At 37.2% G+C, this 115,343-nt stretch carries 112 protein-coding genes and 7 pseudogenes (1 of these 119 cut by a window edge); 41 read left to right on the top strand and 78 right to left on the bottom strand.

Features of this window, described 5'->3' with window-relative positions; genetic code table 11:
- Nucleotides 1-335: 335 nt before the first annotated feature.
- The 8 genes from OTG27_RS11335 to OTG27_RS11300 all read right to left on the bottom strand — a co-directional run bounded on the left by OTG27_RS11335 (nucleotide 336) and on the right by OTG27_RS11300 (nucleotide 8,874).
- Nucleotides 336-698, bottom strand: coding sequence for a P27 family phage terminase small subunit (locus OTG27_RS11335; protein ID WP_268936963.1), 363 nt, complete (start codon nucleotides 696-698; stop codon nucleotides 336-338).
- Nucleotides 699-835: 137 nt separating this feature from the next.
- A complete protein-coding gene (locus OTG27_RS11330) occupies nucleotides 836-1,039 on the bottom strand; it encodes a hypothetical protein (protein WP_268936962.1) in 204 nt (67 codons plus the stop codon).
- Nucleotides 1,040-1,124: 85 nt separating this feature from the next.
- A complete protein-coding gene (locus OTG27_RS11325) occupies nucleotides 1,125-2,651 on the bottom strand; it encodes a phage major capsid protein (RefSeq protein WP_268936961.1) in 1,527 nt (508 codons plus the stop codon).
- Nucleotides 2,652-3,141: 490 nt separating this feature from the next.
- Nucleotides 3,142-4,620, bottom strand: coding sequence for a DEAD/DEAH box helicase family protein (locus OTG27_RS11320; RefSeq protein WP_268936960.1), 1,479 nt, complete (start codon nucleotides 4,618-4,620; stop codon nucleotides 3,142-3,144).
- Nucleotides 4,621-4,895: 275 nt separating this feature from the next.
- The gene (locus OTG27_RS11315) at nucleotides 4,896-5,975 is read right to left on the bottom strand and encodes a hypothetical protein (RefSeq protein ID WP_268936959.1); all 1,080 of its coding nucleotides are present in this window, start codon (nucleotides 5,973-5,975) and stop codon (nucleotides 4,896-4,898) included.
- A 132-nt stretch (nucleotides 5,976-6,107) separates the two neighbouring features.
- On the bottom strand, nucleotides 6,108-6,569 hold the full coding sequence (locus tag OTG27_RS11310; RefSeq protein ID WP_268936958.1) for a hypothetical protein: 462 nt from the start codon (nucleotides 6,567-6,569) through the stop codon (nucleotides 6,108-6,110).
- Between the two features lie 31 nt (nucleotides 6,570-6,600).
- Nucleotides 6,601-7,440, bottom strand: a complete 840-nt coding sequence (locus tag OTG27_RS11305; RefSeq protein WP_268936957.1) for a hypothetical protein — start codon at nucleotides 7,438-7,440, stop codon at nucleotides 6,601-6,603.
- Between the two features lie 609 nt (nucleotides 7,441-8,049).
- Nucleotides 8,050-8,874, bottom strand: a complete 825-nt coding sequence (locus OTG27_RS11300; RefSeq protein WP_268936956.1) for a hypothetical protein — start codon at nucleotides 8,872-8,874, stop codon at nucleotides 8,050-8,052.
- A gap of 294 nt (nucleotides 8,875-9,168) precedes the next feature.
- Here OTG27_RS11300 and OTG27_RS11295 point away from each other — a divergent pair, with 294 nt between their 5' ends.
- Together OTG27_RS11295 and OTG27_RS11290 are read left to right on the top strand one after the other, a co-directional pair.
- Nucleotides 9,169-10,299 carry a site-specific integrase gene (locus OTG27_RS11295; RefSeq protein ID WP_268936955.1) on the top strand — a complete coding sequence of 377 codons (1,131 nt, stop codon included), beginning with the start codon at nucleotides 9,169-9,171 and terminating at the stop codon, nucleotides 10,297-10,299.
- 56 nt (nucleotides 10,300-10,355) lie between these two features.
- Nucleotides 10,356-10,883, top strand: a pseudogene (locus OTG27_RS11290) (DUF3898 domain-containing protein); the annotation flags it as partial.
- A 417-nt stretch (nucleotides 10,884-11,300) separates the two neighbouring features.
- Here OTG27_RS11290 and OTG27_RS11285 read toward each other — a convergent pair.
- Nucleotides 11,301-11,594 (bottom strand): hypothetical protein, encoded by a 294-nt coding sequence (locus OTG27_RS11285; protein WP_268936954.1) that lies wholly within the window; start codon nucleotides 11,592-11,594, stop codon nucleotides 11,301-11,303.
- A gap of 196 nt (nucleotides 11,595-11,790) precedes the next feature.
- On the opposite strand from OTG27_RS11285, the gene OTG27_RS11280 reads away from it, so the two are divergent.
- Nucleotides 11,791-12,006 (top strand): helix-turn-helix domain-containing protein, encoded by a 216-nt coding sequence (locus tag OTG27_RS11280; RefSeq protein WP_268936953.1) that lies wholly within the window; start codon nucleotides 11,791-11,793, stop codon nucleotides 12,004-12,006.
- Between the two features lie 147 nt (nucleotides 12,007-12,153).
- Here the strand turns inward: OTG27_RS11280 and OTG27_RS11275 are convergent, their stop codons facing one another.
- The 4 genes from OTG27_RS11275 to OTG27_RS11260 all read right to left on the bottom strand — a co-directional run bounded on the left by OTG27_RS11275 (nucleotide 12,154) and on the right by OTG27_RS11260 (nucleotide 14,039).
- A complete protein-coding gene (locus tag OTG27_RS11275; RefSeq protein ID WP_268936952.1) occupies nucleotides 12,154-12,498 on the bottom strand; it encodes a YolD-like family protein in 345 nt (114 codons plus the stop codon).
- A gap of 73 nt (nucleotides 12,499-12,571) precedes the next feature.
- Nucleotides 12,572-12,874: a hypothetical protein gene (locus tag OTG27_RS11270; protein ID WP_268936951.1), complete on the bottom strand. Its 303-nt coding sequence runs from the start codon at nucleotides 12,872-12,874 to the stop codon at nucleotides 12,572-12,574.
- 190 nt (nucleotides 12,875-13,064) lie between these two features.
- Nucleotides 13,065-13,385, bottom strand: a complete 321-nt coding sequence (locus tag OTG27_RS11265; protein WP_268936950.1) for a hypothetical protein — start codon at nucleotides 13,383-13,385, stop codon at nucleotides 13,065-13,067.
- Between the two features lie 213 nt (nucleotides 13,386-13,598).
- Nucleotides 13,599-14,039, bottom strand: a complete 441-nt coding sequence (locus tag OTG27_RS11260) for an endonuclease domain-containing protein (protein WP_268936949.1) — start codon at nucleotides 14,037-14,039, stop codon at nucleotides 13,599-13,601.
- Nucleotides 14,040-14,351: 312 nt separating this feature from the next.
- Between OTG27_RS11260 and OTG27_RS11255 the strand changes: the two genes are divergently transcribed.
- From OTG27_RS11255 to OTG27_RS11220, 8 genes are all read left to right on the top strand, one after another.
- Nucleotides 14,352-14,666, top strand: a complete 315-nt coding sequence (locus OTG27_RS11255) for a hypothetical protein (protein ID WP_268936948.1) — start codon at nucleotides 14,352-14,354, stop codon at nucleotides 14,664-14,666.
- A gap of 17 nt (nucleotides 14,667-14,683) precedes the next feature.
- The gene (locus OTG27_RS11250; protein WP_268936947.1) at nucleotides 14,684-15,820 is read left to right on the top strand and encodes an FtsK/SpoIIIE domain-containing protein; all 1,137 of its coding nucleotides are present in this window, start codon (nucleotides 14,684-14,686) and stop codon (nucleotides 15,818-15,820) included.
- Nucleotides 15,804-16,484 (top strand): replication-relaxation family protein, encoded by a 681-nt coding sequence (locus OTG27_RS11245; protein WP_268936946.1) that lies wholly within the window; start codon nucleotides 15,804-15,806, stop codon nucleotides 16,482-16,484. Before OTG27_RS11250 ends, OTG27_RS11245 begins: the two co-directional genes overlap by 17 nt.
- Nucleotides 16,485-16,657: 173 nt before the next feature.
- Complete coding sequence (locus OTG27_RS11240) at nucleotides 16,658-17,149, top strand: hypothetical protein (RefSeq protein ID WP_268936945.1); 492 nt, start codon at nucleotides 16,658-16,660, stop codon at nucleotides 17,147-17,149.
- 25 nt (nucleotides 17,150-17,174) lie between these two features.
- On the top strand, nucleotides 17,175-18,038 hold the full coding sequence (locus OTG27_RS11235; protein WP_268936944.1) for a GIY-YIG nuclease family protein: 864 nt from the start codon (nucleotides 17,175-17,177) through the stop codon (nucleotides 18,036-18,038).
- A gap of 24 nt (nucleotides 18,039-18,062) precedes the next feature.
- On the top strand, nucleotides 18,063-18,314 hold the full coding sequence (locus OTG27_RS11230; RefSeq protein ID WP_268936943.1) for a sunset domain-containing protein: 252 nt from the start codon (nucleotides 18,063-18,065) through the stop codon (nucleotides 18,312-18,314).
- Between the two features lie 33 nt (nucleotides 18,315-18,347).
- Nucleotides 18,348-18,581 carry a hypothetical protein gene (locus OTG27_RS11225; protein WP_268936942.1) on the top strand — a complete coding sequence of 78 codons (234 nt, stop codon included), beginning with the start codon at nucleotides 18,348-18,350 and terminating at the stop codon, nucleotides 18,579-18,581.
- A gap of 28 nt (nucleotides 18,582-18,609) precedes the next feature.
- Nucleotides 18,610-18,819, top strand: coding sequence for a hypothetical protein (locus OTG27_RS11220; RefSeq protein WP_268936941.1), 210 nt, complete (start codon nucleotides 18,610-18,612; stop codon nucleotides 18,817-18,819).
- 52 nt (nucleotides 18,820-18,871) lie between these two features.
- On the opposite strand, the gene OTG27_RS11215 is transcribed toward OTG27_RS11220, so the two are convergent.
- From OTG27_RS11215 to OTG27_RS11205, 3 genes are all read right to left on the bottom strand, one after another.
- Nucleotides 18,872-19,534 carry an N-acetylmuramoyl-L-alanine amidase gene (locus OTG27_RS11215; protein WP_268936940.1) on the bottom strand — a complete coding sequence of 221 codons (663 nt, stop codon included), beginning with the start codon at nucleotides 19,532-19,534 and terminating at the stop codon, nucleotides 18,872-18,874.
- A 25-nt stretch (nucleotides 19,535-19,559) separates the two neighbouring features.
- Nucleotides 19,560-19,787, bottom strand: a complete 228-nt coding sequence (locus tag OTG27_RS11210; protein ID WP_268936939.1) for a BhlA/UviB family holin-like peptide — start codon at nucleotides 19,785-19,787, stop codon at nucleotides 19,560-19,562.
- A gap of 151 nt (nucleotides 19,788-19,938) precedes the next feature.
- A complete protein-coding gene (locus tag OTG27_RS11205; RefSeq protein WP_268936938.1) occupies nucleotides 19,939-20,358 on the bottom strand; it encodes a hypothetical protein in 420 nt (139 codons plus the stop codon).
- A gap of 188 nt (nucleotides 20,359-20,546) precedes the next feature.
- Between OTG27_RS11205 and OTG27_RS11200 the strand changes: the two genes are divergently transcribed.
- Entirely contained in the window at nucleotides 20,547-21,269 is a 723-nt protein-coding gene (locus OTG27_RS11200; RefSeq protein ID WP_268936937.1) for a hypothetical protein, read from the top strand.
- 212 nt (nucleotides 21,270-21,481) lie between these two features.
- On the opposite strand, the gene OTG27_RS11195 is transcribed toward OTG27_RS11200, so the two are convergent.
- The 3 genes from OTG27_RS11195 to OTG27_RS11185 all read right to left on the bottom strand — a co-directional run bounded on the left by OTG27_RS11195 (nucleotide 21,482) and on the right by OTG27_RS11185 (nucleotide 24,157).
- A complete protein-coding gene (locus OTG27_RS11195) occupies nucleotides 21,482-22,378 on the bottom strand; it encodes a hypothetical protein (protein ID WP_268936936.1) in 897 nt (298 codons plus the stop codon).
- 252 nt (nucleotides 22,379-22,630) lie between these two features.
- A complete protein-coding gene (locus OTG27_RS11190; RefSeq protein WP_268936935.1) occupies nucleotides 22,631-22,870 on the bottom strand; it encodes a hypothetical protein in 240 nt (79 codons plus the stop codon).
- A 396-nt stretch (nucleotides 22,871-23,266) separates the two neighbouring features.
- A complete protein-coding gene (locus OTG27_RS11185) occupies nucleotides 23,267-24,157 on the bottom strand; it encodes a site-specific integrase (RefSeq protein ID WP_268936934.1) in 891 nt (296 codons plus the stop codon).
- A 357-nt stretch (nucleotides 24,158-24,514) separates the two neighbouring features.
- Here OTG27_RS11185 and OTG27_RS11180 point away from each other — a divergent pair, with 357 nt between their 5' ends.
- From OTG27_RS11180 to OTG27_RS11170, 3 genes are all read left to right on the top strand, one after another.
- A complete protein-coding gene (locus OTG27_RS11180; RefSeq protein WP_268936933.1) occupies nucleotides 24,515-24,685 on the top strand; it encodes a hypothetical protein in 171 nt (56 codons plus the stop codon).
- A 63-nt stretch (nucleotides 24,686-24,748) separates the two neighbouring features.
- Nucleotides 24,749-25,369 carry a lasso peptide biosynthesis protein gene (locus OTG27_RS11175; RefSeq protein WP_268936932.1) on the top strand — a complete coding sequence of 207 codons (621 nt, stop codon included), beginning with the start codon at nucleotides 24,749-24,751 and terminating at the stop codon, nucleotides 25,367-25,369.
- Between the two features lie 505 nt (nucleotides 25,370-25,874).
- Nucleotides 25,875-26,147 carry a hypothetical protein gene (locus OTG27_RS11170; protein ID WP_268936931.1) on the top strand — a complete coding sequence of 91 codons (273 nt, stop codon included), beginning with the start codon at nucleotides 25,875-25,877 and terminating at the stop codon, nucleotides 26,145-26,147.
- Here the strand turns inward: OTG27_RS11170 and OTG27_RS11165 are convergent.
- From OTG27_RS11165 to OTG27_RS11130, 8 genes and pseudogenes are all read right to left on the bottom strand, one after another.
- Entirely contained in the window at nucleotides 26,127-26,597 is a 471-nt protein-coding gene (locus OTG27_RS11165; RefSeq protein ID WP_268936930.1) for a head maturation protease, ClpP-related, read from the bottom strand. The genes OTG27_RS11170 and OTG27_RS11165 overlap by 21 nt on opposite strands.
- The gene (locus OTG27_RS11160) at nucleotides 26,587-26,772 is read right to left on the bottom strand and encodes a hypothetical protein (RefSeq protein ID WP_268936929.1); all 186 of its coding nucleotides are present in this window, start codon (nucleotides 26,770-26,772) and stop codon (nucleotides 26,587-26,589) included. Before OTG27_RS11160 ends, OTG27_RS11165 begins: the two co-directional genes overlap by 11 nt.
- Before the next feature lie 57 nt (nucleotides 26,773-26,829).
- A pseudogene (locus OTG27_RS11155) lies at nucleotides 26,830-27,576 on the bottom strand (phage portal protein); the annotation flags it as partial.
- Between the two features lie 332 nt (nucleotides 27,577-27,908).
- Complete coding sequence (locus OTG27_RS11150; RefSeq protein ID WP_268936928.1) at nucleotides 27,909-28,466, bottom strand: terminase TerL endonuclease subunit; 558 nt, start codon at nucleotides 28,464-28,466, stop codon at nucleotides 27,909-27,911.
- Nucleotides 28,453-28,653, bottom strand: coding sequence for a hypothetical protein (locus tag OTG27_RS11145; protein ID WP_268936927.1), 201 nt, complete (start codon nucleotides 28,651-28,653; stop codon nucleotides 28,453-28,455). The genes OTG27_RS11150 and OTG27_RS11145 overlap by 14 nt, the downstream gene beginning before the upstream one ends.
- Nucleotides 28,654-28,907: 254 nt before the next feature.
- Complete coding sequence (locus OTG27_RS11140; RefSeq protein WP_308789440.1) at nucleotides 28,908-29,621, bottom strand: terminase large subunit domain-containing protein; 714 nt, start codon at nucleotides 29,619-29,621, stop codon at nucleotides 28,908-28,910.
- Nucleotides 29,622-29,716: 95 nt separating this feature from the next.
- Nucleotides 29,717-30,109 carry a P27 family phage terminase small subunit gene (locus OTG27_RS11135; RefSeq protein WP_268936926.1) on the bottom strand — a complete coding sequence of 131 codons (393 nt, stop codon included), beginning with the start codon at nucleotides 30,107-30,109 and terminating at the stop codon, nucleotides 29,717-29,719.
- A gap of 107 nt (nucleotides 30,110-30,216) precedes the next feature.
- Nucleotides 30,217-30,654, bottom strand: coding sequence for an HNH endonuclease (locus OTG27_RS11130; RefSeq protein ID WP_268936925.1), 438 nt, complete (start codon nucleotides 30,652-30,654; stop codon nucleotides 30,217-30,219).
- A gap of 747 nt (nucleotides 30,655-31,401) precedes the next feature.
- Between OTG27_RS11130 and OTG27_RS11125 the strand changes: the two genes are divergently transcribed.
- Entirely contained in the window at nucleotides 31,402-32,658 is a 1,257-nt protein-coding gene (locus tag OTG27_RS11125; RefSeq protein ID WP_268936924.1) for a hypothetical protein, read from the top strand.
- A gap of 135 nt (nucleotides 32,659-32,793) precedes the next feature.
- Here the strand turns inward: OTG27_RS11125 and OTG27_RS11120 are convergent, their stop codons facing one another.
- The 3 genes from OTG27_RS11120 to OTG27_RS11110 form a co-directional block, all read right to left on the bottom strand.
- Nucleotides 32,794-33,066, bottom strand: a complete 273-nt coding sequence (locus OTG27_RS11120) for a hypothetical protein (protein WP_268936923.1) — start codon at nucleotides 33,064-33,066, stop codon at nucleotides 32,794-32,796.
- Between the two features lie 154 nt (nucleotides 33,067-33,220).
- Nucleotides 33,221-33,778 (bottom strand): DUF6037 family protein, encoded by a 558-nt coding sequence (locus tag OTG27_RS11115; protein ID WP_268936922.1) that lies wholly within the window; start codon nucleotides 33,776-33,778, stop codon nucleotides 33,221-33,223.
- 1,077 nt (nucleotides 33,779-34,855) lie between these two features.
- Nucleotides 34,856-35,704 carry a pyridoxamine kinase gene (locus tag OTG27_RS11110; protein WP_268936921.1) on the bottom strand — a complete coding sequence of 283 codons (849 nt, stop codon included), beginning with the start codon at nucleotides 35,702-35,704 and terminating at the stop codon, nucleotides 34,856-34,858.
- Between the two features lie 209 nt (nucleotides 35,705-35,913).
- Between OTG27_RS11110 and OTG27_RS11105 the strand changes: the two genes are divergently transcribed.
- Nucleotides 35,914-36,453, top strand: coding sequence for an ECF transporter S component (locus OTG27_RS11105; RefSeq protein ID WP_063576298.1), 540 nt, complete (start codon nucleotides 35,914-35,916; stop codon nucleotides 36,451-36,453).
- 534 nt (nucleotides 36,454-36,987) lie between these two features.
- Here the strand turns inward: OTG27_RS11105 and OTG27_RS26700 are convergent.
- Nucleotides 36,988-37,131 (bottom strand): annotated as a pseudogene (locus tag OTG27_RS26700) (YkvA family protein); the annotation flags it as partial.
- Nucleotides 37,132-37,361: 230 nt separating this feature from the next.
- On the opposite strand from OTG27_RS26700, the gene OTG27_RS11095 reads away from it, so the two are divergent.
- Nucleotides 37,362-37,631 carry a hypothetical protein gene (locus tag OTG27_RS11095; protein WP_063576299.1) on the top strand — a complete coding sequence of 90 codons (270 nt, stop codon included), beginning with the start codon at nucleotides 37,362-37,364 and terminating at the stop codon, nucleotides 37,629-37,631.
- 438 nt (nucleotides 37,632-38,069) lie between these two features.
- On the opposite strand, the gene OTG27_RS11090 is transcribed toward OTG27_RS11095, so the two are convergent.
- The 7 genes and pseudogenes from OTG27_RS11090 to OTG27_RS11060 form a co-directional block, all read right to left on the bottom strand.
- Nucleotides 38,070-38,948: a YitT family protein gene (locus OTG27_RS11090; RefSeq protein ID WP_034315255.1), complete on the bottom strand. Its 879-nt coding sequence runs from the start codon at nucleotides 38,946-38,948 to the stop codon at nucleotides 38,070-38,072.
- A 171-nt stretch (nucleotides 38,949-39,119) separates the two neighbouring features.
- The gene (locus OTG27_RS11085; protein ID WP_268936920.1) at nucleotides 39,120-39,254 is read right to left on the bottom strand and encodes a hypothetical protein; all 135 of its coding nucleotides are present in this window, start codon (nucleotides 39,252-39,254) and stop codon (nucleotides 39,120-39,122) included.
- 259 nt (nucleotides 39,255-39,513) lie between these two features.
- Nucleotides 39,514-39,719 (bottom strand): annotated as a pseudogene (locus tag OTG27_RS11080) (hypothetical protein); the annotation flags it as partial.
- Between the two features lie 62 nt (nucleotides 39,720-39,781).
- On the bottom strand, nucleotides 39,782-40,645 hold the full coding sequence (vanY, locus tag OTG27_RS11075; protein ID WP_268936919.1) for a VanY-A/VanY-F/VanY-M family D-Ala-D-Ala carboxypeptidase: 864 nt from the start codon (nucleotides 40,643-40,645) through the stop codon (nucleotides 39,782-39,784).
- A gap of 117 nt (nucleotides 40,646-40,762) precedes the next feature.
- Entirely contained in the window at nucleotides 40,763-41,860 is a 1,098-nt protein-coding gene (vanS, locus tag OTG27_RS11070; RefSeq protein WP_268936918.1) for a vancomycin resistance histidine kinase VanS, read from the bottom strand.
- A complete protein-coding gene (vanR, locus tag OTG27_RS11065; protein ID WP_268565780.1) occupies nucleotides 41,853-42,548 on the bottom strand; it encodes a vancomycin resistance response regulator transcription factor, VanR-F/VanR-M family in 696 nt (231 codons plus the stop codon). Before vanR ends, vanS begins: the two co-directional genes overlap by 8 nt.
- Nucleotides 42,549-42,976: 428 nt before the next feature.
- Entirely contained in the window at nucleotides 42,977-43,261 is a 285-nt protein-coding gene (locus OTG27_RS11060) for a recombinase family protein (protein ID WP_268936917.1), read from the bottom strand.
- Nucleotides 43,262-43,525: 264 nt separating this feature from the next.
- On the opposite strand from OTG27_RS11060, the gene OTG27_RS11055 reads away from it, so the two are divergent.
- On the top strand, nucleotides 43,526-44,278 hold the full coding sequence (locus OTG27_RS11055; protein ID WP_187049363.1) for an alpha/beta fold hydrolase: 753 nt from the start codon (nucleotides 43,526-43,528) through the stop codon (nucleotides 44,276-44,278).
- Between the two features lie 7 nt (nucleotides 44,279-44,285).
- Nucleotides 44,286-44,870: a TetR/AcrR family transcriptional regulator gene (locus tag OTG27_RS11050; RefSeq protein ID WP_268936916.1), complete on the top strand. Its 585-nt coding sequence runs from the start codon at nucleotides 44,286-44,288 to the stop codon at nucleotides 44,868-44,870.
- 282 nt (nucleotides 44,871-45,152) lie between these two features.
- Here OTG27_RS11050 and OTG27_RS11045 read toward each other — a convergent pair whose 3' ends face one another.
- The 3 genes from OTG27_RS11045 to OTG27_RS11035 all read right to left on the bottom strand — a co-directional run bounded on the left by OTG27_RS11045 (nucleotide 45,153) and on the right by OTG27_RS11035 (nucleotide 48,962).
- The gene (locus OTG27_RS11045) at nucleotides 45,153-46,757 is read right to left on the bottom strand and encodes a phosphodiester glycosidase family protein (RefSeq protein ID WP_268936915.1); all 1,605 of its coding nucleotides are present in this window, start codon (nucleotides 46,755-46,757) and stop codon (nucleotides 45,153-45,155) included.
- A 655-nt stretch (nucleotides 46,758-47,412) separates the two neighbouring features.
- Nucleotides 47,413-48,378, bottom strand: a complete 966-nt coding sequence (locus OTG27_RS11040) for a peptidoglycan-binding protein (protein ID WP_483878187.1) — start codon at nucleotides 48,376-48,378, stop codon at nucleotides 47,413-47,415.
- 374 nt (nucleotides 48,379-48,752) lie between these two features.
- Nucleotides 48,753-48,962, bottom strand: a complete 210-nt coding sequence (locus OTG27_RS11035) for a hypothetical protein (protein ID WP_063576313.1) — start codon at nucleotides 48,960-48,962, stop codon at nucleotides 48,753-48,755.
- Between the two features lie 535 nt (nucleotides 48,963-49,497).
- Here OTG27_RS11035 and OTG27_RS11030 point away from each other — a divergent pair.
- The 3 genes from OTG27_RS11030 to OTG27_RS11020 all read left to right on the top strand — a co-directional run bounded on the left by OTG27_RS11030 (nucleotide 49,498) and on the right by OTG27_RS11020 (nucleotide 53,447).
- Entirely contained in the window at nucleotides 49,498-50,319 is an 822-nt protein-coding gene (locus OTG27_RS11030; RefSeq protein WP_063576314.1) for an alpha/beta fold hydrolase, read from the top strand.
- A 22-nt stretch (nucleotides 50,320-50,341) separates the two neighbouring features.
- Nucleotides 50,342-51,553 carry a SpoIIE family protein phosphatase gene (locus tag OTG27_RS11025; RefSeq protein WP_268936913.1) on the top strand — a complete coding sequence of 404 codons (1,212 nt, stop codon included), beginning with the start codon at nucleotides 50,342-50,344 and terminating at the stop codon, nucleotides 51,551-51,553.
- Between the two features lie 979 nt (nucleotides 51,554-52,532).
- Nucleotides 52,533-53,447, top strand: coding sequence for an iron-hydroxamate ABC transporter substrate-binding protein (locus OTG27_RS11020; protein ID WP_268936912.1), 915 nt, complete (start codon nucleotides 52,533-52,535; stop codon nucleotides 53,445-53,447).
- Between the two features lie 226 nt (nucleotides 53,448-53,673).
- Here OTG27_RS11020 and OTG27_RS11015 read toward each other — a convergent pair whose 3' ends face one another.
- The 5 genes from OTG27_RS11015 to OTG27_RS10995 form a co-directional block, all read right to left on the bottom strand.
- Nucleotides 53,674-54,129 carry an immunity protein YezG family protein gene (locus OTG27_RS11015; protein ID WP_268936911.1) on the bottom strand — a complete coding sequence of 152 codons (456 nt, stop codon included), beginning with the start codon at nucleotides 54,127-54,129 and terminating at the stop codon, nucleotides 53,674-53,676.
- Between the two features lie 17 nt (nucleotides 54,130-54,146).
- The gene (locus OTG27_RS11010) at nucleotides 54,147-56,174 is read right to left on the bottom strand and encodes a T7SS effector LXG polymorphic toxin (protein ID WP_268936910.1); all 2,028 of its coding nucleotides are present in this window, start codon (nucleotides 56,172-56,174) and stop codon (nucleotides 54,147-54,149) included.
- The gene (locus OTG27_RS11005; protein ID WP_253514612.1) at nucleotides 56,171-56,461 is read right to left on the bottom strand and encodes a YwqI/YxiC family protein; all 291 of its coding nucleotides are present in this window, start codon (nucleotides 56,459-56,461) and stop codon (nucleotides 56,171-56,173) included. Before OTG27_RS11005 ends, OTG27_RS11010 begins: the two co-directional genes overlap by 4 nt.
- Complete coding sequence (locus tag OTG27_RS11000) at nucleotides 56,461-56,889, bottom strand: YwqH-like family protein (RefSeq protein WP_268936909.1); 429 nt, start codon at nucleotides 56,887-56,889, stop codon at nucleotides 56,461-56,463. Before OTG27_RS11000 ends, OTG27_RS11005 begins: the two co-directional genes overlap by 1 nt.
- A 229-nt stretch (nucleotides 56,890-57,118) precedes the next feature.
- Complete coding sequence (locus tag OTG27_RS10995; protein WP_268936908.1) at nucleotides 57,119-57,367, bottom strand: hypothetical protein; 249 nt, start codon at nucleotides 57,365-57,367, stop codon at nucleotides 57,119-57,121.
- A 341-nt stretch (nucleotides 57,368-57,708) separates the two neighbouring features.
- Here OTG27_RS10995 and OTG27_RS10990 point away from each other — a divergent pair, with 341 nt between their 5' ends.
- The gene (locus OTG27_RS10990) at nucleotides 57,709-58,113 is read left to right on the top strand and encodes a hypothetical protein (RefSeq protein WP_063576322.1); all 405 of its coding nucleotides are present in this window, start codon (nucleotides 57,709-57,711) and stop codon (nucleotides 58,111-58,113) included.
- Between the two features lie 149 nt (nucleotides 58,114-58,262).
- Here OTG27_RS10990 and OTG27_RS10985 read toward each other — a convergent pair whose 3' ends face one another.
- The 6 genes and pseudogenes from OTG27_RS10985 to OTG27_RS10960 form a co-directional block, all read right to left on the bottom strand.
- Nucleotides 58,263-58,556: a hypothetical protein gene (locus OTG27_RS10985; RefSeq protein WP_098184842.1), complete on the bottom strand. Its 294-nt coding sequence runs from the start codon at nucleotides 58,554-58,556 to the stop codon at nucleotides 58,263-58,265.
- A gap of 408 nt (nucleotides 58,557-58,964) precedes the next feature.
- A pseudogene (locus OTG27_RS10980) lies at nucleotides 58,965-59,897 on the bottom strand (serine hydrolase domain-containing protein).
- 140 nt (nucleotides 59,898-60,037) lie between these two features.
- Nucleotides 60,038-60,868: an ammonia-dependent NAD(+) synthetase gene (gene nadE, locus OTG27_RS10975; RefSeq protein ID WP_268936907.1), complete on the bottom strand. Its 831-nt coding sequence runs from the start codon at nucleotides 60,866-60,868 to the stop codon at nucleotides 60,038-60,040.
- 34 nt (nucleotides 60,869-60,902) lie between these two features.
- Nucleotides 60,903-62,372 carry a nicotinate phosphoribosyltransferase gene (locus OTG27_RS10970; RefSeq protein ID WP_034312208.1) on the bottom strand — a complete coding sequence of 490 codons (1,470 nt, stop codon included), beginning with the start codon at nucleotides 62,370-62,372 and terminating at the stop codon, nucleotides 60,903-60,905.
- 61 nt (nucleotides 62,373-62,433) lie between these two features.
- Nucleotides 62,434-62,985: a cysteine hydrolase family protein gene (locus tag OTG27_RS10965; RefSeq protein ID WP_268936906.1), complete on the bottom strand. Its 552-nt coding sequence runs from the start codon at nucleotides 62,983-62,985 to the stop codon at nucleotides 62,434-62,436.
- Between the two features lie 15 nt (nucleotides 62,986-63,000).
- Nucleotides 63,001-63,765: an NUDIX domain-containing protein gene (locus OTG27_RS10960; protein ID WP_268936905.1), complete on the bottom strand. Its 765-nt coding sequence runs from the start codon at nucleotides 63,763-63,765 to the stop codon at nucleotides 63,001-63,003.
- Nucleotides 63,766-64,570: 805 nt separating this feature from the next.
- Here OTG27_RS10960 and OTG27_RS10950 point away from each other — a divergent pair.
- Together OTG27_RS10950 and OTG27_RS26690 are read left to right on the top strand one after the other, a co-directional pair.
- Complete coding sequence (locus OTG27_RS10950; RefSeq protein ID WP_268936904.1) at nucleotides 64,571-65,026, top strand: FAD-binding oxidoreductase; 456 nt, start codon at nucleotides 64,571-64,573, stop codon at nucleotides 65,024-65,026.
- Nucleotides 65,027-65,156: 130 nt separating this feature from the next.
- Nucleotides 65,157-65,306 carry an NAD(P)H-dependent oxidoreductase gene (locus tag OTG27_RS26690; protein ID WP_374941258.1) on the top strand — a complete coding sequence of 50 codons (150 nt, stop codon included), beginning with the start codon at nucleotides 65,157-65,159 and terminating at the stop codon, nucleotides 65,304-65,306.
- 394 nt (nucleotides 65,307-65,700) lie between these two features.
- Here the strand turns inward: OTG27_RS26690 and OTG27_RS10945 are convergent, their stop codons facing one another.
- Entirely contained in the window at nucleotides 65,701-66,960 is a 1,260-nt protein-coding gene (locus tag OTG27_RS10945; protein WP_268936903.1) for a glycosyl hydrolase family 18 protein, read from the bottom strand.
- 423 nt (nucleotides 66,961-67,383) lie between these two features.
- Between OTG27_RS10945 and ycaC the strand changes: the two are divergent.
- Nucleotides 67,384-68,005, top strand: a pseudogene (gene ycaC / locus OTG27_RS10940) (isochorismate family cysteine hydrolase YcaC).
- A gap of 587 nt (nucleotides 68,006-68,592) precedes the next feature.
- On the opposite strand, the gene OTG27_RS10935 reads toward ycaC, so the two are convergent.
- A complete protein-coding gene (locus tag OTG27_RS10935) occupies nucleotides 68,593-68,943 on the bottom strand; it encodes a DoxX family protein (RefSeq protein ID WP_268936902.1) in 351 nt (116 codons plus the stop codon).
- Nucleotides 68,944-69,487: 544 nt separating this feature from the next.
- A complete protein-coding gene (poxB, locus tag OTG27_RS10930) occupies nucleotides 69,488-71,212 on the bottom strand; it encodes a ubiquinone-dependent pyruvate dehydrogenase (RefSeq protein WP_268936901.1) in 1,725 nt (574 codons plus the stop codon).
- Nucleotides 71,213-71,464: 252 nt separating this feature from the next.
- Between poxB and OTG27_RS10925 the strand changes: the two are divergent.
- A pseudogene (locus OTG27_RS10925) lies at nucleotides 71,465-71,608 on the top strand (oxalate/formate antiport family MFS transporter); the annotation flags it as partial.
- Nucleotides 71,609-71,769: 161 nt separating this feature from the next.
- On the opposite strand, the gene OTG27_RS10920 reads toward OTG27_RS10925, so the two are convergent.
- From OTG27_RS10920 to OTG27_RS10860, 13 genes are all read right to left on the bottom strand, one after another.
- Nucleotides 71,770-71,937, bottom strand: a complete 168-nt coding sequence (locus OTG27_RS10920) for an NADPH-dependent FMN reductase (protein WP_268937063.1) — start codon at nucleotides 71,935-71,937, stop codon at nucleotides 71,770-71,772.
- A gap of 196 nt (nucleotides 71,938-72,133) precedes the next feature.
- Nucleotides 72,134-72,715: a sporulation-specific diadenylate cyclase CdaS gene (gene cdaS / locus OTG27_RS10915; protein WP_268937062.1), complete on the bottom strand. Its 582-nt coding sequence runs from the start codon at nucleotides 72,713-72,715 to the stop codon at nucleotides 72,134-72,136.
- 285 nt (nucleotides 72,716-73,000) lie between these two features.
- A complete protein-coding gene (locus OTG27_RS10910; RefSeq protein ID WP_096338496.1) occupies nucleotides 73,001-74,530 on the bottom strand; it encodes an acyl-CoA carboxylase subunit beta in 1,530 nt (509 codons plus the stop codon).
- A 23-nt stretch (nucleotides 74,531-74,553) separates the two neighbouring features.
- Nucleotides 74,554-75,336, bottom strand: a complete 783-nt coding sequence (locus OTG27_RS10905) for an enoyl-CoA hydratase (RefSeq protein WP_268936900.1) — start codon at nucleotides 75,334-75,336, stop codon at nucleotides 74,554-74,556.
- 19 nt (nucleotides 75,337-75,355) lie between these two features.
- Nucleotides 75,356-76,258 carry a hydroxymethylglutaryl-CoA lyase gene (locus OTG27_RS10900; protein WP_307730058.1) on the bottom strand — a complete coding sequence of 301 codons (903 nt, stop codon included), beginning with the start codon at nucleotides 76,256-76,258 and terminating at the stop codon, nucleotides 75,356-75,358.
- A gap of 14 nt (nucleotides 76,259-76,272) precedes the next feature.
- On the bottom strand, nucleotides 76,273-76,485 hold the full coding sequence (locus tag OTG27_RS10895; RefSeq protein WP_034312225.1) for an acetyl-CoA carboxylase biotin carboxyl carrier protein subunit: 213 nt from the start codon (nucleotides 76,483-76,485) through the stop codon (nucleotides 76,273-76,275).
- A 31-nt stretch (nucleotides 76,486-76,516) separates the two neighbouring features.
- A complete protein-coding gene (locus OTG27_RS10890) occupies nucleotides 76,517-77,866 on the bottom strand; it encodes an acetyl-CoA carboxylase biotin carboxylase subunit (RefSeq protein WP_063576330.1) in 1,350 nt (449 codons plus the stop codon).
- Between the two features lie 12 nt (nucleotides 77,867-77,878).
- A complete protein-coding gene (locus OTG27_RS10885) occupies nucleotides 77,879-79,516 on the bottom strand; it encodes an AMP-binding protein (protein ID WP_268937061.1) in 1,638 nt (545 codons plus the stop codon).
- Nucleotides 79,517-79,640: 124 nt separating this feature from the next.
- Complete coding sequence (locus OTG27_RS10880) at nucleotides 79,641-80,783, bottom strand: acyl-CoA dehydrogenase (RefSeq protein WP_034312230.1); 1,143 nt, start codon at nucleotides 80,781-80,783, stop codon at nucleotides 79,641-79,643.
- Nucleotides 80,784-80,843: 60 nt separating this feature from the next.
- Nucleotides 80,844-81,509, bottom strand: coding sequence for a TetR/AcrR family transcriptional regulator (locus OTG27_RS10875; RefSeq protein WP_057277749.1), 666 nt, complete (start codon nucleotides 81,507-81,509; stop codon nucleotides 80,844-80,846).
- Nucleotides 81,510-81,660: 151 nt separating this feature from the next.
- Entirely contained in the window at nucleotides 81,661-82,416 is a 756-nt protein-coding gene (locus tag OTG27_RS10870) for a hypothetical protein (protein WP_098184832.1), read from the bottom strand.
- A 28-nt stretch (nucleotides 82,417-82,444) separates the two neighbouring features.
- Entirely contained in the window at nucleotides 82,445-83,491 is a 1,047-nt protein-coding gene (locus OTG27_RS10865) for a cytochrome d ubiquinol oxidase subunit II (protein ID WP_268936898.1), read from the bottom strand.
- 15 nt (nucleotides 83,492-83,506) lie between these two features.
- The gene (locus tag OTG27_RS10860) at nucleotides 83,507-84,868 is read right to left on the bottom strand and encodes a cytochrome ubiquinol oxidase subunit I (protein ID WP_034312238.1); all 1,362 of its coding nucleotides are present in this window, start codon (nucleotides 84,866-84,868) and stop codon (nucleotides 83,507-83,509) included.
- A 362-nt stretch (nucleotides 84,869-85,230) separates the two neighbouring features.
- Here OTG27_RS10860 and OTG27_RS10855 point away from each other — a divergent pair, with 362 nt between their 5' ends.
- Nucleotides 85,231-86,682, top strand: coding sequence for a flavin monoamine oxidase family protein (locus tag OTG27_RS10855; RefSeq protein ID WP_268937060.1), 1,452 nt, complete (start codon nucleotides 85,231-85,233; stop codon nucleotides 86,680-86,682).
- A gap of 92 nt (nucleotides 86,683-86,774) precedes the next feature.
- Here OTG27_RS10855 and OTG27_RS10850 read toward each other — a convergent pair whose 3' ends face one another.
- The 3 genes from OTG27_RS10850 to OTG27_RS10840 are packed head-to-tail and all read right to left on the bottom strand — an operon-like array spanning nucleotide 86,775 to nucleotide 90,407.
- Nucleotides 86,775-87,887 (bottom strand): Ger(x)C family spore germination protein, encoded by a 1,113-nt coding sequence (locus OTG27_RS10850; RefSeq protein ID WP_268936897.1) that lies wholly within the window; start codon nucleotides 87,885-87,887, stop codon nucleotides 86,775-86,777.
- Entirely contained in the window at nucleotides 87,884-88,978 is a 1,095-nt protein-coding gene (locus OTG27_RS10845) for a GerAB/ArcD/ProY family transporter (protein ID WP_268936896.1), read from the bottom strand. Before OTG27_RS10845 ends, OTG27_RS10850 begins: the two co-directional genes overlap by 4 nt.
- Complete coding sequence (locus tag OTG27_RS10840; RefSeq protein WP_268936895.1) at nucleotides 88,950-90,407, bottom strand: spore germination protein; 1,458 nt, start codon at nucleotides 90,405-90,407, stop codon at nucleotides 88,950-88,952. The genes OTG27_RS10845 and OTG27_RS10840 overlap by 29 nt, the downstream gene beginning before the upstream one ends.
- Nucleotides 90,408-90,615: 208 nt before the next feature.
- Between OTG27_RS10840 and OTG27_RS10835 the strand changes: the two genes are divergently transcribed.
- The 4 genes from OTG27_RS10835 (at nucleotide 90,616) to OTG27_RS10820 (ending at nucleotide 95,073) form a co-directional block, all read left to right on the top strand.
- Entirely contained in the window at nucleotides 90,616-92,142 is a 1,527-nt protein-coding gene (locus tag OTG27_RS10835) for a spore germination protein (RefSeq protein WP_268936894.1), read from the top strand.
- Between the two features lie 18 nt (nucleotides 92,143-92,160).
- The gene (locus tag OTG27_RS10830; protein WP_268936893.1) at nucleotides 92,161-93,252 is read left to right on the top strand and encodes a GerAB/ArcD/ProY family transporter; all 1,092 of its coding nucleotides are present in this window, start codon (nucleotides 92,161-92,163) and stop codon (nucleotides 93,250-93,252) included.
- Nucleotides 93,249-94,334, top strand: coding sequence for a Ger(x)C family spore germination protein (locus OTG27_RS10825; protein WP_268936892.1), 1,086 nt, complete (start codon nucleotides 93,249-93,251; stop codon nucleotides 94,332-94,334). The genes OTG27_RS10830 and OTG27_RS10825 overlap by 4 nt, the downstream gene beginning before the upstream one ends.
- A gap of 196 nt (nucleotides 94,335-94,530) precedes the next feature.
- The gene (locus OTG27_RS10820) at nucleotides 94,531-95,073 is read left to right on the top strand and encodes a RidA family protein (RefSeq protein ID WP_268936891.1); all 543 of its coding nucleotides are present in this window, start codon (nucleotides 94,531-94,533) and stop codon (nucleotides 95,071-95,073) included.
- Nucleotides 95,074-95,813: 740 nt separating this feature from the next.
- Here OTG27_RS10820 and cysI read toward each other — a convergent pair.
- Nucleotides 95,814-97,532: an assimilatory sulfite reductase (NADPH) hemoprotein subunit gene (gene cysI, locus OTG27_RS10815; protein ID WP_268936890.1), complete on the bottom strand. Its 1,719-nt coding sequence runs from the start codon at nucleotides 97,530-97,532 to the stop codon at nucleotides 95,814-95,816.
- Nucleotides 97,533-97,558: 26 nt separating this feature from the next.
- Entirely contained in the window at nucleotides 97,559-99,376 is a 1,818-nt protein-coding gene (locus OTG27_RS10810; RefSeq protein ID WP_268936889.1) for an assimilatory sulfite reductase (NADPH) flavoprotein subunit, read from the bottom strand.
- A 316-nt stretch (nucleotides 99,377-99,692) separates the two neighbouring features.
- On the opposite strand from OTG27_RS10810, the gene OTG27_RS10805 reads away from it, so the two are divergent.
- Complete coding sequence (locus tag OTG27_RS10805) at nucleotides 99,693-100,601, top strand: LysR family transcriptional regulator (protein WP_063576342.1); 909 nt, start codon at nucleotides 99,693-99,695, stop codon at nucleotides 100,599-100,601.
- Between the two features lie 211 nt (nucleotides 100,602-100,812).
- On the top strand, nucleotides 100,813-101,127 hold the full coding sequence (locus OTG27_RS10800; protein ID WP_063576343.1) for an iron-sulfur cluster biosynthesis family protein: 315 nt from the start codon (nucleotides 100,813-100,815) through the stop codon (nucleotides 101,125-101,127).
- Between the two features lie 232 nt (nucleotides 101,128-101,359).
- On the opposite strand, the gene sigH is transcribed toward OTG27_RS10800, so the two are convergent.
- The gene (gene sigH, locus OTG27_RS10795) at nucleotides 101,360-102,010 is read right to left on the bottom strand and encodes an RNA polymerase sporulation sigma factor SigH (protein ID WP_268936888.1); all 651 of its coding nucleotides are present in this window, start codon (nucleotides 102,008-102,010) and stop codon (nucleotides 101,360-101,362) included.
- A gap of 609 nt (nucleotides 102,011-102,619) precedes the next feature.
- Nucleotides 102,620-103,123: a DinB family protein gene (locus OTG27_RS10790; RefSeq protein ID WP_034312276.1), complete on the bottom strand. Its 504-nt coding sequence runs from the start codon at nucleotides 103,121-103,123 to the stop codon at nucleotides 102,620-102,622.
- A gap of 426 nt (nucleotides 103,124-103,549) precedes the next feature.
- Here OTG27_RS10790 and OTG27_RS10785 point away from each other — a divergent pair, with 426 nt between their 5' ends.
- The 5 genes from OTG27_RS10785 to OTG27_RS10765 all read left to right on the top strand — a co-directional run bounded on the left by OTG27_RS10785 (nucleotide 103,550) and on the right by OTG27_RS10765 (nucleotide 111,173).
- The gene (locus tag OTG27_RS10785; protein ID WP_191930194.1) at nucleotides 103,550-104,431 is read left to right on the top strand and encodes a MerR family transcriptional regulator; all 882 of its coding nucleotides are present in this window, start codon (nucleotides 103,550-103,552) and stop codon (nucleotides 104,429-104,431) included.
- A gap of 499 nt (nucleotides 104,432-104,930) precedes the next feature.
- Complete coding sequence (locus OTG27_RS10780) at nucleotides 104,931-106,271, top strand: APC family permease (protein ID WP_268936887.1); 1,341 nt, start codon at nucleotides 104,931-104,933, stop codon at nucleotides 106,269-106,271.
- 33 nt (nucleotides 106,272-106,304) lie between these two features.
- A complete protein-coding gene (locus OTG27_RS10775) occupies nucleotides 106,305-107,924 on the top strand; it encodes an amidohydrolase (RefSeq protein ID WP_268936886.1) in 1,620 nt (539 codons plus the stop codon).
- Between the two features lie 232 nt (nucleotides 107,925-108,156).
- Nucleotides 108,157-109,500: an APC family permease gene (locus tag OTG27_RS10770; protein ID WP_268936885.1), complete on the top strand. Its 1,344-nt coding sequence runs from the start codon at nucleotides 108,157-108,159 to the stop codon at nucleotides 109,498-109,500.
- A 41-nt stretch (nucleotides 109,501-109,541) separates the two neighbouring features.
- Entirely contained in the window at nucleotides 109,542-111,173 is a 1,632-nt protein-coding gene (locus tag OTG27_RS10765) for an amidohydrolase (protein WP_268936884.1), read from the top strand.
- 397 nt (nucleotides 111,174-111,570) lie between these two features.
- Here the strand turns inward: OTG27_RS10765 and cuyA are convergent, their stop codons facing one another.
- Nucleotides 111,571-112,563 (bottom strand): D-cysteate sulfo-lyase, encoded by a 993-nt coding sequence (cuyA, locus tag OTG27_RS10760; protein ID WP_268936883.1) that lies wholly within the window; start codon nucleotides 112,561-112,563, stop codon nucleotides 111,571-111,573.
- A 500-nt stretch (nucleotides 112,564-113,063) separates the two neighbouring features.
- On the opposite strand from cuyA, the gene OTG27_RS10755 reads away from it, so the two are divergent.
- On the top strand, nucleotides 113,064-113,777 hold the full coding sequence (locus OTG27_RS10755) for a GntR family transcriptional regulator (protein WP_268936882.1): 714 nt from the start codon (nucleotides 113,064-113,066) through the stop codon (nucleotides 113,775-113,777).
- Between the two features lie 153 nt (nucleotides 113,778-113,930).
- Here the strand turns inward: OTG27_RS10755 and OTG27_RS10750 are convergent, their stop codons facing one another.
- On the bottom strand, nucleotides 113,931-114,557 hold the full coding sequence (locus OTG27_RS10750) for a nucleotidyltransferase family protein (RefSeq protein ID WP_268936881.1): 627 nt from the start codon (nucleotides 114,555-114,557) through the stop codon (nucleotides 113,931-113,933).
- Nucleotides 114,550-115,343, bottom strand: the 3' portion of a protein-coding gene (locus OTG27_RS10745; protein ID WP_268936880.1) for an XdhC family protein. It continues 256 nt past the right edge of the window; 794 of the gene's 1,050 nt are visible here — the last part of the coding sequence; the start codon falls outside the window, past its right edge; it ends in the stop codon at nucleotides 114,550-114,552. The genes OTG27_RS10750 and OTG27_RS10745 overlap by 8 nt, the downstream gene beginning before the upstream one ends.

Here is a 115,343-nt window from a genome sequence, read left to right as displayed (position 1 = left end):
AGAAGAATTTAACATATCATCCACTTTTAAGCAAGCTGATAATTAGGATAAATCATTTAGAATTGAAACTAAATGAAAAAAGAAGAAGAAATGTTATATGCAATAAACGATTAGACGAAGGAATGAAATGACTTATTTACTTAACTAAAGGTGCTTTACTTTAAAAAGGGGGTTGCAGTAGCAATCTTCTCAGTCAAATATAGCTGTTGGCTATTTTAATTTCATTAATTCTTATGGCATATTTTAGACAAACCCTTATGTGATTCATAAAATACATATTAGGGTCTGTGCTATAGTACAATTGGGACCATTTAGAGTCCATATCCCTATCTCAATTAAAACTTTGTACGCAATAATTGAATTAATGGGTCATTATTCAAATTATCAGGTTTTGCTTGTTCTTCTTTGAATTTCTGTGCTGCATTTAATCCAAGCAACTTGAAACTCTCAATAATCTTCGCTTGAGCCTTCATTGCTGTACTAACTGATGGATGTTCCTTTTTACCATGAGGACCCATAACAGTATATCCGTCTTGAAATAGTTCTTTTTCACACGCCTCCACCGTCGCCAGGTTAAAAGCTAATCTTTCAATTATTGGTTGATCTGTTGTATTTAGTTTATCTATTTTTTCAAGTTCAGCTACAACAAAATTGAAATAGTTGATAGCAGTTTTGTTAAAATATTCTGGTGCTTTCATCTTATTCTCCCCCCTTTACAAATAATTACATAAAAATACTTTTTGCAAAAAATCCTGGTAGTGTGAGCGACACTTCACAAGTTATTTAAGCCATTTTTAACTTTTATTCAAATAGATAGGCGGCATTACCTTTCTGCTCATATATTATTACGAATAAAACCAAAACTAATTGGTGCTAACTTTTGTGACAATAACACCTTGTTTACTTCATTAAATAAATCTGTTTTACTTCTAACATGACTTCTCAAATAATATATCGCAACTTTTGCAACTAAGAATCGATAGTCGTCTCCACGAAACGCTGTTTTAAACTTTTTCATTGCCTGTAACTCTGATCTCAATGTCTTACACTCCTTTATTTAATTAGACTAAATAGAATAATAGGAAGAGAATTGTAGTATTCTCTTCCACTTTGCTCATCGTTTATTAGACTATTACTAATTTTGCTAAAGCATGGGGGTTGTATACTGCTCCATCAGCATAAACATCACACAGAAACATTTTGGTCCCCTTAAATGCTGTCTTTGTATCTTGAATCATTTGAATTCCTTGATCCTTTTTGATCATCAGCCCATACCCACGCTCAATGTTACCGAAAACGATTGGAGTAGTTTCAGGAAGCGAATCACTTACAAATACTTCGGCTCCGAAGAGTGTACGAGTTGGACGGCCATTCGCAACACCATTTTGCATATAGAAATGGCCTGCACCATCTCTCAGTTTAGAGATTGCACTAAAAGCTGACTTTTCAACAATATAGATTGCACCGTTCAAATAATCTGGATGAACTGCATTATAAAGGTCCATTAAATAATCATAAGTGATGTTATTAACAGAAGTAGGCACTGAAATTGCTTGTACATCAGTATCATGAATAATCCCTCGGAACTCTTCGGTTGTATTACCATTTAGGATACTTCTCTCAGCTACTTTTGCCACTCTGCGGGCCAATAAATCAGCAATATAGTCCACAATATTAATTGCTGAATCGTTGATTAATTGATTTGTTAACTGTATAGCAGCACCATATCTTTTTTGTTCGAGCTTCACTTCTTGTAATGCCATTGCTCCTTCGATAACATCTTGTCCCTCACCAACAAAGCCAGCCTCAAAATTAAAGTCATCTTCTCTAGCGATTTTCAAAGAACCATATACAGAAGGAAATTTCTTTGCACGAGCAAAAACAGGACTAGACTGATCCATTTTCCTAATAACTAAATCAGCGACAATTTGGGGAACTAAGCTAGATCCTTCAACTGTCCCTTGTAAAGCACGATTTTCACGAATAAACGATGTGAAATCTTCATAATCAGCATTTCGTTCTTCCTTTTTAAGTTCTTCATTTGTTCTTAAATATCGATGTTCTGTTTCCATATTGTTGTTTCTCTCCTCTTGTTTTTTATTTCCATTTTGTATGACATCAGAAGGAATTTTAACTTCCTCCACTAAATCAATTCCTCTTGCCGCGATAGTTGATTGTGAATAGGCTGGGTCTCGAACAACCGAGACCTCGAATAACTCAAGTTCTTCAATGGTTCTTTCATAAAGACCAGCTTCCAACAGTTTCCAGTTATCTTTGATAGTTCGAAAACCGAAAGACATATTTCTAAGGATTCCAGAATTGATTAATTCGTAATAATCCTTTCCCCATGTAGTAGGGGTAATCATCGCTTCCATGAACAAACCTTTATTATCTTCAGTAAGATTCAAAGATTGGTTACGAGTAGAAGACAAGATTAATTTGTTGTTATGTTCAGCAAGGAAATCAATGTCTCTCTGAGCATTTTGAATTGAACGAGCAAAGGCTCCTTTTGCAATTTTTTCAACGAATCTTTTTGTGACTCCAAGAACATTACTTAATGATTCGGTTCTATTCACATAACCAGAAACGGTCATTGTTCCATCTTCATTAGCATGTAAATCCGCATTTTGAACCCTAAGTTCCATCTTCATTTTTATTTCGTCCCTTCAATTTGAAATAATAAACTGCTTTCAAAAGCAGTTGAATGCAAAAAAATAAGCCATACCCAAAGGCATGACTCATTGACCAGGGTTACACCAGTCACCTTTTATAAGAAAAAATTGGAAAAATAGAACTTATTCTGTAAGTCCATTTATTTTAGTTACTGCCATACGGCAGCAGGATAGTAAGCTTTAAAAAAGGAGAACCAGTATCTGGACCGGTTCTCGTAAATAGGAGGAAACGTAAATGAATTTAAAAACCTAAACTGAAAAGGAACTGACTGTTCAATCCTTATCTATTATATATATATATAACTTGGGATTTTTATACGAACAATCAACATTTTCTGTAAAAATATATTAATTTTATCTTTTTTCTGACTTCAAAATAAAAAAGTAAGAAGGCCTTATCTCTATTCCGCCTTAGAATGTTCCAAATTTGTTATTGTTCTATTTAAATAAGAAAAGTAACAAATTTGGATCAATTGATTTTGTTGATTATCCAATACATTTTATTTCTATGTTCACCTTTACTTTCTTTCTTATTTGAAATGATAAAACGAATGTTGTTTTCTTCAAAGAATGAATTAATAGTTTTCATACCAATTTTTGTTGAGCCGTTCTTTCCTCTTAATCCATACTTCTGACAAATCATATTAACTAACTCTTCCTGCTGGTCTTTGAAGACTTTTTTATCGACATAATTTTCGACAATATCCAATTGAATGAAGTCTTCTCTCTTAAGTTGCTCTAAATCAACATATTGAATGTTAGGAAAATACTTCTCAAAGAATGCTTCAAATCCTAATTGATTCATAAACTCATACATATCGTATTGGTACCTTAAAAATGCTAACCCACAATTATGAATTCGTAATCTTGTATACTTTTGGTGGCTAACTGGGTCCATTACAGTATCAAGATAGAATGCTTTCATTTGTTTACCAATTACGTCAATTCCATATTCTTCAACAAATTTAACCTCTCCAAGTTCTTTGAATTTATCATAGTAATCAAGTTGCTTTTCGAGATTCCGGAGTCTGGCTGCAATCGATCTTTTAGAGATTCGTTTGTAATACACGTTTACTTCTCCCACTCGGGCCCTAGCAGGAGCTTGAACGAATGTATCAATATCACTGATTCCATTAATAACAATTGTTTCAACTGAATCATCTTTAATTTCAGTAGCTTCAGTCATAAGTCTCGTTGTATTTAATACATCACATTCGAATTTCTGTGTCGTAGCAATCTGCTTGAATTCCAATGAATTTTCACGATTGCCAGAATGCAAGGTTTTGCTGTTACCAATATTGAAATCTGACATGGTTTCCTTTGATTTATGAAACACAAGAACCTTATTTCCTTTTTCAACTTCATTTTGGACAACTGATAAAACTGTTTCATCTTGTTCATATCGGAACAAGTCTTTTATATTATTGTTATAGTAGTCTGCTTCTTTAAGGACTTCTAACTTATTTTCCCAAGGTAAGTAGTAAAGACCATCATAAGTGCCGGTCATAAGGATTTTAACTGCTTTATCATTTTGATTGAGGTAATTAAAAATTAATTCTGTTCTTGCATTAAAAGCACTATCACCGACAAGACAATGTGCTTCATCAAGAACAATATAATGATAGGTGCTAAGCATCTGATCGTTTCGATGCAGAAACTTTTCAAAAGCTTGATATGACATTAAATCAAACATTCCACCTTGGAATTGTCTCTCACGTTCTTGTCGGTAGTCTTCAAGATAGTTTTCTTGCTGTTTTAATGATTGGGTACGATGAGTTAAGAGTAAAACTCTTTGATTATTATTTACCGTATATGGTAAAAGAACTTTTCTTTCCCAAAAGTTCTTACCACTACCCATTTCACTACCAATTAGATAATTCTTTCCTGGTTCCAACTTTTTAATAACATCCGTCGTAATGACATTACTTACATAAATTTTATTTTCCATTTCTATTCCTCCGATAATGTATTTTTCACTCAATACATTTGTATCTGGAGAAAGAAAAATGTAAATCAATCGGGAAAACTTTCTTTATAAAATGAGAATTTTATTCTATTTGGAAATTAAAAAAAGCCACATTGATGTGGCCGGAACTATTGGTATTCAAGTAAAGCTACAATTTCTTAATTATTTTCTTTTGCCCATTATGAACATGTGTATGAGTTTCTCACTGTATCCTTTGGAACAAAAACCATTTAACACTTTTTTTGAAGAATTCTCTTTTACTTTGAATCTGTGTATACTGTTTGGCGACCACTCAACATTTCAGTTAACGTATAATACCATCCACCAGAGTTATTAACTTGGGGATGAGGGTGATGGTGCAAAGATATATGTTCCGCCTCCGATAAAACATAAAATCTATACATATCATTCTTCTTAAAGCCATGACCTATCTTTCTATCCGCTATATAAGCCAACAATCTCTCTTTGTATGAGAGATCGGTTTCCTCTATTACTTTTAATACTGAAGTGTTTTCGGGGGAAAGAACAAAGATGTCATCAATTTTATATAATTTATCCATCACACCCCCTCCTTTTTGCCGAAAAGCAATAAAGAGTGGATCCCGATAATTATATGGAGGTGTATTAGGACAAGCATGAATATGATGCTTGTTGATTTCTTCAAATGTTTTACCCGCAGGAACGGATAGAATTTCTTTTTCATAATAATTCATTCGCTTGTCTACTCCTGTTATAAAGTTATAATAGTCCTTTAATAATAAAGACTTTGTAGACTCCAATTTTAATCTTAAAATATTATACAAGGCTTGAATAATATCTGTCCAAGTTATAGAAAGGAACTTATTGGTCAAAAAAGATTGTTTATACCTTGTCAAGGTAATAGCAATTTTAGGAACATTTTTATCATTTGGAAAAAACTTAGGATCAACATATTTTTGAAGTTGCTCTTCAATATTACTTTCGTTTATAAACTTTATATTTTTTGCTTCAATAATTAGAATAAATACTTTTAAACTTTTATAATAGAACGTTAGGGTAATATCCCTTCTAATTTTTTCAATTCCATCACTAATCATTTCTGCATCAATCTTTACAAAATCACTTTCTTTAAATAATTTATATTGACTGCCCGTTAATACCTTAGTTATTTTCGAATGAATTTTATCAATTGTTAGAAATTCATCGAGTAACTCCGGAGACATATTTAATAAATATGCTAAGCCTTTTGTTTGCTTCGTTTCCCTGTCACCATCAATTAAATCAAAGAACGATGACTTATATTTGCTATTTTCAGATTGATATAATCGAAATGTTGTTTCTAACTGTTGATTAAACATAACTATCCCCTATACAACCACTAAAATGACTTTCAACTCATAATATATATTTACGTTCATTTTAATGCCTTTACTTTAATAAGAAAAACTTCTTTAAGTAAATAAATCCCCAAAATTATCCACATCACCAAGTCATATCTTTAATGGTCTTACTAAGTTAGATTCATTGTCATATTCCATTATCTCTACACCTTCAGGAATTAAATGCTTATAGGTTCTAATATAGTATTCTCCTAATGACTCACGCCTTTTTTCATTGTAATCTCTTAATATGAAAAAGATCTTTCTAAAATAACTCGGTGCTAAAAAGAAATAATACATTGCTTCATTCCAAACTGTTAATTTTGCACTTGGAACATTACCACCTGAAGTCCATTTGTGGGACTTGCATTCTACTATTATTTTCTCTGAATCTGTTGGTGCGCTTCCTAAATCAAAAACATGATTTTTCTTTATTGTTTTTGCCCCAACTGGAATACTAACCCCTTTAATGAGGATAATATCATCTATTTTAAAAAAGTTTAATGCCACTTCTTCAAAGTCTCTACCTACGTGAGCATTACTAATTGCATTTTCCCTCTGAAAGTTATTCATCCTTTACTCCTTATAATGACTTTAAACAAAATTAATGAATATTTGGATTTACATCTTCCCTTAAAAAATTGTCTATTTTCCTTTTAGTATCTACTAAATTTTTCGTCGACCTAATTGGATCATAAGACCTTATAATTAAATTTTTATATGGTTTATCCATACAATTTTTCTTATAAAACTCCCAAGCTGAATTTCTTGTAGACTCATCAATAGATCTTGATTTACCTTGCATAAACTCGTATAAATGATTATCAAGAAACAATTCTCCGTTATGCTTAATAGATAATATATAATTAGGTCGTTGTCCTTTTCTTGGGAATTTGAACTCCCATATTTCAAAAAAATGTGACTGTGGTTTTGAAATTAAATTCTTCTTATATGATTCAAATTTTAATTTTATTTCTTCAGAAATACCTTCTGGTAATTCAGGAAATTCACCCTGCATATGGCTAATTCCTTCTAAAGATACTGCATATATACCTTCAATCTCTTCAACCGTCATTTCCTTTATTTTATCTATAGTTTCAATATCTATTTGTAAAGGACTTATGTTACAGTACTCCATAGCCACTCTTAATTCTTCACTAAAACCTTGTGCTAAAATATACACCTTATCAATATTTATATTTTTCGAATCTAGTTCCGCATAATATTCCATTACCTGAGCTATATTTGGAAAATCAGCAAAGTTTCTTTTAATTTCCACCAAGTGGAGTGTACAATCCGATTTACTTTTATAGATAACATCGCATCTTAAATTAGTTCCTAACCATTCCTGCTTAGCATAAATCTCCCAATCTGGATTAAATTTCTCTGGATAATTCGCATACATATCTTCAAAAAATGATTCTTTTTCATCACTTATTGACAATATAATCAACTCCCATTCTCCGAACTAACTTAGGATAAATATACCATATTTTTTTATTTATATTTACTTTCTTTATGATAAGTTGAGATTCAAGTAATTGAAACAAAGTTTACCCATAAGAGAAAGTGATTGCCAAAGTCCAGAACCAGGAAAAACAGAACTCCACCAGGCAATAATACAGCCACAGCTATACGTTACAAGGCTCATGTTAGTCTTTTAGGGAATCACTTAAATTTAGTTAAGAAACGCATCACAATTAGATATTAAATATAAATACGAAATACGGTAGTAGGGTGCAATCTAGATAGCCACCAGAAGCTCGTATTTAGTCCGTATGGAATTTTTATTTTGATTTAATAAATATTATTAAATAAATTATAAAATGCTCATACGGTGGCCATGATGAGCAACAAAGTGAATTTTTTGTTCTTTTTAAATTTTCAAGTAATTTCAATTATAAATCTATTACTAGCTTGTTTTCATATTCCCATTCATTAAATGGTGGGTAGATTAAAGGTTGCTCCACTTCTTACATAAGCCATTTTTTTAACTTTGTGAATATTAGATAAATTATTATGTGAAATATCTTCATAAAGGTGTTTAAGGCTTCTAGATGTCATTATTGTCATCTTCTAACCAATTAAAAAGGGGAACATCTGAATCTTTCAGTCTTTCTTTAAAATTTTCATGAGGATCAATCGCTCCATGTTTCACTTTACTTCTAAATAAAGTATTCTCGAAACATGTTCTAAGGTAAGCTCCAAAGTTTTCTATATCCTTCTTTTGTCTTGCTTCTTCAACTACTCGTACACAGACTTCTTTACTAAGTCCCTTGATTCGATATTCATTAGTTAATCTATAAATTATTTCATCATTGTTAACTGTTTCCTTGTTAACAATATAATCTTTTCTATCTTTATATTGTTCTTTTTTATTTTTCTTTTTAATACTTGAGCCCTTTTGTAAAGGCTTGCCGGTCCCTTTAGTCAAGGCTAGGTTTTCCCTTTTGTCATAGCTGGGATTTACTTTTTGTCTTTCAGGCTTTTGATTTGGTGGTATGTTCAGGTCTTCCCTTTTTTCAGACTTAGGATTACTCTCCAATAGTAATTCCTCTACAATCTTATCTGTGATGTGAAAATATTTTTTTGAAGGAACACCCATTACTTTTGTTGCTATGTAACCGGCGACTTCTAATTCTTTAGCAGCTTTAAGTTGCTGTTTGTATGTCAAAGAAGTTTCTTTCTCTAAAGTTTCACTAGTTAAAAAGAAGAATTCTTTGTCCTCTCTTATAGTTAACATGCCTTTACTGCCGAAACTTTCATAACTTGAACACAACTGTCCAAATATAATGGCACCATTTACTGATACAGAATGAGCTAAATCTTTGTTGTACATTACAAATCCTTTACCACTTAAAATTGACATTAATTTCATTATAAGTCTATCTCCCTTGACACAGAAGAAGTAGATTTGCTACCATGTTTCTTGTAGAAGTTTAATTCTTCTGCGATGTTCTTAATAAGAGATGGTAGAGCCGCCAAACTCATTTGCCATCTCTTTATTTATTTTATTATAACGAACGTATATTCGTACATAAAGTTTTATATCTTTTAACCCTTTGTTTATGTTTTTGTTCAATCTCTGTCCGCTTAAAAATAATCATGTTAAAATATACCTAGGAAATCTTTTCAGGTTTAATGAGCAGCTTTTAAGGAGGTTGTTCTTACTGTGAAAGGAAGTATAACTAAAAATAAACAAACAGGAAAATGGGATTTTGTCTTCAATGGTGGAATAGACCCTTTGACAGGCAAACGAAAGCAGATTCGCCGCAGAGGTTTTTTATCTAGACAAAAAGCTTTAGATGCTATGACACTAGTTAAATCTGAAATTATTCAAGATGAATTTACTGATTTATCTTCATTAAGCTTAGAAAAGTTTATGATTGAATGGTTTCAGGAACGTAAAATCCAATTACAGGCGAGCACTTATGAAACTCAATATATTTATTTTAGAACTGTCATAAAGCCTCGCTTAGGTCATTTTAAATTACAAAAAATAACTCCAATGAATCTTCAAAGATTTGTAAATGATTTAGTGAAGGAGAACCATTATTCTGAATACACAATTCACCTTATATTCCGTGTCTTAAGTGCAGCATTAAAAAAGGCAACTATTATTAGACTGATCAAGACGAATCCTTCCATAGGCATTACATTACCTAAAATTAGAAAGAAGGAAATTGAAATATGGTCTCTTGAACAGATTAATTATTTTATAGCAGCCTCTAAACAGACTAAACGATTGACACGTTGCTTTGTAGGTTTCCTTATCGGTTTCCTATGTGGATGCCGTGAAGGCGAAATAATGGGACTTAGATGGAAAGATATAGACTTTGATACTAACACTATATATATACGTCAAACTTTAACTCAAAAGGCTGAAATTAAAACAGGAGCAAAGAATAATTCTAGTGTTCGGTCAGTTAGTATTCCTGCAAAATTAATACCCGAACTTATATGTCACCGACAAATGATTATTGAAGAAAAACTCTTACTAGGTGAGAAGTATGAAGATAATGATTTAATAATTTGCACACAACATGGAACGCCGATGATTCCACGAAATTTCAGGAAAGAGTTTTACAATTTAACCGATAAAAATGGATTACCTCGAATAAAATTTCACTCATCTAGGCATTCACATGTATCTCTTCTAATTCAGCAAAATGTAAACGTAAAGCTAATTAGTGAAAGATTAGGTCATGCTGATATTTCAACGACACTTGATATTTACAGTCACGTTTCGCAAAATATGCAGCAAAGTGTAGCAATTGAACTTGATAAAATACTTCAATTGTGACCAATTTTGTGACCATCGCAACCTAATACTAGTTGTATCAAAGGCTCATATACCCTTTTCCATACATGCCCGAAGAAGGAATGGTCGAAGAATCCGAGTTGAAAATCCACCAGGCCTCACATGCCCGCTACTTCGAGGACTTTTTGAAGTTCGTAGAATATGGCGAATCGATGCCGGAAATCATGAAAAACCAGGTCATACACATGGTTCATGAACATGTATCCGCTCAATTCGAAGATAACAGTGACGAACTGCAGAAATTTGAGCAAGACCTGGAAATCTGGGAAACGAGTGAAAAACGAGAAATCCAGGAACGCCTTGAAACCCATCAGGTCGTCGAAGCCACTGCCCAGATTGTCGAGCATACACCTGAAGCCGAACTGCGAATGAAACTAGGCAGTACATCCATCAAAGGACTATTAGCCGATTTTGGCGAAAGCATCCATTTAGGGAAAATTAATGGGAAGTATGTATTGATGATAGAATCCAATACAATAGAGTTCGATAAAGGCGTTTCGCCGATTGAGTTTCATAAGCCGGATGATTTGCAAATACTAATCGAAAAAATCATAAATAAAAGTTGATTCTTTTAAATGTATGTGACCATAAATTGTGACCAATAAATCATATAATTATTGCTTTATAACAAAGGTTTCAGTCAAATCTGTGACCAATTTTCAAACTAAAATTCAAACTCTCAACCCTCTATTATTTACTCTAAATTTGATCATACTACTAACTTACAGTTAGTAGTTTTTTTCTTGTAATAAAGTATTGACCTAGTTTCTTCTATATATGTTAATCCGCCAAGCTAAACCCCAAATCAGTTATCTTCTCTAAATAATTCACTTCGAATGTCTTCACAAGAACGCCATAGAAGTATCCGAATTTATCCCTCCCTTACCTTTCTCTCTGTAAATTATAAAAACCCCACTCTTTAGAATGGAGTCATAACTTTTCATTTTTTTGCCTACTTTTAAATGTTACGAGATCGCAAGGTTTTATAAAAACATTGAACTGTAATCCATGTAGTCATCTGCTTCATCGAAAACTGAGATATTTTCGCATTTGTGATTCCAATTGTTTATGTTAGGCTCAATAACTGTTCCATCGTTTAATGTAATTTTCATTTCAATAGTAGAGATTCCTTCAAGTTTATATAACGCTTCAATTAGTGCTTGTTTTTGGTTGTCCGAATTTTGGTTAAAGTTAAGTTCGATGCCCAAGTTTGTGAATACTCCGAAAGTTTCTCTTACCATTTCTTTACCTTCTACTGCTACTGTCTGATTTGTCATCCCTTAACCGCTCCCTTTGTTTTGTTATATCGAATCTTTTATCTGTTAACTCGAATTATAGCTTCGCTTTTTTAAAGTTAATATAACATTTACCAATTATGGTTGTCAACACCAGTCCGGAAGAAATTTCATCTTTTTTAAAAGCTATGGTACACTAAACTAAAGCAATAAATCACATATCTAAAGGAGTGATCAAATGTTTAGTTATGCGCCCTTGATGGCAACACTGCACAAACGAAAAATGAATAAAGTTGATTTACAAAAACAACTTAAAATTTCTTCTTCTACACTTGCCAAAATAGGAAAAGATGAAAATGTTTCGATGAAGGTACTTGATGATATTTGTGACCTTTTACAATGTGAAATCGAGGATATAATTACTCATGTAAAAGAAGAAAACCACCATTCGTAAATGACTGGTGGTTTTTGTATTCATTTTGTATATTTAGCTAAGATTAACTTCACTTCTTTTCTCAAGTATTCATCTACTGTAAATTAATTAAGAAATGTTCTACTTTTAATCCACAGTTTTCTTTTAGGTTTTGCTTTAGTCATTTTTTCACTCCCTTACCTCTACCGCTACAAGATCCTCAAACTTCACCCTAATAATATGTCCCCTCTCTTTTTCCAACTCCAAATGAATCACCTTTGTAAACTGATCTAGCTTATGTATCATCCCAACATACTCCCAATCAAAACCATCTTCCCAAACGATAAACTTTACTGTTGAAGCAAACTCCATAGCTGTGTGTATTTTGTTCTCAAACTCCTCCAACTGGTATTCATCTAATATTGGCTTTACTTGTCGATAATAATCCCTATTTACATCATTTAACAATTTAACGTATTCAGGCAGCATCAAAGCTGGTTGCCATTTAAGCTTTCCACGATCTTTTATAGACATAAGAACATCTCCATTCATTCTATAAATCCATTATAGAACATTTGTTCTTAAAAGAAGAGAAAAATTTCCCTTCTTAAAGATGCCGAAGATATTTTTCCTGTAACAATGTTTTTATCAGCTTCTCTAAGTTTAATTCTCCTTCTTCCGTAGCTATTCCAATTCCTTCTATGTATGTGAATTCTTCAGTTTGGATAACTTTTCGAGTAACTGATTTACCTTTTCCATTTACGTAGGTTTCATAATATGCAATTTCGTCAAAGTCACTATGCTTCGATTTAATTAACTCACCGTTTTTATTGACGTATTCAATCATTCCTTCCTTATTATTAGCTTGTTTTTCTTTAGGTTTAACTTTTCTTACTTTACGTTTTGTCATTAAAAACCCTCCACGGACAATCTTTAATATCACAAGAATCCCCAATTAAAAAAAGTTCTATTCACTTCGCGTCAAATTTTCTATGAAAATAGTAACAAGTAAAATTATAGAAAATAAGAAGTTTACAGGAAGTATTTATTTCATGTACAACAATGATCTTTTTTCTTCTTCGGCTTTTCATGAATTATTATTAGCTACACTTACAACGACCAAATTCATCAAACGATACGTTACACGAATCACAATATGGTACTCTCTCAATCAACTTATTTTCAAGATTAGAGTTTATTAACATTTTATTACGTCTTATTTGACTATCAATATGTTTTTCAGCTTTATTCCTAGACAAGAATACATCTTTACCGTATGTTACTCTTAATTTCGTAAAATAATCGGTTCGATACACCAGCCAATTAACATCATTGTGAAATTTATTTATGACACATTCAATCGCATGATTATCTATAACTGCAAAAACCTTTTGTCCTATATTAACCGTTACTCTTGGCATATTAATCCCCCATTACAGTTTTAGTACAATTTTACCATTATAATGTTTTGCTTATCAATTATCTCTACTCCCACAATATCCTCAAAACCAATCTTCATAACTTCCCTCTTCCTTAGCTATACCAGTTCCTTCTATATAGGTATATTCTACTGTATCAACTACTTTTAACCTTCTATATTAAGCATGTTTATCCTCCGATATGGTAATTAACTCTCAAGTTATAAAGTGCTTCTTTTGTATTTCAGATTCAATTCGGTTAATCACCTTACTCATATTTCCATTGATATCCTTACCACTAAATCGCAGCGTTATCCACCCTTTTGATCTCAGGTATTTATCCCTTTTTCTGTCGTGTGCTTTTTGTTTAGGTGATGAATGATATGTTTTACCGTCACATTCAATAGCTATGCGATAATCTGGAAGTGCTAAATCAAGCCTATATGGACTCATTGGATACTGTGCTGTAGCTTTGTGATCCCTCATCCATAAAGCCTTCAATACCCTCTTCTCAATTGGGCTTTCACACTTATTTAATTCCTCAAAATATGGAGGTATATTCTGTTGAACTTGTATCCCTTTGATTCTTCTAATGTCCAAGCCAAGAAAAACAAACCCTGATATTACTAGTCCAAAAAACACGATATATTCTACCATTGTAAATAAATTTCCCCTTTCTCGTAGGTACAAGCAACATCTACGAACTTTCTACATATCATTTACCAAAAAAGATACGATTCCTTTATTAAATCACCTACTGATTATTTGAAATAAATCAACTAATTATCGACTGATCAGTTACTTTGTTTTTACTTATTATCATTACCAATAAAAAACAAGTTTAATCCGTTGGTATAACTGAAACTAAGGAATTTGTTAAGAGTGAACGGAGTGAGGGATTAAGGGGGAGCGCGAGGGGGTTTAATTTAATTCGTAATTGACTGAAATTTAAAAGGAGGAATTATTCTTATGAGAAGAAAGCATACTATAGAGTTGCATTCATTTATGGATCGAAGTTTTAAAGATAAAAAGAAGGTAAAAAGGAAAACTAGTCCGAATATTAACCTATATTCAGTCAATCCACTTATTTTATTAGACCCCACAATTTGCCTTATGGGTGTTGGACTTGTATCGGTTGCCCTCTTAGAAAAGTTTTTTGAACATCAAGGAAATTATGACGTAGCTGAAGCACTTCACACAGGATTTAATATTGCTATACCTTGTGTTGCATTCGGATTTATATGGAAACTAATGATTACTGTTAGTGGTGCGTTCCTACGATGAAACTATGGAGAGCAAAGATGAAGCAGCGTGGTTCGTTAATGAGGGCATTTAAGCTTGGTGGAATTCATAAACAAACGACTACGCAATCAAAGACGTATACACGCTATCCTAAGATTCACGAAGTCCATATTGATGAGGAAAATAAAGCTGTTCGATTTACATTCACTTTACCTGACGGTGCTAATCCAGATTTAGTTTTGAAACAAGAATGGGTATTCAAACAGTGCTTTGGAAATAACATTGAAATAGATGGTAAAGTTAAGAAGTTCATATTGAGGTGTTATTCAAAAGATATGAAAACTAATATTGCCTATGATTTTGAAAAGATTCAACCTTATTTTAAGGATAAAATAATCCCTATTATGTGTGGTGTAGATAGGTCAGGAAAGATGAATGTAAATGACATGTTAGAAGAACATCTTATGTTGCTCACAGGGACTACTGGCAGTGGAAAATCATCTTTGATTAGGGGGATATTGACTTCATTGATTCTGCATAAGACACCAGATGAAGTACAATTCTTACTTGGTGATTTGAAGTATTCGGAGTTTGGTATATACAAACGATTACCGCATGTAATGGGTGTTTATATGGATGCTAAGTCACTCCTCCCTCCTCTTCAAATAATTGAAAAAGAAATGGTTCGAAGAGGTAAATTACTTGATGCGATGGACGTTAAAAGTATTTATGAATTAGAAGATAAGCCTCCTACAATTGTGGTGTGTATTGATGAGGTTATATTGCTCAAGGATAAACCAAAAATAATGAAGATAATTGAAAGTATATCTTGTATAGGGCGTTCTAATGGAGTTTATCTGATGTTGTCAATGCAACCTGGTGATGCTAAATCTTTGGGTGGACAATTGAAGAATAACCTTACCTTTAGAATATCAGGTAAACAGTCAGATGAAACGAATGCAAAAATAAGTGGATTGAAGCAATCAGTTGATTTAGATACTGCGGGTAGAATGATACTTTCAACTCAAGGTAAAGAAAAAGTGATTCAAGTACCTTACATGGATAAGAAAACAGCTAAAGGGTTACTTGATCCATTAAAAGTGAAACAAGAAAAACCAGAGCTTGAAGATGTCGCAGATCGAAAGGTAAATGAATTTTCATTAGATGAGGTGTTCGATAGTGAACCAAAGGGATAAAGCAATTATTAATGACTTGAGACAATTCAGAATGATGTCAAGAAACCAGATAGTTGAATTACATTTTAAGCATCTTAAGAATCCTATAAATTCATGTAATAGCGTTTTAAAGCGTTTAACAAGGGATAACTTTATCAAATGCAGTACTCATCACTCTCCATACGTTTACTTCACCGTTGACTGTAAAATTAAACCAGACTCAACTAAAATCCCCCACTTCCTTGAACTTGTAGATACCGTTATTGAAATGAAAGCACACAGAGAAACTAAAAACCTCATGATTGAGCCTAAATATGGTGACAAAGGAACAATAGAACCGGACATCTTTGCTATTTGGTTTAATCCCATATTTATTGAAGTTCAACGTAATGTTTATACAAAAGAAGTCATGCAAAAGAAAATTGACCTTTATGAAAATTATTATGACACAGGCGATTGGAAAGATGAACCTTGGCAAAAACCTGATAAAAAGGTTTTTCCATCTATCCTAATTATTACCCCTACTCGATATGCAGTAAAAAGTACAAAGCTTGAAATTTATCAATCCCCTTCCATTTCTGACTTTATTGAAAGTAGGTCAGGTGAATCAACACTACAAATTAAGCCTCTTCCTGTTAAAAATGTAATTCAAACTAATGGTGGATCATTGAAGCTAAAAAAATAAAATAATTCACAAAACAATCCATAACTGTTAAATTATTTAAAGATAGTAGGTTATTATAACTACATCTTGAGGAGATTAGTTTAAATGAAAAGTTAAGGAGTATGTTGGTTTTAGCCTTAGGAAAAGTTGTAAGCAAATTTGTACAAATATAATTTTATAAAGGGGAGATTTAATTGATAGAATTAGTAGCCATAACAGGAGCACTAAAAACATTGGTAAATGCCAACACGGCAAGTGTTGTCTTTCAGAAAGTCGGAGCAGCAAAAGCAAATAGAGATAAAGATAAAACCATTCAAGAATTAGAACAAATTATCAATGAATTAATTAATGAAAAAAGTGAATTAATTAGAATTTCGAATGCATTAGAAGATGAATTGATAACTAAGAAAATTTCAAGTGAAGATATTGATTATATTTCTAAAGAATTATTACCTATTTTAGAAGCTTTCTTAAATAGTGCCAATACAGACTCTACTTCAAAAGAAGGTCAGATGAATACATTGGAACTTATAAATTTACTGCAACCTTTATTGTCTAAAGAAACATTTAATATACTTCAAGCGTTAGGATTTAATTTTAAGGAAGCGATAGGAGAGCCTTTGACAATACTGGTTAAAAATTTGATTAGCGGTAATTCAGGGAATAAGAAAAACAGTAGAAAGTAATTAAAAAATCTCAAAGGGTGATTGTATGTTTACAGAAGGCGAAATAAATTGGATAAGAGATGTTTTGATTAAAAATGATTCTGAATCTAAGTTAACAGAAGATGAACTTAATTGGATCAAGCAAGTTTTAGTTGGTCAGTATGGAAAAGATTATGATGCTATTATCAAACTACCGCCACATTATGTTCGCCAAAAAATAGAAACGGTTAAACTAAAGGAAAATAAAGGAATCGTGAGAAAAGATTTAGATACTCTAAGGGAGAAAATGAAAAAATTTACTCCAAAAGAGTTGATTGAGCTTGGAAATAAACATATAAGAGACAGTAAGGGGATTGAAAATTTCTCTGGTATTTATATCATCCATAATAGTACAAAAGATATTTATTATGTTGGAAAATCAGTAGCAGTGTTCAATAGAGCTTACAACCACTTTGTTACAAATCCAGCAGAAAATGTGGCTAGGTATAGAGATACCGTTGAATTTAATCTTCCTGAAATATACACTGATTATCTTATAGGGGATAAATTCAGCATTAGTTTGATTCCTTTTGGAAGTACATCATTATTATTTTCATCGATAGACGAGTTAGAGCGTAATGGAATAAGTGCATATAATGCATCAGTTGAATTTGGCGGCTATAATCGAACACATGGAAATGTAATCAATAAGCGTTTATTCAGAAATGAAGAACATCAAAAAGTAGCGGAGTTTATGTTAGATAAGATAAAAGAAACAGAGTCGTTTAAGAGTCTAAAAAATAATGAAGGGCGAAAAAGGTATACTTTTAATTTATTGTCGGAGTATGGGTTGCCAAATAGCTGGGGTTTTATTAGTCCCTTTGCTAAGATGATACAAGAATATCAGAAGGCTAATAAAGCAAACAAATAATTATATAGAGTGGGTGTTTACTTAATGAATAAGTATGTTAAAGCATTCCTAATAATCTATGTTACTGCTACTATAATCATTATTTTCACCCAAACTAAATCGGCCTCATCCGGCGATTGTAGCGATCCTCAAATCAAAGGTAATGAAACAACATATAACGGAGAGAAAATTTATCATACTCCAGATGGAAAATTCTATGATGTAACAGATGCGGAAGAGTGGTTCTGTACGGAAGAAGATGCTGAAGCTGCAGGGTATCGAATGAGTGAAAGGTGATAAAACAATTCTTTTATGGGAGGAGGTTGGTGAATGATTAAAGTCTATGTAGATGTTTACTCCATTGATGGGAAAGCTGTAATTATGGTTGTAGATGGAAGAACGCCAATAAATTCTATGATTATAGATAAAGAAACTCTACACTATAATATTACGAAAAAAATAAAAGAATTAAAAAATTGGAACAGTGATAAACAAGTGGAGGTATATGGTGTAACGTATCAAGAAAATCCACATGTTAAATATGATTTTGAGTTTGAGGATTAATAAAAGGAATTTTAAAGGAGAGATAGTGATGAAACTTATTGAAGAAATCCTGACTTTTGAGTACGAGACAAAGGCAGAAAGAAGAGAGCATCGAGTAGAAATGGAGAGGCAAGGTTATAAAATTTTAGAGGAAAATATTACATTAGACCTCACTGGACATGAGCATATACTTTGTAAATATACGATTAAACGAGAAGGTTATAAAGGGAGTCCTTTAAGTGAAGGATCAATAAAATGACATTTAAAGGAAATAAAAACAGCCCCTCTCAATTTTAAGAAGGGCTATAATTCTATCCTTTTACAATATTCACTGAATATCCTTTTTTCTTCAATTCTGCAGCTAATTTATTTGCATTCTTCTCATCAGAGAAAGCACCTACTTGAACCTTATGTAAAACACTTTTCTTTTCAACTGGTTTAGCTTGTTCTTTCAACTTTTTACCTGATAACGTTTCAGCTATTGCTTTACAACATTTATCAAAGTTCTTTTTGTAAGAATCAGCATTAGTTTTAGTATCGACAAAGCATACTTCAATTAGGATAGCTGGTTTAGCTGTACCTTTTAGGAATCCCAGATCAGTCCGTTTTTTTGCTCCTCTATCTTTAATTCCAAGTGCATCTGCAATTGCTTTTGATACTTTCGCAGCCAATGCTTTATTACCGTCGCCATAATAAAGAACCTCTGTGCCTCCAGTTTCCTTTGTACCAGCATTGAAATGTACAGATACATCTAAATCTCGACTTTTACTATTGTGGTATTTTACTATGGTATTGATATTATCGCGTTGAGTTTTTGATGTATCATCATTAAATGTATGTACTTTACAATCTAATTCTTTTAGATATTTAGCAACTTTCGGTACTACCTTCCTAGCTTCATTAACTTCATCTAGATACCCACTTGCTCCAGGTACTACTTTAGCGTGTCCACTTGAAATAACGAATTCATTCAATTTTAAATTCCTCCTTAGTTAGTTATTAATTCTTATTATCTTGAACGATGATTTGTTTAATTTCATTTACATCTTGAGCCAGTGTTGAGAATGCTTGAGCTTGTGCTTCAATTACGTCTTGATTCTTTTCAATGACAGCTTGATAATTTGCTTCTCGTTCTTTATTAGTTTTCATTGTTGAGTACAACATCCATACAAATAAGGCTGCGAATCCACCTTCTTTTAATAGCATGTTGAATATTTCTGTTTCCAAAATCCCCTTCCCCCCCTTTCGTTGCATAATAAAAAGCCGCCCTTTATGAGGACGACTATTTAAGATTATTAATTTGTGTATTCAATCCTTGGCCATAAAATCTTCCAATGCACTTTGCCATTTCTTGATTGATAATTTAGTATTTCTATTTCTACATTCCCATTCTCATTCGTAGAATAGGAATGTAAGTCCGTGAAACCGATAACACCTCCTCCTCTTCAGTCGTCACCTCAAAGATTAATACTCGTTCAGGAATAAGGTGTTTAATACCTGGAATATTCGAATTGAGATAAATTTTATTATCCTTATCAGGTATTGACGAACCTGATGTATTGAATAAAGGTGGATTACTCTTTATTAAACTTAAAAGACGCTTATCAATTTCTTTATTAACTCTGTCGTTAACTATATTTTTTATTAAAAAATAAGCCGCTCCTCCCAATACAGCAATTAGTACTCCTAGCATAGACCATATTTGCGACGTCATGTGCCTAGAATATTCATCTACTAATTGCACCATATTCTGAAGATTTTCAAGTTTTAATTCTAATTCATTCAATCTATCTTTCATCATTTTCCCCTCCCTAACAAATTATACCTTTTTTTATTAAAGAGGGTCTCTAAATTTTATTTGTTTCATTATGTTTTCCACAACCGCACAGTTTGTTCCTACTAAAACATTACGTGAATGATTTTTTTGTGTATTCTCATTTTTAAAAATAATATAATATAAAATAAATAAAAAGTGAGGGTAAATAAATGAAAAACAGTTTTAAGTTACTTGTTACACCCGATGAACCATTTCCAATGCCACCACTCAGGGAAATAGGAACTCATTATATAACAGATAAAAGCATGCCGCACCTTGAAGCATTAATAACACTTAGAAGAAGAGCAATATATCATCAAAAGAGGTTGAATAATTGTCTAGATGATCCGTTAATCGAAACCTTAAAACATAACTTATTAAGGAATTTTGATGCTGAATCTATCTCTGCTTACTGGGATAGGATGTTCCCCCTAATGGAAATTATTGATGCAGAGTTAATTGCAATGATGCAGGCTTTACATTCACAATATGACGTCTTCGCTCAAGTAATTAATGCTGAAATAATAAACTTATCCCCAAATGATGTTTATTACAAAAAAATTAATAAACAGTTAACTGAATTCCCGGATTTAAAATTAGTTATTGAAAACATCAAAGGGCATGAACACTTTAGATATCTTGATGATCTAATTAATACGAATAAACATATTTTTACGCCCAGGATAGAATTTGATATAAATGGAATTTATTTGATGGATGATATATCAATTGAAAGCTTCGACCGCAATAATACATCTCATGCTGAAACAAAGATACGTTTTATGTCCCATGAATTAAAATCTTGGGTCGATTCATCCCTTAAAAGACTTTCTGTATCATTGAAGTCTTGTCAAATTACAGTATTGGAACAAAAAAAGAACAACTCTAATTAAGTCCTCTTCCAAAAGAGGACTTTTTAAATTGATAGTTGTTAAAATCTTATCATTTTGTTATTTCATTGTATCGTCTGTACTCAGTTATTCAGTTATGAATACCGCACGGTTTAATCCGAAAATCCAACATAAGAATATGTTCTTTTATAAATATTTTAATACGGACTGCAATAGTGATTACAAATTTTGTAAACCTAGAGTTGTAATCACTATTATTTATACAATGGACAGCTGTTATAGATGAAAAATATAGCATCAAGTGATGTCCTTAACGCCCATTTTGCCTTCTCTTTATCTAGATCCACATTATCACCGTGAGCAATCTTATTACGAAGTTTCACTAGTTTTGTCCATTGTGTATTTATAGGATTTGTACCTTTACCTTCACCTTGAAGACCTACGCCATTTAACTCTTTCAGTAATTCATGCGCTTTAGATTGGATATTCCCCAATCTTTCTAGAATTACATAGGAAGCACCATCGGAGAGTCCTTTGGAGATTAGTAATTTATTTAATGTGCTGTCAAGAAAACTTTCGAACATCATTTCTGAACATAAAACAGCAATATTATATTGTCCATGTACTATTTGTTCTTTGACTTGAGTTAATAGATGAACCCATGTTTCAATAGGTTTATTTCCACTTTTCCCATACACCATCCAATTAACACTTAGATTTTCTCCGAATTTTTTAACCATTTCACCTTCGTCATCTGTCTCAGATGATACTATACCGAAAGAATCTGATTCAATTTGTGAATGAAAATTAGGGGCGACAGAACAAAAACCATCTTGGCAAGTTAACATTACTTTAGTTATTAAAACTTGTTTAGGTAATGTTATTTTGTGTTCTTTTCCCACCACGATATTAGTGCTTCCAAAATACTGGGTATCATAAATAAATTCCCATGTACCAAAATGATCATCTTCCACCAGCTTATTAATCAAACCTTGAAAATACAAAAACTCATTTCCGCAAGATTCGCATTTTATATTCTGATTAAAAAGGTTTTTTTCGAGACTCATTTCTTTTATTCCCTTTACATCTAAACCATAATTCCAACCACTTTCACATTCATTACAATAAAATTTGTTAAGTAATTCTATCAATATATTGGCCACCTTTTTCATGAAAAGTTTGTAATCACCATTTATTGTGAACTAATTAAAATTTTACTACATACAATCACTTTAATCACCATTATTATTCTCTTTACAAACAAACCCTAAATCTATTCAAATTGTTTATCATCGAGTAACGTAAAACTTCTTTCAAAGCATAAAAAGTCTCTCTTTAATAAGAGAGGCTTAATTTTTGTTACTTATTCAATTTTCATTACCGCACAGTTTGTTCCAATAGTTTTAATACAGATCAATTTCTTCGATGTCAATGTCAATATATTTTTGATCAATGTTTAAGGCATTACTTAAAAATCCTTTTACATCCCCACCTGAGATGAAAATTTCCCCGCCAAAGTTATTCTTTTCAGCGAGAAGTTTAGAAACCCTTTTATTTTCGTTAACATCATCTAATTTTACATTTATTTTAGCAATACTATGATAATCATCTTGGTAGGAATGATCAACTAAGACTTCAATCATTTTTTAAACCCCTTTAGTTTATTTTCATTTTAACGGATACCCCATGTCTGTAAAAGCCCATTAAGGCTTAGTTCAACAATCATTATCCTGCTGTAAATAATGGAGCACCTGCATCTGTAACAGTTAATTTATAACGTGTTCCATTTGCACTATACATGTATGTACCTTCAAATCCACCCACTGCATTATTCAATATTGCTCTCGTCAGTCCAACTAAATCATTATTGAATGTCTGAATGTTACTACATGAAGCAGTAACTTCTATCCCATACTTTTGATACACACCTCGTACCCTGTTATTGTAAACACGACCTTTTTTTTGTAGAACTGGATAAGCTCATAGAACTTCTTGTGCTTCCAGTTGCATTTTCAAGTGTAATGTCAATAAGTATGTTATTATGAATCGCCACTCCATCTAGACCAGAAATAAGGAATCCAGTACGCCCCCCTCTTTCCGCTCTGTTTCCGCTTTTCTTCACGAATTATTTTTCGATGTGCTATCAATACTGGAATCAGGTTCTGCGGAATGCTGATAGAACGAATGCTGGATTTATTCTTTGCACCTGTTTTTATTTCAGCTTTTTGAGTCAACGTTTGACGGATATAGATAACGCCATTATCAAGATCAAGATCTTTAAATCTCAAGCCAAGAATCTCACCTTCCCTGCATCCGCAAAAAAAGCCAATAAGAAATCCAGGAAAACACCTTGTTAATCGTTTAGTCTGCTTTGATGCGGCTATAAAATGATTAATTTGTTCACTTGTCCAAACATTAATCTCTTTCCGCTTTATCTTAGGGAGTGTAATTCCAATAGTAGGATTATCCCTTACTAATTTTATTGTAGTTGCCTTCTTCATTGCTGAACTTAAAATACGAAATATTAGATGGATAGTGTACTCAGAATAATTACCTTCCTGAACCAATTCATTAATAAAGTTTTGTACTAACAAAGGACTTAATTTTTGGACTTTAAAGTGGCCAAGTCGAGGTTTTATAACCGTTCTAAAGTAAATACGATGAGTCTCATAAGTACTTGATTGTAATTGTATTTTGCGCTCAATAAACCACTCGTCCATAAAACGTTCTAAACTTAAGTTAGACAAGTCGGTAAACTCATCCTGTAGAACTTCTGATTTTAATAGTGTCATTGCATCTAATGCTTCTTGTTTAGTAAGAAAGCCTCTTCTTTTAATTTGTCTACGTTTTCCAGACATGGGGTCATTACCAGCGTCAAATACCAGATCCCACTTCTTTGTATTTTGATTTTTTTTTACGCTGCCTTTCATAGCTTAAGAGCCTCCTATGACTCTCAAACTCGTTATCTACTCTGTCTAATATTTTAACACGGTATTAAAATATGGTGATAATTATAATTGAGGAAAAATAAAGTTAGATTAGCAAAAACAAACTTTTATAGTGGGAAATTTATGGTTTTATTAAAGTTGTGTTCACAATACAGTTATAACCTAATACTTAATCAATTGTGATATTATTAAGAATTATATAAAAACTAAATAGGAGTTGTTTTTCATGTACAAAGTTTAGCTGCGTTAGGATTATCAATTTTACTAACTGCGTGTTCTTCAAGCGGTGGGAGTAGTGGAGACAGATACACAGATGCTGTAGATCCCGAGTATGAAGATATGGAGGAGTCATATACATTAGATGAAGCAAGAGACATTCTTTATGATGAAATTTATGAAGAGGGTTTTGAGGCTGGATATGAAGAGCGCACTACAGAAATATCTTATCAATTAGACGATGTATTGTCCGGTCTAACCACATTTGAAGACTTTGTATATGAAAATCAGTAACTCTTAATAAAGAGAAATTGGAGTATAATAAACTAAGATTAAATTTAAAGGGGAGTATTTTAAATGGGCATTTCAATAAAAGAACGCTTACGAAATAAATCATTTGACCATGTTGCAACTAAAACTAAAATCGCAATTGGAGAAATTGAAATTTCAAATCCAAACGCTGACAAAATTAAGAAAACTTATAATGCAATGTTGGATTTTATGGTAAAGAAACCAATGCAGGGAGGCTGTCATTTCTATTCTGTTGCAATGTTCATTCTTTTACGAGAACAAGGTGTCGATTGTGAATTATTAATAGGTGATGTAGATGACGATTCTTTTCATACAAGTTACTGTCATTCATGGGTAGAGATAGATGAGAAAGTGTATGATTTGGCGATAATGTTCCCTCGTTATATGGATGGACAACCTCCAGTGTTTGCAGGAATTGACTTAGATACGAATGAATTGCCCAACAGAAAGTATGGAATCAGTAAAGAGTTGCACACTAATGATAAAACTGGTCTGGCTGCATACAAATTAAGTGTCTCAGAATACTTAGACGGAGATCCAAAAGGGAAGAATATCTTATGGGAATACATAATTAAAATGGGGAAACACATATTGCGTGGTAAAGATGTAGTAGAGTTGAGGGAAAAGTATAAAGATGTCAAAAGGTCAATTAAGTATTTATACTGAGTTACTTCACTAATAACCAATCTAGATTAAGCCTCTAAAAATAGAGGCTTTTTATTTTGAGAAATATTTTGGTGTATTTCAACAAATATTGTTGGCTTCATTTAGTTCGACATTATTCCATCAACAAATCATCAAAAAAGTTGTTGATCAAAATAAATTTTCATACATTTTAATGAATATTTATAAAACGAGTTCCATTCATAATGAAAATTATCATTGCAACTGAACGATAATTACACTTGAAGTAAATAAAATTATACAAAGTGACGGAAACACCGTGATTACAGGGGATTGACCTATGAGGAATAAAGGAATATATTTACTTTAACAGCAAGTTTTGATTAACATAAGATCACTATTTACTTAGGAGGGTGGGTGATTTTGATGTATAAAAAGGGAAAATATTATACACAGGGTCAAATTACTAACAAATGAAATTATAGAATGATGGAGGAACTAAAATGGAAGAAAGCAAACGAATCGAAAAGGGGACAAGAATAAAGTTGTGGATATTATTGATTATCAAATTAAAAAGCCAGGTAATGATATTTGGAGTTTATACAAACTCGGAATATTAGAAATCCGACTAAAGAAGATGAGATTCAAAAAAGGATCACCTGAAGAGTTGATATCTAAATTCTCTAATGAAGTCGCAACCGAATTAGTAAGAGCTGGAGGTGTTGATGATCTTGAATTCGAAAGGTTAAAAGATGACGGTCAAATTGAAGAATGTAAAGAAATTATAGAAGAAACATTTCTAAAACATAGCCACATTTAGATTTTCCTGATAAATATTCAAAATGCCTTGTTCCATAACATCAAGATCATCAGCCATTTTTCTTAAATCTTTTGCGTTTCCTTGTGTTCCAACCCAAGGGGAATGAATCATAAGAAAAGCATTACTTGGTATAACTAACTTATCTCCAGCCATGGCGAAAACACTTGCAATGGAAGCCGCTAATCCATCTACATGAACAGTCTTATGTGCTTTATGTCGTTTAAGCATGTTGTAGATTGCTATTCCACCAAAAACACTACCTCCACCAGAATTTATGTAAATATTTAAATTAGGCTTATCTTTAACTTCGTCTAGGAAGTTCTTAATATTGTCTGGATACTGGTCTGTTGATTCCCATGCACCCCATTCAGAAGATACAATATCCCCATAAAAATACAGGTCTGCAGATTCTTCTGTTTGATTTTTAATTTCCATAAATTTATTCGTCAATCTTTCCCCCCCCCTTCGAAGCTTCTGTAGTTACAGTAGGTTTTTCAATATCATTGATTTTTACATTTGCAGAGTTAGTAAATAATTGATCTGCATTCCCACCTCTAGAAGCAAATCCAAGTTGATCCCTAGATTCATCAGGGGAGAATATACCTGCACCTGTAAGCTTAACCAATCCATCAACCTGTTTCTCATAATCAGCTCTTAGTATTGCATTCGGATTGAATTGAAACTAATATCCTGCATCAATCTCTCTTTCCAATAAAAGCTTGTTAGAAATCTCTTCCTCATAAGCCTTTAGAATAGGTAATAATGTATTGACATAGAAATCACGTTGCTGTGTTTCCACATTTGCATAATTTCCCTTGTCATAATCATTTAAGAAACTAGGTTTAATCCCAAAAGCCGCTGAAATTTGTAACGAGGTATACTTTGATATCGGTAAAAATTGTGAATCGACCATGTTCATGTTCAAAGTTTCTAGTTTAAAACCCAGAGGAACTACAGGTAATTTCCCACCTTTTTCTGCTCCAACAGCATAGGTATGTAACCCATTAGCAAAAGCATGAGCATCAGATTCACTAATATTCATGTTATCTGCATAAGTTAAATAGCCTTTTCCTATTAATCCTGTTTTGTAGTAATTGTTCAAATAGTTAGTAGCTCTTTTGCTGTTATCAATCTGTGTTCCTAACATCTGACGAATAGACAATCCCATAATTCCATCAAATGAAACTGATGTTTTAAAATGTAGAATTTCATCACTGTTGAATTTGTATTGCTTACCTGTTTGTTTATCAGAATAGTGATACCAGACAGCATTTACTGCATTTACTTGTCCAAATATACCCTTCTCACCAAACCTTACTTGCACATCTGTACTAGGTAATACCCATAAATGTTTCATACTTCCATTAGGATTACGTTCAATGTACACATATGCGTTTCCATGTTGGTTACGATTCATCTCTACTGCTGCCCAAAATGAACTAGGTTAAGTAGTTGGATTAGGTTTTCTTAAAACTTTGTATGCTGGATGGTCAGTTACACTTACTAAACCGCTATCTGTATCTTGATACATCTTTAATGGTTACTTGGCTAAACTTTCCGAAAGGATTCTAAGGCATATATTATAAGTGACATCTGACATGTCATCATTACTTATCATGTCATCACCTAGAAATAACCTAAGAAAATCTGCACTATCCAATCCAAATGTATCTCTTTGTTTTACTTCATTTTTAAACTTCATAAATTAAAAAAAGTCCTTTATTCCCAAATATAACACCCCCTTCTAAGTTAGATGTGTTATCACCAACCAAATTTCTTAAGAGCATCTTCGCCCCTAAATTGTGAGAAGTTAAATTTAACTTTCATTGCCTGATGCCATGCATCAATGATTGCATCCACTGGATCAATGCGTTTTTTTTGTAGGTTTTTATCAATTTTGATTTCACCATAAGAGTTAGAAACTGTTTCAGCATTTGCAACTGACCAAGAAAGCAATGCACTCTTCTTGTTGTACAGTACATTTTTAGCTTCAACTTCTAATTTAAAGTCACACGTTGCATCATTTAACTGCTTATGAGACTGCCCCACTTCAAATACGGGATATCCTAATTCACTTAAATCATGCAAAAAAGCTGATGCATTGTGTGGATCATAGCAAATCAATTTAACTCTTAGGTTATATTCCTTAATTACCTTCTTTAAATACTCAATGATGTACTTGTAGTCTGTTTTGATTCCACCTAGAGTACTTGTAGTAGTAATTAATCCATCCCTTACACATATATCGTAAGGTGCATTATCGGTTTTGATATGCTCTGCTATACGTTTCTCAGGCATAAATGAATTACGAATGTACAAAATATTTCTTAACACCATCAACTTTATGAGGGATAACAATTGACAATGAGGTCAAATCCCCGCCACTCGATAAATCCATTCCCACATAACCTTCTTGTCCTTTGTAATCTTCAATCGTTTTATCTGACTCACAATTCTTCCAATGTTCAAGATTCATATATTGATTGTCTGTAAATTGCACCCACATATTTAACCGCTTAGTTAAAAGAAGTCTCTGTAGTCCTCTCCACCATTTCTTCTTGCTTCATCTGCTGTATCTAACATTAGCTTAATTCCTTCTTGCGTTCGGCAAGTCAAAGGGTTTGCCTTAACCCAATTGGAACTATCCCACATATCGTCTTCTTCATCTAATTGAGCTATGTAAATAAACCTTGATTCATTAGTTGCAACACCTTCAAGAATGCTAATACAGTATTTATACATGCTATAACAAGGCGAATTTTAATCAAATCCTGCTGTTGTGATAATGCTGATAAGAGTTTCCTTTAAATTACCTGTTCCACCCTCTAAAATTTTGTACATCTCATTCGTCTGGTGAAGGTGATATTCATCTACGATTCCTAAAAAAGGTCGAAATCCGTCGATTTTTGTATCTCTACTTAATGCCATAATCTTAGAATCAGTATTCAAACAATCAATTTGTCCTATGTATTCCTTGATTTTAAACAGTTCTTCTAGTTCAGGGTCTGCCTTAATGAACTTGATCATCTCATCTACAACAATCATGGCTTGTTTTTTCTTAGTCGCAGAACAATAAATATATCCTGCAAAGTTTCCATAGTATGTACCTAGTACACCATTCATCAAACTTTTTCCATTTTGTCTTCCAACTTGAACATAGCTTGAACGAAACCTTCTGAATCCTGTATCCCTGTGTTCCCATCCGTTCAAGTTTGAGAATATAAAAGCCTGATACGGTGCTAATTCTAATGGGAACTTCTCTGAACCTTCTGCAATTACTAAGGTTTCAGCAAAGTCCAGTAGCTCATCTGCCCTCTCCTCATTGAAAACATAGGGAAAATCCTCACTATATACCTTTAACTTTGACCTATCTAAGTCATCCATGAACCTCTGACACGATAATTTTACGAGTCTTCCTGCTACTTCTTTACCGCTTAATACGTCTTCTGCATACTGTATTGCCCTTTGTTTCACTTCTTACCACCGCCAAACTTGTTAAACTTATTTTCCTTTTTAGCTTCTGGAGCTTTAGGAACAATAATTTTGCAACGTGAGGAAATGGTCATACCTTAATCTTGTGCTGATGTACGTGCTTGCTTGTACCAAAGTTCTATATTTTTAGAAAATTTAACGTAGTGTTCATTGGTGACATATTGACCATCTTCTAAAATTACAGGCTTCATTTTCTTTAATAATTTGTAACATTTTAACCATTCTTCTTGTGCAATCAAGTACCTCGCTACTGCATCCACATCTAAATTTGACATGATCTCTACTCGCAATAGTTCATCTGTTAACTCATAGAATTCCCTTTTTAACTTTGCTGAAAGGTGAGTAGGTGGCTTGATTTTGTCAGTGTTTTTCTTAATTTCCTGTGCTTTCCTTTGTTCGATTTCTTCCTTAGTAAAGTTCTTATTCCCCTTATGAAGAAGCAAATCAATAGGTTGCTTATGACCAGCCATACTCTACACACCTCCTGCTCTGTTAATTGGTCAAAAAATATCGCCGTGGGGAGTTTTTAGTGCGAAAGGGGGGCTCGGGGGTGTTTTTCCGTTTTCTAAAAAGTTTTTTACCCCTCCCCTACCCCTTGTTCAACTAATTCCATCAGATATTCCTGTAGGTTTTCCTTTTCCATCTTGCTCTTTTCATACTCAACGTGTGTTTGCAAATGACACTTCTGACAAAGTGAAATAAGATTCTTTGGATTGTAAATAAATTCCTTTTTAACATCTTCTTCAACTGGAATGATATGATGAACTGTATGCATTGACTTATTCCTTATGTTGCCATAGCACAGTCGACACATGTACAAGTCTCTTACCTTTACTCTATGTCTTACATCACGCCATGCCTTAGTGTTGTACACGTTAGCTGACTCCTTGTTCCTTGTCCTCTTGTCATAGTTCCGATGCCTTGTCTTACTCTTATCCCTGCACTCATCACACATAGCTCCATTACCTTGCGCTATTACCTCACCACATCTACTACATGCCTTGAGTAATTCCATACAAATCATGTCCTCACCTTAACTGTATTCACACAAATAAAAGGATGCACTGTAATTAATGCACCCTCAATGTTATACCCTAATGTTACTCATCTATTATAGATAGCTTTTTCCTTTAGCTCATCAACACTGTGACTGTCTATATACCCCTGACTATAGAAGTACCAATCCCCCCGCTTCAATACAGCATTGGCAAACTTACTAAACCTATCATTGTGTTGCTTATTGTTCGCTTCTCATTACATACTTCCTTAACGAATGGATCATCATACATATAGTTATCCTTTACTCACAAATGCTTATGTATCCTCATCATTCATGTACTGTTGCTTATCTGTCATCATTACTTATCATCTCCCTTTATAAATACAAACGCACTAACCCTCAGTATTTTAATCAATGATCAATGCGTTATGACTACTGGTTTATTTATTTTTATTTATTAATTATCTTTTTTACAGAAAATAGGAGGAAGTTGTTAATTAATGTCGAATTAATGTTTATGGCAGTATATATTACCTAGGTTAGAAGGTAAAATTAGCTAACTTCCAAAATAATCTCTCCATTCCTTCTAACCATCAGGTTATTTACACTGTATTTTATTTCATTGATTGCTATTACACTCCCCATTGATATTACATCATTTTCGTCGTAAAAGTTAAGAAATGGATATTCGCCTAAATAGTTTGCTCTGCAAAAAATTTTAAAAGTCATGTCGTTAATCCTTTCAGAATGGAGTAAATGTAGATGAAAAATCCAAGCCAAGAAATGGTAAAAAAAATTTTACTATTTCATCCCTATTTAAAAAAGTCTGCTGTCCAAAGTAAACTTAATGGTTATATTAAAAAGTTTCCAAACTTTAATGAAATATATGCATCTATTCGTATAGATAATAAAAAAGATGACACTGCAGAAGTTATTGCTAAAACTCTCCTTTTTGGTATTGAAAATGATTTATTAGATGAATATGATTTAGATGAATTATTATTTTTAATATTGGAGGATTCATTATTTAACTCTTATTTATTTCATTTAAATTTCAATACAGATAATTTAATTGACAAGAGATCAATTGAAGAATTACTTAGTTCTTGGAATATTCCAGCACAACATAAAATTCTAAATAATATTAACTCTGAAACCAACAAAGATTTTATAATTTGTGGTTATCGAATTGCAGAAGACGCTAAAGGTTTGGATTCATTAAGAATCTTATTATTAGACAGTGAAACGAGAAATACCTACTTTAAAAACGAAGATTCCAAAGAAATAGCATTTCCAACCATTTTAGAAATAGATTTCAGAAGAAAATTATTACATATTAGGTTAAGAGATGTTGATAATCTTGTTGGAGATTCAGAAAAAGTCAGTACTATGTCAGGAAGAATTAAGAGTACTTTAAACTTTTTGAGTTCATTTAAACCTGCAGTACAATATAGGGAAATCACCAACTTTAAATCTTCCCTATTTTTATTAGAAGAAAATCTACTAAGTGAAAAGAGAAATTTAGCATATAAACGGCTAGAGGAATTTGAAAAAGAAATTGAAGATTTCACTACAAAAGTTTGTAATAAATTCAACCCTTCTACCGATCACAAGATTCTCCCAAGAGAGTATATAAATACAGGTGTACTATCTATTATCGCAACAACTTTGGATAAGAATGAATTTGGTGATGTAGTTGGCATTAGATTCAGGAACTCTCAAAATGATGAAAAAAAATATGCCGAAATAACCATCAAGGATACAGGAAATAAATGTATTTCAACAAGTAATCTATACTGGTTGAACCTTTCCGTTCTTCAAAGCACTCAGTCAGTGGAATTCTTGAAAATAATTCCTCAATTAGAAAGTGGAGCAGCTATTGTAAACTTAGAGTTCTCTTATGATACGGCAAATATACGAATTTTACAAAGAACTACCTATGATGGAACTGAAGGAATTAGACCTACTCAAGAAAAATATGATGAGGTCATTGATTTCATAAAACCCTTTTTAAATTAATATTTCAACAAAGTGTTTGTATTTTCCTCAACTCAAAAAAGCACTCGACCAATTAGGTTAAGTGCTTTTTCAATTCATGACGTTATTAAACCAATAATATAAAAAAACACCCGAATTACTCGGATGCTTAGTTAATCAATTTTTTATATTCACTGACTCTTTAATAGCTTTTAAAACTCCGAGGATAGCTAAACATTTCTCATAGCCATCTTTAGTTAAATCTTTTGCATTTTCTTTTACTTTTTCAATCAGAAAAAGGCTATCTGAATATTCATCCATGTAAATTACGCATTTCGAACTCCAAATTTCTAGGCCTTCACCCTTAAGAATTTTACTAACTCCCCAACTATCAAATTCCGAACTATCTCTTAAGGATTCTCCTTCTTCAATCAAATTATCTAGCTTCATGTCTACCACTCCTCATCCAAATATTTACTTACTTTAACCATATTCGATAGGAGTGACAAAAGTCCTGCTTATGTATTCAATTAATTCGCTTTTCTCCATCAGATAAAATTGTTTGAAATTAAAACATTCTTTTAAACATCCTCCATTTCTGCGATTAATTAGGGAATTGCGGAACGTTAAATTTGTATTTTTCTTTATCAGACCATCTGCTGGATATATTTTTCTTCTTGCATATCTGATATGCTTCTTTGCCAATTAATGTTTTTGTTTTCTCTAAATTTGATGACTGGGCATTCGATTTAATCCCATCATGATTTATCCACCCGACAAAATACATTCCATCTGTTTTTTCTGGATATTCAAAGAATGGGGCTGTTTCATACGGCAATATCACGCTGCTACGAACTGTATTAGGGATTTTACCATTGAAAGTTTCAAAGAAGCCTTTTATACTAAACTTTTCTTTACTTGATTTAAGTCCTAACAATTCTTTTAATTTAAAATAATCCTTTGGTTCAAGTATAGGATTTATTACATATCCCACTTCAACATTTAGCTTAATGAAAAAGTTAGTTCCTTTTATCGCTAGTACTAGCCAATATGGATTTTCGTCAATGAAAAATAGACACTTAAACTCAGCTTTATTAAATTTAAAATCAAATTTAGTTCTTTTTATCTTCTGCTCTTTCATGCTTTGATGAAGATTTTTCAACCCGCTTAATTTTATGACAAAAACCTCCTCTATTGTATATATTATCTAATACGCAAGCGTTTCAAATAGGTTTCAAAATATGTCATAATTTCTTAATTCATCTTGTTTATAATTTCAGATTACAGCAATACCTCTTTTACTTACTACTAGTACGGCATTTCTAACAATTACTCCTAGCTCATCCTTTTTGATGAACTGACACATTGATTATGTATTCTATCGTGGTTTTCTATGTAATATTTGTTCTATTGTCTGTAAAAAAAATTAATTAACTTCTTTAATTTTCATTGATCCAAAATACAATCCATTGCTCTTGGTTGTCAGTTACGAATACCTTTTTAACCTCAATTGTTTGAGTTGTCATATTATTTATCCCCTTTTGCCTTTCGGCTATAGAAGGTTTATTTGAAATTGAATTAGTTCAAACTGAAGAAAACCACCAATAGCAATTACTGGTGGTCTTTTGTATAAACAGGAAATTTATTGTAAAAAATATTATTATCACTAGCTTTTCTTTCTTTATTAATTCCCCTTAACTGAGCTGAGGTATATTCCTTAGCTTTTTTCATTCCTCTTCAAGCCAAGGTTTATCGTTAAGTTACCCTTTTTTAATAGTTCATAATATAGGTGAGTGAATGCTTTAGCCATTAATTCCATATTAGGCTCATTAGCATAAGTAATTTTACAAGGCGGTCTATCTTCTTTATTTGTTTTTTTGCACTCCATGGAATTTTTGCGGTTTTTAATTCTAAGCAATCTAATTGACGCATTTTCTTTATAATTTCTGATCTATCCTTATCAGGAAATAGAGCTTCTAATTCCTCGATTGTAGATAATATTGTTTTTTCTTCAAGTGATTTTTCTTCATCTTTGTAAAGGTCTATGGAAGTTAAATATTTTCAAACTTTAACGAACATAAATACTGGCTGTTGTGAGGTAAATAGAAAGTTTCCTTATTATTTAAATGATTTTTTACAATACTCGGCAAAATATAAGTACTATTTGATTTATACAAAAAGCTCGGTTAGTCAAAAAGCCGAGCTTTTGTTACTCTATTTTTTACATTTTTTAAAGCATTCATAATAACATTCGTAAATATTTTTCGAAGTTAACTCCTTCTACTTTAGGAATTTGCTCCAAGGAGGAATCATTGATAGCCTCTGTCAGGAATGCCACTGCGAGCTGTACGGATTTTTCTAGGTTCTCTCCACGCATCATGCTTCCCATAATCACAGATGCAAATAAATCACCAGTACCTGAATAGCTTTCACCGTTATACTGCGTCGCACTATAAAAGGTTCTACTTCCGTCCAAATACATATTTCCGATATACTGCTTCTCTGTATCTGCTGACGGTGGATTCATTCCAGTGATGATAACCTGAGCTCCCGTTTCTTGCTGCAACATATTCCCTGCTTCTTCTATCGCTTTAATATAGTCCTCTTCGTTAGAATAGCTATGCAGCTTTTCATAAGACAATCCGGTTAATAAACAGCACTCTGTAACATTTGGTGTAATGACATCTGCACGCTTAACCAGTTCTCTCATAAGTACCAGTAATTCATCGGTAAAAAGTTTATAGACTTCTCCTATATCCCCCATTACTGGATCAACAAGTAAAATGGTTTCTTTTGTATAAAATTTATCTAAAAAATGGAAAATATTATTAATTTGCTCTTCACCAGTAACGAAGCCGGTATAGATTCCATCAAAGGTTACATTAAGCTTGCTCCATTCTTCTATGAAGTTTTTCATTTTGGATGTAAAATCTTCACAAAAAAAACTTGGATATCCGGTTTGCGCAGTCAATATGGCCGTTGGTAAAGGGCATGCCTGCACGCCCATGACCGAAAGAACCGGAATTGCAGCTGTTAATGAACATTTTCCAAAAGATGATAAATCCTGTAGTACAGCAACTTTTTTCATAATAACCTCCATATGGCCTATCCACTTTAAACTTTATTTATCTTATCATAAATCAGCTAAAAACAGTCATCTCCTCTCTCTTTTCAATATGTATAATATCTGTATTTTTTATCAACTGACCTCATAGTTTTTTAATAAATTGACACTTTTAAAGACACCAGTCTTTTGCTAAAATCATAGGAAAATTCTAGTTAGGAAGGTTTACAGATATGCAAAATACACAAAGTTATTCAAGGTCAAGTCAAAAAACTATGGATTTAATTATTACCGCAATGTTGATTGCACTTGTGTTCGTATCTACATTCTTTTTGAATATTAAACTGCCAATTGCCGCAAATGGAGGGTTAGTTCATCTAGGAACAGCTATGCTTTTTATTGCATCTATTTTATTTGGTCCTAAAAAAGCAGCTCTTGCTGGTGCGATAGGAATGGGGTTATTTGATATAGTTGGAGGGTGGACATTGTGGGCACCTATCACCATTGTGGCGCGTGGTTTGCAAGGATATATAGTTGGTAAAATCGCTTGGTCAAAGGGTCGCAACGGTACTAGCATTGCTTTCAATGTAATAGCAACAATCGTTTCAATTCCATTTATGATAGCTGTTTATTATATTGGTGAAGGGATTCTATACGGTAATTGGATTGCACCTTTAGCTTCGATACCTGGAGATCTCGTTCAAAATATATTAGGAATTATCGTTGCCGTTCCAGTTTGTGTGGCTTTGAAAAAGGTTCCTTATTTTAAGTAAATTCGCTATAAAGGTAAACGTCAAGTAGCCCCCAAATACTACATGGATGGTGTATTTGGGGGCTATGTTTTGTTTGCTTCCCTTTTTATCGGTACTCTGCATGCAGGGTAAACTAGGTATCCTATTGCTTTATTACTTTTGGTATCTTTTTACCCCATTTGTGGCAAGCGGAATTAGCTCCTAATTTATACAAGTCTTGAACTATAAAAGTAGCAACAGTCATCCCAACAACAGCCCCAAATACAAGTTTTAAAGCATTTTTGAACGCTAATCGTCTTGTTTAAGTATTTTCCTTCTCTAATAATTCTTTTGCGTTTTAATTTCTCTTTAATCATCCGAACAAATCCTAATAACTTCCTGTTTGGTATTGTTAACTTCGACAGTCGAAGAATATTTTATCCTACATATAATTTCCTACTAATGTTATAAATTAGTAGGAAGTGAGGTGTGTACTATGGCAGGTAATACAGGTAAAAATCATCGTGATGGAGCAGTAAAAAAAGAACCCAATTTAAATGGTCAGGAATTAAATCAATCGATCGGAAGTATGAAATACCCCAGCGCTCCAACAATTACTGTCTTTCCCCAAACAGGAGTAGTTGGCTTTTGAAGTCTGTAAAACAATAGTAAAGCTACATAAACAACTTTAACCCCTGCTTTTTTGCCGAATTTTTTAATCTTCTTCCAAAATGGGTCTTCAGAAAAACCATCTGAGAATTTAGTTGTATCTTATTATAATCCCCCCCTATTCATCATCAATTTTTTACCATATTAACAGGATATTACCCTAATTTTATCCAACCTTCTACAATTCATCAAATCTTTACATGATTAATACATTTATTGAACTTATCTATTTTATAATTAAATTACAATTTAATAATTCACATCATATGGAGGATACAATTATGGAAATAAATGAAAGGCAACCATTTGAGTCTTTTTTATCTCCTCGTCAACTTACTGAGCTAAAAATCTTATCTATTAAAACAAACATAGCTTTCCATGAATTATTAGCAATGCCATCAATAGTCTCACTTCTGGAGAAACTGAACGACACTACCGAACTAAATGATGAGCTTAATAATAAAGAAATGATATTAAGAAATAAAGTTTTCATTAATAAAAATAAAGAAGTATTAAAAAAGACACAAAAAGCACTCGACCAATTAGGTTAAGTGCCTTTTCTATGTATTACATTCTAAAAAAGAATAAGTCATCACTTGGTTAAAGTGGATGTCTAGTTTTTCTTATGTTTCCATCCCTCTCATTACATAATAAAAAGCCACCCTTTTAAGACGGTTTGGATTTTGTTAATAATAAAATTTCAGACTTAATGTTTCCAAAACACTTAAAATATTTCTTGATAAGCCCACAGTTGATGGTTATTGAGTAAACGACTATATAGAAGATCACCGACAATAAAGAATAAGATGGTCGGATAATAACCCCTCCACCTCCTCCAATTGCCCCATTTAACCCTGCTAATAAAAAAAGCTCAGTAAATACAAAATGCATTTTACTCTCCAATGTTTTTTACTGCAAATTATTCCGATCCTGTTAAAAAAGTATGCAAAAAAGCACTCAAGTTATGAGCGCTTCCTGTGTGGTTAATATTAATGAATATCTCTCTTCTTGAACCGTCCACCCCGTACTTCCGCGATATTTGCCATTGCTAAGAAAGATGAAGGGTCGATCTCTTCAACAATTGTAGTTAACTTGGATTCTTCAAGTCTGGTAATTACACAGAAAATAACCTTCTTGTCTTCTCCAGTAAAAGCACCCTCACCATGTAAGTATGTCACACCTCGTCCTAAGCGGCTATTGATTGCATCACCCATCTCTTTTGCTTCATCGCTAATTATCCACACTGACTTTGTTTCTTCCATTCCAGTAATAACAATGTCAATGGCTTTAGCAGCTATTACATAAGCTAAGATTGAATACATAGCCCTATCCCATGTGTAAACGAATCCAGCAGAACCAAGTATAAATAGATTGATGAACATAACAATTTCGCCAACAGAAAAAGGCACTTTTTTACTTATTACAATCGAAAGTATTTCTGTACCATCAAGAGCACCACCGTTACGAATTACTATTCCCACACCTATACCTAAAAAAATACCGCCAAAAATTGTAGCAAGAAGGATATCTTCAGTGAAGGGCGGGATAGGATGAAAATATGTCGCAAAAATGGAAAGCATTATAATCCCATATACAGTAGATATAGCAAAAGTTTTTCCAAACTGTTTATATCCCAGAAATACAAATGGTAGGTTCAAAAGGAATAGAAAGATTCCCAGTTTTATTCCGGTAATGTGAGAAAGCATAATGGAAATGCCTGTAATGCCTCCATCAATTACATGATTGGGAATTAAAAAGATTTCCAATCCAGTGGCCATTAGCAAAGCACCAATTGTAATAAGAATGATTCGTTGGATAATTATCAAACGAGGTAACTTTCTATGCTGCTTTTTTAGTGCTTCCGTCAGAAAAATCACACCTTTTATTATTCATTTATTACTATTATACTCTAATATTAAATCAGGAAAAATAACTTTGCATATAGAAGTTCCAACTTGATTACATCTTCCTAATTTAGCCAAAATAAAACCGCCGCTATTCTTGTTAGCGTTTGATTGTTGTTATTGGTTTTCACATCGTTACCCAAGCACCAGCTTTTCTAATTCTGATATTTCATTCCCTCTAAAAGTAGAACCATCTGCACAATCGTTAGGTACAGTAGCAAAGTTACCTGATAAATCCACTAACCAATCAGATGAATACTGACGAAGCATTGATAGGACTCACATATGCTGAAGCGTAACATCCTGAAATAGCTCCTGTACCTGATTTTGCAGTTTGGATACTATACAGAGCTGAACCTGTCTCTAAAATAACATTAATAATGGAAATCTGAATGTGTATCTAGTTGGAGATATGTATATTACTGCATTGACAGGGTTTAGAATGTTTCCGCCATTTATATTAATACGGAATAAGAGTGAGCCAAAATTCCCAGCTGCTAACATCCAATAATCGCCCCTAAGGTTTTCAAAAACCTAACGGTATAAATAGAAAAAGGTTCAACATATATGTAGTAATACCTTCAGAAGAAAATGGAAGTATTGATTTCTAGTGAAAGGTAGAAAAAGAAAAACATACACCCATAGCAAATGCTTAAATATTTTTGCGCCTTTAATAAAAATACAATTTGAAGCACAATAAATAATAGTACAAAAATAAGTATACAAAACCGTCAGTTAAGCAGATAGAATACGTCTCCTACTTTACATTTAAAACTAAGACTTTATCATTTTCGAACCTAATTCAATGTGGTCACAATCACCCCATCCATATTATTACCAGATATTTCATACTGTTCATTCGCTGGTACTTCAACTTCAATTGTTCCGTTTTGAGAAATGGGATAATATGAAATTGTATATTTTTTCCCTTCAACACTAATAGATATGCTCTTTTCTTCTTTTAAATAATCCAAATATTCTTCCAAAGCTAAATTCATTTCCTGCATAATCGCACTGTGAGGCAAGCCGACATAGCGAATATGCCATGGTTCATATTGAATTCCTGTAATATCCGTTTTATTCGCGGGATAGCGTAAGATAAAGCCGTTTTTCCAAGCATTTTCTTCTATCCACTCTCCTTCAGGTGCTTCTTTCATCTTCATTTGAGTAGACCCTACATCGAGTGCTAATCCTAAATTGTGTTCGCTATGCCCGGCTGGCAAAGCATAGTCAGCCCCCATCTCCTTGTACAGTCTGTTTTGCTCATCAAAGTCTCGATAACCACTGCTAATTAAGAAATTACTAACCCCATCCTCTTCAGCCGCAGCTATCATCTCCGAAAATTTTTCAGCTATTACTTCTGATAATTTTATTTCATTATTAGGTAACTGGTATCCGGTAGTTAATCCTTTGTGTGTAAATAAATTTATGATATCCGATTGTATGCCAGCTTGTTCAACAGCATATTCACTGTTAACCAAAAGCAGATTCCCTTGATGGATCTGCTCTTCTGTAATCTCAATCTTTTGAGAATTTTCAGGAGCTGTATTATCATTTTGTTCATATATTTGATCCTCTACTTTATCTTGGGATATCGGTAATATCTTAAAAATAAATACTAGAATTGATGCAAAAACCAATAAAAATCCCCACTTTTTCATTTTTAGTCTCCTCCTTGATGTAACTTGTTTATAGGATAGGAAAAACTTTTAAAATAAAAAGTGGGGTAAACATTAAATTTTTCTTAAATTTTCACTTGGATCTTATTATTAAACTTCTTAGGAATCCGCTATTGGTAATCGGACTTCAAATATAGTGCGTATTAAATCACTTGCGGCGGATATTGTCCCATTGTGTTGCTCTACAATATTCTTCGCAATGAATAAACCGAGACCTGTACTATTTTCTTGATGAGTTCGTGCTTTGTCACCAGTATATAGCATATCAAAAATATGAGGCAGTTCATCTGGAGGAATGGCATCCCCATAATTGATAACTTGAATAACCACTTCCTCTGAATCAATAAAACCGTTGATATCAACATACTGCCCCTCATACCCATAGCGATTTGCATTAACCAGAAGATTTTCAAACACACGTGCCAATAACTCTCCATCACCCATAATAGATAGAGGGGAAGTGATATTCATTCTTGCTATCAAATCATTTTTCTCAAAGACAGGATACAATTCTTCTTTCAATTGAACAAGTAGCTCACTTAAATCGATTTGTTTCTTTTCAACTGCTAACATCCCATAATTCATCCTAGTTATTTCGAATAATTCATCAATTAACCTTTCCAAGCGTTGAGATTTGGTAAAGGCAATCGTTAAATAATGCCTGATCTGATTTTCTGTCAAATTATCATCCTTAAGGATTAAATCTAAATAACCTAAAACAGAGGTAAGAGGTGTGCGCAAATCATGAGCCAAATTAACTACTAACTGCTCTTTACTACTCTCCGAAAAGTCACCCCTTTCTATGGCTTGTTCCAATTTTTCACTTGCCAGATTAATGCCTTGTGCAATATCACTAAATTCATCATTTGACAATATTTGAACTCGATGCTTAAAGTCGCCCTGAGCGAGATAATGAATTCCTTTCGAAATCTCATTGAAATAGGCAGAATAGGGTTTTGTAAGTAAAAAGAAGAATAATATCGAAAGCGTGATAAATACAAGCAAAAAGACGTTAAGGTCTCCAATATTTTGTATGATTTTGCGAAAATAAGCTAGTGTATCTCCATAATTAACATTTGTATAATAATACAATTGGAGTACTTTAAAGAGGAAATATGTTATGACGCTAGACAACAACATGCTTAAACCTAACAATATGATCATTTTTGAGCGAAAGCCTCGCAGAATATTACCCATTGAATTTATAACCTACCCCCCATACAGTTTTTATCAATTTGTTTTTTCGTTTATCCTCTTCAAGTTTTTTCCGCAAAGTACGAATATGAACCATTACGGTATTCCCACCTTCATAGTATGCATCCCCCCATACCTTCTGAAAAATATCTTCTGCATTATAGACTTTATTTGGATTACTGGCTAATAAATATAAAATTTTAAACTCTTTCGGTGTTAACTCAATATTCTTACCATATAGAGTAACTGTACGTTGTTCAGAAGAAATCGTTAATCCTCCAAATTCCAAGTTTGTATCCTGTTTGTATTTAGGTTGATTCAATTTCATAAAGCGCCGCAGCTGTGCATTTACCCGAGCTACCAATTCAATGGGTATAAATGGTTTCGTCATATAATCGTCTGCTCCAATCACGAGTCCCTGCACTTTATCAAAATCAGACGTTTTAGCGCTCAAAAAAATAATCGGCATATTATGTTTTTCGCGAATGCGACGGGTAACTTCATATCCATCCATTTTCGGCATCATAATATCCAAAATCAGTAAATCAATTGGTTGGCTCTGGATAACATCAATGGTTTCTTGCCCATCCGATACCTTAATGACACGATACCCTTCTTTCTCTAAATGTATAGCAACCAAATCAGCAATCTCAACATCATCATCAGCTATTAAAATTTTTATATTTTCCATGTATTCCACCCCTAGAAAAAGTTATCATTAATCGTCAATAAGTGTTGCGAAGTTGTATCGTAAAAAAATCGGCTGTTTTTGCCGAGTTCAATTATCACTTGTTTATCCCACAAGCTGCCCGATTATTGAATATAAGTCTTTGTAGTTCGTAACGCAATACCTCAAGTTTAGTATCCGGCTACCTGTTCAGAAAAAAAAGGCTACGAATTCTTAAATAAAAGAGGGAGTATCATTTTCACGAAAGGTCCCAAAACAGGGTGATCCATCATTAACAAATTTGTTAAAAAACGTAACATCACGCATTAAGGTGAAAATGTTACAGCTTTAATATCCAATGCACGTTCTAAGTTTTTCCTTGGTTGACCTGTTCTTTCCATATGTTTCCCTTGTCCTTCTGCTGTTCTTTCGTTCATTAATCCCTTTCAAACTCAACAATTTCCCCTAGCATTTTGAACATTAATTTCCCTGATGGAGTTGAGAAATTCTATTGGCTCTTTTAAGAAAAAAACAAGGCCGATGCCGTTATCCTCTAATTGGCTAGCAACGTTATGTAGTTCTTTGACTGAGCGAGCAAGTCTATCTATTTTAGTTATAATTAGCTTATCTCCTTCTCGCAAATACTCTAATGCTCCATGAAGAGCTATTCGATTTGATTTTGCATCAGATTGATTTTCCTTAGCCATATCCCTGAAGTGATTCAATTTGATTTTCAAGTATTTGTCCAACTGTTGAAACTACCCAATTAAAGTCTTTTAAAGCACCTCTGTCTAAAAGACTAATATGTTAAATCATATACTAACTTTAAGACACTTTACATAAACATTTAGATTAACCATTAATTGTGAAATCCGCGTTATATAAAAGTTAATATACACTTAGACAGTTGTTCAAAATTTAATTGCATTTTCTATTGACTAAACGTTCATTCAATAATAAAATAAATCTGAAAATTCAGTGATGAAAAAGGAGGGGTTGCATTGGATTTACATTTCGAGGTTAATGGCAAGGGGCTTCCTGTTGTTCTTATTCACGGTGGCGGGGTTGATTTGAGGCAATGGACATTTTTAGCATCTCTTTTAACTAAAAATTACAAAGTGATCGTTTTTGATGGCCGTGGTGCCGGAAAATCCCCATCCCCCATAAAACATGCAAACTATGTTGAGGATGTATTGGCACTAATGGATTACCTGGAACTTAATCAGGCAACGATTATAGGTCATTCCATGGGCGGACAGATTGCCACTGATTTCGCCCTTAATTACCCAGAAAGGGTATCGAAACTTGTATTAATAGCTCCTTCTTTAACTGGTTTTCCCTATTCAAAAGAGTTTGAACAATATCATAACAAGATATTGGAAAGTGCCCCCAATATAGATAAAATGTTAGAGCTTGCCCTTCATTCACCAACATACCAAGTTGTTATCGATAGTCCGCACAAAGATCTCACTGTCAAAATGCTCAGGCATCATTTCGGACGCATGCTTAAGTGGCCCGCTGATTTCTGCATGATATGGCCACGGCCGCCGGCAATGGAACGATTAGAAGAATTGAACACCGAAACTTTATTTTTTATCGGCAAAAAGGACTTGGCAGATAATTTCCGGGTTGCCGATTGTTTCCGAAAGGTTCCAAACATCCGTTTCATCGAAATAGAGGATGCCGATCATATGCTGCCCCTCACCCATTCTGAAGTTTTATATCAAGAATTCACTGCTTTTATGGAGGATTAAAGATAAAATGCCACGTACATCCGAAGAGAATGACCGTATTCGCCAAGCATCCAAAGAAAAAATCCTTGCTGCAGCCATGGAGTTATTTATAAAGCAAGGCTATTACGCTACTTCCATAAGCGATATAGCCAAGCAGGCGGGCATTTCGAAAGGGTTACTCTATAACTATTATAAAGGGAAAGAAGAACTGCTTTCTGAAATGGTCGAGGACAGAATCAAGGAGGTGGCGGAAGTCATGGAAGAAGCTTTCACCTTAAATACACCTCGTGAACAGCTTGAACATATAATCAATGGTGCCATTGATAATATCCACCAAAAACCAGAAGTCCATCGGTTCTATCTACACCTTCAAACTCAGCCAGAATCAGATGAAGAGTTGATAAAATACAGTCATCTCATAATTGAAGAAAATGCTAGGCAATTTGAGTTTCAATGTAAAATATTTGAAAGTATGGGTGAAACGGAACCAAGGAAACGATCGTTATATTTTTCATCTGTGCTACAAGGAATTATGTTGATGATATCCACCTATCAACAGGGATTTACGATAGAAGAAATAAAGAACCAGATTATAAACGAGTTTTGTAACTAATCTTGAATGAAGTTTTAAAAAGAAACTTCCACAATCGGATGCTAAAGGAAAAGTCATTGGAGCTATCTCCATTTCCGGGCCTTTCTTTCGCTGGCATGAGGAATCGATGGCACAACATATCTCTTTATTGTTAAAAACTGCTGAAAGTATTTCAAATTCCCTATATTAAATTATTTCAAAATATCACAGAAAAAAATCTCTTCAGAAACCTAACTGAAGAGATTTTTTTCGTGACGACCAGCTTGAACCAAAACGATAAATGAAGACGATAACTCTGCCTATCTATTCTACTAACAGAATACCGTCGGCAATCTGGCGTTCACCTGCTGCATCAGATGGTCTTGTGACTCGGTCATCCCCAACTGTCATGGTCGTCGATCCGCCGCCGTCAAGATTGATGGCATCGACTGCCCCTAATGACTTCATGACTTTCGCACTTTCTTCAAAATTAGCTCCCACGCTCCATCCGGGTGCGCGTCCATCAATGGTGACCAATAATAGATTGCCATTCTCTTTGATTCCTGCGAGCGTTCTTGGATTACGACGTTCCCCAAAACGATAATAAAAGCCTGGATCTTCTTCCCAGTGAAAGCCTTCCTCTACGGCATTAATGGAAATTTCTCCGTTTTCCAATAATCGAGGACCTCCATTAATCATACTTGTAGTTTGGTCTAATTTTAATTGCTTTCCATCCCCGATGATTTTACTTTTCACTTGAATCTTCATTCCTTGTCGGGCATGGTCACGAAGCCACTCTGCCGCCTCCCCCGTTCCCGCAAGAACGGAACCACTGCTTGGAATGTCTCCCCCACGCTTGTTACGGATTTCCGCCACTACCCCGGCATGATTTACTACCACTTCCATACCGTCGCCCGATTCTGTCTTTTTTCCAAATACGGACGTATATTGGATAAGTTCACTTTCATCTTTACAAGTAAAATCATGTTTTGCCCGTTCTGTTGTCGTATCTCCTCCGACACCGCCACAATTGCGGATTAATCCCGGCTTCCGATTCAATCCATCCACATCCCTAACCGCCCCATCAGATGAAGTAGCCTGAATTGACGTGGACACAGATGCAATGTTTGCCTTCTCTTCAACAGAAGATAAAATCAGAGCTGAACGGCCATTTATAGCTTCACTGACAAGTTGACCTTCGCTTGCGAATATACCGGCAAGATCGCCTGGTGTTCCATCCTTCTCTCCCATAACAAAGTATCCTGCATTAACTCCTGCAATGGCATCATTTCTATCAGCGATTTGGGTCAATGTTTCTTTTCCTGTCACTGCATCATTTGCTAATTCAGGCACAGCATGCCCATGAAATCGATCCTGATCCACTTCAAGGACGTTTACTACCCATGGTCCTGTTGTTTTCTCTCCGTCTTCACCCGTATACACAGTCCGAAGTCCCGAATATCCCTTTTCAGATAACTTGTTTTTCATTTCGGCTGCATCCGCTTCCAGCTGATATTGACCGATGCGAACAATGTACCCAAGCGGTCCTTTTTTCCGGTCATCCACGGCCCGATCCGATTCTTTTATGATATGAACATTTTTGAAACCGTCTTTCTTTAAACTTCCCAACAATATCTTTGCCTGCTTTTGTGTTTCTACAAATGCCACATCCACTGTGTAAAAGTCTTTAGAAGATGTTTCACCACGATTGATTTTGGTATACTTCACTCCTGGTGCTAGATTCATGGAAGTTCTTTTCTCCTGCAAATTTGGGGTTCCAAGCGGAAGTAAATGATTTTTCGTTTGCACTTGTGATTGAACATTCAATTTTGCTTGAACTGGAGTTTCGGGAATGGCATTTACAAACATCACAGATGCTAGACTAATAGAGGCGATAGGCAAAATTGGCTTTTTCCATATTTTTTTCATTTTTTTTCCTCCAATAAAGTTATGTCTTCCTTTAACTTTATTGTCTAAATGTGATGGAAAATTAAAAAAACTATTATATTTCAGTCAATTTTAAGTGAACAAAAATGAGCATAAATACTCGATAAATATTACAATTCAGATCTGTGAATGGATAAATTTGAGTATTCTGTCTTTGTATAAAGTTAATCAAAAGTTTTGCTGGATAATCGTGAATATTATAAGATATGTGTTATCTCCTAGGAGGTGAATTTATGGAAACAGTAAAAAAGAACTTGTTGTTAATACCAACCATCTTGTCGGTTATCAATGTTATTTGCCTTGCTTCATTCCTTATTGGACTTAGTGTTATGAGCCACCCAATTTCAAGCAGTTTAACTGATCTTGGCTTGTTATGCCCACTGCTCGCAATTTCATCATTCTTCTATTTAGTGATTAAAGTCAAAAAGCATTCCGCATTAAAGTACTTTCATTTCGTAAATGCGGTTACATTTCTTGTCCCCATATGTATTCTTACGTTTCTTATTCTTCGATTCCTAAACGATTGGGATATTTACTTTTAAATTGAATGCTATTTTTTCATTCATAAAAAAAAGCCCTCATAGGGCTTTTTTGCTAAGCTAATTTTAAGCATAATAATTCTATTACATTTCAAATATCATCCAAATATTTTTGCAAAGGTATTTTCACCGGCGATGCCGTCTGCAGATAATCCATTGGCCCTTTGAAATGCCTTCACAGCTATTTCCGTTCCGCTTCCAAAGATACCATCCATGCCATGTGGATTATGTCCTTCCAAATAAAGTGCAGCTTGAAGGATATAGGTGATATTCCCTTCGGCCCCTTCCCTAACATTAGGTGAAGCAGCTTTTGTTTGGGGTCCCCATATTCCATCAACATTGATCTTTGCACCATATTGTTTATTCAATTCGGTTTGAAAACCTTTGATCAGCGCTTTTTTAGTATTGGGACCATAATATCCATCAACATCTATTTTTGTTCTATATCTGCTATTTAATGTCCTCTGAATGGACTTTATAGTTTGGTTGCCGCTGTCCTTTGCAGGTGTTTCTTTTACTTCGGATTCGACTTGTGTAGGTGGTGGAGTGGTTCCATTCACTTTTGATATCAGTCTAGGCTTTGTTCCCGCATTTAACTGAGAATAAGTCAGTCCGCCCGTCATATCCAAGTGCGGATAATCTTTAAAGCTTGACCAATCCCCGCCCCATGCAAAGCCCAAGGATTTACCAATAGCCGCTACACGTCTCCATTTTTCATCAACTGTCCATATGCCATTCTTTCCATCATCGCTGACTATGACATAATCAATGGCTAGTCCATAGTTATGGTAAGATTGACCTGGCATCGCGTTGGTCACTCTCGGCTTCGATAAATCACTATAGTTTTTACCTTCGTATATATAACCTAGGCGACCTTGACCATATAATTTTGCTTGCTCTTCCATAGACCGATAACCTGCGCTGATTTGCACGAAAATGCCTTCTTGGTATGCCCGTTTAACCATTTCCAAAGCTGATTCTTTTACGACTGGATGAATTCCGCTGCCCATATTCTTTTCTGAACGTTCCAATAAAGTTTCTAATTTAACTGTCAATTCAATCACCTCCTAATATGTTATGGTACTAATTAGGAGATGCTTGTACCCCTACCTTGACGTTACAAAAAAATCGCCCTTTTTATGTGGATCTAGTAAGCTTTCATCGTTCTTAAATAAAAAAAGCACAACCCCTAATGGAATTGTGCTTTTTTATATTGGCTGTTTTCGCATACTTTGTTGCTATTTTCGAAGTAGTGCAGTGTGGTTGATTTCCCCTCCAGGTGCTCGCTTTGCGGGGCGGGCGGTGAGCGTCCTCGGCGTAAACGCCTTTGGGGTCTCACCTGTCCCGCTGCTCCCGCAGGAGTCTCGCACTTCCGCTCCAATCAACCTAAAATGGTTTCGTTTTAAAAACAACAATCTTTACGAAAAGGGCCTTTATATTAAAGTGGCTTATTCTGATCTTCCTTATCTTTTCCAATGACTTTTATCAATTCATCCAGCTTTTCATTTCTTTCTTGATCTAATCTTGTCTTTGCATTGATGAATTTTATGATCTTAATAATGAAATAAACACTTAAAACAATAAGTCCCAAATAAAACAAAATCGGTATGATTGCAAAAAGCCCTATTAAACTGCTTGCATGGTCCATGAATAATCCCTCCCAAATGTAAAATATAGTATTATTATACAGGAAAAACAAAGAAGGCGTCCGATAACGATTTATTATTTCAATAATTATTTTGCGAAAAAAAACTGAAGCTAGTTATTAATAGCTCCAATTAGGGATCAGATGGGGTAAAAGAATATTCAAGGATTTGGGTCAGAAAAAGGGAGATGTTTAAGTTACCCATACAAAAACCCTTTATCTATTAAAATATAATATCATGACCATATTTCTTGGCGATCTAATCAAAAAATCCCTCGTATTTCTTTTATACATGACCCCTTTTTATAATAAGGCTTTCCATATTATCAAGGAACGTTGTCGACCTTTTCCAGGTATAAGAGGTTCCTGTATACGAAAGACCGAGAGTTTCCAAAGTCTTGAAACTCCGCCAAGTGTATACCACTCTCCTCATTCCTGTTCAAGCTCAGACAATTTTCAGCTAAAGTGTAATCCTTTAATTCGAATAAGGTTAGTGTTACCATATAGTAAGTATATCTTCTAAATGAAGGAGCCAATCATGAATCCCAATATTTTATTGCGTAATAATGTAAAGATTAGAGGAAGAGGTACACGACCAATGATATTTGCACCAGGTTTTGGTTGTGATCAAAATGTCTGGCAATCAGTTGCAAAAGATTTCGAAGATGAATACCATATTATTCTATTTGACTATGTTGGGTCAGGTAATTCAGATATACAGGCATATAATGTGGAAAGATACAGTACCCTTGATGGGTATGCACAAGACGTACTTGATGTTTGTTCGGCATTAGACCTAAAAGATGCTATATTTGTTGGACACTCTGTTGGATGTGTGATTGGGATGCTGGCATCCATTGAACATCCTGAATATTTTTCTAAACTTGTCCTTGTTGGTCCTTCCCCTTGCTACCTTAATCTCCCAAATGATTATTACGGGGGATTCGAGAAAGAACAACTTTTAGGATTGATTGATATGATGGACAAAAATTACATAGGCTGGGCAACCGCTTTTGCGGGAACGGTCATGAGTAATCCAGATCGCCCAGAACTTAAACGGGATTTAGAGAATCGTTTTTGTTCTACTGATCCCATTATCGCACGACAATTTGCGGAGGTTACCTTTTTTGCAGACAACCGTAAAGATTTAGCAAAAGTAAAAGTACCATCACTCATTTTGCAATGTTCCAAAGATGTTATTGCTCCGTCAGCAGTAGGTGAATATATTCATAAGCATCTTCCCGATAGTACATTGAAAGTGATGAAAGCAACAGGACACTGTCCACATATGAGTCATCCTGAAGAGACGATATTCTTAATTCGACAGTTTTTGGATGAATTTCCGACAAACGATTTATAGATAGAGATGGGTGTGAATTTTTGTGAATGAACAACTGAATGAGGCACCCTGCGGATATTTAACTTTATCAGAAGAAGATGATATTTTATCCGTTAATCAAACCTTACTTAAATTACTGGGGTATAATCTCGATCAATTGCAAGGGCAGCCTATTAATTATATCCTTTCGGCTTCAGCTATACTCTTTCATCAGCTTTATCTGGTTCCTCTGATTAAATTAGAAAATCAGATTGAGGAAATATATATATCCATAAAGTCTGTAGATGATGAAGAAATACCTGTGTTACTCAACGCTGTTCAAAGAGAGCGAGATGGAAGAACCATTATTGAGTGTGTGGTGATTCCAATGCGAAAAAGAAACGAATTAGAAAATGAGCTTCTTATAGCGAAAAAAGAAGCAGAGACCGCACTAAATGCTAGGAATAAGGCTTATGCTGATTTAGAGATTGCTCATGAAACGATGAAAATGCAAAAGAATAAGCTGATTGAGTTGAACGAAAAAAATGAAAAATTCAAAGTAGATACAGAAAGAGAACTGGGTCTTGCAAAAAAGATACAAGAGACACTATTGCCAGTTCCTATTATTAATGAACATCTTGAAATTCAAGCGTATTATAAAGGCTCCAATCAATTATCGGGTGATATATATGGTTTTTACCAAATTGACGCCCAGCGGTATGGCCTTATCCTACTTGATGTGATGGGGCATGGGCTTTCTTCTGCCCTAATAACCATGTCACTACATTCCATATTTGAAAGATTAATTTTAAAAGGTTCAGAAGTGAAAACGGTGATGAAAGAATTAGATGACCATCTTCATTCTTTATTCAAAAATACAAGTAAATCTTCTCATTACTGCACAGCCGTCTACCTTTTAATCGATACTGATAAGAGAGAAATTAATTATATCAATGCAGGCCATCCATCCGTTCTTTTACAGGATATAAACGGAAAACAATATGAGTTGCGTTCTAATCGGCCACCACTCGGGATGTTTGAAGATATACTTTTTAAAACAAATACCGTTACATACAATAAGGAAAGTATGCTGTGCCTTTATACAGATGGAGTTGAAGAACCTATAGGTTCAGACCGTTTATGCTCATTGTTAAAGACCTTTTCCGCTTCCCCTTTATCTGCACTTAAGGAAGAAGTTATACAAACGCTTAGATATGAAGAGGACACTCTCCAACGTAAAGATGACCAATGTCTTATTTTAGTTAAACTAAAATAAAACATCGGGGTGTGCTATCTGCTACATAACTAATCCAAGTTACTGTTCAATTTCTTGGGAGTTCGTATAGGGATTAACTTTAGTTCAATGAACTTTAATTTTCTATATCCCATGCTTAAAAACACTCTTCCATAATGGTTGAGTGTTTTTTCACCTTTATATATTTCAGCGCAATTCCACTAATATATATCACGCATGTCCAAATAAAAAAGGCAGCCGCTGGGCCTGCCTCTGTTGAACAACTTATATCCAGTCATTCATTTAGTGATTAATGAAAACGGCGCTTGTTTTTTTTGCATTTGCACTTACATTTACAACGCTTTCCAGGAAACCATACTGTACTTGGGTCATTGTTCTCAAAACATTTTTCTTCATAACAACAGTTTATCTCCATCCTAACACCCTCCTTACTATTGTATATGCATGGACTGATGGAAGGTGTGGACAAGTTGCTAAAAGTTTAGACTGAATGCAAATGATTCTGGACAATTTCCAATGTATGTGGAAGCAGAATGAAACCTCCCCAAGTTTTATGGCCAGGAATAAACGATCTTCGCACATTATTTTCGTTCAAACATATATGATTTCTCAACGATTAAACCATAATATAGTTATGTAAACAACTACTTGTCATTATTTTAATAAGAGTTAATCGAAAAAAATTCAATATCAAGTATTAAACGAAGCATGCGGAAAATGATGACACGAACCGAGCTATTTTATCCCACTTCTTAGGATGCGGCATCCGTTGAATGTGCTATCCACCTTTAACTACTAGACTTGGTTTACGAAGAAAAACACAATACTAGCAGGGGTGAAGGTTTAGTTCACGGAGTTTAGCAATCTGGCGAAAGTTATTGACAATGATTATCATTCCTATTAATATGTTGATGTAGTCATTGAAAATGAATATCATTATTAATTAGACTTTTTTTGGTATATTTTTAACCTACACTATAATCAGTAAGGAGAAAATCAAATGAAAAAGCTATTCATACCATTCCTGCTCTTGTTCGTACTTATCCTTAGTGCCTGTGGGAACAACGAAAAAGCGAACGAAAATAATGATTCCAAGACAAAATCAGAAACAATTACATATCAATCAGAAACTGGTCCTGTTGAGATTCCTAAAAACCCAAAAAGAATAATTGCTCTCTCCAATGGACCTAATGTATTGGCTTTGGAAGGTAATATTGTTGGAATAGATCAATGGACTAATATGAATCCCCTTTTTCAAGATAGACTAAAGGGAGTGGAAGTCGTTTCAGAAGATGACCTGGAGAAAATCATTGAACTGGAACCGGACCTAATCATAGCCGGATCCGAGATGAAAAATATCGGAAAGCTTAATGAAATTGCTCCGACTGTTGTATTCACTTGGGGGAAATTAGATTATTTATCACAGCAAATAGAAATCGGAAAACTTCTAAACAAAGAAAAGGAAGCAAAAGAATGGGTTAAAGATTTCAAAACACGTGCAGAAACAGCAGGAAAAGCGATACGTGCAAAAATTGGTGAAGATGCAACCGTTTCTGTCATTGAAAATGATGCTAAGGAGTTTTATGTATTTGGAAATAATTATGCACGCGGAACAGAAATATTGTATCAAGCAATGGACTTGAAAATGCCTGAAAAAGTAAAAGAAAAGGCACTTAAATCCGGCATTTATGTCCTCTCATCTGAAGTGCTTCCTGAGTATACTGGAGATTATATTATCTTTAGTAAAAACCCTGATGTAGTTAATTCATTTGTGGAGACCGAAACGTGGAAAAATATTCCTGCAGTTAAGAACGATCGTATATTTGAAATAAATAGTAAAGCATCCACTTACAGTGATCCAATCACTCTAGAGCATCTTCTGGAATTTTTCGAAAAATCATTTCTTAACAAATAGTATGCAAAGAAGGAATTCTTTAAATGAGAATTCCTTCTTTAATGTGTTTTATACTTGAATATCTTCCCAGAAAAACAAACAGCACCTGATGCCTTTTAGGCAACAGATGCTGTTTAACTAGTTATATAAATTAATTCATTACTCACCCTGGTTATATAACTCCATGATGACATAATCTTCATGAGTTATGAATTCAAATTAGAGCATATCTTTAAATCTAAACAATTTAAAGATTATTATTTTTTATCTCCTCAAACCACTCATCAGCAAAATCATCTGCCGTTTTTATATCATCATTTGTATGTACTAAATCATACTTGTATTCAGCTTTAAGACTGCCACTCTTAGCATCATATATTAATTTCAACTCCGTTGGCATGTCTCTTTCGTATTCTTTGCATAATTCTTCAATTTTTTCGGCATCATCATTGATAATATTTAATACCATAAACTGTCGTTCTGTAGATACATCATATCTTTCGTCCCCATTTTCCAATGCATCGTTCACCTTATGACATTCTACATACTTATTGTTAATTAAATAAAAGAAACTGCTCGATATCATATCTTCTTCACATGAAGCATAAACATATACTTTATCGGCTCTATCTTCAACATATTCCATACAAATGGATATCATATCAGCTTGCAATTCACTAAATCTATCTTCAAATTGTTTCATACTATATTGCACTCCTTTTATAAATTTTTAAATTTTGCACTGCCCGGCTTACCATCAATAGTGTAATTAACTATAAATTTGTCTGGGCGCATATCATTCCCAGAGTAATTTATAGCAACATCAACTGTTACCTTTTTTGGTGGTGTTTCTTTTAGAGCTGCAGCCCATTTATCTTCGACTTTCTTATATTTCTTCAAATTAACATCAGATAATTGCGATACCAAATTGTCAATTTTAGGTGATCCTCCAAACCTATCACCTGCCAAATGCCCTGCATGGTCTTGACCTTTTACTTTACCTGGTGTATTTTTGCTGTGTGACAATCTGTCTTTTCTTTCTGTTAATTGTAAATTCTCTGTTTCAAATTTTGTAATCCTACCTAAATTATCTGTTTCATATAAGTAATCATACTCTCCAGTTTTATACCTAATATCAGGCTTTAACCTATTTTTTCTACCATTTGTAAACTGTTGCCCTTTGTCGATAAATGTTTTGACTTCACTTACTCCAGAATTATCTTTACCCGTCCCCTTAGGAACACTCTCCCCTGAAACAGCCTCTACTTTTCTATCCTTCACCGTGAATTTCTGATAGGCTTCCTTAATTGTCTGTTTTTCCATCATAACTTGGGGAAGGGTTGGTCCTCCTGCGAGGGAAACTTGTTCCACACTTATCCGTTTAGGTATTTCTTTTTTACCTAGTTCGTCACCTATATTTTTTAACGTGTTTTTTCCTGATTTCGCGATGTCTGTTATTGTAGCTTGAACCTTCTGAACCTGCTTTTGCGCAAATTCCTTGCTGTAAGGGATGAACTTTGTACCATTCGCTACTTTATCGGCGACTTTGGCCGCACCTGCCACACCGCCGATTCCGAGTGCCATCAACAGGCCGTTCTGGCGCTGTTCTTCGGTTAGCTGGTTGCCGAACATGTCTTTGCCGGTGGCTGCTTCACCGAGGCCGTTGGCTGCGAGGAGCCCGTATATCCCGTATTCGGTTTTCTGGAGGAGGCTAAAGCCTTTTGTCGTTTTATAGGCATCGAGCGCGTGGTTCGCTGCGTTGAGCCCTTTGGCCGTTTTGTAGATGGCGCTGCCGCCTTTGATGGCCCGTCCGGCCCAGCCGACGACGGGGATGAATCCAGCGGCGGCCATGGCGCCGGCGGCGATTCGTTCGGCATCGGACAGCTTGCGGCCCGTTACTGGATCGACTCCGGTCGAGGCCCTGATAGAATCATAATATCCCGTGAATTCCCCTGTAAAGGTTTTTGTCGTATCCCAGGCTTTTTCATACCATGGCCGGTTTTCGAGTTCTTCCATTTCCTGTTCGATTTTCCGGGCTTCGGCTTGCTGCTTTTTGAAGGTTTGATAGTCTTTCATCTGACTGGCGACTTCATCCTTCACCTGATAGACGTCACTGCTCTTGAATGCCGATTGATCGAACGTCATCGGCGAAACGTGGCCGTCCTGTTTGGTGGCATCAAGCAAGGAACGGAAGAGGCCAACGGCCACGTTTTCCTGCCCGACGGACACATCATATTCCTCGACCAATTGCCGGTCGACATTCTCGACCTTTGTCACGGTGTCATCCAGCCTATGCCCGGCCAGCGTGATTTTTTCATTAAAGTCCTTTTGGTCGAACATATCAAGAGATAGGATATCGTCAATACTGTTCAGGATCCTTTGGAGATCGTTCGCTTGTTCATCGACAAGCGACTTCGCTTGGTTGATTCCGTTCGAGACTTCGCCATCTAAAAAGGGAACCTCGACCACCGAATTTCCGGAGAGGTCCGCCTCTTCCAGACTGGCCGGTATGCCTTCCAAAAAACTGATCTGGGTCGTGAATAGTTCCATCCAGGCATCCGCCACCTCGATTTGCGCTTCATAGAAGCTTTTGATGGCGGTAGCTCCGGCTCCCTGAAACTCGTTATCCAGGCCGACGATGCCCTGAAATTCCTTTTTCAGGGCTGTGACTTCCTTCTTTAGGTCTTCATATTGCTTAGCTCGCGACTTGGTTGCGGCCTTCAATGTCTCGGCTTCATATATTTTCATTTCACAGGATACCCATGTGAAGACGTATGAGCGATGGCTTCATCCTGTTCTTTTAATAAGTCAATGTTGGCACGGGTATCTTCCACATTTTTCTGGACGATTTTGATATATTGCTCGAAGACCTTCTCCAGGTTCGTTTCGCGATCGATCCATTTCGAAGTGAATTCCAATTTATTGTTGCCAAGCTCGCCTGCCGGCAAATTTCCAAGCGTGACTGTACCAAGTGCCGTCTTCACCTGATCGACTTGCTTCATTACGGCAGGATGATTCAGTTTGATTGTCGTCATTAAAACAACCGCCTTTTTAAATCGGATATTTTACTTTCCAGCTGCTCAAATGCCTCTTCGCCTTTGTTCAAAAGGGAGTCGGCTTCTTCGGCTATATTCCCCGCTATGCTAAGAAGCGTATTCTCTGCATTCAGCTTTGTAATCATCGCTTCGATTTTCCATTGGTAATCATCATAATCGTCATGAATGATACTGAACATCACATTATAGGCATCATGACGGGCATCCTGAAAGTGATCCGAACGGTTCCCTGTCCAGCTGCCACCAAGCTCAGGCTCTTTTATTTTCCTAATCTCGTTAAGACACATGCTCTGTTCTTTTATAATATCGTTTTTTGCATTTTCTAATCGTTCAATTTTCACATTTAAATCTGCTTTTTTACTGGAGATAGCAGAGTGTATATTACTCAAAATATCTGCATATACCATGAAACTCACCTCAGAAACAGTATAATCCTACACTAACTGTCATATTTTTCTTATTTAACATTATAAGGATTAAAGTCCGAGAGTTAAATAGGGAGAAATATGCTATTTTATCAGTTGAAAGAGAAGTTTGGCATAAAAAAGTTCCTACATACCATATTCTTTATACCCGGCATTTTACCAATTTTAAACAAGCAAACCCCTTGGATTCACTATATAAACTTCCAACACTTCATTCAAATTGCCCTTGACTGTATCTATGCAGCAGGTCATCCCGAACAAATTCCCTGCAAGAGGAGGATAAATGTGACCGCTCGGGATGTATCAAATCACCAAAAGGCAAATCACCGACAAATTTAACTTCACCTTTAAAATCCTGTCCGGATTTAGCATCAAAACCGATGACCTTCACAAAGCAAGTTTTGTGTCCGGTTTTCATAAAATCAATTACTGTTAACACATGATTATGTATATCATTCATACTTTTTCCCCCAACCATGAAATCATTAAATAAAAACATTTTTTACTAGCATTCCGATTAAAACAATTATGGTTTAGATCCTAAGGTGTTAAAACATTGGAAATAGGCACTCCTGCTTTCCATGATTTACTTTATTTTTCTATGTATTTTGTTCAATCTACCCTTATTTAGCTGAAGTTACATGAACTGATTTCTTCATTCATTTATGTTTTTTTTCGTTTCCAAGCATGTTTATGATTTCCCATTACTTCCACCGAAGGTCAGTCTGACAGCCTCGAGGACCTTCCCTCTTCTATATAGATTTATAACCTGCTATAATCTAAGGATTGGAGGTGTGAGAAATGAAAGAAATCATCCAGATATTAGCTGAAATCGTCAATAATCTTCACGATTTCATCCTATTCTTTGTAAGTGACACATTAAATTCAAATGCAACGGACAAAGATTTGCATTTTTGGATAATGGGAATCATCGGTATCATCATATTTTTGTTCGTGTTATTTTTATCTAATTTAATTGCCCGGATGCGTTTTGGGATAACGATACTCTCTTTCCTTTATACCTTTACAGTCATGGTTGTTTTAGTATTTGCCATAGAGATACAGCAAGCCCTTACCAGCAGGGGAAATATGGAGTTTCAAGATGCGGCGATAGGCCTTTGGGGGTTCATCGTATTTTTCATGGTTTTTGCTGTACTATCATCCATATTCCTATTTGTGAAGAATTTTTTCAAGCAATCAAAATAAAGGTAACGATAGGTCACCTTGCTTAAAACATTCCTAATGCCTTTCAATAAATGGAAATTCGGGTTTTGTATTGGCGGGAATGATGGATTCTCTGCAGCATCATCTTAAATCGAAAGCAAGGTTACAGAGAAGCAAATATGATTTGAGGATTACTTCGATTCATTTTCACTGAATAAATCAATGCTGAACAGATTAAAAGAATCGTCGTCAGTAATACGTTCCTGATCATTTCCTGTTATATCAGGACTATTTTCCCTGCGGCGGCGATTTACTTCCCTTAATTCCGCTTCCAGAAATTCCGCTTGTTCGTGGGAAAGCTTGATCGTGATTTCATTATTTTGATCATCTGCAGCTTTCAAGAGGACATAGCTATCCGCAGCATTACGTAAAGTCACATTGCTTACTGTTAAGTTCATGTTCGCTAGTTCATATCTTGCCTTCATAATGTAAAAAGAACCTCCATCGGAAAATACCGGATAAAATAAAGTATATTAAATATACTCTACTTCAAGATATTTAAATATACAAATTCTTTGTTTGGAAAAGCCTTGAAACCTAAAGAAAGCTACCTCCTTAAAGATTTCCGACAATAAATGAAAAATTGTGTGCCGTAACATCATCCAAGATTCGTTCTTGAATAAGCGTACAGAAGGTGATCTTCCCTTGAAACTCCAGAAGTTCTGGAACCAATTTAGCAATTGAATGCGAATTCGTCCCTTTCTTAAAAAATACTTGAATGCATTCAGATTGAATATAAACAATGGAACCCTACATTAGTGGAAAGGTTCCATTTATTTTTATAATTCTTTCTCGATCGCCCTAGTAATATGGTATGGACCCATGCCTTTATTTTAAGTAATGACGGTTCTCAATCGCTTTGCCGGATATACCGCAGAATTGAAACTTACTCCCGGGTCATACCCCATAAGGTGGTATTTGAAAATCGCGTCATTTTTTTTATGGATCCATATACCATAGCCATAGTATTCCCCATCATCTTCTGTAGCAATATGGGTTTCCAATAAGAGATTGGTATATTCTTGCTTCAGTAATTGATTGGAAAATACCCCCCCAAAAACCTGAACATCTCTGATGTGGTAATATACGCCCCTCCATCCGCACTACCTTTGATGGGAAGGGAATAAACGTTGGTTCTTCATGCTCCATTTTCTTCGTCTATGTACCCTAATGCAGTATTTTTAGGTAGCTGATCCATGGAAAAATAACCGGAATATTTCATTTCACAAGGCCGAAAGATGTTCTTGTCGATATATTCGGTAAATTCAAGTCCAGTTAGTTCCTCAACAATCAATCCTAATAAAATATAGCCTGCATTATTGTAATGGAACCTTTCACCGGGTTGAAACATCTTCACCTCATTTTGAAACATTGGCAGGAAATCTTTTAATCCTTTTACATGGTACATCGGATTATTCTGCCATAGCTCCTCAAAATCATCCATCACTTCTTCATCAAACGGGGTTGCCCGAAGTGTGTGTTAAGAGGTGATGTATGGTCACATTTTGATTGAAATCAGGAAACATGATCCGAACACAGTCTTTAAGTTTAGAATCGAACCTAAGTTTTCCTTTTTGTATTAACTGGCAAATGGCTATCGCGGTAAACAGTTTACAACCGGAAGCAATACCGAACCTTGTTTCAGTCGTATTCATGATTTCGTCCGTTCGATTGGAATAGCCATGTGCTGAACTATGGATCAGATCATCTCCCGCTTTCTCACTGATTACACCCGAGAATTCAATTTCCTTGCTCGTTGCTTCAATATTCTAGGATATGTTCATATGTAAAGTCTCCCTTGCCGGTAAAATTTTCATTACTGATGTGTTGGCAAAGGTGCTTGTTAGGTCTTGCAAAAAACCCGCATCTTATGTGATGCGGGATAACTTATCTAAGATTTCACTCGTTATTTCCACCAAGTATCATAAACATTGATGGCTTCATTGCGTTTATGTTCGGTTTTAGTATACCATCCTTCGATGATTTCAGCTGCTTCCGTTCTGATTTCCTTGCCTTCAAGGTAATCATCGATTTCATCATAGCTAACGCCTAAAGCCACTTCATCAGGAAGTAACGGTTTGTCATCTTCTAAATCGGCCGTCGGTATTTTCGTATAAAGGCGCTCAGGAGCACCGACGAATTTCAGGATTTCTTTTCCTTGCCTTTTATTTAAACGGTATAAAGGAATGATATCAGCTGCACCATCACCATGTTTCGTAAAGAAACCTGTGATCGCTTCAGCTGCATGATCCGTACCAAGCACAACGCCTTTATACAGCCCGGCTAAATCATATTGCACCTTCATTCGCTCTCGTGCTTTAACATTTCCCCTTAAGAAATTCGATAGCTTTTCAGAAACTGCTTCTTCCACAGCTTTGATAGATGCATCCACCGCTTCCTTGATGTTGACTGTAACTGTTTGGCTTGGCTTAATGAATTTTAAAGCCAGCTGCCTGTCTTCTTCATCTGCCTGTACTCCATATGGCAAGCTTACAGCAACAAACTTATAGTCGCTGCCATTCGTTTCTTCATTTAATTCATTGACGGCGGTTTGGGCAATATAGCCAGCCAGTGTTGAATCTTGACCTCCGGAAATTCCAAGTACGAAGCTTTTCAGAAACGTATTTTTCTTCATATACCCTTTTAATAGATCAACACTTTTCCTGAATTCGGCTTCGGGATTGATCGTTGGTTGGACAAGTAATTTTTTTACGATTTCTTTTTGTAATGGACGCATTGGCATTTCCCCGCTTTCTAATAAAATAGATAGGTCATTTCGTTAGCATTCTTTCTACTTTGGCTTTAACTTCATCTATATTCCTCATTTTATTATCCCAACAATCCTGGCTTAGATCTACCGGATATTCTTCAGGATTAAGGGCACGAAGGTACTCCGGCCATAATACTTGGAGATTTTTTTGCGTGAAAGCCTTGATTTCATCTATGGTCGGCAATTCATAAATCAAACTTCCATCCTTGAAAATATCCACATGCAGATCAACCGCATCAAAATCCGTGACGAATTTACTTAGGAATGTATGGACAGGATGAAACATTTTTAATTTTTCCTGCTCCTGCGGCTTCTCATATTCCATTGCCAAATAATCACCTTCAGCATGATGGTTCACTTTATTGATGATTCGATATACTCGTTTTAGGCCAGGTGTCGTGACCTTTTCAGGGTTAGAAGAAATTTTGATGGTATCTCTCATATTCCCATCTTCGCCCTCTATTGAAACCATTTTATAAACAGCACCCAGCGCTGGCTGGTCATAAGCCGTAATCAATTTGGTTCCGATGCCCCAAATGTCAATTCTTGCTCCTTGTTGTTTCAGGTTGATGATTGTATATTCATCCAGGTCATTGGAAGCGACAATCTTCGCATCATGGAATCCTGCAGCATCAAGCATACGTCTTGCTTCTTTTGATAAGTAAGCTAAATCACCACTGTCAAGACGGACGCCAATGAAATTGATTTTATCACCCAATTCCTTGGCAACACGGATTGCATTCGGGATGCCAGAACGCAATGTATCATACGTATCAACCAAGAATACACAGTCTTTATGGGAAACAGCATATTTATGAAAAGCCGTATATTCATCTTTATAAGCTTGGATCATGGAATGTGCATGCGTCCCTGAAACCGGAATGCCGAACAGCTTTCCAGCACGTACATTACTAGTGGAATCAAAGCCAGCAATATAGGCCGCTCTCGCTCCCCAAATTGCGGCATCCATTTCTTGCGCCCGCCTTGAACCGAATTCTAGGGCAGATTCTTCACCGATGACCTGCTTGATGCGTGATGCCTTTGTTGCCACGAGTGTGTGATAGTTCACAATGTTAAGCAACGCAGTTTCTATGAGTTGAGCCTCACCAAGCGGTGCTTCCACCCGTAATATCGGTTCATTGCCGAAGACGAGTTCCCCCTCTTTCATGCAGCGGATCTCTCCCGTGAAACGGATGTTCTTCAAATATTTCAAAAATTCTTCATCATAGTGCAGATCATTTTTTAAATAGTCGATATCACTTTCCGAGAAGGAAAAGTTTTGAAGGTAATGGACAATTTTTTCAAGTCCTGCAAAAATCGCATATCCGCTATTAAATGGAAGCTTTCTGAAAAATATCTCGAAAACTGCCTTGCGGTTATGTGTTTTGTCCTGCCAATAAGTTTGGGCCATATTAATTTGGTATAGGTCAGTGTGTAATGCGTAACTGTCATCGTTGTATTTTTTTTCCATGGATAGTTCCTCCCAAAAGAGAAGCATTCGCTTCCCTTCTATTCTGTTGCTTGAATCGAAATTATAGAATGGTTGCTCCAAGAGATCCTTTAAAATGTCCAAGCGCCCAATGGTGACCGGCATCATTGAACGAGGCCACTGCATGTTCATATACAAAAATTTTATAGCCTAAATTATAAGCGTCGATTGCCGTATGCAAAATGCAAATATCTGTACAAACTCCGACTAAATATACATCGGTAATGTGACGTTCCCGCAGGCGGATATCAAGGTCCGTTCCTGCAAAGGCCGAATAACGTGTTTTATCTATATAATGAACATTCTTTTGATTTTTATTTGTTTCATATTCCTCTTTTAACGCCCCATATAGGTCTCTACCCATTGTACCGCTAATATTATGTGGTGGAAACAAATTCGATTCGGGATGTAAGCGGTCTCCTTCTTCATGTAAATCAATAGCGAATACCGTATATTCGCCTTGTTTAATAAATTCCTTGGTTATATTGACAAGTTCCTTCTCGATATCCTGACCTGGCTTCCCGCAGGTCAATGAACCCCCGTCTGCCACGAAGTCATACGTATAATCTATATTGATCAATGCCTTTTTTCCCATTTCACAAATTCCCCCTTAATAGTAAATAGAGTCCATGACAACCTCTGCATTAAACCGGTAAAGCTGTGAAGGCCGATACGAATTACGTTTCGTTTTCTTTTGCATTCCCTTTTCATCCAATACTTTTTCCAAAAACGGAAGCTTCGGGGCCTTTGCATAAAAAAGGGAGTCTGCACTGATTTTTGCATCATCTCTGGCTGTCAGCAAAACCCGTTGCAGTTCAGAAAGTGTAAATTCATCCGGCAGGAATTTTTGGGCTATCGTCGTTTGCACCATTTCTTTTTTCAATACATTCATCGCATCGTTAATAATTGTATAATGATCAAATGCAAGATCTAATTGTAAGGCTTCCTGAATCGTGAACAATTCAACCTCAGCTGCGTCATCATTCGCTTTTCTTTGATGAAGAAACTCTTCCTGGACAATTGCATAAAAAGCATTGGATATGATCCATCCCCTGGGATCGCGCCCTGGGCGGTCATAAACCCCGAAATGCTTGACATGGAATCCAGTTACGCCCGTTTCTTCTTTCAATTCTCGTTTGGCTGCTTCATAGGCAGTCTCGGAAGCATTGACAAAGCCTCCGGGTAAAGCCCATTTATCTCCTTCAACATTGGGGCTTCCTTCCTTATCTTTTGAGGCACGTTTGATCAATAATAGCTTCAAAAACATTTCAGGAGGGGCTTTCTCTGCCGTTTTCTTTGTAGTAATAGTAAAAATTGCAATATCTGCCGTATATCCATCTGGAGTAATATATTTCTTTATTTCCTGCTGAGCCATGGCAACTCTCACTTTCTTTCACTAAGTATGGAATTAAGTAATTAGTAAATCTTTAATTACTAATTATAGTACTCTTCCTTATGTGATTTAGCAACTCTAAAACAGAAAAATTTTCTAATTATTTAAATAATCATTTATTTTAACACATGTAAATAGTCCGCCCGTACGTCTTACCCTGGCTACTGATATAATAGATTCTGTTAAAAAACTGCACCTCCAGTTGTTTGTTGTGTCTAACAATTGGGGTGCAGTTCATTTTTACTGGTCGACCGTATAATACGAACGCACCCTATAGTTTAAGTAGAAAGCTTCACAATCATTTCTTTACCTAAAAAAATACAATCCCTGAAATTTATAAGTATATTATAAAAAGACGCCTTCTTATAAAAGAAAAGCGCCCTTTAATGGAATAACTTAGATTTATCCTCGTTACTAAAAACCCCTTATTTCTAGTTCAACTAACGCAGTATAAGAACCACTATATTTTCTAGTTTTTGAAAAGTTAAAAATTCTAATCAACAAGCATTTCATACTCAAAGCCTAAATAATCCCTGGTAATCCGGAATTGAAAACATCGATTAAGCGAAGGAATATAGTCTATGTTAGGATTCAAGTCTTTTGACACAGCTACATCCATCCTTTTGGAGTAGAGGCCATGCAAATGATCAAAAAGGAACAGGTTGATTTATGGAATCAATCTGTTCCTAATCAGAAAGAATTCGTCCATCAGTTCTGTTTCTTCTTGTTTTACATATGGATTGTATAAGGCTTTCCGCATCTTACGTTTTTAAGGAGGTATCGTCCCATGGTAAGCATAGGAGGACTAACCGGACGTGTAGTCCTGCAAGGCTCACCCGGCTATGACGAGGCAAGACAAAATTATAACGGCCGCTTTAATAAATTCCCCAAGGTGATCGTTTACTGTGAGGTCACACAGGACGTTGTCAACGCGATCCTATGGGCACGTAAGCAGCAGCTTCCTTTTCGCGTACGCAGCGGCGGACATAGCTATGAAGCATTTTCCTTCGTCGACGGTGGTCTCGTCATTGATGTCAGCGGACTGCTAAAGCTGCAAATCAATAAAGAGGGCGGCACGGCGCAGATCGGGGCGGGGTTCCGTTTGCTACCTTTGTACGAAGCACTTTGGAAACATAGATTAACCATCCCATACGGGACGTGTCCAACGATCGGTGTATCCGGAATAACTCTCGGAGGAGGATATGGGTTGTTGTCCAGGCTATTGGGGAATGACCTGCGATAACGTACTCGAGGTGGAAATGGTTACTGCACAAGGCAAGATTATCCGTGCCAATGACAGTCAGCACAGCAACCTATTTTGGGCTTGCCGTGGTGGGGGAGACGGCAGCTTTGGATATTATATAGTTTAAAAAATCGCAGATCGGCATATACAAGATTTTATGGAGGCTGATATAATTGTATTTGGCTTTCCACTTTGGAACATGATAGTTCCAGCAGTATTACACACCTTTTTTGATTATTTATATCGTGCAGGAGTTACTTTTAAATATACCTTAAATTGATCCATCGGATTGGCAACAGGAGAGAAAGCCATAATCCTTAACGCCAGTGGAGGAGTTTATTCAGAGCCACCTCGAGTCACAAAGAATTGGCGGTTACTTTTGTCGAAAACACACTTCTCTTTTTAGGTATTTACGAAATAAAAAAAGTTATTATAGAAGGAAATAATCAATTCCCAGATAAAACAGACGAAATAATTAAAAATGGTCTTGATGAAAATAAGTTGCCCATTTTCTAATTAATTAGGCAAGTTAAAAACCACCAATTTATTAGTCCAGGCTTTCTGATTTAGAATTTTTTAAATCAGACCTGTCCTCTTACCCTTCTTACAGAAAAACTGCGCAATATAATCAGCGCAGGCTTTTTCTGTAATTATTCCCGGTTCTTGTTTTATGTTTAAATAACTCTTCTTTGAATCAGAAATTCCTTGACTAAGTAGGCCGATTGAGGAAAGTGTAATCCTACTTGCCAGGCTCCAATCCCCCTTAATCGATAATCGACAACCAATTGCAGCTTTTGAGCACGAGCTCTGGAGTCTTCGAACCAAACGATATGTCTTGTACCCGCTTCATCTCGATAGCTAAAGAAAGGCTGCTGATCTGCAATGGAATATTGAATAGGAACTTGATATTTCATAGCTGTCTCAATAGCAATAGATACAGATACAGCACGTGCACTTAAAGCGGTTCCATTTGACATCGTCCAGTCATATCCGTACCGCGGGACACCAAGGATGATTTTATTTCCCCTCATAAATCTTAAAGCATATTCGATGGTTTTCCTTATTTCTTTTATAGGAGCAACAGGACCCGGTTGACTGCTCGCTTCATGCCAGTCATAGGCCATGATAAAAACAAAGTCAACAGCAGCCCCAATGCCTCCGTAATCATATCCCTTTAACCAAGGGACGTCATCACTTGTTTTCGCTGGAACGGCCACAGAAGTATAATATCCTTCAGGCTTTAGTCGATCTCGTAACGCTCGTAAGAATCCGCTAAACAAATCCCTTTCTCCTTCACGGATTCTTTCAAAGTCAATATTCACCCCGGCGTAATTTTTTGTCTTCACCAAATTGTAAATATTATTAATAACTCGTTGCCTTACCTCCGGATTATTTAATACTTGCTTGGTTAATTGAGGACTGAATCCAGTCTCCGTTAAATTTGTAATGACTGCAAGTGGTGCAACGTTTTTTCCCCTTAAAAGCATAATAAGTTGTTGATCATCAAGTGTACTTAAGCTTCCATCTTCAAGAATATGATGTTCAAATATACCAAAATACGTATTGATAGAAGCAAATGTCTCAACATTGGCTATATTGTTTTCTGGGGTAGAAGGCGTGATATAACTCAGTCCTTCTGCTTCGTACCTTATTCTTGGCGGCAAATAGATATTCATGCCAACCATCAATACATCGGATTGTAATCCATTATATAAACGGATCGTTTCAATTGGGACCAAAGCCATTTGAGAAATGGAGTATAGTGAATCTCCAGGCTGAACAATATATACATCTGTCGTAATGAGCAAATCCTGTCCTGGTACCAATCGATCTGTTTTTAAACCGTTCATGATTCTTATACTATCCATAGTAATTCGATATTTTGTTGCGATGGAATATAAGGTGTCTCCCGTTTTAACAATGTAAATAAACATACGGCACCTCTTTCATCTTTCTTTATCTCAAATTGAAAATCTATATAATTCTCCCTTAAGTCTTTAAGGAAATCAAAAAAGAATTGTTGGAGGTGGCTAGAGCCCTTCACTACTCAAAGTTTCACTTTATAACAAAAATTATATGTGGATGTTTTTTGAAAAATGATAATAAGCAGCTTTTTAGGAGCAATTCACAGAAAAGTTTTTATGAATCTAGCCATCGTTTTTAAAAAGTATAGGTATTGACAACTTATGATGGAAATGACTTATCGCCAAAACGCTATTAAAACATAAAGAAAATATTGAAAAAAACTTAATTAACTAGGCTAATAATTTGAATTCGCTTCTTAATTAAGCGTATACAAATTTATTAATTTAGGGAAAGTATGTATGCCTTATATTTAGTTAAAGGAGGAATACAAAATGACTGATCTAATTCCCGTATTTCGAAGGAGGATGCCGCCGTTCTTTTTGTTGACCATCAGACCGCCCTTATCTCCGGACTCGTACGTGACTACGGTGTTGATGAGTTTAAAAACAATGTCCTGGCTCTGGCTAATACCGCCAAATTTTTCAATCTCCCCGTCATTCTTACCACGAGCTTCGAGAATGGCCCGAACGGTCCACTAATGCAGGAGCTCATCGAGCTCTTCCCAAATGCGCCAAAAATCTCTCGTCCAGGGCAAATTAATGCCTGGGACAACGAGGATTTTGTCAAGGCTATCGAGGCGACTGGCAAAAAGCAACTTATCATTGCCGGTGTGGTTACTGCTTTCCCAGCACTTTCCGCATTGAAAGCGGGTTATGAAGCATTTGTCGTTACCGATGCTTCCGGAACATTCAGCCAACAGGTGGAGAACGCCGCGCTAATGCGAATGGCACATGCTGGCGTGCAACTTATGAACTCGTTTAGCGTGGCGTCAGAATTACAACGCGATTGGCGTAACGATAGCGAGGTTTTGGCGCTTTACTTGCCAGCCTACTTCCGGGCTATCAAAATGTAATCGGGAGTTATATGGGAGCTCAGAAGGGTCTTAGTAAGTAAGAGGTAATTTTTTTTGAATTTGGGCGGAGTTTCCTCCTCTGATGAACTTGATTCTTTTTTATCAAAATTCCTGGCTTCTATGCCACTTAGTTTGTTAGCTGTACAAAATGATTTCAATCCTAACATCGAACGAACTCGCATCATTATTAACCGATTATCCCGTTCTAGCATATTATTGTTTTTTTTGTATACACCTTTGGAATACGTTTCTAATCTTTAACTCTTGAAACGCTAATTGATAGGCCGGAATTTTATCCACTTTGAAAAAGCCAAGGCTTTTTGGAAAAAATGCTTGGCTTCTTGTTTTCTTCTTAATTTAAAAATCTATATTCCATACAAGATCGAATACCCTCCAAGTGTCATTTTTTGGCTTAGATGGCGTACTCGTTTAACTAATTGGGTCCCTATTTATGAACCAAGATAGTTTTTCCGTTTTGCAATGGCGGAAGAATTAGAAATTGCAGCAAAACACCTAGCAGACCGGACAATATCTTTAAAAAGGAAAGCAATAAATAGGGAAAGCTGGCCAGCAACCTTCCGCCCAGCTTTTTTTATATAATTTTAAATATGAATATAATAACCTCAAATTAATTAAATAAATTTAACAAGTATTCTAAATGAGTGAATGTTAATAATAGAGAGAGTAAAGCAAAAATTAATGGGGGTATAGTTTTATTTAATGGATCCTTTATGAGAAAATGAATTGCTGTAGCCCCAATCATTGTCAATCCTAAAATAAGACCACCTATCGCTACAAATTTTCCATCATAAAAGCCAATTACTAAAGAAATTGCCCCAAATAATTCAATCAAGCCAGTCACAATCCGTAACCATTTTGGTAAATTAAGCTCTTTAAAAATCTCTACTTGCTGTTTTCCACCATCAACTTTGACATACCTGCTACCAAAACATAAAAATAAAAAAACATTGTATGACAATCAATAATATATTCAATTATTCCCCTTTGTAATAAATTAGTTAGTAATCTTATTTCTTTTGAAGAAAAAAAGTGATAATAAATACGATAACAGCCAATGTAGTAGTCACAAGAAAAGCATCTTGCATTCCCAAAATACTTGCCTCTTTAATAGCTTCAGCTTCTGATAATGTACTTAATAATTCAGGTAAATAATTTTTAGTTTGTGTCGACATGATAGTAGTCAATAATCAATAAGGCTGTACCTATTGAGCCAGAAACCATTCGAGCTGTATTAGCAGCAGCTGCACCATATCTGCTCATGGATAGGGGTAGTTGATTTAATCCATATGTCATTACTGTCATCATAAAGAAGACATAAAAAAACCCGAATAAGAAGCACTTTTTTAAGTAGTGTTTATTCGGGTTATAGTTCATTCAGATTTACACAGCCCTTTTGTTTTACATTATCAGAGCAGGCTAATGTTCAACCTGTGCTTGCATTTTTTTATGTTTTTACCTTCATCTTATTTGCTTCCTACTAACACTTGCCTCTTACTTCCATACTATCGAAAAAGATTGGTCTTAGCCAGATCCAGAATATCATTGCCATGGCCATTCAGCACAGCTTTAAGCATCCAAAGAGTAAATCCTTGTGCCTGTTCTAATTTAATACTAGGCGGAAGTGACAGCTCCTGGCGGTTTACAACCACATCAAGAATGACTGGGCCGTTATGTGCAAATGCTCGTTTCACGGCATTCTCAAGATCTGCCGGGTCTTCTACACGAATTCCTTCTATTCCCATCGCCTGAGCAACATCAGCGAAATTGGGATTCTCAAGACCTGTCCCTGTTTCTAAATAGCCTGCAGCCTTCATCTCGAGTTCCACGAAACCTAGAGCATTGTTGTTAAATACAACTACTTTTACAGGTAATTTATGCTGTCGAAGTGTCAATAAATCACCCATTAACATTGAGAGTCCGCCATCTCCGGACAGGGCTACCACTTGAACTTCCGGTCTCGCAGCCTGGGCTCCAATTGCCTGAGGCAGTGCATTTGCCATCGTTCCGTGATTGAAAGATCCCAGAAGTCGTCTTTTTCCGTTCATTTCCAGATAACGTGCAGCCCATAAAGTTGGTGTACCTACATCACATGTGAATACTGTGTCCTCACTTGCGAGATTGCTTATTACTTTAGTTAGAAATTGCGGATGGATTGGCATGCTTCCAGGCTTCCCTGTTGCCAGCTTATCCAGTCCTTTGCGAACATCCTGATAATGTGAAACAAATTTATCCAGATGATGAGTGTCATGTGTTTCATTCAAAAGTGGAAGAAGTGATTCAACTGTATATTTAACGTCCCCACAAAGTCCATAGGTTAATGCTGCTCGGCGGCCTAAATGTTCCGCTCGAATATCTACTTGCAAAATAATGGCCTTTTTCGGGAAAAATTGCCTGTAAGGAAAGTCGGTACCAAGCATTAATAATACATCACAATCCATCATGGCATGATAACCAGATGAATAACCAATAAGACCCGTTAATCCCACCAAATATGGATTATCATACTCAAGATGCTCTTTCCCTCTAAGGGCAATGACCATTGGAGATTTAAGTTTGTCACAAAGCTGCATCAGCTGAGCGTGAGCTCCTTCACAACCTGCCCCGCACAATAACGTGATACGTTTACCACTATTAAGATATTCTGACAGGCTTTTTAACTCTTCATCAGATGGCCGAACAACTGGCTGTGTTAAGTGGATTACCTGTTCAGGGACACTTTCATCGTCAGCGAGTAAAGCAACATCTCCAGGAAGAACAAGAACAGAAACACCTTTTCGTGAAATAGAATGCTGTAGAGCCATCGTAACCATGCGGGGCATCTGTTCAGGTTTTGTCACAACCTCACAGAAATGACTGCACTCCTTGAATAAATGCTCAGGATTTGTTTGTTGGAAATAATCTCCTCCAATTTCATTGCTTGGTATATGTGCAGCTATAGCCAGCACTGGAATCCGACTTCGATGACAATCGTAAAGTCCATTGATTAGGTGAAGATTCCCCGGACCACTGCTTCCTGCGCAAACTGCGATGCTGTTACTTAATAATGCGTCAGAACCCGCAGCGAAGGCTGCAACCTCCTCATGCCTCACCGAAATCCATTCAATCTTTCCCGAACGCCGAATGGAATCTAAAACAGCGTTCAGCGAGTCACCCACTATCCCGTATATCCGTTTTACTCCAGCGTTCATCAAAGAATCAATCAGTAAATCTGCTATTGTTTGTTTCATCCTTTTCCTTTCCTCCTAAATATAAAAATCTTGTATTTTCATTACCCGCGTCTGGACAAAATAATAATACTTCTTATGTTAATTTCAATTTATTTACATTAAGGTTTCCTTTTTTACTGATTAATATTCTGTTGATGTAAGATTCAATTTACTAAGGCGAAAGTTTCGACTCTACCATTATTAAGTAGAAATAATGTATAACTATTTTAAAAGGATGGAAAATTTCAGGAAAACAAACAAGTCAGTTAACCCATGGGGATCGGAACCATTTATTCTTGGAGTTTGTTCAACCAGCTACTTGAGTATAATTTCAGCTGGGAGCATAGCTCAGTGGCCATAACCTTCTCAATTTCAAGCTTCTCTTTTGCGTTCTCAACCCTTTTTACAGGAAAAGTGGGGCATACGAAAACTAAGGTTTTGGTGTAAAAATCACTCGTTAGAAACATAGTTTGTCTGATTTTCATTTGAGCAAAGGCTGTGCCTAATCCCCCGGGAGTAGCTCCAATTACACCTACTGGTTTTCTATGTAGTACTGAAGACTTAGAAGGTCTAGAAGCTCAATCCAACGCGTTTTTCAACACGCCCGGAATACCTGAGTTGTACTCAGGGCTTACAATTATAATGCCGTCAACTTCTTGAATTGAAATTTTAAATGTTGTTATCGTTTCTGGATCTCCTCCAACTTCTAAATCCTCATTAAATAAGGGAAGATCTTTAAGTTCTATCTAACGAAATTCTATGGAATCCTCCTGCTCTGGCAATGCCTCAGCTATGATACAATTATAAGATTATTTTCTTAAGCTGCCGCAAATAAGGCCAATTGTGCGACTCTAATTAATAAACAGAAGGTTTTATTAGAAAAACATATGGCTTTAATCTCTATAGAGACCCATGAGTAGTAATTGGATAAAGGTTTCCATTTTAAGCAAATGAAACTCTACCTGTTTCCTCAGATACTACCAGTACAAGGGCATCACTTCGTTCAGTTAAACCTAAAGCAGAGCGATGTCGTGTACCAAGTTTTTTATCGCCTGTATATCTGTCTGAATGCGGTAGGACATTTGCTGCAGAATCGATTTGATTATGACTTACCAATACAGCACCATCATGGAGTGGATTTCCAGGAAAAAAAATTGATTCTAATAAAGAATGGGTTAACTCTGCTCCTATTGAAATACCCGGTTGAATCAAAGATTCAAGAGAATCTTCTCGTTGAATCACAATTAATCTACCATGTCTCAGATTCGACATATTTTGTACGCAAATTGATAATTCCGGATATTTGTCCGTAAACGGAGACAAATAACAGTTTAAATAAAAAGTAGCCGCTTTTATTTCAATGTGCACAAATTTTTCTTTAATTTTTTCAAAGTTTCCAAGAAGACAATTGTTTTCATTACCCATTGCTTCTAAGTTATTCTGTAATGCCGTTATTACCTGACGAATATCCTCTTTTAATATTTGTTTCATAGGTGAAAAATCGCAACTCCCATTATTTAACAGACACGCACCTCCATTTAACTCTCTATTTTCGATATATCATCCCTATTATTGTTCGCATAAAGTTCAGTCTAATAATATTTTTATCGGTTCAGGACTTGTTCAATCTATAATTTAATAATGTACTTAAGTTTGTCTACATAAGAATTATTTATTCATCTATTATAAAAAGCATGTTAGGCAAAATGAGGTTTCCATTTCTTTATTCATCTTTAACATCTATCAGTATTTTTTTATTCCATGGAAAAAGCCCGGTCATGATGAACCGGGCTTTTTCCATGGAATACTTTATACGGGATAGACCCCATGCTTACGATCGGTAAATGTCAATTGCTTACTGCTATACGCTTCAAACCGAGCGCTCAATTCATCACGCAGGTCATTCGGCTGGATGATGCCATCAACGATCATTTCAGAGGCTAAGCGGTAAATATCGATATCTTCATTATACTCATTGCGCTTCTGTTCAATGAATTCAGGGCGCTCTTCTGGTTCCATCGCATTGATTTTATTGGCATAGACTGCATTGACCGCAGCTTCAGCTCCCATGACCGCTATCAATGCCGTCGGTAAGGCAAGAACGCAGTCCGGTTCAAAGGCGGGACCGGCCATCGCATATAGTCCGGCACCATAAGCTTTACGGACGATGACGGAAATCTTGGGAACAGTGGCTTCACTCATGGCCGAGATCATTTTCGCACCATGGCGAATGATTCCTGCCCGTTCGACCTTCGTCCCAATCATGAATCCTGGAATATCCACCAGGAATAACAGCGGTATATGGAAAGCATCACATAAGTTGATGAACTTGGCAGCCTTATCAGCTGAATCATGGAACAGGACGCCGCCCTTGACTCGCGGCTGATTGGCTATGATTCCTATCGTTTGTCCATTTAGCCTTGCAAGCCCAGTGATTAATTCAGGGGCAAATAGCTTCTTGATTTCACAAAATGATTGCCTGTCTATAACCCTATCAATCAGGTCGTACATATTGAAGGCTGCATTCTGATTTTTAGGAATCAGTTCTTCCAAAGTTTTTTCGAAATCCGCAGGCAGCTCAGGTTTTACGCTTTTAGGTCTTTCTTGATAATTTCCTGGAAAATAGCTTAAGTACCTGCGCGCAAACGCGATCGATTCTTCTTCCGACTTGACAAGTACATCGCCGCATCCTGAAACGGAACAATGCATTTTCGCCCCGCCCATTTCCTCTTCGCTCACCTTTTCGCCAATGACCATTTCTGCCATTCTCGGTGAACCTAAATACATGGATGCATTGCCATCAACCATTACTACAATATCACAAAAAGCTGGAATATATGCCCCGCCTGCGGCAGACGGACCGAACAATAGACAAATTTGCGGGACTTTTCCTGATAGCTTCACTTGGTTGTAGAAGATGCGGCCAGCTCCGCGGCGGCCTGGAAACATTTCTACTTGATCCGTAATTCGTGCCCCGGCAGAATCGACTAAATAAAGAAGGGGCAGCTGTAACTTTTCGGCTGTTTCCTGAATGCGAATGATTTTCTCGACGGTCCTTGCTCCCCAGGATCCAGCTTTCACAGTCGAATCATTGGCCATGACACAGACCCTTTGACCATTGATTTTTCCGATGCCCGTAACTACACCATCAGCAGGCAGACCAACACTTGCACAATTGGCAAAGAAAGCGTCCTCTATTTCTACCCCTTCATCGAAAAGCAGCTCTAGACGTTCACGTACGAAAAGCTTTCCTTTTTCAGCGTTTTTTTGATGATACTTTTCTAAACCGCCTTTTTTAATCGTTTCAACCGTTTCAGTTAGTTTATCCGTCGTTACCATCCCTGTTCCTCCTTCAATAGAAATCATTGGCCTCTATATACCGGTTTGCGTTTTTCCTTGAATGCTGACAGACCCTCCAGTCGGTCAAGGGTTTTTAAAGTTGTCTGATAGCAGTCATTTTCAATTTGCAATCCTGTTTTCAAGTCGGTCTCAGCCCCTTGATTGATCGCCGCTTTTGCAGCCCTGAGTGCTAATGGGGCATTGACCGCAATCTCCTTAGCCAATTTTTTCGCTTCCTCAAGTAAATGTTGGGGTGAATATACATGACTGATGATTTTCAAGGCATGTGCCGTTTTTGCATCCAATCTCCTTGCCGTATAAATCAGTTCTTTCGCTGTCGGCATTCCGACTATCCGGGGCAGTCGCTGTGTACCGCCTGCACCAGGGATGATGCCTAATGACGTTTCAGTCAGCCCCACCTTTGCCGTTTCCGATGCGATGCGTATGTCACAAGCGAGTGCCAATTCCAGCCCACCGCCAAAAGCCGAACCGTTGATCGCAGCGATGACCGGTACTGGAAGGTTTTCTACAGCCGTAATCGTGTCTCCGATCAACTTGACTGTCTCCTTGACCTTATCATCATTCATACCCGCTCTTTCCTTAAGATCCGCACCTGCACAAAACGCCTTTTCACCTGCTCCCGTTATAATGACTGTTCGTAAATTGGAATCTCTCTTCAATTCATCCAGCACTTCGATTAAGCAATGAAGCAATTCTGTGGATAAAGCGTTAGCAGCATCCGGCCGATTCAAGGTCACGAAGGCAATTCCCTTTTCTTCATACCTTATATCAACTAATGAAGTCATACATTCACCTCGATTTCGCTTATTGTGCGTTATTTACAGCCATCTGATGGCTAGGCAATGGTTTTTCCAAAAAGCTTTGCACCATGGCCGCAGCCTTCAATAGCTTTTCGGGATTGATTCCTGTGTGAATCCCCATTTTATGTAGCATATGAACCAGGTCATCCGTAGCCACATTTCCGCTCGCTCCTGGTGCATACGGGCATCCCCCTAAACCTCCGAGCGAAGAGTCGAAAGTGTCAATGCCATAATTCAGTGATTCAAGGATATTTGCGAGTGCCATTCCCCTTGTATCATGAAAATGGAGGGCAATTTGGCTCATATCATATCTTTTTACAGCCTGTTCAAGGAACAGTGCAACCTGTCTTGGAGACGCGACCCCAATGGTATCACCCAACGAGACTTCATCGATGCCATATTCAAAAAGTTGATCACAAACACGGAAAACCTGATCAGTCGAAACCTCCCCTTCATACGGACAGCCGAAAACGGTTGAAACATAGCCCCTGACCGTTTTCCCGCTATTTGCTGCTGTCCTGATGACATCCTTCAATATTGGAAAGGTATCGGAAATCGACTTATTGATATTTTTTAGATTATGCGTTTCACTGGATGACATGAACACGGAAATATCATCGATATTGGCGTCAAGGGCCGACTCCAGTCCCCTTTGATTCGGTACAAGGGCCCCATAAGTGATATCAGGCTTGCGCTTTATTCCCTTAGCCACCAGGACGGCATCACTCAGTTGGGGAATCCACTTTGGGTGTACGAATGAAGTCACTTCTATATAAGATAATCCTGTATCAGAGAGCTGATCGATCCACTCCATTTTGCTTTGTGCAGGTATTATGACCTTTTCATTTTGCAGCCCATCACGGGGTCCAACTTCCTTAATTGTCACTTTTTCAGGCCAATTCATCATACCCCTCCGTCCCTTTATTCAATGACGGCCAAAACGTCGCCTTCATTTACGAAATCCCCTTCATTCACTTTTAGTTCTTTAATGGTGCCAGCTTCCTCGGCTGCAATGGGGATTTCCATTTTCATCGATTCCAAGATAATGATATCCTGTCCGTCGGTTACACTTTGCCCCTCATTTGCTACGATTTTCCAAACGCTTCCTGCCATGCTTGCCTTTAATTCTGCCATTTTATTTTCCTCCCGATCATTATGTTTTAAGTTATACAGTCAATTTTTGAATATATTTCGCAATGAAATCCGTAGTCGTATCTCCTTTGGAAAAAGCCTCATGAGAAATTATTTCCATCAGTAAAGGAAGGTTTGTTTTAATTCCTTCGATTTTATAGCTTGCCAGCGCTTCTCTTAATCTCTCAATCGCATTATCCCTCGAGTCGCCGCTCACCACCAATTTGGCGATCATCGGATCATAAAAGTGGGATACGACCGAAGTTCCATGAACCGCCAATTCATGACGGATCCCTTCACCTTCCGGAAGTTCCATGGTGGTGATCCTCCCCGGTGCCGGATAAAAGGTTTTCGGATCTTCAGCATAAATGCGGACTTCAATGGAATGTCCGTCCTGTTTAATCTCACTTTGGGTGAAATCCAATTTGTTGCCCGATGCAATTTTAATTTGCTGTTCGACTAAGTCCAGTCCCGTAATTTCTTCAGTGACAGGATGCTCTACCTGAAGGCGTGTATTCATTTCCAGGAAATAAAAATTTTTATCTGCATCAACTAAAAATTCGAGTGTGCCCGCATTGCTATAACCAATGGATTTTACCGCTTTCACTGCAGCCATTCCCATCCTGTTTCTTGTTTCTTCGTCAAGGAAAGAAGATGGAGCCTCTTCCACGACCTTCTGGTGGCGCCTTTGAACGGAGCATTCCCTTTCCCATAAGTAAACAGCATTCCCAAAGGAATCCGCCAATACCTGAATTTCGATATGACGAGGCTTCTCAATCAATTTTTCTATGAACATATCTCCATTGCCAAAAAATAATTGGGCACGTTTTTGATTCCCTTCGAAGGCTTTGGTTAGTTCATCTTCATTAGCAACGGCCTGCATGCCGATTCCCCCGCCGCCTGCTGCTGCTTTTAACATGACTGGATAGCCAATCTTTTCGGCAACGGCTGCCGCTTCTGCACTATCAATTAACGGACGTGAAAATCCAGGCACCAATGGAAGTCCTGCTTGCTCCATCTTTTTCCTTGCCTCGACTTTATTGCCCATTTGCTGAATGATCTCTGGTTTGGGACCAATGAATATCAAGCCGGCTTCTTCGCATGAACGTGCGAAATCTGCATTTTCACTAAGAAAACCATATCCAGGATGAATGGCCTCCGCTCCGGTTTCCTTAGCTATTTCCAAAATCTTATTGACGTTTAAATAGCTTTCCTGTACTCTCGGGCCACCCAATAAATATGCCTCATCCGCCAATCCCACAAAAGGCGAATCCGAATCTGCTTCCGAATGGACAGCGACAGTAAGTATTCCCAGCTTCTTGCATGTACGAATAATGCGTGATGCTATTTCTCCCCTGTTTGCGATAAGAATTTTTCGAATCATTCGATATCCTCCTTATTTAGTGCGTTCCGTTAGTAGGTCAAGAGTTTGCTGCCGAAGCTTATACTTTTGGATTTTTCCGGATGCAGTCATTGGATAAGCATCGGTAAATTGAATGTAACGCGGAATTTTATGAAAAGATATTTTCCCTTTGCAATACTCTATCAATTCTTTCTCCGTAAGGGTTTCTCCTGCTTTCAAAATGATCCATGCGGCTACCTCTTCCCCATATTTCTGATCTGGAACGCCGAGTATCTGGACATCGACAATTGCAGGGTGTTGGTAGAGGAATTCTTCAATCTCACGGGGATAAATATTTTCCCCTCCGCGAATGATCATATCTTTCAGCCGGCCAGTAATCTTGCAATAACCCCTCTCATCCATCACTGCCAAATCTCCCGTATGGAGCCAGCCTTCCGTGTCAATCGCCTGCTCAGTGGCTTCCGGGTTATTATAATAACCCTTCATTACATGGTATCCCCTCGAACAGAGTTCACCCTGCATGCCCCGCGGGACTTCCTCCCCTGTAGCCGGATCGACAATTTTCACATCCACTTTCGGCAAAGCCCTTCCCACTGAAGAAACACGAAGTTCGATCGGATCGTCCGTTCTTGTCATCGTAATTCCTGGAGAAGATTCCGTTTGACCATAAGTAATCGTGATTTCCGTGATGCCCATCTTATTCACCACGCTTTTCATGACTTCAATCGGACATGTCGAGCCTGCCATGATACCAGTCCGTAAAGAGCTTAAATCATACTGGTCAAAGTCATCGAGATTAAGTTCAGCAATGAACATCGTCGGTACACCATGAAGCCCAGTACATTTTTCGGCTTCAACTGTCTGAAGGACAACGCGTGGATTAAATTCCACAATCGGCACCATTGTTGCCCCAACTGAAACAGATGCCATCGTACCAAGGGAACAGCCGAAACAATGAAAAAACGGAACCGGGATGCATAGCCGGTCGGCTTCGGTCAGCTTCATGCACTCTGCGACATTCAATCCGTTATTGACCAAGTTGGAATGCGTCAGCATCACTCCTTTTGGAAATCCTGTCGTCCCTGATGTATATTGCATGTTAATCACATCACCTGGAGCCAATTCCTCCATCCTCATGTCGAGCGATTCCTCCGAAACGGATTCGCCTCCGCTAATGACTTCATCCCATGAAAACGTTCCAGGATAACGTTTTTCACCTAAAACGATGATATTTTTTAATTTTGGCATCTTCTCAGATTGTAATTTTCCTGGTTCTGCATTTTTCAATTCAGGTACGATTTCGTACAGCGTATCTATATATGAATGATCCTTATATTGTTCCATCAGGATGATCGTCGTCGAATCGGATTGCTTAAGCAGGTATTCCAGTTCACTTGAGCGGTAATTAGTATTGACCGTCACCAGCACCCCGCCCATTTTCGCGGTGGAAAATTGGGATATAAGCCATTCCGGTTTATTGGATGCCCAAATGGCGATATGTTCCCCTTTTTTAATATCCAGTGACATGAACCCCCTGGCAGCCTTTCGGCAAATCTTTTCAAATTCGCGATAAGAATGGCGCAGGCCTAGTTCATGGTACACAACTGCTTCATTACCACCGTATTGTTCAGCTGTCCTTTCAAGCAATTTCCCGATCGTAACATCTAGCAAATCAGACATCAAACTCCTCCTAATCAAATAAAGGTAAGAATGAACGCTTTTTGCTGTATAGATAAAATCTGCTTTTCACCCAAATGAACCCCAAGCATCAAGTTCATTTTACGTTCCGTAAAGATTAACAGCCTAATTGCCTGGCGATAACGAGTCTTTGAATTTCGGATGTGCCTTCACCAATTTCCAATAACTTAGCATCTCTTAAATAGCGTTCCACTTCATATTCACGCATGTAACCAGAGCCGCCGTGTATTTGAATCGCTTGATTGCTGGCGCGGAACGAGGTCTCACTAGCAAAGAGCTTGGCGTATGCCGCTTCCTTTGCAAAAGGTTTTTTATTGTCTTTTAACCATGCAGCCTTATATACCATATTCCTCGCCAATTCGATCTCCATCGCCATGTCTGCAAGCTTGAATTGAATGGCCTGGAAATTTGATATGGTTTTACCGAATTGGATGCGCTCTTTTGAAAAAGCTAAAGCTCTGTCAAAGGCAGCCTGAGCGATACCGACGGCCAAAGCTGCAATGGAAATCCGTCCTCCATCAAGCGTGAATAGGAATTGTTTGAACCCTTTGTCCGGATCTCCCAATAAATTTTCCTTTGGCACCCGAACATTATCCAGAATGATTTCACAAGTATTGGAAGCCCGGACTCCCATTTTTTCATAATTGCTATTGATCGTCAGCCCTTGGGTATCGGTTGGCACGATGAATGCCGAGATGATGTTTTTGCCCTTTGAATCTTTTCCCGATACAGCAGTGACAGTAACCGTTCTTGAATAGCTGGCATTTGTTATCCATGTTTTTTCGCCATTAATCACATATTCATCACCATCCAACACGGCAGTCGTTCTCGTACCGCCAGCATCGGAACCCGCATTAGGCTCTGTCAACCCGAAAGCTGCCAGGGTTTCACCGGTCGTGATTGGAACCAGATATTTTTGCTTCTGTTCTTCGGTTCCAAAATAGTAAATTGGACTTGCCCCGAGCGAAACGGCTGCGGCATAACTTAAGCCGGTTCCCCCGCACGCCTTGCCAATCTCTTCAACGGCAATGGCATACGAAATCGTATCTCCGCCCGATCCGCCATATTCTTCAGGAAACGGAATTCCAAGCAACCCGAGTTTCCCCATTTTTTTGAATACATCCTCCGCAAACATGGACTTTGCGTCCAACTCTATCGCAATCGGTTTAATTTCCTTTTCAGCAAATTCCCTTACCATTTCCTTAATCATTTGCTGTTCTTTTGTAAGTGAAAAATCCATATGTTCATTCCCCTTTCTATTGAGACCGACTAGTTGGTCTGTACAAATCAAGTTGATTGTTCAATCCACAACAACTTGGTTCTTCAGTAAAAATGGCTGGGTGATTTCCGCTTCTTTTTGTTTATCTATCAATAGGGCATTCAGAATTAAATCCACGTAAATATCACCGATTTCGTCGATCGTTTTTCCGCCGTCCCTTTTGTACCATTTGTAGGACCAGTTCACCATGCCCAGAATTGACATTCCGGTTATTTCCACTGGCAATTCGCTGCGGAATACTCCCTTGTCAATACCTTCTTTGATAACGGAAAAAATGATTTCTTTATACGTTTGACGCTTTTTTTTGATTGCTTCAACATAAGGTGGTTTTAAGTAAATGCTTTCTTGATAGAAAACTGAGATGTGTGGTTTATAGAGGTCAAAAACTTTAACAAATGATTGAATGATCTTTTGCATTTTTTCTGTTGGATGGGTACTTTCTGAAATGGCTTCCTGTGCTTTTATTAAAACATATGAAATAAAGTAATCATGGATGACAAATAAGAGTTCATCTTTGGAAGAGAAATGGTGATAAAAACCACCTTTGCTAGTTCCGCATGCCTTAACGATTTCGTTGACGGAGACACCATGAAAACCATGCTGATCGAAGAGCGTCAACGATGTTTCAATTATTTTTTCTTTTAACTCCGTAAGACTGCACCCCCTTTGTATCCGCTTACATTCCATCCAGAATAAAGAGCTTGATTATGTATAAACTGGATTTATTTAGATTTTACCAAATAATTAAAAATTGTCAATTTTTAATTATCAACAAAAAAACAGCCCTCAAAACCAAGAGCCGTCAATACAGTTTATTTAAGAAGCAGTCGATACCATGTCATTTACTACCCTTGACCGGTTTAACTTGGGCTTTTACAAGCTGCCATCCATTATTATATTTCCACACTGATTTGATCTCCAGTATCGGATCACGCTCATCGGACCCTTTTACATTTTGGATTCCGATAAGCGCTTTTCCTTTTCCAAAAACGGTCTTGAAATCCAGTGAAGAGTATGGATCAACCAAAAGCTCTGTCGGTTCATTTAGTTTTCCATTTTGATAAATGCCCAATTTATCATAAGCTTGTTTTCTGGAACTGACATCCATCACCACAGGTTTTTGACCTTCAATAATGATTTCCGCTTTGTATCCGTCCAGAAATTGTGCCATTACAGGAACGGATGGCGGTACTTCAAGCTCCTTCACTTTTCCATCCTTGAATGTATAGGCGTAACTGGATATCAACCGCTCTCTACCTTCCATCAAAACCGTAACCAATACATCCTGGACCCCATCATCATTCAAGTCGGCAACCTTTAGATCTGGATTATACCCAGCTTCAAGCGGGACGTCGATTATACGGCGATTGCTTTCCACACTTAACTCAATTTTTTTCAGAAACTTACTACCTTCCTCATAAGGCAGTCCCTGAACCTGGATGATGTCTATTTTCTGGTCACCTGTTACATCTCTTTTAGTTGAAATATATGTGCCATCCACCTGAAAATTTTTATCATGCGCTTCAACCGCTTGATAGCTCAAAAATAGTGAGATGACTAAAACCGCATATTTTAGCAGATCTAACTTTTTCATAGTGATAACCTCTCTTTTCAAAGATGAACTAATTTGACATTTGTCGCCGTTTGAACTTTCGACGCTGATCTTTCATGAAGATGGACCAGAAATAATAGAACCCAGGGACTAATATTGCAAAGCCCACGATATACGTGGCAAACACGGCCCGGAATGAGGTTGGATCGGTAAATCCTGATAGAATCGTGACATTTGGATAGATGATGTAAGGTAAATGAGCGATACCATAAACATAACTGCCGATTAAATACTGTATGATAATCGCAATGACAGCGAGGCGTGGCATCCCTTTAACCTCATGCTTAGAAAAATAGGGTAGGTACAGTGCTATCCCGCTAATGATGAAAAAAATGAGCGAGATGAATAACAATGCAGAGTTTTTCATCATTTCTTGGTAAATCCAGTTCGCTTCGTTTCTTAACGTGAGCATGACCAGCAGAGCCATGACCAACATAAGCGGTCCCGTTATCATCGCATCCCTGCGATATATTTTGTATGCTTTCATTTCATCGGCCTGTTTTGAGTAATCGGACAGGAGCAAAGAAGATAAAAAAAGCGTGCTCATAATGCCGAATCCCACAAATGCATACTCATTCGGACTCGTGAAAAGTTTAGATAAATTCAATTCTTCATTTCCTCTCACACCTTCGACAAACCCAAGATGAGTGATTGGCAATACGCTGATTAATAGCCCCGGTATGATCAATCCCGTCAATCCTGAGATATACGTTAACGCTTTTTCATATTTGTCAACGCTATGCGAGAAAACCAAGAAAGCACTCCTAATACATAGCAGAACCAATATCAGGCTCGCGGGAACGATCAAGGCTACCCCAATCGGGAATACCGCACCTGGGAATAAACTGTAAATCGCAATGACAAGACCAACAACAAAAGTATTCGTCACTTCCCAAGTTGGTGATAAATAGCTATTCGCTATCTTGGTAGCATTAGTCTCTTCCTTCTTAATGTAAGTCATTGCCCAGAAGCCCGCCCCAAAATCCATAGAGGCCATGATGGCATAAAGGAAAATAAAGCCCCAGACCAGTGTTATTGCAAGAAGAGCATCACTCATTCGCCTTCCCCCCTTTTATGAATTCGAATCGAAAAGTCTTACACCTTTCTGTTCGGCTTTATATATATCATCCATTACGGAATGACGTTTGAAATAATACAAAAGTGTAAACACGACAGAAACGCATAAAATGATATATACAATAATGAACATCGTGAATAAGAATCCAAGGTTTTCGTACGAAGTAACTGAATCCTCCGTTGTCAGCATCCTGTATATCGTCCAAGGCTGTCTGCCCGTACAGGCAAAAATCCAACCGCATTCTATCGAAATCACCGAAAGCGGCCCTGATGCAACAAACAGCCAAAGTATCCATTTCGGATATGTCTCCTTTTTCAGCCATTTATTCCATACCAATGCAAACAGTGCCAACGCGATTAAGCCTGAACCAATCATGACCATGGCATTGAATAAGATATGGACATAAAGCGGCGGCCAATACTCTTCCGGAAAATCATTCAAACCGGTCACAACCGTATCAAAGCTATTACCAGATAGAAAGCTTAATAACCATGGAAATTCAATCCCATACTTCACTTCCTGAGCTTCCCTATCGGTATAACCGAACAAGGTAAGTCCGGCATGGTCCTGTGTTTCAAACAACCCTTCTGCCGCTGCCAGTTTTTCCGGCTGTTCCCTATATAAATGCTGCGTAGTCGCATGACCGTTCAATGCCGTCAAAAACGAAAAAACCAAGCCCAAGACAATACTGAGCCTCAGTGCTTTTTGGTGAAAATTAAATTCAGCAGTGCCATATTTATTTTTCAGCATCTTATAGGCTGCGACGGACGCCACGACAAAAGCGCCTGTCGTATAAGCAGTCAGGGCCGTATGACCTGCCGTCACCAAGAAACTTGGGTTAAAAAATGCCGCCCAAGGGTCGACATCGACGATTTCCCCATTTTCAAACCGAAACCCAGCAGGTGTCCCTTCAAAAGCATGGACATTCGAAATCAAAACAGCCGAAGCCAATGCTCCGAATGCAACAAAGAATAAACTCACGATTCGGGCCCATGGCTTGATTTTTTCAGCAGCATACACATAGATTGACATGAACAGCGCTTCAACCATGAATGCATAAATCTCGATTTGGAATGGAAGCGCCATGACACGTCCTATCACTTCCATGAACCCAGGCCATAATAGTGACAGCTGCACACCCGCAATCGTACCAGTCGGAATCCCGACCCCAAGTAAAACCCCTAATGTTTTGGTCCAGCGTTTAGCCATGACGACATACTGTAAATCCTTTGTCCTTTGATACATCAATTCCGCTGCCAACATCATCATCGGCAACCCGACGCCAATCGTTGCAAATATGATATGTACAGCCATATTCGTCCCGAACATTGCGCGGGCCATTTGTATATGATCCATACTGTCTTCCTTTCTACCTCTTGTCTCTTGGTAGTATCTCCTCTGTAAAGGAAAATATTTAATAATATTCCACAAACTAATTTTTCATAGGTTTTGCGGAAGCTCGGTATTCACTTAATGATGTTTTTGGATGATTGTTTAGAATATATTCTACCGAGGTTATTTTTGGTATATATATTACGTGGAATTCACCCATGCCCTAAAAAAAATTTTTACTAAGCATTTAGATGACAAATTATTGAATATCCTTCATAAATGGTGACCCAATCGGAATAAAATAGCGTAAATCCCATATAGAAAGTGTAACAAGAGAGGAGAAAAACATTTTGTCCTTTACCAAAGATCCGTTATCACCCGAACAAATGCTGGCTGTGATCAGAAATGGCCTGGGGCCTACCCCAATCCCAAAAAAAATCATTATCATTGGTGCAGGCATGTCTGGGTTGATTGCAGCATCCCTTTTAAAACAAGCGGGGCACGATGTTACAATATTGGAAGCAACCGGGAGGGTCGGAGGGCGTGTTTTGACCATACGGGAGCCATTTTTAGAAGGTTCCTACCTTGAAGCCGGTGCCATGCGCATTCCTAATTATCATTACTTAGTTGCTGAATACATCAAGAAGTATGGTCTACGAGTCAACACTTTTGTGAATGCGACTCCTAATGATCCCATTTATGCCAATGGAATTAAGACGACCGCTGCGATATATCAGCAGAACCCGGATATACTGAGGTACCCTGTAGCTCCCCATGAAAGGGGGAAAACAGCTGAAGAATTACTCCACATGGCAATCAAGCCTGTGACTGACTTCATCATTCAAAATCCACGTAGAAATTGGGAAATAGTCATTAAAGAGTTTGATAAATACTCCATGAGCTTCTTTTTGCAGTACAATCCAGTCGGAATCAGTCTATCTACAGGGGCGATTGAAAGCATCAAAGTCCTGATGGGTTTAGAAGGATTCCCGGAACTTTCTTTTCCGGCCATACTTCGGGAGCTTATGCCGCTCTTTAATCCAGACGTGAAATTTTTTTCAATCGAAGGAGGAAACGACCGGCTTCCTTATGCCTTTCTACCGGAATTGAAGGATAATTTAATCTTCAGATATGAAGTGACAAAGATCATCCAACATGATAATCAAGTCATCATCCATTCAAAACATACTCAAAGTCAAAACCCCTTAACGGTTACCGGTGATCTTGCCATCGTGACGATCCCTCTTCAATTGCTGCAATTTATAGATATTGAACCCCGGAATTCCTTTTCCCATAATAAATGGAAGGCAATAAGGGAACTCCATTATGCTGCTTCCACAAAAATTGGACTTCAATTCACTCATAGGTTTTGGGAAAAGGAAGGAATCTTCGGCGGTAAATTGACGACAGATTTACCTATTAGATTTTCTTATTACCCCAGCCAAACGAGCAACCAGAGTGAATCCGGTCTCATCTTAGCAAGTTATACATGGGAAGATGATGCCACTTTATGGGATATCCTACCGGAAAAAGATCGAATACAACACGCATTGAAAAATTTGGCAGTGATCCATGGTAATCAAGTATATGATCATTTTTTATCAGGAGCTTCTTATAGCTGGACATTGAATCAGTATTCCTACGGCGCTTTCTCCATGTTTAAGCCTGGTCAGGAAACGGACTTATTTCCATACATCCCAACTCCTGAAGGAAGGGTCCACTTCGCTGGGGAGCATACATCAACCGTACCAGCATGGATTGAAGGAGCCATTCAATCCGGAATCAGGGTTGCACATGAAGTGACGAATCTGCCTAGAACTTTTTTCGGTGGGCCTTGAATGGACCATTTCCTTGGCTAATAAGTAACCTCATCAAGAAAGAACACTGACAAAAAACCTTCCATTTGGAAGGTTTTCATTCTTATGCCCATTCACTTTATCCCTCCTTTTGAACCGATGTCTATGACCTTAATATCCACTTCATAATTAATGTCAGCATTACTGAAAATTTCGTCCCATTTCCCCTTATTTTTCTCCCAAAACTTTGGATGCTGATTTTGCACATAACGATACAATCCTGCTACGCCTGTTTTATATTCATGCTGTAATTTGTATACTATTTTCTTAACATCCTTTTTCACTTCATTCTCGGCAATACGCTCAATCTCGTTTAAATAGGCTTTTTCAAAAGAATTTTCCTTACCATACCAATCTTCCGAAAGTCTTCCTGTGTACCCGACCTCAATATTGATCGTCAAATGGTCACCGTTCAATTCCGTCTTGACTTTCCTCCTTGTCTTATTGATCACTTCAACGCTTAAAGGCTCACCGTGTTGGACCGCTTCAATTATTCCGCCCTTTACTTCTCCATTCAACCAATTTAATGCAGCTATATCTTCATCATTCATGATACCGACCAACTTTGAATTGTTGATCACCCCTGCACCCTCCAAAATTAATTTCCCCCTCTTAATATCAACGGCCTGAATGGCAAAGCTTCCATCTGACTGCAAATTTGATGATGCTTTGCCCAGAGTTAAAGGCGGAAGTATTTTATTCGTTCTGTGCTCATTATCTTTCAATTCATAGATTACATTCGAAGGAATCTCCCCATCGTCGGATAGTCCCAAAATTTCTTTCGTCGGTCTTTTTGTTAAATAAACATGACAGCTTCTCCTTGTATTATTATCGCGTATTGACTGATTAATGATCGCTTCCATCGGGATTTTCTTTAATAAATCTTCATTAATGAGCATGATGCGCTGATGATTGGTTAATACCGTATTGGTTATGAGCAAAGAATCCCTAATGGCTTCATGCATCGTTTTGGCACTGACCGTAACATTCTTAAATTTTAATTGAGCCTGATTCTCCGAAACACTATTTCCTGGGGGCACCAGAATTTGTTCTGTTAACATGATTTCGTCTTTCTTTTTGCTTTTATCGATCCCCACTCCCACGACAAGGGATAACTCTTCTATATTTTCACTGTCCCAACAGCCTGTAAGCAAAGGAATAAGTAAGATCAACCATAATCTTTTCATCCGCTTCTTCTACTCCTTTTCACTTGAACGATTAGGAAGGTAACAATTGGCAAGCCAATCAATATAAATGGAAATAAATATCCAAGCAAATCGCTCATTTTAAAAATTTCAAGTATGTCTTTAGGGATTTTGGCCAGAAAAAAAACGATTGGAACCAAAACAATAAGGTTCGTTGTATATGAATTGTTGAAGATTCTCGTCATGCCTTCTGCTGCGAAGTAATAGTAAATCGAATGTGTTAAAAAAAACTGAAGCATCCAAGTTATTAAGAGAAATAGTTCCAAACGCTCTAAAAATATGCCTGTTACTTCATAGGACTGAATAAATGATATGGTTGGCCAAGTAACTGCAATGACTTCCGGAACAGTCAGTGTAGCCACTACCAGAACATATGTAATTATATATAATATCAGCGGGATGAAAAAACCGATTAAAACGCCATTTCTTACTTTGTTTTGATTTTTAACGACGCCAAACAAAAAGATGAAAAGTTCAATTCCAAAAAAAGACAAAGTTCCGGAGCCCATTCCTTTCATGACAGGTAGAAATCCTTTCGCAAGAACAGGCTGGAGGTTTTTTAACTCGACTACTCTGAGACTGAACAAATAAATGAGCAAGACGATGACGATTGTCAAAGGAAGAAAAAAGACACATGCCTTTGCTATGGCTTTAATTTTACCTGTCAAAAGATGCACACTCGCTAAAATCAGGGTAAGTATCACAATCTCAACCGGGGTTTCCTCCAACAAATAAAATCGGACCATTTCACTCATCGCAAGAACTTCAAAGCTGGCCACGCCTATAAAGTACACCACCACGACTAACCCAATAAGTTTGGAGAGCCACTTTCCATAGGCCTCCTCCATGTATGTGTAATAGTCAGCGACTTTATGTTTTTTTAACAGTACAACCAATAGGCATATGAAAAGGGCAATAGATATCCCATTTAGAATCAAGACGATCCATCCATCGGACGAATTGATTTTATCCGTTATCGTCCTTGGAAGCGTAAGCATCCCAATTCCTAACATACTGCATGAAATGATCGCTGCCAATTCCCCGCTAAGAATTTTGCCGTCGGATTGGCTCAAGAGAATCCCCCCCTTTTTTCCGCTTCGGTAACCGTAAGAACGCATCCTTCCAGGTTTTTTTACCTATAAAGTCCATTGGTTGAAAATAAGGTTCGTTAAAGCTGGTCAATTTTGACAAATGGCTGATAATGATGATAAAGAATAATGTGGTCCCGTATAGACCTAAAACGGCGGCAAAAACCATAGCCCCGAACCTTAATGCCCTGAATGCCAGTCCAAAACTATATTGCGGGACCGTAAAAGAGGTAATCGTCGTGATCGCAACGATTATGACCATAAGGGAACTCACAATATTGGCTTGAACGGCTGCTTGGCCAATAATGACTCCACCAACCAATCCAACCGTTTGCCCAATGGGTGCCGGGAGCCTAATGCCTGCTTCGCGAAGCAGTTCTATCGTCAATTCCATGATAATTGCCTCTACAAAAGGAGGAAAGGGAACGTTTTCCCTGGTACCTGCTATTGTCATGGCCAAACCTGACGGAAGCAATCCAGGGTTGAACGAGACCAAGGAGATATAAATCCCTGAAAGAAATACGGTAACAAATAAAGAAAAGTAGCGAAGTGCACGCAAAAAAGATCCTGCTACCCATCTTTCATAATAATCATCCGGTGACTGCAGCAGCATCGTCATCGTCGTAGGTGCCATCAATGCAAATGGCGAGCCGTCAACCATGATCGCCACCCTTCCCTCCTGCAATGCAGCCAATACTTTATCCGGACGCTCCGTATTCTGGATTTGCGGGAAAGGGGTCAGCGCTGTATCTTCAATTAATTCCTCGAGCATCCCCGAGTCTTGGAGATCGGTAGTTTTCACTTCATTTAACCGTTTATTCACTTCTTTTAACAAAGAATCGCTTGCTTTTCCTTCATAAAAGATCAACGCAACTTCCCGTTTTTCCATCGTCCCGAACTTCTGTTGTTTGACGATAAGGTTGGGATGGTTTGAGTATTGCCTTATCAAGCCGATATTTTCCTGAAGACTTTCGATAAAACCAAGCTTCGGTCCCCGGACAACCCTCTCTGTCGAAGGTTCACCCAGTGTACGTTTTTTTTCCTTTTCCAGATTCAAGACATAACCATTTACTATGCCATCTATAAATAAAAGCGTTTTCCCGTCAAAAATATGCTCTTTGGCTGTTTCATATGTTTCAACATCATCCTGTTCCCTGACTGAACAGACTTTGGAAATGACAAGTTGTTCGATAGAAACCGGATGCCTGGTTTCAACCTGGGCAGCCGATAGATCCAGGACTATCTCATTGAATGCAGGATAATCCATCGTTCCATTGACAAATACGAATAATCCCGAAACTTCATAACCGGGAATGAATATTTGTTTAAATACTACATCATCCTGCATATCCAATTCAGATTTCAATTCTTCCTGCTTTTGATCCAATTTAATATGCAAGGGTTTACTTTTCATGGTGAACTCCTTTGGTTAAATGGGGTTTTTGTATTCTCAGTTTCCTCTATTTACAATTTTTTATGCGAAAGGAAATGAAGGCAGCTTTTACACCAATTTATTTATTGAATTTCCTTTCTGAAGCGAGCGACATTAGCAACCAAAATGGTTAATTTGTAATTAAATTGCAAATGCTAGGATTATAAGCTTTAGTGCAGAGGTGACAACATTGTTTAACCGCAGAACGTTCAAAAAAAAGCCAAATCAACCAAATGAAAAAAATGAAGAATTAAATAACGTTTCGGAAGTAAGGGACCTATTCAATACCCTATCTTCATCCAATGATTTCATTAACCATCAAGGAACATATAATGGCGTAGGCTATTGGGTCTCTTTTTATCGCTCGTTGATCGATGCACAGGTACTTCATGAAAGTGTTCTTTCTGTCATACCGACTCTGGAAACGATAAATTTGGAGCAAATAAAAGAAAACGTTCCTATTGAGAATACTCTTATCACCAGTACCAAGGTTGTAATTGAAGACAGGATCATGAGAGGCGAAATTGCACTTCGTTTAGATGAAAATCTTGATGAATGCCTATTAATCAATGTTGCGGCCCAACAGGGGAGACAAGTTGAGAAACCTGAACTTGAATTTGGCATCATAAGTGCTCAAGAAGCATTTGTCGAGGATCTTGATATCAATCTGAATTTAGTCAGAAAAAGGCTTCCTGTCCCTGGATTGCAAGTAAGTGAAATGACTGTGGGATCCTTGTCTAAAACGAAAGTGGCCGTTTTATCGATAGAAGGGATCGTTGATCAGGAAAATGTTGATAATGTTATACAAAGGATCAATGACATAGAGTTTGATGAAATATTGGACGGGTCCTATCTCGCGCAAATGCTATATGATAATTCAAATACCTTGTTTCCCCTTTTTCTAAATACGGAAAGGCCTGACCGCATCGCAAGTGCATTGGCTGAAGGCAAGGTAGCCCTGTTAATCGATAGGTCGTCCTCTGCACTTATTACTCCAACCATTTTGTTGGAATACTTCATCACCATGGAAGATTATAATATGCCGTGGATTCCGGCATCCGCTTTCCGTTTATTAAGAATATTCGCGGTCGCTTTTTCGATTTTTGCCACTCCCATTTATGTAGCCGTGCTGACCTATCATTATGAACTGATTCCTAAAGATCTTTTGGAAACGATCGTCACTTCAAGGAACTTAATACCTTTTCAGCCATTGATCGAAGCATTATTCCTGGAGATCTCCATTGAGTTATTACGGGAAGCGGCTGCCAGGCTGCCAACAAAGGTAGGCCAGACATTAGGTATCGTCGGCGGTATCGTTATCGGTCAAGCCGCTGTAGTAGCTGGTTTGACCAGTAATATCTTATTGATCATCGTTGCCCTCTCGGCATTGGCATCATTTGTTACTCCCATTTATAAAATGGGTAATGCCATACGGCTGCTGCGGTTCCCCTTCTTAATCGGGGCCCAAATTTGGGGGCTGCTGGGCATTACCATAGCAGCCGTGTTTTTGATGACCCACCTTATCAAATTAACTTCTATGGGACACCCGTACCTCGAACCGATATACCCATTCCGCATGCAAGATTGGAAAGACAGCTTTGTTCGGCTTCCTTTCAATCTTTTCAAATCGCGGCCTGTAAATTTACGTCCAGATGATAGAGCCAGACAGCCACTGCCCAAAAAAGCAAGAATCAAAAAAAATGATTTTAATGAATGATCTAAATGAGGGTCCCATATGAACCAAGCTGGTGTTAATGAAAAGTATAAAGTGTCACCGTTCTATGTGTTTTTTTTAGTGCATTCCATGCAAACAGGAGTAGGCGTTTTGAGTTTTCAAAGAGTTTTAGCGAAGACAACGGGAACGGACGGCTGGATTTCGATCCTTCTGGCCGGCCTGTTCGTTCATATAATGATTTGGGTCATATATAAAATCTTCAGTATCGTTCCTGGCGATATCATTTCTGCAAATAATCAAGCATTCGGGAAATGGATAGGGAATTTCTTCAGCCTATTATTCGTTCTTTACTTTTTGATCCTTGGGATGACGGTCATGATTAGCTATATAAATGTCATACATGTATGGATGTTTGAAGAAGTCCCATCTTGGGCGTTTGCAGTGGTCTTCCTGGTTTTGATTTATTATATTCATACGGGAGGATTCCGGACTATTACAGGAATCGCCTTTTTAAGCGTCATTTTGATATACTGGCTTTTATTTGTCCTATTCTATGCCATGAAATACTCTGAATTCACCAATTTGCTTCCTGTTTTCCACCACACTCTATTGGACATATTGAAAGGAACCAGAAGTACTTCATTGACGTTGCTTGGTTTTGAAATGATCGTGATGTATTATCCGTTCATCAAAAATGCCAAAACTTCACAAAAATATGCCCATTGGGGGGCCTTAACGACAACCTTAATAACCGAATTCGTTTATTTGGTTTCACTTGTTTTTTATTCACAAAAACAGTTGGAACTGACTATATGGCCAACATTGTCTATGACCAGCATTATCGAATTGCCCTTTATCCAGCGATTTGAATATATAGATGTTTCTTGGTGGGCCATCATTATCATACCTAACATGACCATCGCCTTTTGGTCAGCAAGCCGAGGTTTCAAGCGCTTGTTCAATGTTCAGCAAAAGTATCCATTATGGGGGATGTCGATTATTATCCTGCTTACCAATGTATTTATTTTTGATATCGATTCCCTCTATATATTGCATAAAATAATCGATCCATACGGCGTACTCTTTATTGCTTTATACTTGCCTCTTCTTTTGGTCATCATCTATATAAAGAAACTGAGGAAACGTATATGAGAAAATTATTTCTTGTTATCTTGGCTTTGCCCCTCCTTTGCAGCTGTGCACAGCCAAGAGTGGTGGATGAAGTCAATATGTCCCAGGCCATTGGCTACGATATAATGAAGAATGATATTATCGAAGGAATGTTCGTCATCCCTATCTTCCAGCAGGACATGATAGGTAAATATCAAATCTTAAGCGGAACATCGACGACAACAAGTGATGTCCAGGCTGTCGTTTCCAAAAAAGCGGATAAGCCGGTATTGCTTGGACAGACACGCATTATTTTATTTAGTGAGAAAATGGTTCGGGAAATCGGAATGACAGAACTGACCGATTATCTCTATCGTGAACCACAACTTGGAAACAGGGTCATTTTGGCCATCGTTGAAGGAAAGGTCAAGAATGTCATAAATTCGAAACCACCAAATACGAATGTGAATATTGGAATTTTTTTATCAGGTTTGATCAATCAACAAATTGAAACAGGTAATGGACCGGATACTAACCTCCATCTTTTTTTAGGAAACTCTCTAGAAGATGGCGGCGATTCGTATCTTCCTTTATTTAAATTAATTAATAATGAAGTTTCGGTTTCTGGAGCCGCCCTATTTCATGAAAATAAGATGGTCAGTAAAGTCCCCACGGATGATATGTTCATTTTCAAAACATTAGTTCAACATCATAGACGCGGAATATACAAATTCAAATTAAAAGACAAGCAAGAAAGCGATATTGTAGTGGAAAGTATCCGAAGCGGTTCAAGTTATGAGGTATCCAGCTCAGAGAGAAATCCCTCGATCACGATCAAGATCAAAATTAAAGGACAAATCAAGGAATCCATGCGCAGTGAAAACCTTACCAATAGAAAGATGATAAAAAAAATTGAAAAGGAAATGGAAGCTGATATAACCAAGCAAGCAAACCGTCTTATGAAAGATTTTCAGAAAAAATCCCTTGATCCGATTGGACTGAAGGAAAAATATCACGCCAAAAATAAAAAATTGACCTATGAACATTGGAAAAAGATTTATCCGACAATGGACATTAATGTAGAAACTACAGTTAACATCATCCAAACAGGGGTTTCAGAATGATGAATTGTCGATAGGCCATTTAGAAATCTTCATCAGATCGGAAAAACTACTTTCATTTTAAATTGCTGGTGAACAGCCCATTTATTTAACTGCATGGCTGGCAGATGATTTTGAAACAGCAAAAATTGTGGTTAGCCGGATAAATGAAACTGATTATCTGCCTATCGTCGTTACATTAATAACAGGAGCTGACTATATGAATACACCTATGAAATCGCTCATCACTGCCTTAGTATTAAGTATATGTTTAATCGCAGGATACTCATTTGCCGCAGGTAACGAAAAAGATGAATTGAAATCGGATAAAATGACCTTCTTTGGGTCCCCAACTTCTGCGATTTCCAGTTCAGTTGCTGTGCCTCAAAGTTATAACCGGTTATTGTTTAGCGGAACAGTTGCACCTCTTTTAAACAAGGATGGAAAAACCACTTATGAGAGATATGGCAATACAGAAAAGCAGGCAATCGGAATCTTAGAGAAATTAAAAGCAGATTTGAAAACAAAAGGACTTTCCCTCGCTGATGTAACTTATCTGCGTGTGTATGTCGCGCCAGATCCAAACAAGGGAAATACACCAGACTATCAAGGTTGGTTCGATGCTTACGCTCTTTTCTTTAATACAAAGGAAAATCCAGTGAAAACAGCCCGTTCCACTGTAGGTGTGCAAAGTCTGGTTTCGCCGGATTATCTCATTGAGATTGAAGCAGAAGTAGCCTATAAAAATAACAGCAAGTCATGATAGATGTGTATGGTCATGAATCAAAATATCGATGTTCCATGGTTAGTTATCATTGCACTCCGGAAAACTTTTGAATACAAAAAAGAGACAGGTAGATATTCCTGTCTCTCAATTTATAGACAAAAGATGTTCGGAAAACGGATCTTCATCAAATGATGTTCCCGAACCAACTGACCCCAAGGAACACCTTCAATTCCTGACGTATGGTTTCTATCTCTAATGTTATAACAAAGTTGATTGGGACGGGTCGAGACTTCTGCGGGAAAATCGCATCCAAGGGAGACCCTTCAGGTGCTAGCCGAGGAAGCTCCACTGACCGCTCGCGGAAAGCGAGTGCCTGTAGCGGAAATCAACGGCCAAATTATACAAGCCCCTAATGAAACTGTAGACAAAATGAGGTTCGGAGTCTGAATAGTGAGGTGAAGTTCTGAACGGTAGATACCTTGCGTGAACAGCCGAATATTGTGTGGTTTAGGTCGATAACTGCACCGGTCGTTATGGTTTTTTAGTGTAATCCCCATTGGATTGAAGAAATTTGCGACACTCCTGCCGAATTACTGGCTAACCAAGACACCACAGGCGCTTGCGCCGAGGAGGCTTGGCAGACAGTCGACGGAAAGGGAGCGGATTTCTGAAATCAACTAAACTTTTTAAATAAAAAATTGCAGGCAAACTGAGTCTTCATCGAGTTTGCCTGCAGTCTAAGACAGGAAAATATTCCTGTCTCTCGTTCGATTTAATCAATCATGAAAATTCGTTCCATCCGTCACTTCTTTAATAATGCCAGCATTAATGACGAAGTCGCCAAAATGCTCTCCTTGCTGACGTTCTTTTGCATAACGGGAAAGAAGTACACGCAACTCTTTTAATATCTCTTCTTCACCAATGTTTTCGCGGTACATTTTACTTAATCGGCTTCCGTCGAAAGCAGCACCGAGATACATATTATATTTACCAGGTGCCTTACCGATAAAGCCAATTTCACCGAGTGCATGCCGGGCACAGCCGTTCGGGCAACCAGTCATGCGTATAGTGATTTCTTCATTCCTCAAGCCGTTTTCATCAACGATGGCCTCGATTTTATCAATCAGAACCGGCAAATAACGCTCTGCTTCGGCCATTGCCAACCCGCATGTCGGAAGCGCCACGCATGCAATCGAGCTGCGTCTGAGCGCAGAATGATGTGCACCATCCGTCAAACCGTATGTTTCAAGCAATTCTATGATTTTTTCCTTTTTCTGGCTTGACACTTCTGCAATGATCAGGTTTTGATTGGCAGTCAATCGGAAATCACCCGTATGGATCTTTGCGATTTCGCGCAAACCGGTCATCAGCTTGTAATCATTGATATCGGCAATTCGGCCACCCTCGACAAATAGTGTAAAATGCCATTTACCCTGCATGCCTTTTACCCATCCATAGCGGTCGCCATTATTATCAAAATGGTAAGTTCTCGCTTCCTCCAGCTTCCATCCTAGACGATTTTCCAGTTCAGCTTTTACCGGTTCAAGCCCAAGCCTGTCTACCGTATACTTGAACCGGGCATTTTTCCGTACGGACCGGTTTCCGTAATCACGCTGAATCGTAATGATTTTTTCAGCCACATCCAGTATTTTGTCTGGCTGGCAAAAGCCGATTACCTTGGCTAGTTGAGGATATGTCGCCTTGTCACCATGGGTCATTCCCATACCGCCGCCGATCGCCACATTAAAGCCAACAAGTTTTCCATTTTCAACAATAGCTATGAAGCCAAGATCCTGGGAGTAGACATCAATGTCATTGGATGGCGGGACCGCAATGCCTATTTTAAACTTCCTTGGCAAATAAAGCTTTCCGTACATTGGTTCGACTTCCTCCAATTCCGGAGTAGCGACAACTTTTTCTTCATCCAGCCAGATTTCATGGTACGCCCTTGTACGCGGCAATAGATAATCACTCAATTTTTTCGACCATTCATATACTTCGGAATGGATTTCGGATTGAAATGGAATCGAATTGCACATTACGTTTCGGTTTACATCTCCGCACGCAGCGATTGTATCCAACATGGAAGCATGGATTTCCTGAATGGTTTTTTTCATATTCCATTTTAAAATACCATGCATTTGAAACGTCTGCCGTGTTGTCAATTTCAAGGTTCCGTTACCGTATTTCTGGGCAAGGTCATCCATAACAAGCCATTGAGAAGGCTGTGCAACCCCGCCGGCCATGCGAACACGCAACATAAATTGATAGGCAGGCTCCAGTTTTTGTTTTTGACGCTCATTACGCAGATCCCGATCGTCCTGCAAATAGCTGCCGTGATGTTTCATCAGTCGATTGTCATCATCCGGAATACCGGCGCTGATCCGATCCTGCATCACTTTGCCAAGTGTACCTCGCAAATAATCGCTTCTTTCTTTAATTTGCTCAACATCACTTGGCGGGCCTGCTGGTGCTTTCAATAGTGGGTTCACCATGTTGTAATCTCCTTTTCTTCCAAATTTCAATACACATCACGTTGATAGCGTTTATTCTGTTGCATATCTTCTAGATAAGCTTGCGCATCAGCATGGCTCATATTGCCTTCTTTTTCAATGATCTCAATAAGCGTATTATGGACATCATGTGCCATGTTTTTCTCGTCACCGCAAATGTATACAGCTGCTCCTTTTTGAAGCCATTCGTATAATTCCCCGCTTTGCTCGCGCATCCGGTCTTGAACATACACTTTTTCATCCGTATCGCGGGAAAAGGCCACATCCATTTTCGTAAGTACACCTGTTTTCAACCACTTTTGCCATTCAGTTTGATAAAGGAAATCCGTCACGAAATGCTGATCTCCGAAAAAGAGCCACGTTTTCCCTTTCGCTTCCGATTCTTCGCGATCCTGGATAAAAGATCTAAATGGGGCAATTCCCGTTCCCGGTCCAACCATGATAATTGGCGTATCTGGGTTCTTTGGCTGCTTAAAGTTCTGGTTATGCTGAATGTAAATGGGCAGCAAGTCCCCTGGCTGTAATCTGTCCGCACATAAAATCGAGCAGACCCCTTTTCTTTCCCGACCATGACTTTCATACCTGACAGCTCCGATTGTCAAATGCACTTCATCCGGATAGGCGGACAAACTACTCGCAATCGAATACAGACGGGCTGGCATTTTCCGAAGTATCGATACAAACTCTTGCGCCGATTCACCCCATGAACCAAAATCACGGACAAAATCAAGCAAATCGCGGCCTTCTCGATATTCTTTTAACCTTTCTTCATTACCAGGCTTTAAAAGCTCCTTTAAATCCTCATTACCAGAAAGCTGTGCCGCTTGTTCAATGAGCGATTTGGTCAATACCGTTATTTCAAAGTCGGAGATGAGCGATTCCCTAAGCTGACGAAGTTCCCCCTGCTTATTGACCTTCACGGTTTCTTCAGGATCCCAATCCAGTTCCATAAGAAGCATATCCACTAAATCCGAATCGTTTTTCGGATAAATGCCAAGGCTGTCACCAGGTTCGAATGTAAGGCCTGAGCCCTCAAGTGATAACTCAAGATGATGAGTTTCTTTATTGGAGCCACGTCCGTTCAAATTTATGTTTTCCAACACTTCCGCTTTAAACGGATTCGTTCTCGAATAAGAAGTTTTTTCACCTACAGAAGCTTTTGCTTCGGGAACTGCAGCAGCAGAACTGACTTGCCCTTCACTTAAACTGGAAATGACTCCTTCCAGCCATTCGGAAGCAGGCTCATCATAATCAAGGTCACAGTCCATTCGCGGAAATAACCGTGTCCCCCCAAGTTCCTCCAAGCGTTTATCGAATTGTTTTCCGGTTTCACAGAAAAACTCATATGAGCTGTCCCCAAGCCCCAATACCGAATAGCGGAGACCCTCAAGGCTTGGTGCCCTCCTGCCATGAAGATACTCATGGAAAGACAATGTATTATCCGGCGGATCACCTTCTCCATGCGTGCTAACGGCAATCAGAAGATTTTCGATTTTTTTCAAATTGTTGACTTTAAAGTCACTCATGGATGAAATGGTAACCTGAAAGCCATTACCCTCAAGCATACTCGCCGCATTTTCTGCCAGCCCTTGAGCATTGCCCGTCTGTGAACCATACAGGATGGTCACTTCTTTTGATATTGCCTTCCCGCCACTTTGAGCTTCCAATACCGGGGCGTCGGCTGAACTTGTGTTCGAAACTGACAAAGATGCAGTCAGATAACCGCTCAACCAAATTTTTTGTGTTTCGGTCAAGCTTGGCAGCAGGCTGTTAAGAAGCTCTGCTTGCTCTTGATTAAAGGGACTGTTACTTACCTGAAGTTGCACGATTTCCACCTCACAAAGGGATATTAACTTATCTTAGTTGATTATTATGTATAACGAGTAGGTTTAAATATTTTATTTCGATCCATAAATTAATTAACTCGTTTACTCCTATAGACCAAGTCGGTTTTAACTGCAAAAAAAATGAAAAATACAGTTATATAGGTTCATAGCACGCAACAAAGGACAATAGCTTTCCCCGCCTATACTCTTCCTAAAATAAGTTTCTCATTAAAACTTTACTGGAAGGTACATCATTAGTAAAATATATATAATTTATTATAACTATTAAGAATATTAATAATAAGGAGAAATTTCTATGTACTATGATGCTCTAAAAACATTTGTGACCCTTGTGGAAGTCAAGAACTTTACAAAAACAGCAGAAATTCTTCTTATGTCGCAACCAAGTGTTAGTTTGCATATTAAAAAATTAGAAGAAGAGTTCCAAACCAAATTATTCCTCCGTTCTCCCAAGTTTTTAAAAGTCACCTTAACGGGAGAAATTCTTTACGACCGGGCCAAGCAAATGATCACAATCTATGAACAGACCAGACAAGACATACAGGAACACGATAGGTCCATAAAGGGCGAATTAAAGATAGGTGCAAGTTTTACAATAGGAGAGTATATCCTTCCCTCTTTACTCATCGACCTGCAAGAGGAATATCCTGAACTTGAACTTCAAGTGGTAATTGGGAACACGGAAGAAATCGTTCAAGCCGTTCGGCTATACAAAGTGGATATTGGTTTAATCGAAGGTCAAACTAACGAAAAAGAGCTTTCTGTTCACCCATTCATGCAAGATGAGCTATTCATTGTGTCTTCTAACAATCATGAACTAGCTAATAAAGACGATGTGGAAATTACTGATTTACATGACCAAGCATGGGTAACGAGGGAAGTTGGATCGGGTACACGAGAATACCTTAACCATGTCATACGTTCAAATGGTTTGAAAATTAAATCGATACTCACGATAAGCAGCAATCAAGGAATTAAAGAAACACTTATAAAAAACGGCTCAGGGCTGGCCCTGCTTTCCCGAAGTGTCATTGAAAGGGATGTACAAAATAAAATCATTTCTATCATTCAGGTAAAAGATGAATCCTTTAACAGGACACTTTCTTATGTCTATTCCCCTATTATGAAAGATAAAAAAAATGTAAAGACTTTTATAACTGAATTAAACAAAAAGTGGCCCATGAAAGCAAAGCCGATAGGATGATCATTGTAAAGAAAGCTATTCCAAAGATGGAGTTACTGACACATGGTGTTTGAACTTATTTGTGATTTTATTAAACAACATAAGCCAAATGACCGGGAATTTCGGCTTTATTATACTTAATAAACATTCTTATGCACATTAACTTACAAATAATTGGGTATAAGAATGAATAGAGGATGTATAGATAAAAAATAATATGGGAGCGGGTTTCATGGATATTGAGATTAAAGAAGCAGCGATTGAACAACTATTAAAAATGAATTATAAAGAGAATGAAGGGGTTCGTATCGAAGCCATTTATGTTGGGAGCTGTTCAATTTATGTGGAACATGAATTGAAAATTGATAATAAGAACGAAGATGATGAGAGATTCATAATTAATGGGATCCCCATATTAATTTCAAGTGAGTCTAAAAAGCATCTACCGGATAAAGTCTTCCTCAATTACAGTGACGGACTTGGATACAAATTATATTCAGACGATGAAACATTGAGGTATAATCTCCAATTGAAGAGAGTGAATTAAAAAATGAACATAGTAAAAAGCCCATGTGTTTCAGTTGGGCTTTTTTTGGTTATACTCAGAGAATTTTTTATCGGCAGGATAATTAGAGGGATTTTATTTCCCATAGGATAGCACTGCACTAACTGCTCCATTACCAGGAAAATGCTTTAATAAGTACTTTTATCTATTCTATTAATTGTTTCAATGTTATTTTACAAATTAATAAAGACCGAAAGTTTAAAGAAGATTGTTATTATTCTTCTACTCTTCTGGACTCGAGGTGCCGCTCCAGCTTCCTTTTTACCCGCTGAAGTGCATTATCGATCGTCTTTTTTTGAACATTCAGTTCCTTTGATATTTCTAAATAAGTTTTTCCTTCCAGGTACAAGTCCACAACACTGCTTTCCAACTCACTAAGGACTTCGGTTAAAATTAGCTCAATATCACAAATTTCTTCTGATTTTATTAAGATCGTGACTGGGTCATTTTGTCTCTGTTCAGGGATTAGATCAATTAGACCCTGTTCCGACTCCCCTTGATGGATAGGCATATACAATGAAACATAATTATTTAAGGGAGAATGCTTTTGGCGAATCGCCGCTTTAACGGCCGTTATGATTTGTCTTGTAATGCACAGTTCCGCAAATGATCTGAAAGACGCCTTTTTGCAATTTTTGTAGTCTCGAATGGCCTTATATAGCCCAATCATCCCTTCCTGAAAGACGTCTTCCTTATCTCCACCCGTTAAAAAATACTTCAATGCATTTGATTGAACGACACATCTGTATTTATTGATTAAATAGTCCAGTGCATCCTCATCACCATTATGGATTTTCCCTACCAACATTGCATCTTCCATATGAGTATAGTTTTCCATTTGTTTCTTCTCGATGATTACACTCATTTATTTTCCTCCACTCACTTAATTGAGCCCCGATATAAAGAACGGATTATTACTTCAATGTATTAAAGTGCATTCAATATTATAATATCTCAGAAATGACGATAATGATATTCGCAAATAACGACATTTTTCAACAAAATCCAGATATTTATAACTAGAAACTTTCAGTCAGCTTTAATTGATTTGGTAAAGATTTCGTCATTATAGTCGTTTTGTTTAACTCCTGATCTTTGACGGATATAGTTGTGCCGGTGGTTGTGGTAATTATGGCGAGGGTTCAGCATATGGCGGTTTACCAATTGCATGATGATAATAATAATATTAAAGAACTATTCTGCACTAATGATTTAATAGAGCCTAACCAAAAGGAGAAGAACGAATCTATCCTACCTTCATTAGCTTTAGATGGAAAAATAAGGGTTGCCTTTAAAACATCGTCTCTAATATATTAGCTGATTTCATTTAAACCCTTCTTTCGCAAAATAAAAAAGCACCCTTCAAAGGATGCTAAAACATATTATTAACTCAGTCATAAAATAGAGTATTGGATTTAATTATTCGCCAATGTCCCGGTATGTAGAAGATCCTAACTTAAGCATTCATCAGTCCTTAAAGCGGTGGATTTTCCACACCTAAATGAATCCAATCTTCTTTTGGCGGTCCATAAACCCCAGAAGGTTTAATTCCTGCTTGACGCATCAAAACCGTAACTTGTCCGCGATGATGAACAATATGCTTGATTAGCCCCATAAGGATGGAAGCATTTGTTTCCTGTCTTCCGAACGCTTCTTGTATTTGTCCCAGGGATTCGTCTGTCCATTGTTGTTCAATAATTTTGGCTGCATGAGAACTTACATTTTTAAAAGTGATGGCAATTTCGCGGGCTGAAGATGGAACGTTTTCCGAACTTTCTATCCGGTCTATCTTTAATCCGAAATGAGCTAGATAATCTGGAATATTCGTCGTGAAATGCCATACAATTCTTCCTAATGTGCGACCTTCAGGATAAACTTGTTGTTCTAAGGATTCATCAGTCAAACTATCCAATACATTTTGAGTGAGTATGGCTTCTTTATTCCATTCTTTAATAAAATCTGAAATTGAAATATACATATAATACCTCCCCTATTTTGATGGATAATTACTTAAAGTACATTATAAAACATATGTTCCCTCATTACAAATTCCTCATTAAACATGCAATAAATAATATCCATTCTAATTAGAAAACCATTGCTTTTGCTTTGTACTGGAAGCCTGGAAGTTTTGGTTACAAGTCTTCAAGAAAAACTGTTGAACCTACCTCTTCTGCATTTTGATCCTTTAAGTCTAAAAAAAGTATACCCATTTCAGGAGCTGAAATGGTTAACCCTGATTAAATCAAATACTGGACGTTAAGTTTGTGACTGCAATTTTATTTAATGCGTGCTCTACAAATATTCCTGCCACTAGCTATACACAACAGGAATCGCTACTTTATAATAGGGGGAAATCATGTTATTAATATATATAAATTCAGTATTGGTTAGGAGAAAAGCCATGCAAAATAAGCTTAGTATAGGAGAAATGGCGAAGTTGCGAGGTGTAACCGTAGATACGTTGCGCCATTACGATAAAATTGGATTGCTAAAGCCTTTTCATATTGACCCCGAAACTGGCTATCGTTATTACTCCATTTCCCAGTATGAGGTTCTCGGAACGATCAAAGAGTTAAGGAGCATCGGGTTTTCCTTAGAAGAAATCAAGCAGTTTCTTACGGATCGCAATGTCAAAAAGTCGGTTCAATCACTTCAAAAATCAATGGCTAATATACAGGAAGAAATTAAGAAATTGCAAGGTATCCATAATATTTTGATGACACGATTATACAATATTGAACATTTCACAAACAGTTACAGGAATTCGGATATCGTGATAAAACAATTTGAAGAACGGGAATACATCCAGCTAGACAGATCGGTAGCTTGGACGGATACAGAAAATCTTTATTTTGGATATTTGGAGCTCGAAAACAAGATTGGTGGAATCATCCCTGCTTTGGCCAGCAATAAATTTGGAGATTTCATCAAGAAAGAGTATTTTGATGAAATTCGTCAATCATCTGACTTTTCCGCTAATCTAAGTGACTATCAATCTCAATCATTCATTCTTGTTCAAGGTGAGGAGTCAGAGCAACCTACCAAAAAAATTGAAAAAGGGCTATTTTTATGTTCCTATTATGGAGGACTTACAAGCGAGAAAATGCTAACCCAGCTAAAAAAGCTACTCCATTATTGTGATACTCATGACTATATTATTACCGGTGACGCCTTTCGTATTATGCAGGTTGACGTTTCTCTGACCGATCAATATGATGAAGCTTATTATGAAATACAAATTCCGATTCAAGAAAAAGTAATAAGTGAACAGCCTTCGAAATGAAAGCATTATCATTTCGAAGGCTGTTTTTTTGTATCGCAACTGTTTACTCTCGTGTTAGACGAGACTTTATAATGGATTTATACATAATGAATGGAGTGATGCATCCCTAAATGAAAACAGCAAACCATTATTTTGAAAAATCATTTTTTTCTAAGGAGTGATACCTTTTATTAAAAAGTGTGACATCAAAAAGACAAGGCCTTGTTGTTCCTTGCATTATGCTACTCTTCTTTACCAACTCCTCTGTGCCGCCGATTGGAGGACAGGCAATTATGAAAAAATGGTTAAAAGCATTCAGTCAGAGCTCAAGTTGTATCCGTTCACAAGTAGTTACTATTTATATTGGTTATCCTTAAATGAATCCAGACAAATAACCTTTCCATTGACTGAATTTACGGAATTTTAAATTAAATAATCCGAATAATCCGCTTATTCACTATGTGCACATTAATGAATGTGTACGATCGTTAGTAAAAAAATTAACAAGGAGGATTGATTAATGGATACGAATTCACCAACTCTTAAACGTACTCTTACTTTGAAGTATGTCGTCTTTTTCGGATTGGCTTTTATGGCTCCAAAAACGTTTTTCTCAACTTATGGGGTTGCTGTAGACAGCACCAGCGGGATGATGCCAACGGCTTATGCCATTGCTTTAGTTGTCATGTTATTTACAGCTTATAGCTATGCCCAATTAGTGAAAGCGTTCCCAAAAGCAGGAGCAGCATATACGTTTACGCAAAAATCTATAAGTCCACATATAGGGTTTATCGTTGGTTGGACAATCATCATTGATTATATATTTAGCCCGATGATCAGCGCCCTAATCGTCGGAATTTCATTGAAAGCTTATTTTCCATCTATTCCGATGTTTGTTTGGATCATTTTATTTATTATGATTATTACTGCTGTCAACATCCTTGGCATTAAATTAGCAGCAAAACTTAATACGTATATGCTTTTCTTGCAATTTTTATTGTTTGCACTATTTTTTATTTTGTCCATTAAAGGTCTTCTTGAAGGAAAAGGAACAGGGACATTATTTTCCACCGTTCCCTTTTATGATCCTGAAATTAGCGCACCGGCTCTCCTATCTGTTATCCCAATTCTTTGTTTTAGCTTTTTAGGCTTTGATGCAGTAACTACTCTGTCAGAGGAGACGAAGGATCCTACGAGAACATTGCCAAAAGCGATCTATTTCATAACGATGATTGGCGGATTTTTATTTATCACAAGTTCTTATTTTGCACAACTAATTTTTCCGGAGTTCCATTCTTTCACTAACCCTGAATCAGCCTATTTAGAGATCGCGATGTATATCGGCGGAAACATTTTTGTGAGCTTCTTTGTGGCAGTGGGGCTAACTTCCACCACAGCTTCAGCCGTGGCATCGGGAACGAGCGCCTCTCGTATTTTGTATGCGATGGGAAGGGAAAATGTATTGCCGAAAAAAATCTTCGGCTATCTATCACCGAAATACCGGACACCTGTGATCAATATTTTACTCATTGGCGGGATTGCATTAAGCGCTCTTTTCTTAAATCTAACAACAGCTGTATCACTTATTAGTTTTGGTGCGTTATTTGCCTTTTTCTTTGTGAATCTTTCAGTTGTTTCTTACTATTTTTTTCAAAAGAGACAGAGATCTTTTAAAGGAACGATTCAATATTTGATTATCCCGCTTATTGGAGCAGCACTAATTGGATTGTTTTTCATAAATCTAGATAAACATTCACTAATACTAGGTGGAACTTGGCTTCTTATCGGATTTATTTATCTATTAAACTTAACGAGAATGTTTAGGCAGCCGCCTCCTGAGCTTGCCTTTGAGGAAGCTTAATAATAGAGCTATAAAAGAAGGGAATGATTGATGATGAGTCAACAAGTAGCTGACGTAATTATATCAAGTAATACTGTATTTACAGGTCTTTCCGACCAACCTGAACCCGCCTCCATTGCAATTAAGGACAACAAAATTGTTGCGATTGGTACTGAGGAAGAAATTAAACACTGCGCAGGTGAGCACACGAAAATCTATCAGTTTAAAGACCAATTAATTATGCCGGGATTCCATGATTTCCACCTTCATATCATGCAAGGTGCCGTTGCCCTCAATAGTGTCAATCTGTTCGCCGCTCGCTCAGAAGATGAAGCGCTGGATATGATTGGCAGATTCGCCGAATCAAAACCGGAAAATCAATGGGTAATCGGATTTACTTGGGATGCAGGTTATTGGGATACACAACAATTACCGACTCGCCATTCATTGGATCATATTCTTCCAGACCGTCCGGCACTCATGTTTCACGCTGAAGGCCATTATGCATGGGTGAATACGAAAGCTTTGGAGATTGCTAATATTACTCGTCATTCGGAAAATCCTTTCTATGGCATTATAGGAAAAGATGAAAATGGCGAACCCAATGGTATTTTATATGAAAAAGCAATGGATGCGGTTATCCGCCATGCCTTTAATTTTTCAAATTCACAAAAAAGTGTAATTTTCTACAATTTCTTGGCACACGCAGCAAGCTTAGGGGTGACTGCTGTCAATGACTTACATGGTTTAAAGACAATAGAATCACTAGATGTTTTCAAAGAATTCGAAGACAACGGTAAATTAACAACGCGAATTCATTTATGGCCTGCATTAAATGGCGATCTTGGGCACTCCAAACAATTGCGAGAGACATATCAATCGGATAAACTCCGTGTGTCGGGACTTAAACAATTTATCGATGGTGTCATTACCGCCCGTACAGCTTATCTACTCGAGCCTTATGCGGATCAACCAGAAACACGCGGTGAGACGTCTTTCCCTCCTGAAACGATCAAAAAATGGGTCGTTGCTGCAGATAAAGAGGGCTTCAGCATTCGTTTTCATGCGATTGGGGATGGAGCAATCCGTCTTGCCTTAGATGCCTATGAGGAAGCGCAAAAGACAAATGGTAAACGAGATTCACGACATTCCGTTGAACACATTGAAGTTATTCATCCAGATGATATTCATCGTTTTAGTGAGCTGGGTGTTACGGTCTCAATGCAGCCAGATCACTTAGCGATGTCTGAAAGAGGTGTTTACACCGAACAAATTGGTGCTGAACGAGAAAAGTATGTCTTCTCGATTAATACTTTGCAAAAAACCGGTGCGAAACTGGCTTTTGGAACGGACTTCCCAATTGATATTTTGAATCCGCTCCTCCAAATTTATCGAGCGGTAACGAGAATCGACAGCAGCGGAAAAACGGTATGGCATCCACATGAGTGCATCACACTTGCCGAAGCATTGAAAGCTTATACCAGTGGCCCAGCCTACGGTACATTTAGAGAGCAGGAATTAGGGACATTGGAAGCAGGTAAACTTGCTGATATTATCGTCTTGGAACGAAATCTCTTTGAAGTGCTCGTGGAAGAAATACCAGATATAAAGGTACTGTTAACAATGGTTGACGGTCAAGTGGTTTATGATTATGCCGGTTCTTTAGTAAGATAAGTAAACGATTCGGAATAAGAGGATCAACTAGCGGATGTACATCTTTGTCATCAAATGTTTACTTAATATGCAACTTATTATTTTTAGAAATTCAATAAGAAAATAGACCATTCTATGGAAAATAAAAACTATAGAAAAGTTGAGCATGGAGAATTGTCTGCTTTGCAGAATCAGTATGGTATTGGAATAAAGAATGACTATGATGCAGCCATTTAAATAGGGGGACTGATATATGAATAATTCAAACTCACCAACTCTTAAACGTTCACTTCCATTAAAATATGTTGTGTTTTTTGGTTTGGCCTTTATGGCCCCAACTACTTTGTTTTCAACATATGGAGTGGCTGTTCATAGCACGAACGGGATGATCACTACTGCTTATATCGTTGCCTTTATCGTTATGCTATTTACAGCCTACAGCTATGCGCAAATGGTCAAAGCCTTTCCAAATGCGGGTGCAGCCTATACGTTTACGCAAAAATCCCTAAGTCCTCACATTGGTTTTCTCGTAGGTTGGACCATCATCCTGGATTATATGTTCAGTCCAATGATCAGTGCTCTATTGTTAGGAATTGCAATGAAAGCCTATTTCCCTATAATTCCTATGTACGTCTGGATTATTCTCTTTATCGTCACGGTTACGATTATAAATATTCTCGGTATTAAGGTAGCGGCTAAGCTTAATATGGGGCTTCTATTCTTGCAATTCGGAACACTTGCGTTGTTCACCATTTTTTCAATAAAGGGGCTTTTAAATGGTCAAGGTGCAGGAACGCTTTTTTCGATACTCCCGTTTATTGATTCAAATATAAATATGCCGGGCTTCATGTCCATAATCCCTATTTTATGCTTTTCCTTTTTAGGGTTTGATGCAGTAACAACTCTTTCTGAAGAAACGAAAAACCCGCGAAAATCCATACCTAGGGCCATTTATCTTGTAACGATCATTGGTGGATTATATTATTTTATCGGTTCATACTTTTTACAGCTTGTCTGGCCAGACTACCAATCATTTAATGCCCCGGAAGCTGCCTATATGGAAATTGCAATGTATATCGGGGGGAACTTTTTGATAAGTTATATGCTTGCTGAAGGAATCATGTCAAGTTTTTCATCAGCTATTGCGTCAGGAACAAGTGCTTCACGTATTTTATTTGCAATGGGACGTGAACGTGTACTTCCTGCCAAAATATTTGGATATCTTTCTCCTAAATATCGTACACCTGTCTTCAACATATTAATTATAGGAGGCGTTGCTCTAAGCGCACTTTTCTTAAGCCTTACAACTGCCGTATCTCTTATAAATTTTGGTGCATTATTCGCTTTTACTTTCGTTAATCTTTCGGTTATCGCTCACTATTATTTCCGAAAAAAGCAGCGTTCCTTAATGGGGACCATTCGGTACCTTATCATTCCGTTAATTGGTGCTTCTCTTACAGGTTTCTTTTGGATAAAGTTAGACATCTATTCGTTAATACTGGGAGGAACTTGGTTTGCCATCGGATTTGTGTACCTTCTTAACCTTACAAAAATGTTTAGACAGCCGCCTCCTGAGCTTGCCATTGAACAAGCTTAAAAATAGAAGCTATTCTATAGAATTGAAAGGAATGATAGATAATGAATCAACAACCAGCTGATGTAATTATTTCAAGTAATGCTGTATTTACAGGACTTTCTGATCAACCGGAGCCCGCCTCAATTGCGATTAAGGACAATAAAATCATTGCGGTTGGTTCTGAAGAGGAGGTTAAACCTTATTCAGGCGAGAATACCAAAATCCATCAATTTGATGACCAATTAATTCTACCGGGTTTTCATGATTTCCATCTTCACATGATGGATGGGGCTGTTTCGATGAATGGTGCCAATTTATTCCCAGCCCGTTCAGAAGAAGAAGCGTTGGAAATGATTCGTGAATTTGCCGGATCACGCCCGCAAGATCCTTGGATAATCGGCGCTTCATGGGATGCAGGATATTGGGATACGCAGCAATTACCGAATCGGTCTTCATTGGACCGCATTCTCCCCGACCGTCCGGTGCTTATGTTTCACGCCGAAGGTCATTACGCATGGGTAAATTCAAAGGCACTTGAAATCGCTAATATTACCCGTCATACGGAAAACCCTTCGTATGGAATGATTGGAAAAGACGAAAATGGGGAACCTAATGGTCTTTTATACGAAAAAGCAATGGACGCGGTTATACTCCATGCCTATGATTTTACAAAAGAACAAAAGAGAGAACTTTTCACGAATTTCCTCACTCATGCGGCTGGTTTAGGAGTAACATCCGTCCACGACTTATTCGCAATAGAAGCATTGGAAATGCTTAATGATTATGATGTTTTCAAAGAATTTGAAGACAATGGAGATTTAACTGCCCGTATTCATTTATGGCCAGCTTTAAATGGCAATCTTGAACGTGTCAATAAATTACGAGATACGTATCAATCGGACAAACTTCGTGTGTCAGGACTTAAACAATTTATCGATGGCGTCATTACAGCCCGTACCGCTTATTTACTTGAACCTTATGCTGATCAACCGAATACACGAGGTGAATCATCGTTCCCTCCTGAAACAATCAAAAAATGGGTCGTTGATGCTGATAAAGAAGGCTTCAGCATTCGTTTTCATGCAATAGGCGACGGAGCGATTCGCCTTGCTTTAGATGCCTATGAGGAAGCGCAAAAGACAAACGGTAAACGAGATTCGCGTCATTCTGTTGAACACATTGAAGTGATCCACCCTGATGATATTCATCGTTTCAAAGAGCTAGGCGTGACCGCTTCAATGCAGCCGGATCACTTTGCGATGTCTGAAAGAGGTGTTTATACCGAGCGGATTGGTACAGAACGAGAAAAGTATGTTTTCTCGATTAATACACTGCAAGAAGCCGGAGCGAAATTGGCATTCGGAACGGACTTCCCAATCGATACCCTTGATCCGCTTCTGCAAATCTATCGGGCAGTAACGAGAATCGACAGCAGCGGAAAAACGGTATGGAATCCAAATGAGCGCATCACCCTTGCCGAAGCATTGAAAGCTTATACAGCCGGATCAGCTTATGGTTCCTTTAGGGAAAAAGAATTGGGAACATTAGAAGTAGGAAAACTTGCTGATATCGTAGTATTAGAACGAAATCTCTTTGAAATACCAGTAGAAGAAATCCCCAATACAAAGGCACTTCTAACGATCGTGGATGGTAAAGTTGTTTTTGATCATACGACGTCTTTAATCGAAAAGTAACATTAAAGGAGGATTCTACAACTGTAGAATCCTCTCAGACTGTAGACAAACTCAAAATCGAGTTTGTCCTTTTTTATGGCTTGCACAATTTGGACGTTGATTGGAACGTAGGTCACTCGCTTTCCACGAGCGGTCCACCCTCGGCTTTCGCCTGTGGGGTCTCCCCTGTCCCGCTGCTCCCGCAGGAGTCTCGCACTTCCGCTTCATTCAACTTTAAATAGTTTCGTTTTAAAAACATCAATCTTTACGAAAAGAGCCTTGTTTTTATAAAAGGTCTATTAAAAACTTGAGGTGATGAGGATGCTTTCGGAACATCTTTCTATTCAACGAGATCAACTTGAAATGATTACTTTGGACCAAGCAACTGGTGCCTGCGAACCAGTTGGTTCTTAAAATCTCAATTAAAGAGAGACGTATTGGCGTATAGCGATGAAGCACCGCCAGAGTGAACAAATAGAATGTTATCCTCCGGCTTAAAGGTGTCTTTTTGTATTAAATCGATGAGTCCCGCTGCCGCTTTCCCCGTATATACCGGATCCAGCAGTATCCCTTCCGTTCTTGCCATCAGCTTGACTGCTTCCACCATTTCAGGTGTAGGCAAAGCATAACCCGGGCCGACATACTCATCAAAACACGTAACAGCCTCACGAGGAATTGAATTCGGAATGCCGATATGTGTTAAAGTTTCCTTAACAAGCTGAAAAACTTTCTCTTCTTGTTCAGCTTTCCCTCTGCTTACGTTTATTCCAATTACCGATACTCCACTGTGATTTCCATGAAATCCTGCCACCAAACCAGCATGCATTCCTCCACTGCCGCTTACACAAATAACTGCTTTCAAATCAATTCCTTGCTCAAAGGACTGGGCCAAGATCTCCTGAGCACATGCAACGTATCCCGTCGCACCAATGACATTGGATCCCCCAACCGGGATGATGTAAGGTTGATGTCCTTTCTCTGTCACCTCTTTAGCCACTTTTTGCATTTCTTGCATTAAGTCAGCTCCATTAGGCACTACTTTGATTTGTTCAGCGCCTAATAAATGGTAGAGAAAATAGTTACCGTTAAAATCCGGTTCAGAATTTAAAAGGCCCTCTTCCAACACAAGGATGCATTTCATTTTCTCTTTAACCGCAGCAGCTAGTGTCAAGCGGCAATGATTTGATTGAATGCCTCCACATGTAATCAATGTATCCGCGCCTTTGTCCAATGCATCGGCAACAAGGAATTCCAGTTTCCTTGTTTTATTTCCGCCTGCCGTCAGACCAAGCATATCATCTCGTTTAACGTAAATGGATGGGCCCCCAAGAACTTCAGAAAAATGATCCAGTCTCTCAACTGGTGTATACGTCGGTGTATATCGTTTCCTGGGAAATTGTGCTAAGTTCATTAATAACTCCTCCTGCTTCCTCTATGTATATTAAAGAAAAAAATATCAATCTGATATTCTCTTTCGTTTAAAATAAGCTTCGATTTCAATCATAGCATCTTTATGTAATCGAGCAACATGAATCTCCCTTCTAGCATGGTTATCTGTAAAAAGAATTTTCATATACATCATTCGTCAGGGCAAAATGATATCAAAACCTACTATTAGTGCTTCCGCTTATTCTATGACCACCTTTTTTCCCAAAAAGTATCAGGCAGTTTCCCAGTTACAGCATGTTTAAGGGCTACCTGGAATTTTTTATCTTGCCAATAAGGTCCGATTGCATAGTAAGCGTCTATGGTTATAATTGTTTCATAGTTCATATAACCAACGTTTTTATGAACTAAAAGCTCATTGAAAATGTATAAACAATCAAAAGTCTGAAGCAGAGAATGACTTCAATCGTTTTTTAAGATAAAATAAATATACTTGTATATAATTGGATTTTAGAAAGGAGCACCATGGAAACCAATCACTATCAATATATTACAGAACAAATAGAACATTATTCTTCTAAGCCCTTAAGGGAAGCAATATTTTTTGTTATTAAAAATGCGATCATTGAAGGAATATTTTTGCCCGGAGACCGTTTAACGGAAGATGATATCGCCCAGCAATTCAATTGTAGCCGTACACCGGTTCGCGAAGCATTGAGGAAATTGGAACAGGAAAATTTGCTTCAGGTGAAACCTGGCATAGGGATGGTCATTTCCAATGTGGATATTGAACTTTTGCATCAAGAATTGGAAATTAGGAAAATGCTCGAAAACCATTCTATACAAAAAGCTTGTGAAGGTATTACGGAAGAGGAATTAAAAAAACTGGAATGGGCAACGGATAAACTGCAACAAGCAATAAATAATAATGACCGAATAGCGGCAAGTCGTGCAAACATTGAATTTCACCGCTTATTATATTCCTACTCTAGGAATACCTTTCTCCAAAAGACTACAGATTCATTATGGCTTTCTTTTCGAATTTCCTTTTTATCGGCCCGTAATGAGGATGTTAAAATGGTTGATAAATCTTGGTATGTAGAACGAAACAACGAGCACTTACAGTTAATCCAGGCCATTCGTGACAAAGATGTTGAAAAAGCAATAAAGGTCAATACGATCCATATCCAAAAAAACTATGATTATTATCTTGATTACATAAAACGTGTATCACAATAAAATCAAATAAAAGGGAGCCTGATTGCGAGTATTCAGTCCGCAATCGTAGGAACCCTTTTATTCTTCAGGCAGCATTTCGAACAATTCGGGGTTTTTCGGCCTTCTCTCTTTTTTTTGCCGTTCCGCTCGATATTCAGACCAGGATTACTCATTTCATTTCAATGTTTGCATTGAATCCAAATGAAGTTTCACTTTATGGATGTCTTCAGGAGTGTCAATGTCAAACCCCCACATTGAATTGTCAAAAGAAACGGTCTTAGTAACCGCATCATATTTTTCAATGATGCTTTTACCCCCTTGATCACCTTTTATTGAATGAAATTCATTGAGTATCGAGGCATCCACTAATATCGGATGTCCTTCCTTTCCTTTATATTTCGGTCGGACGATTCGTACTCCTTCGTCTTTACACTCTATATATTTTTCTATTAAAGCTCGGATGACCTCAAGGGAAGTAAGGGGCTGATCCGCAAGGAAGATCATGACTGCATCCACATGTTCTTTTATGGATGATTGAACTCCAAGTTTTAGAGAGGTGGACATTCCATCTGTATAATTCGGATTATGAATAATCTTCAATTCTGGATAATCTTCACTTTGTTGCCGGATTTCTTCTATATATTCACCGGCAACCAAATGGATGGGCTGCATGGAACTGCCAAGGATAGAATCAATGACATGCCGAAATAGAGGTTTACCCGCCAAAGGAATTAACAGTTTAGGTTCTCCCATTCGAATCGACATGCCTGCCGCAAGTATGATCACGCCTATTTTAGGCATGAATTTTCACTTTTCCATGCAAGGGTGCAGGAATTCTTCCATTTCTAACCGACATCAATTCCGATACAATACTTAGTGCAACTTCTTCCATCGTTTCAGCACCGATATCCAAACCAATTGGTGAGTGGATCGGACCGCTGTTGAAGTCTTCTCCGATTGTATCAAGCATTTCCGTTGTACGGGAGATTGGGCCAAGCACCCCAATATATCTTGGGTCACTTTTCAAAGCCACTTGTAAGGTCTTCTCATCCAAGGACTGGATATGATTCATGACTACCCACCATGATTCAGTATATTCAGAAGGGTCAATTTCATCTGGGGATTTTTGTAAATTACGAGCCGATGGAAACAAACGATCATTATTGAAATCCTTACGTGAATCCAATACCGTCACGGAAAATCCAGCTTTGGCTGCCAATTCGGCAACTGGAACAGCATCCCTTCCAGCCCCGGCAATAATCAGGTGCTCGCTTGGTTTTATAGCATCAATTAGATATCGTTTTCCCTTCAGGTTCATCAATTCCGCTCGAGTTTGTGTATCCATTATCATCCTTGCTTTTTCAACGACTTCAGATGGCACACTTCCATGATTTCCAATGAGGTTACCATGTTTATCCACGATTAGACCTTTACCGGAGGATACATCCAATATCATGGTGAATTTCTGACCTTTCTGGATAATTTGATTTGTCATCATCCAGAATTCGTCATCTGGCTCAATAGGTAGGATAGATATATCCAATTTACCTTTGCATCCTATTCCCAACCCCCAAATTTCATTCTCGC

Origin of the sequence: Peribacillus sp. AS_2, from assembly GCF_026891895.1 — a bacterium.
GTDB classification, from domain to species: Bacteria; Bacillota; Bacilli; order Bacillales; family DSM-1321; genus Peribacillus; species Peribacillus frigoritolerans.
The sequence above is the reverse complement of the archived record's forward strand: the minus strand, read 5'-3'. Positions and strand labels throughout refer to the sequence as shown.

What these genes read in the sequence shown, in the direction of transcription:
- OTG27_RS10995 (WP_268936908.1), bottom strand. Translation starts at nt 57,367, where the DNA reads ATGAATGATATACATAATCATGTGTTAACAGTAATTGATTTTATGAAA.
- OTG27_RS10850 (WP_268936897.1), bottom strand. Translation starts at nt 87,887, where the DNA reads ATGAAAAGATTATGGTTGATCTTACTTATTCCTTTGCTTACAGGCTGT.
- OTG27_RS11185 (WP_268936934.1), bottom strand. Translation starts at nt 24,157, where the DNA reads ATGAAAGGCAGCGTAAAAAAAAATCAAAATACAAAGAAGTGGGATCTG.
- OTG27_RS10950 (WP_268936904.1), top strand. Translation starts at nt 64,571, where the DNA reads ATGGTAAGCATAGGAGGACTAACCGGACGTGTAGTCCTGCAAGGCTCA.
- OTG27_RS10770 (WP_268936885.1), top strand. Translation starts at nt 108,157, where the DNA reads ATGAATAATTCAAACTCACCAACTCTTAAACGTTCACTTCCATTAAAA.
- OTG27_RS11125 (WP_268936924.1), top strand. Translation starts at nt 31,402, where the DNA reads ATGAAAAATCCAAGCCAAGAAATGGTAAAAAAAATTTTACTATTTCAT.
- OTG27_RS11280 (WP_268936953.1), top strand. Translation starts at nt 11,791, where the DNA reads ATGTTTAGTTATGCGCCCTTGATGGCAACACTGCACAAACGAAAAATG.
- OTG27_RS10860 (WP_034312238.1), bottom strand. Translation starts at nt 84,868, where the DNA reads ATGGATCATATACAAATGGCCCGCGCAATGTTCGGGACGAATATGGCT.
- OTG27_RS10830 (WP_268936893.1), top strand. Translation starts at nt 92,161, where the DNA reads ATGAACCAAGCTGGTGTTAATGAAAAGTATAAAGTGTCACCGTTCTAT.
- cuyA (WP_268936883.1), bottom strand. Translation starts at nt 112,563, where the DNA reads ATGAACTTAGCACAATTTCCCAGGAAACGATATACACCGACGTATACA.
- OTG27_RS11180 (WP_268936933.1), top strand. Translation starts at nt 24,515, where the DNA reads ATGGAGGAGTCATATACATTAGATGAAGCAAGAGACATTCTTTATGAT.
- OTG27_RS11275 (WP_268936952.1), bottom strand. Translation starts at nt 12,498, where the DNA reads ATGTCTATAAAAGATCGTGGAAAGCTTAAATGGCAACCAGCTTTGATG.
- OTG27_RS11030 (WP_063576314.1), top strand. Translation starts at nt 49,498, where the DNA reads ATGAATCCCAATATTTTATTGCGTAATAATGTAAAGATTAGAGGAAGA.
- OTG27_RS10910 (WP_096338496.1), bottom strand. Translation starts at nt 74,530, where the DNA reads ATGGTAACGACGGATAAACTAACTGAAACGGTTGAAACGATTAAAAAA.
- OTG27_RS11020 (WP_268936912.1), top strand. Translation starts at nt 52,533, where the DNA reads ATGAAAAAGCTATTCATACCATTCCTGCTCTTGTTCGTACTTATCCTT.
- OTG27_RS11045 (WP_268936915.1), bottom strand. Translation starts at nt 46,757, where the DNA reads ATGAAAAAAATATGGAAAAAGCCAATTTTGCCTATCGCCTCTATTAGT.
- OTG27_RS11225 (WP_268936942.1), top strand. Translation starts at nt 18,348, where the DNA reads ATGATTAAAGTCTATGTAGATGTTTACTCCATTGATGGGAAAGCTGTA.
- OTG27_RS10785 (WP_191930194.1), top strand. Translation starts at nt 103,550, where the DNA reads ATGCAAAATAAGCTTAGTATAGGAGAAATGGCGAAGTTGCGAGGTGTA.
- OTG27_RS11205 (WP_268936938.1), bottom strand. Translation starts at nt 20,358, where the DNA reads ATGAAAGATAGATTGAATGAATTAGAATTAAAACTTGAAAATCTTCAG.
- OTG27_RS10820 (WP_268936891.1), top strand. Translation starts at nt 94,531, where the DNA reads ATGAATACACCTATGAAATCGCTCATCACTGCCTTAGTATTAAGTATA.
- OTG27_RS10865 (WP_268936898.1), bottom strand. Translation starts at nt 83,491, where the DNA reads ATGAGTGATGCTCTTCTTGCAATAACACTGGTCTGGGGCTTTATTTTC.
- OTG27_RS10890 (WP_063576330.1), bottom strand. Translation starts at nt 77,866, where the DNA reads ATGATTCGAAAAATTCTTATCGCAAACAGGGGAGAAATAGCATCACGC.
- OTG27_RS10790 (WP_034312276.1), bottom strand. Translation starts at nt 103,123, where the DNA reads ATGTATATTTCAATTTCAGATTTTATTAAAGAATGGAATAAAGAAGCC.
- OTG27_RS11085 (WP_268936920.1), bottom strand. Translation starts at nt 39,254, where the DNA reads ATGCTTCGTCAGTATTCATCTGATTGGTTAGTGGATTTATCAGGTAAC.
- OTG27_RS11095 (WP_063576299.1), top strand. Translation starts at nt 37,362, where the DNA reads ATGGAAATAAATGAAAGGCAACCATTTGAGTCTTTTTTATCTCCTCGT.
- poxB (WP_268936901.1), bottom strand. Translation starts at nt 71,212, where the DNA reads ATGAAACAAACAATAGCAGATTTACTGATTGATTCTTTGATGAACGCT.
- OTG27_RS10905 (WP_268936900.1), bottom strand. Translation starts at nt 75,336, where the DNA reads ATGACTTCATTAGTTGATATAAGGTATGAAGAAAAGGGAATTGCCTTC.
- OTG27_RS11270 (WP_268936951.1), bottom strand. Translation starts at nt 12,874, where the DNA reads ATGACAAAACGTAAAGTAAGAAAAGTTAAACCTAAAGAAAAACAAGCT.
- OTG27_RS11120 (WP_268936923.1), bottom strand. Translation starts at nt 33,066, where the DNA reads ATGAAGCTAGATAATTTGATTGAAGAAGGAGAATCCTTAAGAGATAGT.
- OTG27_RS11175 (WP_268936932.1), top strand. Translation starts at nt 24,749, where the DNA reads ATGGGCATTTCAATAAAAGAACGCTTACGAAATAAATCATTTGACCAT.
- OTG27_RS10840 (WP_268936895.1), bottom strand. Translation starts at nt 90,407, where the DNA reads ATGAAAAGTAAACCCTTGCATATTAAATTGGATCAAAAGCAGGAAGAA.
- OTG27_RS11010 (WP_268936910.1), bottom strand. Translation starts at nt 56,174, where the DNA reads ATGAAAATATATGAAGCCGAGACATTGAAGGCCGCAACCAAGTCGCGA.
- OTG27_RS11220 (WP_268936941.1), top strand. Translation starts at nt 18,610, where the DNA reads ATGAAACTTATTGAAGAAATCCTGACTTTTGAGTACGAGACAAAGGCA.
- OTG27_RS10895 (WP_034312225.1), bottom strand. Translation starts at nt 76,485, where the DNA reads ATGGCAGAATTAAAGGCAAGCATGGCAGGAAGCGTTTGGAAAATCGTA.
- OTG27_RS10750 (WP_268936881.1), bottom strand. Translation starts at nt 114,557, where the DNA reads ATGCCTAAAATAGGCGTGATCATACTTGCGGCAGGCATGTCGATTCGA.
- vanS (WP_268936918.1), bottom strand. Translation starts at nt 41,860, where the DNA reads ATGGGTAATATTCTGCGAGGCTTTCGCTCAAAAATGATCATATTGTTA.
- OTG27_RS11300 (WP_268936956.1), bottom strand. Translation starts at nt 8,874, where the DNA reads ATGAAATTAATGTCAATTTTAAGTGGTAAAGGATTTGTAATGTACAAC.
- OTG27_RS11105 (WP_063576298.1), top strand. Translation starts at nt 35,914, where the DNA reads ATGCAAAATACACAAAGTTATTCAAGGTCAAGTCAAAAAACTATGGAT.
- OTG27_RS10870 (WP_098184832.1), bottom strand. Translation starts at nt 82,416, where the DNA reads ATGAAAAAGTTAGATCTGCTAAAATATGCGGTTTTAGTCATCTCACTA.
- cysI (WP_268936890.1), bottom strand. Translation starts at nt 97,532, where the DNA reads ATGGTGAACCCACTATTGAAAGCACCAGCAGGCCCGCCAAGTGATGTT.
- OTG27_RS11265 (WP_268936950.1), bottom strand. Translation starts at nt 13,385, where the DNA reads ATGCCAAGAGTAACGGTTAATATAGGACAAAAGGTTTTTGCAGTTATA.
- OTG27_RS10900 (WP_307730058.1), bottom strand. Translation starts at nt 76,258, where the DNA reads ATGATGAATTGGCCTGAAAAAGTGACAATTAAGGAAGTTGGACCCCGT.
- OTG27_RS11035 (WP_063576313.1), bottom strand. Translation starts at nt 48,962, where the DNA reads ATGGACCATGCAAGCAGTTTAATAGGGCTTTTTGCAATCATACCGATT.
- OTG27_RS10960 (WP_268936905.1), bottom strand. Translation starts at nt 63,765, where the DNA reads ATGGCTCAGCAGGAAATAAAGAAATATATTACTCCAGATGGATATACG.
- OTG27_RS10990 (WP_063576322.1), top strand. Translation starts at nt 57,709, where the DNA reads ATGAAAGAAATCATCCAGATATTAGCTGAAATCGTCAATAATCTTCAC.
- OTG27_RS10805 (WP_063576342.1), top strand. Translation starts at nt 99,693, where the DNA reads ATGTACTATGATGCTCTAAAAACATTTGTGACCCTTGTGGAAGTCAAG.
- vanR (WP_268565780.1), bottom strand. Translation starts at nt 42,548, where the DNA reads ATGGAAAATATAAAAATTTTAATAGCTGATGATGATGTTGAGATTGCT.
- OTG27_RS10985 (WP_098184842.1), bottom strand. Translation starts at nt 58,556, where the DNA reads ATGAAGGCAAGATATGAACTAGCGAACATGAACTTAACAGTAAGCAAT.
- OTG27_RS10875 (WP_057277749.1), bottom strand. Translation starts at nt 81,509, where the DNA reads ATGGAATGTAAGCGGATACAAAGGGGGTGCAGTCTTACGGAGTTAAAA.
- OTG27_RS10780 (WP_268936887.1), top strand. Translation starts at nt 104,931, where the DNA reads ATGGATACGAATTCACCAACTCTTAAACGTACTCTTACTTTGAAGTAT.
- OTG27_RS10825 (WP_268936892.1), top strand. Translation starts at nt 93,249, where the DNA reads ATGAGAAAATTATTTCTTGTTATCTTGGCTTTGCCCCTCCTTTGCAGC.
- OTG27_RS11250 (WP_268936947.1), top strand. Translation starts at nt 14,684, where the DNA reads ATGAAGCAGCGTGGTTCGTTAATGAGGGCATTTAAGCTTGGTGGAATT.
- OTG27_RS11015 (WP_268936911.1), bottom strand. Translation starts at nt 54,129, where the DNA reads ATGAAACAATTTGAAGATAGATTTAGTGAATTGCAAGCTGATATGATA.
- OTG27_RS11050 (WP_268936916.1), top strand. Translation starts at nt 44,286, where the DNA reads ATGCCACGTACATCCGAAGAGAATGACCGTATTCGCCAAGCATCCAAA.
- OTG27_RS11005 (WP_253514612.1), bottom strand. Translation starts at nt 56,461, where the DNA reads ATGACGACAATCAAACTGAATCATCCTGCCGTAATGAAGCAAGTCGAT.
- OTG27_RS11320 (WP_268936960.1), bottom strand. Translation starts at nt 4,620, where the DNA reads ATGGAAAATAAAATTTATGTAAGTAATGTCATTACGACGGATGTTATT.
- OTG27_RS11285 (WP_268936954.1), bottom strand. Translation starts at nt 11,594, where the DNA reads ATGACAAATCAGACAGTAGCAGTAGAAGGTAAAGAAATGGTAAGAGAA.
- sigH (WP_268936888.1), bottom strand. Translation starts at nt 102,010, where the DNA reads ATGAGTGTAATCATCGAGAAGAAACAAATGGAAAACTATACTCATATG.
- OTG27_RS11335 (WP_268936963.1), bottom strand. Translation starts at nt 698, where the DNA reads ATGAAAGCACCAGAATATTTTAACAAAACTGCTATCAACTATTTCAAT.
- OTG27_RS11135 (WP_268936926.1), bottom strand. Translation starts at nt 30,109, where the DNA reads ATGGCTGGTCATAAGCAACCTATTGATTTGCTTCTTCATAAGGGGAAT.
- OTG27_RS10945 (WP_268936903.1), bottom strand. Translation starts at nt 66,960, where the DNA reads ATGTTTATTTACATTGTTAAAACGGGAGACACCTTATATTCCATCGCA.
- OTG27_RS11255 (WP_268936948.1), top strand. Translation starts at nt 14,352, where the DNA reads ATGAGAAGAAAGCATACTATAGAGTTGCATTCATTTATGGATCGAAGT.
- OTG27_RS10965 (WP_268936906.1), bottom strand. Translation starts at nt 62,985, where the DNA reads ATGGGAAAAAAGGCATTGATCAATATAGATTATACGTATGACTTCGTG.
- vanY (WP_268936919.1), bottom strand. Translation starts at nt 40,645, where the DNA reads ATGAAAAAGTGGGGATTTTTATTGGTTTTTGCATCAATTCTAGTATTT.
- OTG27_RS10855 (WP_268937060.1), top strand. Translation starts at nt 85,231, where the DNA reads ATGCTGGCTGTGATCAGAAATGGCCTGGGGCCTACCCCAATCCCAAAA.
- OTG27_RS11230 (WP_268936943.1), top strand. Translation starts at nt 18,063, where the DNA reads ATGAATAAGTATGTTAAAGCATTCCTAATAATCTATGTTACTGCTACT.
- OTG27_RS10800 (WP_063576343.1), top strand. Translation starts at nt 100,813, where the DNA reads ATGGATATTGAGATTAAAGAAGCAGCGATTGAACAACTATTAAAAATG.
- OTG27_RS11325 (WP_268936961.1), bottom strand. Translation starts at nt 2,651, where the DNA reads ATGAAGATGGAACTTAGGGTTCAAAATGCGGATTTACATGCTAATGAA.
- OTG27_RS10775 (WP_268936886.1), top strand. Translation starts at nt 106,305, where the DNA reads ATGAGTCAACAAGTAGCTGACGTAATTATATCAAGTAATACTGTATTT.
- OTG27_RS11235 (WP_268936944.1), top strand. Translation starts at nt 17,175, where the DNA reads ATGTTTACAGAAGGCGAAATAAATTGGATAAGAGATGTTTTGATTAAA.
- OTG27_RS11200 (WP_268936937.1), top strand. Translation starts at nt 20,547, where the DNA reads ATGAAAAACAGTTTTAAGTTACTTGTTACACCCGATGAACCATTTCCA.
- OTG27_RS11000 (WP_268936909.1), bottom strand. Translation starts at nt 56,889, where the DNA reads ATGGTATATGCAGATATTTTGAGTAATATACACTCTGCTATCTCCAGT.
- OTG27_RS10765 (WP_268936884.1), top strand. Translation starts at nt 109,542, where the DNA reads ATGAATCAACAACCAGCTGATGTAATTATTTCAAGTAATGCTGTATTT.
- OTG27_RS11310 (WP_268936958.1), bottom strand. Translation starts at nt 6,569, where the DNA reads ATGAATAACTTTCAGAGGGAAAATGCAATTAGTAATGCTCACGTAGGT.
- OTG27_RS10970 (WP_034312208.1), bottom strand. Translation starts at nt 62,372, where the DNA reads ATGGAAAAAAAATACAACGATGACAGTTACGCATTACACACTGACCTA.
- OTG27_RS10755 (WP_268936882.1), top strand. Translation starts at nt 113,064, where the DNA reads ATGGAAACCAATCACTATCAATATATTACAGAACAAATAGAACATTAT.
- OTG27_RS11130 (WP_268936925.1), bottom strand. Translation starts at nt 30,654, where the DNA reads ATGGAATTACTCAAGGCATGTAGTAGATGTGGTGAGGTAATAGCGCAA.
- OTG27_RS11315 (WP_268936959.1), bottom strand. Translation starts at nt 5,975, where the DNA reads ATGTTTAATCAACAGTTAGAAACAACATTTCGATTATATCAATCTGAA.
- OTG27_RS11190 (WP_268936935.1), bottom strand. Translation starts at nt 22,870, where the DNA reads ATGATTGAAGTCTTAGTTGATCATTCCTACCAAGATGATTATCATAGT.
- OTG27_RS10880 (WP_034312230.1), bottom strand. Translation starts at nt 80,783, where the DNA reads ATGGATTTTTCACTTACAAAAGAACAGCAAATGATTAAGGAAATGGTA.
- OTG27_RS11110 (WP_268936921.1), bottom strand. Translation starts at nt 35,704, where the DNA reads ATGAAAAAAGTTGCTGTACTACAGGATTTATCATCTTTTGGAAAATGT.
- OTG27_RS11145 (WP_268936927.1), bottom strand. Translation starts at nt 28,653, where the DNA reads ATGTGGGTGCAATTTACAGACAATCAATATATGAATCTTGAACATTGG.
- nadE (WP_268936907.1), bottom strand. Translation starts at nt 60,868, where the DNA reads ATGCGTCCATTACAAAAAGAAATCGTAAAAAAATTACTTGTCCAACCA.
- OTG27_RS11260 (WP_268936949.1), bottom strand. Translation starts at nt 14,039, where the DNA reads ATGGTAGAATATATCGTGTTTTTTGGACTAGTAATATCAGGGTTTGTT.